The sequence below is a fragment of the Micromonospora matsumotoense genome, from assembly GCF_900091525.1.
GTDB lineage: Bacteria > Actinomycetota > Actinomycetes > Mycobacteriales > Micromonosporaceae > Micromonospora > Micromonospora matsumotoensis.
In genome coordinates, this window is record NZ_FMCU01000002.1 from 626597 (window position 1) to 741939 (window position 115343).

At 72.4% G+C, this 115343-nt stretch carries 99 protein-coding genes, 1 tRNA gene, 2 pseudogenes and 2 riboswitches (1 of these 104 cut by a window edge); of the genes and pseudogenes, 42 read left to right on the forward strand and 60 right to left on the reverse strand.

The annotated features are described in order from the left end of the window. A riboswitch (ZMP/ZTP riboswitch) is annotated at positions 1-13 on the forward strand; it begins 64 nt to the left of the window's first position. Between the two features lie 13 nt (positions 14-26). Continuing rightward, on the forward strand, positions 27-923 hold the full coding sequence (locus GA0070216_RS06425) for a bifunctional 5,10-methylenetetrahydrofolate dehydrogenase/5,10-methenyltetrahydrofolate cyclohydrolase (protein WP_091240375.1): 897 nt from the start codon (positions 27-29) through the stop codon (positions 921-923). A 12-nt stretch (positions 924-935) separates the two neighbouring features. Here the strand turns inward: GA0070216_RS06425 and GA0070216_RS06430 are convergent, their stop codons facing one another. Then, positions 936-1715, reverse strand: coding sequence for an endonuclease/exonuclease/phosphatase family protein (locus GA0070216_RS06430; protein WP_091240378.1), 780 nt, complete (start codon positions 1713-1715; stop codon positions 936-938). Between the two features lie 174 nt (positions 1716-1889). Between GA0070216_RS06430 and GA0070216_RS06435 the strand changes: the two genes are divergently transcribed. Then, positions 1890-2663, forward strand: coding sequence for a sulfite exporter TauE/SafE family protein (locus GA0070216_RS06435; protein WP_176738855.1), 774 nt, complete (start codon positions 1890-1892; stop codon positions 2661-2663). Positions 2664-2718: 55 nt separating this feature from the next. Here GA0070216_RS06435 and GA0070216_RS06440 read toward each other — a convergent pair whose 3' ends face one another. Further along, positions 2719-3333 carry a malonic semialdehyde reductase gene (locus GA0070216_RS06440; protein WP_091240381.1) on the reverse strand — a complete coding sequence of 205 codons (615 nt, stop codon included), beginning with the start codon at positions 3331-3333 and terminating at the stop codon, positions 2719-2721. Between the two features lie 97 nt (positions 3334-3430). Between GA0070216_RS06440 and GA0070216_RS06445 the strand changes: the two genes are divergently transcribed. Then, positions 3431-3778 carry a winged helix-turn-helix transcriptional regulator gene (locus tag GA0070216_RS06445; protein WP_091240383.1) on the forward strand — a complete coding sequence of 116 codons (348 nt, stop codon included), beginning with the start codon at positions 3431-3433 and terminating at the stop codon, positions 3776-3778. A gap of 3 nt (positions 3779-3781) precedes the next feature. Beyond that, entirely contained in the window at positions 3782-4558 is a 777-nt protein-coding gene (locus tag GA0070216_RS06450) for a GNAT family N-acetyltransferase (protein WP_091240386.1), read from the forward strand. 6 nt (positions 4559-4564) lie between these two features. Here GA0070216_RS06450 and def read toward each other — a convergent pair whose 3' ends face one another. Genes def through GA0070216_RS06465 form a run of 3 tightly spaced genes read right to left on the reverse strand, consistent with a single transcriptional unit; the run spans position 4565 to position 7086 of the window. Then, positions 4565-5074, reverse strand: coding sequence for a peptide deformylase (gene def, locus GA0070216_RS06455; protein ID WP_091240389.1), 510 nt, complete (start codon positions 5072-5074; stop codon positions 4565-4567). Positions 5075-5108: 34 nt separating this feature from the next. Continuing rightward, positions 5109-5870, reverse strand: coding sequence for a TetR/AcrR family transcriptional regulator (locus GA0070216_RS06460; protein WP_091240391.1), 762 nt, complete (start codon positions 5868-5870; stop codon positions 5109-5111). Positions 5871-5895: 25 nt separating this feature from the next. Further along, a complete protein-coding gene (locus GA0070216_RS06465) occupies positions 5896-7086 on the reverse strand; it encodes a chorismate-binding protein (RefSeq protein WP_091240394.1) in 1191 nt (396 codons plus the stop codon). Positions 7087-7209: 123 nt separating this feature from the next. On the opposite strand from GA0070216_RS06465, the gene GA0070216_RS06470 reads away from it, so the two are divergent. Continuing rightward, the gene (locus GA0070216_RS06470; RefSeq protein WP_067311530.1) at positions 7210-7410 is read left to right on the forward strand and encodes a DUF5999 family protein; all 201 of its coding nucleotides are present in this window, start codon (positions 7210-7212) and stop codon (positions 7408-7410) included. Between the two features lie 118 nt (positions 7411-7528). On the opposite strand, the gene gcvP is transcribed toward GA0070216_RS06470, so the two are convergent. The 16 genes from gcvP to GA0070216_RS06550 all read right to left on the reverse strand — a co-directional run bounded on the left by gcvP (position 7529) and on the right by GA0070216_RS06550 (position 23162). Beyond that, positions 7529-10351, reverse strand: a complete 2823-nt coding sequence (gcvP, locus tag GA0070216_RS06475) for an aminomethyl-transferring glycine dehydrogenase (protein ID WP_091240397.1) — start codon at positions 10349-10351, stop codon at positions 7529-7531. Between the two features lie 72 nt (positions 10352-10423). Then, positions 10424-10520: riboswitch (glycine riboswitch) on the reverse strand. A gap of 77 nt (positions 10521-10597) precedes the next feature. Then, on the reverse strand, positions 10598-11497 hold the full coding sequence (locus tag GA0070216_RS06480; RefSeq protein ID WP_091240400.1) for an NAD-dependent protein deacetylase: 900 nt from the start codon (positions 11495-11497) through the stop codon (positions 10598-10600). Between the two features lie 61 nt (positions 11498-11558). Further along, entirely contained in the window at positions 11559-12194 is a 636-nt protein-coding gene (locus tag GA0070216_RS06485; RefSeq protein ID WP_091240404.1) for a hypothetical protein, read from the reverse strand. Further along, positions 12191-13420 carry a globin domain-containing protein gene (locus GA0070216_RS06490; RefSeq protein WP_091240408.1) on the reverse strand — a complete coding sequence of 410 codons (1230 nt, stop codon included), beginning with the start codon at positions 13418-13420 and terminating at the stop codon, positions 12191-12193. The genes GA0070216_RS06485 and GA0070216_RS06490 overlap by 4 nt, the downstream gene beginning before the upstream one ends. 2 nt (positions 13421-13422) lie before the next feature. Next, the gene (locus GA0070216_RS06495) at positions 13423-14676 is read right to left on the reverse strand and encodes a nitric oxide synthase oxygenase (protein ID WP_425413132.1); all 1254 of its coding nucleotides are present in this window, start codon (positions 14674-14676) and stop codon (positions 13423-13425) included. Between the two features lie 349 nt (positions 14677-15025). Next, positions 15026-15634: a MerR family transcriptional regulator gene (locus tag GA0070216_RS06500; RefSeq protein ID WP_091240411.1), complete on the reverse strand. Its 609-nt coding sequence runs from the start codon at positions 15632-15634 to the stop codon at positions 15026-15028. Positions 15635-15811: 177 nt separating this feature from the next. Further along, positions 15812-16276 carry a bifunctional nuclease family protein gene (locus GA0070216_RS06505; RefSeq protein WP_091241020.1) on the reverse strand — a complete coding sequence of 155 codons (465 nt, stop codon included), beginning with the start codon at positions 16274-16276 and terminating at the stop codon, positions 15812-15814. Between the two features lie 179 nt (positions 16277-16455). Beyond that, positions 16456-17151, reverse strand: coding sequence for a transcriptional regulator FtsR (gene ftsR / locus GA0070216_RS06510; RefSeq protein WP_176738857.1), 696 nt, complete (start codon positions 17149-17151; stop codon positions 16456-16458). Positions 17152-17201: 50 nt separating this feature from the next. Then, positions 17202-17654 carry an oxoglutarate dehydrogenase inhibitor Odhl gene (odhI, locus tag GA0070216_RS06515; RefSeq protein ID WP_091240417.1) on the reverse strand — a complete coding sequence of 151 codons (453 nt, stop codon included), beginning with the start codon at positions 17652-17654 and terminating at the stop codon, positions 17202-17204. 221 nt (positions 17655-17875) lie between these two features. Beyond that, the gene (gcvH, locus tag GA0070216_RS06520; RefSeq protein WP_091241022.1) at positions 17876-18256 is read right to left on the reverse strand and encodes a glycine cleavage system protein GcvH; all 381 of its coding nucleotides are present in this window, start codon (positions 18254-18256) and stop codon (positions 17876-17878) included. 54 nt (positions 18257-18310) lie between these two features. Then, positions 18311-19264, reverse strand: a complete 954-nt coding sequence (locus GA0070216_RS06525; protein ID WP_091240420.1) for a DUF881 domain-containing protein — start codon at positions 19262-19264, stop codon at positions 18311-18313. A 9-nt stretch (positions 19265-19273) separates the two neighbouring features. Continuing rightward, positions 19274-19606 carry a small basic family protein gene (locus tag GA0070216_RS06530; protein ID WP_067311500.1) on the reverse strand — a complete coding sequence of 111 codons (333 nt, stop codon included), beginning with the start codon at positions 19604-19606 and terminating at the stop codon, positions 19274-19276. Beyond that, a complete protein-coding gene (locus GA0070216_RS06535) occupies positions 19603-20553 on the reverse strand; it encodes a DUF881 domain-containing protein (RefSeq protein WP_091240423.1) in 951 nt (316 codons plus the stop codon). The genes GA0070216_RS06530 and GA0070216_RS06535 overlap by 4 nt, the downstream gene beginning before the upstream one ends. Continuing rightward, complete coding sequence (gene clsA, locus GA0070216_RS06540) at positions 20550-21194, reverse strand: cardiolipin synthase ClsA (RefSeq protein WP_091240426.1); 645 nt, start codon at positions 21192-21194, stop codon at positions 20550-20552. Before clsA ends, GA0070216_RS06535 begins: the two co-directional genes overlap by 4 nt. 274 nt (positions 21195-21468) lie before the next feature. After that, positions 21469-21939 carry a MarR family winged helix-turn-helix transcriptional regulator gene (locus tag GA0070216_RS06545; RefSeq protein ID WP_091240429.1) on the reverse strand — a complete coding sequence of 157 codons (471 nt, stop codon included), beginning with the start codon at positions 21937-21939 and terminating at the stop codon, positions 21469-21471. Between the two features lie 47 nt (positions 21940-21986). Further along, positions 21987-23162 carry a PP2C family protein-serine/threonine phosphatase gene (locus GA0070216_RS06550; RefSeq protein WP_091240432.1) on the reverse strand — a complete coding sequence of 392 codons (1176 nt, stop codon included), beginning with the start codon at positions 23160-23162 and terminating at the stop codon, positions 21987-21989. 238 nt (positions 23163-23400) lie between these two features. Here GA0070216_RS06550 and GA0070216_RS06555 point away from each other — a divergent pair, with 238 nt between their 5' ends. Both GA0070216_RS06555 and GA0070216_RS06560 read left to right on the forward strand, forming a co-directional pair. Then, on the forward strand, positions 23401-24282 hold the full coding sequence (locus GA0070216_RS06555) for a universal stress protein (protein WP_091240435.1): 882 nt from the start codon (positions 23401-23403) through the stop codon (positions 24280-24282). A gap of 170 nt (positions 24283-24452) precedes the next feature. Next, positions 24453-24662, forward strand: a complete 210-nt coding sequence (locus GA0070216_RS06560) for a phosphatidylethanolamine-binding protein (protein WP_091240438.1) — start codon at positions 24453-24455, stop codon at positions 24660-24662. Positions 24663-24819: 157 nt separating this feature from the next. Here the strand turns inward: GA0070216_RS06560 and GA0070216_RS06565 are convergent, their stop codons facing one another. Further along, complete coding sequence (locus GA0070216_RS06565) at positions 24820-25020, reverse strand: hypothetical protein (protein WP_091240443.1); 201 nt, start codon at positions 25018-25020, stop codon at positions 24820-24822. Between the two features lie 137 nt (positions 25021-25157). On the opposite strand from GA0070216_RS06565, the gene GA0070216_RS06570 reads away from it, so the two are divergent. Further along, a complete protein-coding gene (locus tag GA0070216_RS06570) occupies positions 25158-25814 on the forward strand; it encodes a hypothetical protein (RefSeq protein ID WP_091240447.1) in 657 nt (218 codons plus the stop codon). Between the two features lie 110 nt (positions 25815-25924). On the opposite strand, the gene GA0070216_RS34405 is transcribed toward GA0070216_RS06570, so the two are convergent. The 8 genes and pseudogenes from GA0070216_RS34405 to fdh all read right to left on the reverse strand — a co-directional run. Further along, the gene (locus GA0070216_RS34405) at positions 25925-26101 is read right to left on the reverse strand and encodes a hypothetical protein (protein WP_176738858.1); all 177 of its coding nucleotides are present in this window, start codon (positions 26099-26101) and stop codon (positions 25925-25927) included. Positions 26102-26307: 206 nt separating this feature from the next. Further along, on the reverse strand, positions 26308-26505 hold the full coding sequence (locus tag GA0070216_RS06575) for a hypothetical protein (protein WP_091240450.1): 198 nt from the start codon (positions 26503-26505) through the stop codon (positions 26308-26310). 148 nt (positions 26506-26653) lie between these two features. Then, positions 26654-28414 (reverse strand): selenocysteine-specific translation elongation factor, encoded by a 1761-nt coding sequence (gene selB / locus GA0070216_RS06580; protein WP_091240453.1) that lies wholly within the window; start codon positions 28412-28414, stop codon positions 26654-26656. Between the two features lies 1 nt (position 28415). After that, a complete protein-coding gene (selA, locus tag GA0070216_RS06585; RefSeq protein ID WP_091240456.1) occupies positions 28416-29714 on the reverse strand; it encodes an L-seryl-tRNA(Sec) selenium transferase in 1299 nt (432 codons plus the stop codon). 22 nt (positions 29715-29736) lie between these two features. Continuing rightward, positions 29737-29832, reverse strand: a tRNA-Sec gene (locus tag GA0070216_RS34410). 45 nt (positions 29833-29877) lie between these two features. Next, positions 29878-31086, reverse strand: a complete 1209-nt coding sequence (nrfD, locus tag GA0070216_RS06590) for an NrfD/PsrC family molybdoenzyme membrane anchor subunit (RefSeq protein WP_245722337.1) — start codon at positions 31084-31086, stop codon at positions 29878-29880. Further along, positions 31083-32030 carry a 4Fe-4S dicluster domain-containing protein gene (locus tag GA0070216_RS06595; RefSeq protein ID WP_091240460.1) on the reverse strand — a complete coding sequence of 316 codons (948 nt, stop codon included), beginning with the start codon at positions 32028-32030 and terminating at the stop codon, positions 31083-31085. The genes nrfD and GA0070216_RS06595 overlap by 4 nt, the downstream gene beginning before the upstream one ends. 84 nt (positions 32031-32114) lie before the next feature. Then, positions 32115-35328: pseudogene (gene fdh / locus GA0070216_RS06600) on the reverse strand (formate dehydrogenase); the annotation flags it as partial. A 388-nt stretch (positions 35329-35716) separates the two neighbouring features. On the opposite strand from fdh, the gene GA0070216_RS06610 reads away from it, so the two are divergent. After that, entirely contained in the window at positions 35717-36046 is a 330-nt protein-coding gene (locus tag GA0070216_RS06610) for a hypothetical protein (protein WP_091240472.1), read from the forward strand. Further along, complete coding sequence (locus GA0070216_RS06615; RefSeq protein WP_176738859.1) at positions 36010-36696, forward strand: nucleotidyl transferase AbiEii/AbiGii toxin family protein; 687 nt, start codon at positions 36010-36012, stop codon at positions 36694-36696. Before GA0070216_RS06610 ends, GA0070216_RS06615 begins: the two co-directional genes overlap by 37 nt. Before the next feature lie 52 nt (positions 36697-36748). Here the strand turns inward: GA0070216_RS06615 and GA0070216_RS06620 are convergent, their stop codons facing one another. Then, positions 36749-37651: an SDR family oxidoreductase gene (locus GA0070216_RS06620; RefSeq protein WP_091240479.1), complete on the reverse strand. Its 903-nt coding sequence runs from the start codon at positions 37649-37651 to the stop codon at positions 36749-36751. 235 nt (positions 37652-37886) lie between these two features. On the opposite strand from GA0070216_RS06620, the gene GA0070216_RS06625 reads away from it, so the two are divergent. Further along, positions 37887-39689 (forward strand): bifunctional metallophosphatase/5'-nucleotidase, encoded by a 1803-nt coding sequence (locus GA0070216_RS06625; RefSeq protein WP_091240483.1) that lies wholly within the window; start codon positions 37887-37889, stop codon positions 39687-39689. A 76-nt stretch (positions 39690-39765) separates the two neighbouring features. On the opposite strand, the gene GA0070216_RS06630 is transcribed toward GA0070216_RS06625, so the two are convergent. Next, positions 39766-39951, reverse strand: coding sequence for a hypothetical protein (locus GA0070216_RS06630; RefSeq protein ID WP_091240486.1), 186 nt, complete (start codon positions 39949-39951; stop codon positions 39766-39768). Between the two features lie 78 nt (positions 39952-40029). Here GA0070216_RS06630 and GA0070216_RS06635 point away from each other — a divergent pair, with 78 nt between their 5' ends. After that, positions 40030-41064, forward strand: coding sequence for an NAD(P)-dependent alcohol dehydrogenase (locus GA0070216_RS06635; RefSeq protein WP_091240489.1), 1035 nt, complete (start codon positions 40030-40032; stop codon positions 41062-41064). Positions 41065-41078: 14 nt separating this feature from the next. On the opposite strand, the gene GA0070216_RS06640 is transcribed toward GA0070216_RS06635, so the two are convergent. Then, on the reverse strand, positions 41079-42239 hold the full coding sequence (locus GA0070216_RS06640; protein ID WP_091240492.1) for a geranylgeranyl reductase family protein: 1161 nt from the start codon (positions 42237-42239) through the stop codon (positions 41079-41081). A 140-nt stretch (positions 42240-42379) separates the two neighbouring features. Here GA0070216_RS06640 and GA0070216_RS06645 point away from each other — a divergent pair, with 140 nt between their 5' ends. From GA0070216_RS06645 to GA0070216_RS06655, 3 genes are all read left to right on the forward strand, one after another. Beyond that, a complete protein-coding gene (locus GA0070216_RS06645; protein WP_091240495.1) occupies positions 42380-42616 on the forward strand; it encodes a hypothetical protein in 237 nt (78 codons plus the stop codon). Positions 42617-42689: 73 nt separating this feature from the next. Beyond that, positions 42690-44186, forward strand: coding sequence for an MFS transporter (locus GA0070216_RS06650; RefSeq protein WP_091240498.1), 1497 nt, complete (start codon positions 42690-42692; stop codon positions 44184-44186). Between the two features lie 101 nt (positions 44187-44287). After that, positions 44288-45913, forward strand: coding sequence for an alkaline phosphatase D family protein (locus GA0070216_RS06655; protein WP_091240500.1), 1626 nt, complete (start codon positions 44288-44290; stop codon positions 45911-45913). A 64-nt stretch (positions 45914-45977) separates the two neighbouring features. On the opposite strand, the gene GA0070216_RS06660 is transcribed toward GA0070216_RS06655, so the two are convergent. From GA0070216_RS06660 to GA0070216_RS36030, 4 genes are all read right to left on the reverse strand, one after another. Next, entirely contained in the window at positions 45978-46670 is a 693-nt protein-coding gene (locus GA0070216_RS06660) for a hypothetical protein (protein ID WP_091240503.1), read from the reverse strand. Between the two features lie 341 nt (positions 46671-47011). Then, complete coding sequence (locus GA0070216_RS06665) at positions 47012-47641, reverse strand: MBL fold metallo-hydrolase (protein ID WP_091240506.1); 630 nt, start codon at positions 47639-47641, stop codon at positions 47012-47014. Continuing rightward, the gene (locus GA0070216_RS06670; protein WP_091240509.1) at positions 47638-48726 is read right to left on the reverse strand and encodes an S-(hydroxymethyl)mycothiol dehydrogenase; all 1089 of its coding nucleotides are present in this window, start codon (positions 48724-48726) and stop codon (positions 47638-47640) included. Before GA0070216_RS06670 ends, GA0070216_RS06665 begins: the two co-directional genes overlap by 4 nt. Before the next feature lie 67 nt (positions 48727-48793). Beyond that, positions 48794-50362, reverse strand: a complete 1569-nt coding sequence (locus tag GA0070216_RS36030; RefSeq protein ID WP_281190400.1) for an MFS transporter — start codon at positions 50360-50362, stop codon at positions 48794-48796. Positions 50363-50433: 71 nt separating this feature from the next. Between GA0070216_RS36030 and GA0070216_RS06680 the strand changes: the two genes are divergently transcribed. Then, positions 50434-51882: a cryptochrome/photolyase family protein gene (locus GA0070216_RS06680; RefSeq protein ID WP_091240511.1), complete on the forward strand. Its 1449-nt coding sequence runs from the start codon at positions 50434-50436 to the stop codon at positions 51880-51882. Positions 51883-51912: 30 nt separating this feature from the next. On the opposite strand, the gene GA0070216_RS06685 is transcribed toward GA0070216_RS06680, so the two are convergent. Both GA0070216_RS06685 and GA0070216_RS06690 read right to left on the reverse strand, forming a co-directional pair. Beyond that, complete coding sequence (locus GA0070216_RS06685; RefSeq protein ID WP_091240515.1) at positions 51913-52818, reverse strand: SDR family NAD(P)-dependent oxidoreductase; 906 nt, start codon at positions 52816-52818, stop codon at positions 51913-51915. A gap of 57 nt (positions 52819-52875) precedes the next feature. After that, positions 52876-54351, reverse strand: coding sequence for a flavin-containing monooxygenase (locus GA0070216_RS06690; protein WP_091240518.1), 1476 nt, complete (start codon positions 54349-54351; stop codon positions 52876-52878). A gap of 152 nt (positions 54352-54503) precedes the next feature. On the opposite strand from GA0070216_RS06690, the gene GA0070216_RS06695 reads away from it, so the two are divergent. Together GA0070216_RS06695 and GA0070216_RS06700 are read left to right on the forward strand one after the other, a co-directional pair. After that, a complete protein-coding gene (locus GA0070216_RS06695) occupies positions 54504-55367 on the forward strand; it encodes a pentapeptide repeat-containing protein (RefSeq protein ID WP_091240521.1) in 864 nt (287 codons plus the stop codon). A gap of 90 nt (positions 55368-55457) precedes the next feature. Beyond that, positions 55458-55709 carry a hypothetical protein gene (locus GA0070216_RS06700; protein WP_091240525.1) on the forward strand — a complete coding sequence of 84 codons (252 nt, stop codon included), beginning with the start codon at positions 55458-55460 and terminating at the stop codon, positions 55707-55709. A 170-nt stretch (positions 55710-55879) separates the two neighbouring features. On the opposite strand, the gene rnhA is transcribed toward GA0070216_RS06700, so the two are convergent. Next, a complete protein-coding gene (gene rnhA / locus GA0070216_RS06705; RefSeq protein ID WP_091240528.1) occupies positions 55880-56356 on the reverse strand; it encodes a ribonuclease HI in 477 nt (158 codons plus the stop codon). 198 nt (positions 56357-56554) lie between these two features. On the opposite strand from rnhA, the gene GA0070216_RS06710 reads away from it, so the two are divergent. Then, a complete protein-coding gene (locus GA0070216_RS06710) occupies positions 56555-57661 on the forward strand; it encodes a serine hydrolase domain-containing protein (protein ID WP_091241029.1) in 1107 nt (368 codons plus the stop codon). Positions 57662-57679: 18 nt separating this feature from the next. On the opposite strand, the gene GA0070216_RS06715 is transcribed toward GA0070216_RS06710, so the two are convergent. Next, positions 57680-58867, reverse strand: coding sequence for a lycopene cyclase family protein (locus GA0070216_RS06715; RefSeq protein ID WP_091240531.1), 1188 nt, complete (start codon positions 58865-58867; stop codon positions 57680-57682). 146 nt (positions 58868-59013) lie between these two features. On the opposite strand from GA0070216_RS06715, the gene GA0070216_RS36035 reads away from it, so the two are divergent. Together GA0070216_RS36035 and GA0070216_RS06725 are read left to right on the forward strand one after the other, a co-directional pair. Next, positions 59014-60111, forward strand: coding sequence for a serpin family protein (locus tag GA0070216_RS36035; RefSeq protein WP_091240534.1), 1098 nt, complete (start codon positions 59014-59016; stop codon positions 60109-60111). Between the two features lie 85 nt (positions 60112-60196). After that, positions 60197-61267 carry a Gfo/Idh/MocA family oxidoreductase gene (locus GA0070216_RS06725; RefSeq protein ID WP_091240538.1) on the forward strand — a complete coding sequence of 357 codons (1071 nt, stop codon included), beginning with the start codon at positions 60197-60199 and terminating at the stop codon, positions 61265-61267. Here GA0070216_RS06725 and GA0070216_RS06730 read toward each other — a convergent pair. Continuing rightward, positions 61250-62512 carry an MFS transporter gene (locus tag GA0070216_RS06730; protein ID WP_091241032.1) on the reverse strand — a complete coding sequence of 421 codons (1263 nt, stop codon included), beginning with the start codon at positions 62510-62512 and terminating at the stop codon, positions 61250-61252. The two genes, GA0070216_RS06725 and GA0070216_RS06730, sit on opposite strands and share 18 nt — an antisense overlap. A gap of 111 nt (positions 62513-62623) precedes the next feature. Between GA0070216_RS06730 and GA0070216_RS06735 the strand changes: the two genes are divergently transcribed. The 6 genes from GA0070216_RS06735 to GA0070216_RS06760 all read left to right on the forward strand — a co-directional run bounded on the left by GA0070216_RS06735 (position 62624) and on the right by GA0070216_RS06760 (position 67913). Then, a complete protein-coding gene (locus tag GA0070216_RS06735; RefSeq protein ID WP_091240541.1) occupies positions 62624-63481 on the forward strand; it encodes a class I SAM-dependent methyltransferase in 858 nt (285 codons plus the stop codon). 328 nt (positions 63482-63809) lie between these two features. Beyond that, the gene (locus GA0070216_RS06740) at positions 63810-64298 is read left to right on the forward strand and encodes a hypothetical protein (RefSeq protein WP_091240544.1); all 489 of its coding nucleotides are present in this window, start codon (positions 63810-63812) and stop codon (positions 64296-64298) included. A 134-nt stretch (positions 64299-64432) separates the two neighbouring features. Continuing rightward, positions 64433-65065, forward strand: coding sequence for a class F sortase (locus GA0070216_RS06745; RefSeq protein ID WP_091240548.1), 633 nt, complete (start codon positions 64433-64435; stop codon positions 65063-65065). A 77-nt stretch (positions 65066-65142) separates the two neighbouring features. Continuing rightward, positions 65143-66252, forward strand: coding sequence for a magnesium and cobalt transport protein CorA (locus GA0070216_RS06750; RefSeq protein WP_091240552.1), 1110 nt, complete (start codon positions 65143-65145; stop codon positions 66250-66252). 537 nt (positions 66253-66789) lie between these two features. Next, entirely contained in the window at positions 66790-67443 is a 654-nt protein-coding gene (locus GA0070216_RS06755; RefSeq protein WP_091240555.1) for a C39 family peptidase, read from the forward strand. Positions 67444-67517: 74 nt separating this feature from the next. Then, entirely contained in the window at positions 67518-67913 is a 396-nt protein-coding gene (locus tag GA0070216_RS06760; RefSeq protein WP_245722339.1) for a YchJ family protein, read from the forward strand. A gap of 102 nt (positions 67914-68015) precedes the next feature. On the opposite strand, the gene GA0070216_RS06765 is transcribed toward GA0070216_RS06760, so the two are convergent. The 4 genes and pseudogenes from GA0070216_RS06765 to GA0070216_RS06780 all read right to left on the reverse strand — a co-directional run bounded on the left by GA0070216_RS06765 (position 68016) and on the right by GA0070216_RS06780 (position 72951). Then, positions 68016-69299: an MFS transporter gene (locus tag GA0070216_RS06765; RefSeq protein WP_091240562.1), complete on the reverse strand. Its 1284-nt coding sequence runs from the start codon at positions 69297-69299 to the stop codon at positions 68016-68018. Between the two features lie 516 nt (positions 69300-69815). Next, positions 69816-70562, reverse strand: a pseudogene (locus tag GA0070216_RS06770) (membrane protein); the annotation flags it as partial. Between the two features lie 82 nt (positions 70563-70644). Beyond that, positions 70645-72267 carry a serine/threonine-protein kinase gene (locus tag GA0070216_RS06775; protein WP_091240570.1) on the reverse strand — a complete coding sequence of 541 codons (1623 nt, stop codon included), beginning with the start codon at positions 72265-72267 and terminating at the stop codon, positions 70645-70647. Positions 72268-72396: 129 nt separating this feature from the next. Beyond that, positions 72397-72951 carry a MarR family winged helix-turn-helix transcriptional regulator gene (locus tag GA0070216_RS06780; protein WP_091240574.1) on the reverse strand — a complete coding sequence of 185 codons (555 nt, stop codon included), beginning with the start codon at positions 72949-72951 and terminating at the stop codon, positions 72397-72399. A 50-nt stretch (positions 72952-73001) separates the two neighbouring features. Between GA0070216_RS06780 and pip the strand changes: the two genes are divergently transcribed. From pip to dinB, 4 genes are all read left to right on the forward strand, one after another. After that, positions 73002-73955, forward strand: a complete 954-nt coding sequence (gene pip, locus GA0070216_RS06785) for a prolyl aminopeptidase (RefSeq protein ID WP_091240576.1) — start codon at positions 73002-73004, stop codon at positions 73953-73955. Positions 73956-74153: 198 nt separating this feature from the next. After that, the gene (locus GA0070216_RS06790; protein ID WP_091240580.1) at positions 74154-75287 is read left to right on the forward strand and encodes a peptidoglycan recognition protein family protein; all 1134 of its coding nucleotides are present in this window, start codon (positions 74154-74156) and stop codon (positions 75285-75287) included. A 56-nt stretch (positions 75288-75343) separates the two neighbouring features. Further along, the gene (locus tag GA0070216_RS06795) at positions 75344-76918 is read left to right on the forward strand and encodes an FMN-binding glutamate synthase family protein (RefSeq protein WP_091240583.1); all 1575 of its coding nucleotides are present in this window, start codon (positions 75344-75346) and stop codon (positions 76916-76918) included. A 96-nt stretch (positions 76919-77014) separates the two neighbouring features. Beyond that, complete coding sequence (gene dinB / locus GA0070216_RS06800) at positions 77015-78202, forward strand: DNA polymerase IV (protein WP_091240585.1); 1188 nt, start codon at positions 77015-77017, stop codon at positions 78200-78202. A 73-nt stretch (positions 78203-78275) separates the two neighbouring features. Here the strand turns inward: dinB and GA0070216_RS06805 are convergent, their stop codons facing one another. After that, the gene (locus GA0070216_RS06805) at positions 78276-79760 is read right to left on the reverse strand and encodes an SDR family NAD(P)-dependent oxidoreductase (RefSeq protein ID WP_091240588.1); all 1485 of its coding nucleotides are present in this window, start codon (positions 79758-79760) and stop codon (positions 78276-78278) included. A 155-nt stretch (positions 79761-79915) separates the two neighbouring features. Further along, on the reverse strand, positions 79916-80557 hold the full coding sequence (locus GA0070216_RS06810; RefSeq protein WP_091240591.1) for a hypothetical protein: 642 nt from the start codon (positions 80555-80557) through the stop codon (positions 79916-79918). A 288-nt stretch (positions 80558-80845) separates the two neighbouring features. Here GA0070216_RS06810 and GA0070216_RS06815 point away from each other — a divergent pair, with 288 nt between their 5' ends. Genes GA0070216_RS06815 through GA0070216_RS06830 form a run of 4 tightly spaced genes read left to right on the forward strand, consistent with a single transcriptional unit; the run spans position 80846 to position 83280 of the window. Further along, on the forward strand, positions 80846-81247 hold the full coding sequence (locus GA0070216_RS06815) for a hypothetical protein (RefSeq protein WP_091240595.1): 402 nt from the start codon (positions 80846-80848) through the stop codon (positions 81245-81247). Next, complete coding sequence (locus GA0070216_RS06820) at positions 81234-81554, forward strand: type VII secretion target (RefSeq protein WP_091240598.1); 321 nt, start codon at positions 81234-81236, stop codon at positions 81552-81554. Before GA0070216_RS06815 ends, GA0070216_RS06820 begins: the two co-directional genes overlap by 14 nt. Beyond that, a complete protein-coding gene (locus tag GA0070216_RS35320; RefSeq protein WP_245722340.1) occupies positions 81551-82867 on the forward strand; it encodes a WXG100 family type VII secretion target in 1317 nt (438 codons plus the stop codon). Before GA0070216_RS06820 ends, GA0070216_RS35320 begins: the two co-directional genes overlap by 4 nt. After that, the gene (locus GA0070216_RS06830; protein ID WP_091240602.1) at positions 82864-83280 is read left to right on the forward strand and encodes a hypothetical protein; all 417 of its coding nucleotides are present in this window, start codon (positions 82864-82866) and stop codon (positions 83278-83280) included. Before GA0070216_RS35320 ends, GA0070216_RS06830 begins: the two co-directional genes overlap by 4 nt. On the opposite strand, the gene GA0070216_RS06835 is transcribed toward GA0070216_RS06830, so the two are convergent. The 6 genes from GA0070216_RS06835 to GA0070216_RS06860 form a co-directional block, all read right to left on the reverse strand. Further along, positions 83269-84297 (reverse strand): hypothetical protein, encoded by a 1029-nt coding sequence (locus GA0070216_RS06835; protein ID WP_091240605.1) that lies wholly within the window; start codon positions 84295-84297, stop codon positions 83269-83271. The two genes, GA0070216_RS06830 and GA0070216_RS06835, sit on opposite strands and share 12 nt — an antisense overlap. Further along, a complete protein-coding gene (locus GA0070216_RS06840; protein ID WP_091240608.1) occupies positions 84294-84575 on the reverse strand; it encodes a hypothetical protein in 282 nt (93 codons plus the stop codon). Before GA0070216_RS06840 ends, GA0070216_RS06835 begins: the two co-directional genes overlap by 4 nt. Further along, positions 84572-85243, reverse strand: coding sequence for a DUF6308 family protein (locus tag GA0070216_RS06845; RefSeq protein WP_218108141.1), 672 nt, complete (start codon positions 85241-85243; stop codon positions 84572-84574). The genes GA0070216_RS06840 and GA0070216_RS06845 overlap by 4 nt, the downstream gene beginning before the upstream one ends. A gap of 16 nt (positions 85244-85259) precedes the next feature. Further along, on the reverse strand, positions 85260-87410 hold the full coding sequence (locus GA0070216_RS06850; RefSeq protein WP_091240615.1) for a UvrD-helicase domain-containing protein: 2151 nt from the start codon (positions 87408-87410) through the stop codon (positions 85260-85262). A 32-nt stretch (positions 87411-87442) separates the two neighbouring features. Continuing rightward, a complete protein-coding gene (locus GA0070216_RS06855) occupies positions 87443-89977 on the reverse strand; it encodes a GmrSD restriction endonuclease domain-containing protein (RefSeq protein ID WP_091240618.1) in 2535 nt (844 codons plus the stop codon). Between the two features lie 97 nt (positions 89978-90074). Next, a complete protein-coding gene (locus GA0070216_RS06860) occupies positions 90075-90458 on the reverse strand; it encodes a hypothetical protein (protein ID WP_141723013.1) in 384 nt (127 codons plus the stop codon). A 115-nt stretch (positions 90459-90573) separates the two neighbouring features. Between GA0070216_RS06860 and GA0070216_RS06865 the strand changes: the two genes are divergently transcribed. From GA0070216_RS06865 to GA0070216_RS06880, 4 genes are all read left to right on the forward strand, one after another. Next, positions 90574-90846 carry a hypothetical protein gene (locus GA0070216_RS06865; protein WP_091240624.1) on the forward strand — a complete coding sequence of 91 codons (273 nt, stop codon included), beginning with the start codon at positions 90574-90576 and terminating at the stop codon, positions 90844-90846. Next, on the forward strand, positions 90839-91450 hold the full coding sequence (locus GA0070216_RS06870) for a DUF6879 family protein (protein WP_091240627.1): 612 nt from the start codon (positions 90839-90841) through the stop codon (positions 91448-91450). The genes GA0070216_RS06865 and GA0070216_RS06870 overlap by 8 nt, the downstream gene beginning before the upstream one ends. Position 91451: 1 nt before the next feature. Further along, a complete protein-coding gene (locus GA0070216_RS06875; RefSeq protein ID WP_091240631.1) occupies positions 91452-93863 on the forward strand; it encodes an ATP-binding protein in 2412 nt (803 codons plus the stop codon). Between the two features lie 114 nt (positions 93864-93977). Further along, the gene (locus tag GA0070216_RS06880) at positions 93978-94493 is read left to right on the forward strand and encodes a DUF1877 family protein (RefSeq protein ID WP_091241033.1); all 516 of its coding nucleotides are present in this window, start codon (positions 93978-93980) and stop codon (positions 94491-94493) included. Here the strand turns inward: GA0070216_RS06880 and GA0070216_RS06885 are convergent. After that, positions 94474-95379: a helix-turn-helix domain-containing protein gene (locus tag GA0070216_RS06885; protein ID WP_091240634.1), complete on the reverse strand. Its 906-nt coding sequence runs from the start codon at positions 95377-95379 to the stop codon at positions 94474-94476. The two genes, GA0070216_RS06880 and GA0070216_RS06885, sit on opposite strands and share 20 nt — an antisense overlap. 392 nt (positions 95380-95771) lie before the next feature. Between GA0070216_RS06885 and GA0070216_RS06895 the strand changes: the two genes are divergently transcribed. Then, complete coding sequence (locus tag GA0070216_RS06895; protein ID WP_091240641.1) at positions 95772-96008, forward strand: GntR family transcriptional regulator; 237 nt, start codon at positions 95772-95774, stop codon at positions 96006-96008. A gap of 279 nt (positions 96009-96287) precedes the next feature. Here GA0070216_RS06895 and GA0070216_RS33625 read toward each other — a convergent pair whose 3' ends face one another. From GA0070216_RS33625 to GA0070216_RS06910, 4 genes are all read right to left on the reverse strand, one after another. Then, a complete protein-coding gene (locus GA0070216_RS33625) occupies positions 96288-96758 on the reverse strand; it encodes a hypothetical protein (RefSeq protein WP_141723014.1) in 471 nt (156 codons plus the stop codon). Positions 96759-96821: 63 nt separating this feature from the next. Continuing rightward, positions 96822-100865: an Eco57I restriction-modification methylase domain-containing protein gene (locus tag GA0070216_RS06900; RefSeq protein WP_091240646.1), complete on the reverse strand. Its 4044-nt coding sequence runs from the start codon at positions 100863-100865 to the stop codon at positions 96822-96824. After that, a complete protein-coding gene (locus GA0070216_RS06905; protein ID WP_091240649.1) occupies positions 100865-103819 on the reverse strand; it encodes a DEAD/DEAH box helicase in 2955 nt (984 codons plus the stop codon). The genes GA0070216_RS06900 and GA0070216_RS06905 overlap by 1 nt, the downstream gene beginning before the upstream one ends. 99 nt (positions 103820-103918) lie before the next feature. Beyond that, entirely contained in the window at positions 103919-110161 is a 6243-nt protein-coding gene (locus GA0070216_RS06910; protein ID WP_218108142.1) for a protein kinase domain-containing protein, read from the reverse strand. Between the two features lie 824 nt (positions 110162-110985). Here GA0070216_RS06910 and GA0070216_RS06915 point away from each other — a divergent pair. Next, a complete protein-coding gene (locus GA0070216_RS06915; protein WP_091240656.1) occupies positions 110986-111387 on the forward strand; it encodes a hypothetical protein in 402 nt (133 codons plus the stop codon). Between the two features lie 46 nt (positions 111388-111433). Here the strand turns inward: GA0070216_RS06915 and GA0070216_RS06920 are convergent, their stop codons facing one another. Then, positions 111434-113398, reverse strand: coding sequence for an N-6 DNA methylase (locus GA0070216_RS06920; protein ID WP_091240659.1), 1965 nt, complete (start codon positions 113396-113398; stop codon positions 111434-111436). A 106-nt stretch (positions 113399-113504) separates the two neighbouring features. On the opposite strand from GA0070216_RS06920, the gene GA0070216_RS06925 reads away from it, so the two are divergent. Then, positions 113505-115265, forward strand: coding sequence for a DUF6119 family protein (locus GA0070216_RS06925; RefSeq protein WP_176738860.1), 1761 nt, complete (start codon positions 113505-113507; stop codon positions 115263-115265). Positions 115266-115343 lie beyond the last annotated feature (78 nt).

Sequence of the window (115343 nt, forward strand, 5' to 3'; positions counted from 1 at the left end):
CTGGGCCTCCGTGGTCGAGGTGAGCCATGTCTGTGTCTTTCTCTTCCTCCCCTGTGGCCGGTTCGGCGCGGTTGCTGCCGGGTGGGCCGGTGGCGGATCGGATTCTCGCCGAGGTCGCCGAGGGGGTGGCGGCGTTGCGGGCGGCCGGGGTGGTGCCGACGTTGGCGACGGTGCTGGTGGGTGACGACGACGCGAGTGTGGGATACATCCGGATAAAGCAGCGGCAGGCGGCGGAGTTGGGTTTCGCGTCGCCGCATGTGCGGTTGCCGGCGTCGGCGACGCAGGCGGATCTGCACCGGGTGTTGGCGGATTTCAACGACGACGCCGGGGTGCACGCGGTGTTGGTGCAGCATCCGGTTCCGGGGCACCTGGACTATGACCGGGCGTTGCAGGTGTTGGATCCGGATTCCGACGTGGACGGGATGCACCCGGTGAACATGGGCCGGTTGGCGTTGGGGTTGCCGGGGCCGTTGCCGTGTACGCCGGCGGGGATCGAGGCGTTGTTGGCGTTCCACGGGGTGCCGGTGGCGGGGCGGGAAGTGGTGGTGCTGGGTCGGGGTGCGACGTTGGGTCGTCCGTTGGCGATGTTGCTGGCGCAGAAGCGGCCGACGGCGAATGCGGCGGTGACGGTGGTGCACACGGGGGTGGCGGACTGGCCCCGGTATACCCGGCGGGCGGAGATTCTGGTGGCGGCGGTGGGGGTGCCGGGGATCGTGCGGCCGGAGCATGTGCGGCCGGGTGCGGTGGTGGTCGGTGGTGGGGTGCGTTACGCGGGTCGGCGGTTGTTGCCGGACGTGGACGAGTCGTGTGCGCGGGTGGCGGGGGCGATCACGCCGCGGGTGGGTGGGGTGGGTCCGACGACGGTGGCGATGTTGTTCCGTAACGCGTGGTGGGCGGCGCGGCGGGCTGCGGGGCGGGGGTGACCGGTGGGCGGGTCAGCCGAGGTCGACGATGAGGGGCCGGTGGTCGGAGATCGTCGAGCGGGGGGTGTCGACGGCGGTGACGGGGGGCAGCCGGTGCAGGCCGTGGGGGTCGGCGAGGATGTGGTCGAGTTGCACCCGGGGTGCGGTGGCGGGGTAGGTGGGTCGGCGGGCCAGGGGTCGCCAGCCGGTGAGCAGGCGGGCGGGGCCGGCGGGGAGGTTGAGGTCGCCGAGCAGGATGCGGGGGGCGGGTAGCGCGCGCAGGGCGCGGACGACGCGGCGGAGTTGGTGGGCGTTCCAGCCGGGGACGAAGGACAGGTGGGTGGCGGCGACGGTGAGGGGGCCGTGGGGGGTGTCGAGGACGGCGGCGAGGACGACGCGGGGTTCGTCGCGGAGCAGGAGTAGTCCGCCGCCGGGGCCGGGTGCGTAGATGGGCGATCGTACGGGTGCGGGTGGCAGGCGGGTGATCTGCCAGGTGCGGACGGGGTGGCGGCTGATCAGGCCGATGCCGTAGCAGGGTTCGCCGTGGCCGTCGTCGTCGTGGCGTAGGGGGCGGAACTGGACGCCGGGGGTGCCGACGACGGCGGCGGCGAAGCGGTGTTCGGGTGCGTCGAGGGCCTGGGCGGCGAGGGTGGTGAGGTCGTGGTGGCCGCTGCGGGACTGGTCGCGGTCGACTTCCTGGAGGGCGAGGACATCGGCGTCGAGGGCGCGGACGGCGGCGGTGAGCCGGTCGGGGTCGACGAGCCCGTCGGTCAGGGAGCGGCCGTGCAGCAGGTTGAAAGTCGCCAGGCGCACCTGTGCACCCTACGTCCGTGGCACAGTTACCGGATGATCAAGTTGTTGTGTTGTTCGGTGTTGGTGTTCGTGGCGTTGGGTGCGGTGGGGGTGTGGGTGCGGCGGCGGCGGGGTCGGTGAGGTGGGCCACTCGGGTGGGCGGGTGGCCGGGTTGCGTGGGGAGAATGGCCGGCCGTGGATGCTGCCTCGTTGATCACGCTGCTCGCTGCGGCTGCCCTGGCTGGTTGGGTGGATGCGGTGGTGGGCGGTGGTGGGTTGTTGTTGTTGCCGGCGTTGTTGGTGGCGGCGCCGGGGGTGCCGGTGGCGACGGCGTTGGGGACGAACAAGTTGGCGGCGATCGCGGGCACCTCGACGGCGGCGGTGACGTTTGCGCGGCGGACGCAGGTGGACTGGGCGGTGGCGGGTCCGGCGGCGGTGTTGGCGGTGGGGTGCGCGGGGGTGGGGGCGGCGTTGGCGGGGTCGGTGCCGGCGGGGGCGTACCGGCCGGTGGTGTTGGTGGTGTTGCTGGCGGTGGCGTTGTTCGTGGTGCTGCGGCCGCGGTTGGGGACGGTGGCGGTGCCGGCGCGGCGGACCCGGGTGCGGGTGGTGGCGGCGGTGGGGGTGGCCGGGGTGGGTATCGCCCTGTACGACGGGTTGATCGGGCCGGGTACGGGGACGTTCCTGGTGGTGGCGTTCACCGCGTTGGTGGGGGCGGATTTTCTGCACGGTTCGGCGATGGCGAAGGTGGTCAACGCGGGGACGAATCTGGGGGCGTTGGTGGTGTTCGCGGCGACCGGGCATGTGTGGTGGTGGTTGGGGTTGGCGATGGCGGTGTGCAACGTGGTGGGGGCGGCGGTGGGGGCGCGGATGGCGTTGCGGCGGGGTGCGGGGTTCGTGCGGGTGGTGTTGCTGGTGGTGGTGGTGGCGTTGGTGGCGAAGTTGGGGTACGACCAGTGGCTGGCCGGCTGAGCGCGTGGTGGCGCTCGGCCGGCCAGCCACTGGTCGGTGCGGGGGTGTCGGTGGTTCAGGCGTGCCGGACGACGGTGTCGTAGTCGAGGCGGGGCAGGCGGGGGTGCCAGGCGTCGGGGCCGGGGTGGCCGATGTTGACCAGGAGCAGGGACTTCCAGCCGGTGTCGGTGAGGAATTCGGTGTCGACTCCGGTGGCGTCGAATCCGCCCATCGGGCCGGCGGCGAGGCCGGCGGCGCGGATGGCGAGCAGGAAGTAGCCGACCTGGAGGCCGGCGTTGAACCTGGCCATGGCGTCGCGGGTGGTGGGGTCGGCGGCGAAGTGTTCGCGCATGCCGGGGCGGATCGGGAAGACGGTGTCGAGGTGTTCGTGGAAGTTGGTGTCGGCGGCGAGGACGGCGACGACGGGTGCGGTGGCGGTCTTGGCGCGGTTGCCTTCGGCGACGTGGGTGAGGAGGCGGTCGCGGCCTTCGCCGGGGCGGACGAACAGGACCCGCAGCGGTTGGACGTTCATGGCGGTGGGTGGGTACTTGGCGAGGTCGAAGATGGCGCGGAGCTGGTCGTCGCCGACGGGGGCGTCGGTGAAGGTGTTGGCGGTGCGCGCCTCGGTGAACAGTTGGGCCTGGGCCTGGGGGTCGAGGGTGATCAGGTGGTCGGGCAGCACGTCGGTCATGGTGTCCTCCGGTCGGATCGACAGTTGCTGCGGCTACAGTAGCAGCTAGCTTTTTCGTAGCGGCTAGGGTGAGTTGCAGACCACGTATGCTGGGACGATGACGACGTGCTCCCCGATCGACGATGGGCCCCGCGCCTGTCCCGGGGGGCTGTCCCGGGCGTTCGCATTCCTGGGAAAACGGTGGAACGGCATGATTCTGGGCACCCTCGCCCAGGGGCCGGCGGGCTTCGCCGAGTTGGCCCGGGCACTGCCGGGGATCAGCGAGTCGGTGCTGTCGGACCGGCTGGGTGAGCTGGCCCGGGTCGACCTGGTCAGCCGCCGGGTGCGGGAGGGTCCCCCACTGGGGGTCAGCTACCAGCTGACCGAGCGTGGCGCCGCCCTGCTGCCGGCATTGGACGCGCTGGCCCGGTGGGCCGACGAGAACCTTCCCGCCCGGGGTTGCTGACCGGTGCCGGTCCGCGCCGAACACGACCGTGCCGTGCTGGCCGGGCTGCTGCGTCGCGATCCGGTGCTGCACGCCTACCAACTGGGTGATCTGGACGACTTCTTCTGGCCGTACACGTCGTGGTTCCGGCGCGACGAGCAGGTGGCGTTGCTCTACCACGGCGCGGCGGAGCCGGTGCTGCTGGTGTTCGCCGCCGACCGGGACCGGTCGACGGCGGCCGCGCTGCTCGACGAGCTGGCCCCGGTGCTGCCCGCCCGGCTGTACGCGCACCTGTCCCCCGGGCTGGAACGGGCCCTCACCGACCGGTACGTCGTCAGCCCCGCCGGGGAGCACCTGCGGATGGCGTTGACCGACCCCGGTCGGCTGGCCGGGGTGACCGCCTCGGGTGAGGTGCTCGACGGTGCGGACCTGCCGGCGTTACGGGCCCTGTACGCCGCCGCGTACCCGGGTAACTGGTTCGACCCGCGGATGCTCGACACCGGCCACTACGTGGGCGTACGCGAGCACGGTGACCTCGTCGCGGTGGCCGGGGTGCACGTGTGGTCACCGACCTACCGGGTGGCCGCGTTGGGCAACGTGACGACCCATCCGCGGGCGCGGGGCCGGGGACTGGCGGGGGCGGCCGTCGCCGCGTTGTGCGCCCGACTGCGCGACAGCGTCGATCATGTGACGTTGAACGTGCGGGCCGACAACACCGCGGCGGTGCGCCTCTACGAGCGGCTCGGTTTCACCCGGGTGGCCCGGTTCGGTGAGCACACGTTGACCACCGGGCCCCGCTGAGCCCCGTCAGCGGGGGCGGCGGGGCGAGTCGAACCGGCCGGCGCGGATCTCCCGCAGCGCCTTGCGGCGGATGTCGCCGCGCAGGGTGTCGACGTAGAGCCGGCCCGCGAGGTGGTCGGTTTCGTGCTGCAACGCGCGGGCGAGGAACCCGCTGCCGGAGATGGTCAACGGCTCGCCGTGCCGGTCGACGCCGTGCACGGTGGCGTGCATGGCCCGGCGGGTCGGGAAGTACAGCCCGGGGATGGACAGGCAGCCCTCGTCGTCGTCCTGGACCTCGTCGGACAACTCGATGGTGGGATTGATCAGGTGGCCCCGGTGGCCGTCGGCGTCGTAGACGAACACCTGGGCGTCGACGCCGATCTGCGGGGCGGCGACGCCGGCCCGGCCGGGCGCACCGAGCAGGGTGTCCATCAGGTCGTCGACGAGGCGTTGCAGGGTGGCGTCGAAGTCGGTCACCGGGGTGCAGGCGGTGCGCAGGACGGGGTCACCGATGATCCGGATCGGGCGTACGGTCATGCCCGGAAGGCTATCGGGGGGTTACCGGCGGCGTTCACCCGGCGCACCGGTCGGCCACCAGGGTGGCGATGCCGTCGAGGACCCGGGCCAGCCCGAAGTCGAAGGCGCGGGTGGGGTCGGTGGCGGCCTGGTACTCCTGGCCGGCGGTGGCGCCGACCCGGGCGGCGGTGGGGAACCGGGCCGGGTCCATCACCTTCTCCAGGTAGGGGGCGTGGGCCTGCCACCACTGTTCGTCGGTGAGTCCGGTGCGGGCGGTGGCCTGGGCGGCTTCCACCGCGCCGCGTACCGCGCCGTGGACGTAGGAGTCGACGAGGGTGATCACGGCGTCCATCTCCAGGTCGGTCAGGCCGATGCCCTCGATGGCGCGCAGTTCGTAGTCGTAGCGGGCGGTGACGTGGGGGCCCAGGGGTGGGCGGGTGGTGGCCACCTGCAACAGCCACCGGTGGCGCAGGTACAACGCCCAGTTGTCGCGGGCGATGCGTTCCAGCCGCCCCCGCCACCCGCCGGGGACGTCCGCCGGTCGGGGGGTTTCGCCGTGCACGGTGTCGAGCATGAGGTCGAGCAGTTCACCCTTGCCGGGCACGTGGGTGTAGAGGGACATGGTGCCCACGCCGAGGCGTTCGGCGACCCGACGCATGGACAGCGCGGCGAGTCCGTCGGTGTCGGCGACGTCGATGGCGGCCCGGACGATCCGGTCGACGCCGAGGTCGCCGCCGCGGCTGGTGCGCTCGCGGGTGCGCCAGAGCAGGGCGAGGCTGCGGGCGGGGTCGCCGGTGCCGCTGTACTCGACGTGCATGCGGCCACCCTAGCGGCCGGTGTGGTCAGCCGGCGGTGAGCAGGGCGCGCACCGGGGCGGCCTTGGCGGCGGCCTCGGCGACCTCGGCGGCCGGGTCGCTGTCCCAGGTGATGCCGCCGCCGGCCCACAGGTGCAGCCGGTCGCCGTCGGCGGCGGCGGTGCGGATGGTCAGCCCCAGGTCGAGGTGGCCGGGGCCGACCCAGCCGAACCCGCCCATGCCGGCGCCCCGGCCGACGGGTTCGACGGCGGCGATCAACGCCAGCGCGGCGTGTTTCGGTGCGCCGGTGACCGAACCGCCGGGGCAGGTGGCGCGCAGCAGGTCGGCCAGGCCGACCCCGTCGGCGAGCGCCGCGGACACCGTCGACTCGGCCTGCCACAGGTCGCACCAGCGGCGGACGGCGAACAACTCGTCGACGGTCACCGACCCGGTGCGGGCGACCCGGGCCAGGTCGTTGCGTTCCAGGTCGACGATCATGATGTGTTCGGCGCGTTCCTTGGCCGAGGCGAGCAGGTCGTGGCGTCCGGCGGCGGTGGCCGGGCGGGTGCCCTTGATCGGGCGGGTGACGACCCGGCCGGCGTGCACCGCGACGAGGGTTTCCGGTGAGGCGCAGCCGAGGGTCCAGCCCTCGCCGCGCAGGGTGCCGCCGTAGCGGGCGCCGGGCAGCCCGGCGAGGCGGGCCAGGGCGGGCCCGGGGTCGCCGGTGTAGGTGGCGGCGGCGTGGCCGACGACGTTGACCTGGTAGACGTCGCCGCGGCCGATGGCGGCCCGGACGGTCCGCACGGCGTCGGCGTGCTGCCCGGTGGTCCAACTGTCCCGCCACGGGCCGACCCGCAGGTCGCCTGGGTGTGGGCGGCCCGGGGGGAGGCCGGCGCCGTGGTCGTAGACGACCACGGCCACGTCGGGCAGGCCCGGCACCGGGCTGGGCGGGCCGGTGGGTGCGCCGACCATCCGGGCGCCGGCCGCGGCGGAGACGAACAGGGCGGCGCCGCAGGGGCCGTCGGTGCGGTGGGTCGCCGGGCGGGTCAGGTCGTCGACGGGCAGGCCGTGCGCGGTGAGGAATGCGGCGATCTGCGCGGCCGGGTCGCCACCGTCGGTGAGGTGCCAGACGTAGCGGTCGCGTTCGACGAGCACGCTGCGGCAGCGCGCCGGCACTCCCGGTATGTCGACCGACGCCGTTGGGAGCGTTTCCACGCCGGGTGGCCCATTCTTACTCATCCGTTCAGCGGATTTCGGGGCAACATGACCGAAGGCTGCTCGATCCGGTGCGCTGTCCCTTGGTACTGTGCGTCACTGGTCATGTGAACCATGACACAGTGCCCCCACAGTCCGGAGAACCCGATGTGCCAGCACCAGATCACCTGCCCCTCCGCCGAAGCGACCGACCGGGACGCCGCCCGGGTCATCGCGTGCTTCCCTGAGCAGGGCTGGAGCCTGCTCTGCAACGGTGTCATCGTCTTCGAGGACACCGGTGAACTCCTTCCCGACGGCAGCACCATCGCCCCGCACCGCGGGCCGGCCCGGCACGCCCTCGTCGCCTGACCCGATCACGGTCCGTCGGCGTCACCAGACACATCATCGCAGGCTGGCCCCCGGGCAGGGGCCGCCCTCCCCCGGTCGCCGCACCGGGGCGGCACGTCCGCCGCCCCGGCACCGCGCCTCAGCCCTCGAACGCCTCCGGCGCCGGGCACGAACACATCAGGTTCCGGTCGCCGTACGCGCCGTCGACCCGCCGCACCGGCGGCCAGTACTTCCCCGCCCGGTCCACCCCACCCGGGTACGCCCCCACCGACCTCGGATACGGGTGCGGCCACTGGTCCCCCGCCACCATCGCCGCGGTGTGCGGCGCATTCGCCAGCGGATTGTCCCCCGCCGGCCACTGCCCCGAGGCCACCTTGTCGATCTCCACCCGGATCGCGATCATCGCGTCGCAGAACCGGTCCAACTCGGCCAGGTCCTCACTCTCGGTCGGCTCCACCATCAGCGTCCCCGCCACCGGGAACGACATCGTCGGCGCGTGGAACCCGTAGTCGATCAGCCGCTTCGCCACGTCGTCGACACTCACCCCGGTCGCCTTCGACAACGGACGCAGATCCAGGATGCACTCGTGCGCCACCAGGCCCTTGTTGCCGGCGTACAGCACCGGGAAGTGCTCCCGCAGCCGCACCGCCACATAGTTCGCGGCCAGCACCGCCACCCCGGTCGCCCGGGCCAGCCCCGCCGCGCCCATCATCCGCAGGTACGCCCACGGGATCGGCAGGATGCCCGCCGACCCGTACCGGGCCGCCGAGATCGCCGGCGCCCCCTGCACCCGGGCACCCGACGGGTCACCCGGCAGGTACGCCGCCAGGTGCGCCCGCACCGCCACCGGACCCACCCCCGGCCCCCCGCCACCGTGCGGGATGCAGAACGTCTTGTGCAGGTTCAGGTGCGACACGTCCGCCCCGAACCGGCCCGGCTTGGCGAACCCGACCAACGCGTTCAGGTTCGCCCCGTCGACGTACACCTGACCACCGGCGTCGTGGACCTTCGCGCACAACGACGCGATGCCCGTCTCGTACACCCCGTGCGTCGACGGGTACGTCACCATGATCGCCGCGAGGGCGTCCCGATGCTTGTCGATCTTCGCGTCGAGGTCGACCAGGTCGACGTTGCCGTCGGTGTCGCACCCGACCACCACCACCCGCATCCCGGCCATCACCGCCGACGCGGCGTTCGTGCCGTGCGCCGACGACGGGATCAGACACACGTCCCGGTGGGTGTCCCCCCGGTCCCGGTGGTAGGCGCGGATCGCCAGCAACCCCGCCAACTCCCCCTGCGACCCCGCGTTGGGTTGCACACTGACCGCGTCGTACCCGGTGACCTCCGCCAACCAGCCCTCCAACTGGCCGATCAGCTCCCGGTACCCGGCGGTCTGCGCGTCCGGGGCGAACGGGTGCAGATGGGCGAACTCCGGCCAGGTCACCGGCTCCATCTCGGTGGTCGCGTTGAGTTTCATCGTGCACGACCCCAACGGGATCATGCCCCGGTCCAGGGCGTAGTCGAAGTCCGCCAACCGGCGCAGGTACCGCAGCATCGCCGTCTCCGAGTGGTGACTGCGGAACACCGGATGGGTCAGGAAGTCCCCGTCCCGCGTCAACGCCGCCGGCAGGGCCCTCTCGACGTCCCCGTCGACCGGGTCGACCCCGAACGCCGCCCACACCGCCGCCAGGTGCGCCACCGTCGTCGTCTCGTCGCAGGACACCCCCACCCGGTCGGCGTCGACCAGCCGCAGGTTCACCCCCCGTGCCTGCGCCGCCGCGACCACCCGCGCCGCCCCACCCGGCACCACCGCCGTCACGGTGTCGAAGAACGCGACGTCGTCGACCCGCACCCCACCGGCGCGCAGCCCGGCCGCGAGCCGCACCGCCATCTCATGGGTACGCCAGGCGATCCGCCGCAACCCGTCCGGCCCGTGGTACACCGCGTACATGCCGGCCATCACCGCCAACAGCACCTGCGCGGTGCAGATGTTGCTGGTCGCCTTCTCCCGCCGGATGTGCTGCTCCCGCGTCTGCAACGCCAACCGGTACGCCGGGTTCCCGGCGGCGTCCCGGGACACCCCGACCAGCCGGCCCGGCAGCATCCGCTCCAACCCCGCCCGCACCGCCAGATAACCGGCGTGCGGCCCACCGAAGCCCATCGGCACCCCGAACCGCTGGGTGGTACCCGCCGCGATGTCCACCCCGATCCGCCCCGGCGCCCGCAGCACCGTCAACGCCAGCAGGTCCGCCGCCACCGTCACCAACGCCCCCACCGCGTGCGCCGCCGCCACCAACGGCGCATGGTCGCGCACCGCACCCGACGCCCCCGGGTACTGCAGGTGCAGACCGAAGAACTCCGCCGGCAACTCCTCGACCGCCAGGTCCACCACCCGCACCTCGATACCGAGCGGCTCGGCCCGACCGGCGAGCACCGCGACGGTCTGCGGCAACGCGTCCGCGTCGACCACGTACACCGTGCTGCGGCTCTTCGACGCCCGACGGGCCAGGGTCATCGCCTCCGCCGCCGCCGTCGCCTCGTCGAGCATCGACGCGTTCGCCGTCGCCAACCCGGTCAGGTCGGTCACCATCGTCTGGAAGTTCAGCAGCGCCTCCAACCGGCCCTGGCTGATCTCCGGCTGGTACGGGGTGTACGCCGTGTACCAGGCCGGGTTCTCCAGCACGTTGCGGCGGATCACCGCCGGGGTGTGGGTGCCGTGATAGCCCAGACCGATCATCGACACCGCGACCGTGTTACGGGCCGCCAACGCGCGCAGCTCGGCGATCGCCTCCCGCTCGGTGGCCGGCGCCGGCAGGTCCAGGGTCCCGTGCCACCGGATCACCTCGGGAATCGCCGCGTCCATCAGCTCATCGATCGAGCCGTGACCGACGGCCTCCAACATGCGGCGTTCGTCATCCGGGCCGGGGCCGATGTGCCGGTCGGCGAACTGCTCTACGGTCATGCGTGCGCTCCAGGAGGCGAGGTCGACGGATCGGCCTCCCCCTGAGTCACGCCGCACGGCGCTCCACAGTGCCTGCCCGTCGCGGTCCTTCTGCCTGAGAGGTTCCGGGGAGAATCTGCCCCTTCGGCGCCGCCCGATACTGCTGGGCGATCTCTCCCGCGCGGGTGGTGTCGGCATGGTCAACGCTACCAGCGCCACGGTTACCGGCGGATGTCGTACCCCCGGGTCGACCCCACCGGCCGGAGATCAACCGGCCACGGGCGTGACCACCGCCACCGGGGCGGACCCGTCGACCCCGTCGCCCGGGGCGCGGGTCACACCCGGGGCCACCCGGTCGACCAACCGGGGCAGCAGCCGCCCCAACGGGGCGTCCACCCGCAGCGCCGCATACCCGTCACCCCGGGTGACACCCTGATTGGCGATCACCACCGGAATACCCAACTTCGCCGCCCGCAGCACGAACCGCCGCCCCGACAACACCGTCAACGACGACCCCAGCACCAGCAACGACCGCGCCCGACCGACCATCGCGAAACACCGCGACACCCGGTCCGCGGGCACCGTCTCCCCGAAGAACACCACGTCCGGTTTCAGCATCCCCGCACCACAGCACGTGCAGTCGACCATCCGGAACCCGGCCACCCGCTTGTCGTCGAGTTCCACGTCACCGTCCGGATTCACCACCGCGACCGTCGCGTCGAACCGCGGGTTCGCCGCCACCAACCGCCGATCCAGCTCCTCCCGCGACGACCGGTCACCACAACGCAGGCACACCACCGTGTCGAGACGACCGTGCAACTCCACCACCTGCCCGCTACCCGCCGCCGTGTGCAGACCATCGACGTTCTGGGTGATCACCCCGTCGACCAGGCCGGCGGCCTGCAACCGGGCCACCGCCCGGTGCCCGTCGTTCGGCGCGGCCCGCGCGATCATCCGCCACCCCAGGTGACTACGCGCCCAGTACCGTTGCCGGGCCGCCGCCTCCCGGGTGAACACCTGATAGGTCATGGGCGTGTGTCGGCGGGCCGCACCGGTCGGCCCCCGGTAGTCGGGAATGCCCGACTCGGTGGACAACCCCGCCCCACTCAACACCACGACCCCACCGGCGGCGACCAGGCCCGCCAGCACGTCGATCGTCTCCGTCACCCGTCCATGCTGCCTCAGCCACCCCGCCCGCGGCGACCGGGACGACCCCCACCGGGCCGGTTCAGCCGCCCAGCACCGCCCGCAACTGGGCGCTCGCCCCACCGGCCGCCACCGCGTCCGCCCGCAGCTGCTCCGACTGCGCCGACAGATACGACTGCCACCGGTTCAGCTGCTGCTGCGCCGCCGCGACCGCCGCCAACGCCGCCGCGTGCCGCTCCTCCAACGCCTGCAACTTCCCCGCCAACTCCGGCGACGGCCCCCCACCGGCCAACGGCCCCGACCCCACGTCACCGGCCCGCCGGTGCGCGTCGGCCAGGATCTCGTCGGCCTGCCGCCGCGCATCGGCGATGATCTCCGCGCCCTCCGCGCTGGCCTCACCGATCGTCCGGTTCGCCTCGTCCTGCGCCCGCATCGCCAACTCGACAGTCATCGGGTCCGGACCCTGCGGCGCGTTGCTCGGCAACGTCCCGTGCCGCAGCATCTCCACCTGACTCAGCAGCCCCTGGTTCTCCCGCCGCTGCCGCTCCAACTCCGCCGTCAACAACCCGATCCGGTCATCCGCCGACCGGACCAACGCCGCGACCTCGTCGGCGGACAACCAGTGGCTGCCCCGGAACCGCCGCTCCTCCAGCACGGACAACTGGCGGGCGATCTCACCCTGCTCCGCGCCGAGCCGGTCGGAGTGGTCCACGCTCATCGGGCACCTGTCCCACTGAAGTCGCGCGGAGCACCGGCACCGGCCTCGGCGAGCGGCGGATAGAGGGAATGATCATAGCTTTCCGTCAGGATCTGCTCCGGACCCACACCCGAGCGCGCCAGGATCGCCACCGTCTCCCGGGTCATCTCCGGGCTCCCACACACCAGGATCTCGGTATCCGCCCACGGCCCCAACCGCACCGCCGTGTCACCGGCCCGACCGATCGCCCCCTGCCAACCCCAACCCGTCTCCACCGTCGGCACATACCGCAACCAACCCGTCCCACCGTGCGGCCAACCCGCCGCCGGCGACAACGACGCCAACCGCGACACCGCCGGCTCGTCATACAGGTCGTCCGGGGTACGCCCACCCACCACCAGCGTCGTGCGCCGCCCCGCACCCTGCTGCACCGCCTCCACCACCGCCCGCAACGGCGCCAACCCCGTCCCCCCCGCGATCAACAACAACGGCAACTGCGGCGACCGGTCGTACGACGACAACGCCGCCCCCGTCGGATGCCCCAACAACAACCGGTCACCGGCCCGCAACCTGCGCACCAGATGGGTGGAGAACCGGCCCGCCGCCCGGACATGGAACTCGATCGTCCCGTCCGCCCGCGGCGCGTTCGCCGGCGACAGATACCGCCACGTCCGCAACTGCGGCACCTGCACCGGCAACGACTGACCCGGCCGGTAGGTGCACAGATAATTCGGACGCACCGTGAACACCACGATGTCGGCGCGACGCCGCTCCGCCGTCAACACCTCCGCCTCCCAGTGCGGCGGCGACGTCCGCTCCGCCTCCGCGGCACCGTCGAGCATCAACTTCGCCACCAACTCGTACGCCGCAGCCCACTGCGCCCGCAACGCCGGCGTGAAGTACGGGCCGAGGAACCGCTCCAACGTCGCCAGCAACGCCTGACCCACCCAGATGTAGTGCCGCTCCCCCAACACCACCGGATTGCCCCGCTGATCCTGACCGTGGAACCGTCGATGGTCGGCGCCCAACCGCTGCGCGAACGCCGTCAACGCCCCCGGATCGTCCAAACTGGTGATGATGTGACCCAACGCCGCCAGGAGCTTGTCCTCCTGATACTGCATGTTCGTCGGGAACATCGACCGGGCCTCCGGCGCCACCACGAACAACGTGGCATAGAAATACTTCGCCGCCTCCGGGCCGGCAGCGGAGAACTGGCTCCAACTCTGGCGCAACGCCGCGTTGTCCATCCTCAGTCCTCCTGCGCGCGAGCCACGTCATGACGCTCACGCAACGTCATCTCCACCACACCATCCGGGTCGTAGGCGCGGTCAGTCTGCCAGAGATTCGGATTCGGGACCCGGGTGTCGTAGTAGCGGTGATGCACCGCATGCAACGCCGCCCACCCCACACTCCCGTTGAGCCACGACCAGTCACCGTGCACCGGCCGACCCGCCCGCTCCTCCTGCGCACAGAACTTCATGAACAACTCCGACTCGGTGTGCGGATCGGACACCCGCACCCCCGCCTCCCGGAACGAGTGCAACACCGCCTGGTTCAACACCAACGCCGCATGCTCCCGCCACAGAGTGTCCTCCCGCGACGTGTCCAACCCCAACCCCGCCGCCACCACCGGCAACTGGTCGTACCGCTCCCGGTCACCCATGTTCCGGGTCCCGATCTCGTCACCCAGGTAGTGACCGTTGAACGGCGCGCAACTGTAGTCGACCCCGCCGATACGCAGACGCATGTTACTGATCACCGGCAGCGCATGCCAACGCAGCATCAGATCCGCGAACCACGGGTGATCCGGATGACTCAACGCCACCTCCCGCACCAACTCCCGCGGCACCTGCCACACCGACGGCGACTCGTGCGCCGTCTCGATCACCCACGGCAACAGGTCGAACCGACCCGGCACCGGCGGCGGCCGCCACCCCAACCGACGGGCCGCCCGCACCATCCCCACCTGCGCCGGATCACCCACCACCCCACCGTCGTCGCGCAGATGACCGCAGTAACGGACCAACTGGTCGTTCCAGATCCGCGCCCGCGGACCCACCCCCGGCCGGTCCGGTGCGAAAACCGTGATCACCGACTGGATGCGACCCCCGTTGTCCCCCGCCGCCAGATGCGCCGACAACTCCCCGGCGATACCCGCCGCCGTCATCACGTGCCGGCGGTCACGCACCCGCAACCCCGCCCACCGGACCCGCCCCACACACCGCGCCGACTGCCGCCACGCCACCCGCGCCCCGTAGACCAACTCCTCCCGGGTGTGCCGGTACGAGCCGGTCAACGCGATCTCCTCGCGCACCTCCGCCAGCCGCACCGCCAACCCCGGCAACTGCCGCTCGGCGTGCAACGACTCCAGGAACTCCGTCGCCTCCGCCACCACGTCCCCACCGGAGTGGACCGGCTCACCCGGCGGTGGCACCGCGGTGACCGGGCAACGCGACCCGGCGTCATGATCGGCGACAGCACCGCCGGCCCGCGCGGAACCCACGCCGACATAGTGATCAATGTGCACTGTGGTTCGTTTCCCGTCCTCGGCGGGACCACGGATGCGACCCCCGCACCATGCTCCACGCATCAGCCCGACGTCACCACCAACCGTCACTCACCGTGAGCGGTTGATGTCTCTGGTGATCGCCCTGGACAGGATTCCCGGCCGAACCGCGGCTGTCAACAAACCCCACTCCACCCGGGAATGTCCACCCTGGACCCCACACCGCTCGTACCCATCCACCGGACCGCCCAGGTCACGAGCCAGATCGATACGACAACCATCACCACCCACACACGAAAGCGCCGCGACCGGAACCCCGGCCGCGGCGCTGTGCACCACCACGAAACTAACCCGCCCGCCGCCGCGCCCGCCGCGCCGCCAACTCGTCACCCACCACCTCCGACGAACCCTGCGCGACACCCCCCGCCGCCGGCACCGGCTCCCCGCCACCGGCCACCGCCGGCTCCGCCGGCAGATGCGACAACGAACCCTGAATCTCCTTGAACGCCCCACCGATCGCGATACCGAACACCCCCTGGCCACCCTGCAACAGGTCGACCACCTCCTCCGCAGACCGGCACTCGTACACCGTCGTGCCATCCGAGATGAGCGTGATCCCCGCCAGGTCCTCCACCCCACGCGACCGCAACGCCTCGATCGCCTTACGGATGTTCTGCAGGGACACCCCGGCATCCAACAACCGCTTCACGACCTTCAACACCACCAGGTCCCGGAACGAGTACAACCGCGACGTACCCGAACCCGACGCGTCCCGCACACTCGGCACCACCAGCGTCGTCCGCGCCCAGTAGTCCAACTGGCGGTAACTGATCCCCACCGCCGAACAGGCCGTCACACCCCGGTACCCGACCGCGCCGTCACCATCCAACGACGACGACACCGCCCCCGACGCGCCCCGCTCCACACCTGGCTCAGGCTCCCGCGGCTCGTGCATCCCGACAACCTCCCCGTCAGTGCGGCACCACGTCGACTACGCCGACGCGCACCCCTCGACACGGCAACCCTAACGCCGCACCCAGGGGTTACCACGGAGAAACCGCCGCGACACGCCGCGCGACGACACACCACACCCACCGGCGCCGCCATCCGCGACACCACGACGACCCGGCGCTCAGCCGGCGAAATCCTCCGGACGCACCTGCTCCAGGAACTCCCGGAACTTCTCCACCTCGTCCTCCTGCTCGTCGGGAATCACGATCCCCGCCTCACTGAGGACCTGCTCCGCACAACGAATAGGCGCACCCACCCGCAACGCCAACGCGATCGAATCACTCGGCCGGGCCGACACCCGCACCCCGTCACCCAGCAACAGATCGGCGTAGAAGACGTTCTCCTTCAACTCGGTGATCTCCACCGCCCGCAACGGCGCCTTCAACGCCGCCAGCACGTCCCGCAACAGATCATGCGTCAACGGCCGGGCCGGTTTGACCCCCTGCTGCTCATAAGCGATAGCCGTGGCCTCGACCGCACCGATCCAGATCGGCAGATAGCGGTCGCCCTCGACCTCCCTGAGCAGGACGATCGGCTGGTTACTGGGCAGCTCCACCCGAACCCCGACCACGCTCAGCTCGCGCACCGCCGCCTCCGTGTCGTTGTCACCTACGCCCGCCCGCACCTGTCCCTGCACGGTACACGGACCTCGTCACGGCCGTCCCATCCGCATCAGCACCCGCACCGCGCCGGAAAAGGGGTTACCCCGGCAAGCCTACGGCACGCTTCCCGGGGCAGAACCTTCCGCACACACCACCGAACCACTCACCGACCCAACGTCGACCGCAACCCCACCCGCACCAACGCCGCATGCAACTGCTGCGACAACGCCACCAACTCGCGCGCCGTCTCCGCCGCCCGCGCCCGCGCCGCCGGATCCGACTGCCGCGCCAACGGCGCCACCAACTGCGCGAACAAACCCACCTCACGATCCGCCGACGACCGGTAACCCCGCAGATGCCGAGGCTCCAACCCGTACGCCGCCAACCCCGCCACCGCCCGCGCGATGATCAACGCATCCGCGTCATACCACCCCGGCGAATCCGGCACCAACACACCCAGCCGCTCCAGCTCACCCAACGTCGACTCGGCGATCCCACTGCGCGCCACCAGATCGGCCCGCCCGAGCCGCACCTGCGACTCAGGCTCCTCCACCGACCGGCCCGGCACCTCACCACCAGGACCCACCGCCACCAACGTCGGCCGCTGACGGCCCGGCGTCTCGTCACCGCCATCCCACTGCGCCAACTGCTCACGGATCACCCGCAACGGCAGATACTGATCCCGCTGCGCGGTCAGCACGAACCGCAACCGGGCCACATCGTCCCAGCTGTACTTCCGGTAACCCGCCGCCGTGCGCTGCGGCTCCACCAGGCCCTCGGCCTCCAGGAACCGCAACTTCGAAATCGTGACGTCCGGAAACTCCACCCGCAGCTGACCCAGCACCTCACCGATACTCATCAGTGGATGCGACCGGGCCGCCCCGGACGGCATGGAGGCCGCAGGCTCGTTCACCCCCGGCCGGCCTCCTCCTCCGGGCGAGGACCGGCAATGAACACCACCCGGAACTTACCGATCTGCACCTCGTCACCATTGCTCAACGTGGCCGCCTCGACCCGCTCCCGGTTCACGTAGGTGCCGTTCAGGCTCCCCACGTCCCGCACCGTGAACATCCCCGAGTCCCGATGGAACTCCGCATGCCGCCGCGACACCGTCACATCGTCCAGGAAGATGTCACTGTCCGGATGCCGGCCACTCGTCGTCACATCATGGTCCAACAGGAACCGGGCACCCGCATTCGGGCCCCGACGAACCACCAGCAGCGCCATACCCGGCGGCAACGAGCCGGACATCCGACTCGGCACCACATCGGGATCCGGACCCTCCAGCACTTCGTCCAACGAACCGAGATTGAGCGTCGAAGTGACGTCGAGCGGGGGGAACTCGTCGCCTGGGCGCGTCATGGGACCACCTCACGGATCAGTTCGGTCAGCATCAGGATAACGGCGGGTATGGCCACCGGGCAGATCACACACCCGGCGGCTGGCTCCCCGTGCCCCGGAAGGCAATTACCCGACGCTCCACCATTTTGGGGTTCTCGGTCGACTGGGCGAGCCTAGCCAGCGCCGAAATGCAGGGCAACCGGACGCGCGGCAAACACCACCCACGCCCGGCACGACGCCACTCAGCTCTCGGTGAGCTCACGGTACGCGGCGGCGGTCAACAACCCGTCCAGCGCCGCCGGATCGGCCGGCACGATCTCCACCAACCAACCCGCACCGTACGGGTCCGAGTTGATCACCTCAGGAGAGTCGCCCAACGCCTCGTTCCGCGCCGCCACCGTCCCGCTCACCGGCGCGTAGATCTCCGACACACTCTTGGTCGACTCGATCTCACCCAGCGAATCACCGGCCCCCACCACCACACCGGGGTCCGGCAACTGGACGAACACGATGTCACCCAACGCATCCTGCGCGAACTGGGTGATACCGACCCGGACAGTGCCGCCCTCGGCACCCACCACCCACTCGTGCTCGGCGGTGTAACGCAGATCCTCAGGAATCACCAGCGCGTCCCTCATCCATCGGTGCACCGGGACCACCCGGCGCGGCCGCGCCGGTCAGGAGACCGGACGGGCGTGTTCCAGCTTCAACGGCGCGTGCAGCGCCGAAACCTCGGCAACCTCACGATCCTCGACGCTCACGTTACCGCCGTCACCACGAACCGATGCGGCCACCCCGCCCGGAATGTTCAACGCGGTACGCATCGTCTCCGGATCACCGATCACCGTGATCGTGAACGGACCCGTCAACGTCCGCCCGTCCACCACCAACGCATCCCCCGGCCCGTCCAGGAAGTACGTCGAGGCGATGATCCGCGCCGACGCCCGATCCCCACCGGAGATCTGCATCGCCTCCGCGCCGGCACCCCGCAACTCCTGCACCGCGTCCAACACCCGGTCCGCCCGGATCGGCCTACCACCCGGCTCGAACCGCACCGCCAACCCCGGCCCCCGCGCCGGCAACGTACCCGCCAGGATGCCCAACTCGTCGGCCCGCTTCGTCGCCTCCTCCAACGCCGCCTGCCGACCCTGCTCACCCGAACGCAGCTGCCGCTGGCTGTCCTCCAGGCCCTCGATGTCCTGCTGCAACCGCTTCTCCCGGGAATCCAGATCAGAAAAGATCCGCACCAGATCCTCCTGCCGGGTCGCCGCCAACGTCGGATCCGTCGAGGTGGTCTTCAACTGCACCACCAACGTGAACCCCAGCAACGCCAGCAACGCCGCGATCATCACCCCCGCCGACGACACCTTCCGACCCGACGGCCCCGCCGACGGCGGTTCCCCGGACTCCGCCGGCCGCGCCCCCGCCGACGCCACCTCCGCCAGGTTCACCGTCTCCCCGCCGTCGTCACCGGCCTCCACCGCACGACCCTCCGGCGGCTCCACCGGCACCAGCGGACTCAACTCGTCCGGATCCGGCGCGTCCGGCCGCGGATCCGGCTCCACCGCCGGACGAACCGGCTCCGCCGGCTGCGGCCACCCGGTGCCCGTCTCCCGATGCTCGTCGCTCACGTCACCAACCTACGCCCGGAACAGGTGCCGACGGATCGCCGCCACATTCCCGAAGATCCGCACCCCCAGGACGACCACCACGCCCGTGGACAACTGACCACCCACCCCCAACTGGTCACCCAGATACACGATCAACCCGGCCACCAACACGTTCGAGATGAACGACACCACGAACTGCTTGTCGTCGAAGATCCGATCCAACTTCGCCCGCACCCCGCCGAACACGGCATCGAGCGCGGCCACCACAGCGATCGGCAGGTACGGCTGCAACGCCGCCGGCACCGTCGGATCAAGGTAGATCCCCAGCACCACACCGGCGAGCAACGCCAGCACCGCGATCATCGGACACCTCCGGAGGGGCTGGAAGACGAACCCGGACCGGACGACCCGGTACCGGACGGACGAACAGCACCCGAACCCGCCGGTGACGGGTTCGGACTGACCGACGGCTGCGCGTAGCGTAGCCGTGGCTCCGGAGCGGCCGGCAGCGTGAGGTCGTCCGCCCGGCGCACCTCGAACGACAACCCCGTGTCCCGGGCCACCCGACGCATCAGATACGCCGACCGGCTGTCGTCGAACCGGTCCCGCAACGACCTCGGCCCGATCGCCGAAACCTCGTAAGGGCTGGTCACCGGACGGAAGTCCACCAGGATCGCCGCCCCCGCCGACCGGATCGTCGACGTCGCCGTCAACCGCTGACCGTTGATCGCGATCGCCTCCGCGCCCGCAGCCCACAGATCGTTGGCGACCTTCTGCAGATCCGAGTAGATCACCCGGGACGGACCGGCCCCCGAGTCACCGGTCACCGCCCCGTTGTCCTGCACGGGGGCGTCGGCCAACCGCACCACCACGCCGTCACCCCGCACCCGGCCGAGCCCGGTCCCCGCCTCCAGGTTGCGCAACCGGGCCGCCTGCGAACCACTCAACGCCGCGTCCCGCTGCCGACCGACCTCCTCACGCAGCCGCCCGGCCCGCGCCGTCATCTCGTCGGTCTCCGCCTCCCGCTGCTTGATCTGCGCGATCAACGCGGCCCGCGCCTGGCTGCGACTCGGCTCGTCGGCCACCGTCTCCCGGTAGGCCACCGCGAACAGGAAACCCACCGCGACGACCACCACGATCGCCACCGCCCGCGCCGAGACACCCCGCCAACCGGCAGCCGCCGGCGCCTCCCGACGACGGGCCGCCGCGTCGGCATAGCCCGGGTCCAACGGATTCTGGAACAGCTCGGTGAGGAAGTCCGGGGTGAACAACCGGGCCGGCGGCTTCGCGCCGTCCTGCGGCGCGCTCATGCGCGGGCTCCCCCGGGACCCGGCCGTGCCGCGCGGACCAGCCGGGCCGCCTGCATCACGTACATCGCCCCGGCCACCCAGTACAGCACCAGACCCCACCAGGCAGCCCCCCAGCCGATCGCCCCGATGGTCGTGGCCGTCACCGACGTGGTCACCGACGCGACGAGCAGCAGCGGGAAGGCGGCCAGCAGCATGAAGGTGGCGGTCTTGCCGACGTAGTGCACCGGCGGCGGGCCGTAGCCGTACCGGCGCAGCACCGCCAACGAGCCGAGCAGCAGCAGCTCCCGGGCCAGCAGCGCCGCCGTGAACTGCCACGGCACCACCTCGCGGGCGGTGAAGGCGAGCAGTGTGGCGAGGATGTAGAGCCGGTCGGCGAGCGGATCGAGCAGCTCCCCCAGCCTGCTGACCTGCCCGAGCCGGCGCGCGATCCACCCGTCCACCCAGTCGGAGGTGCCGCCGAGGGCGAGCACCACGATCGCCGCGACGTCCGCCTCCACGACCAGGAACAGCCAGAGGAACAGGGGTACGCCGAGCAACCGGACGAAGCTGATCAGGTTCGGCAGCGTCAGGACCCGGTCTGCCGCGGTGGTGCCGCCGCCGGGTTCATCCGGATGCTCTGTCCGAGCCGGCCGACGTGACACCGAACCTCCCTCCGCAGCACGGATCCGGGCACCCGCATGGGCACCACGGTCGCTCGTGCGCTACCGGGCCGGCAGGTGCCGGCGTCTCGGTGATCCCGGCCGGGACCTCCCCCTGATGTGGCCCGGGCCGGTCGAGCCCCGGGCCGGCAGCCACTATATCGGGCTTGCTGCGGGTGGCCGGTGGGACGCGTTCGGCGTCGGTGTCGCGGTGCGTTGTGTGCTGCGTCACCGACGCTAAGGCATCCTAGGATACTAGTGGCGCAGGGATGCCGGCTCAGGCGGTGCGGACGGCGGCATCGGTCTGCGGCGTCGGCGTGCCCGGCGCCGCCGCCTGGCCGAAGGCCAGCAACGCCGACAGCAGCTCGTGCTGGGTTCGGGGCGGCATCCGGTCCAGCACCGCCTGCACCGCCCGGTGCCGGCGTTCCCGCACCTCGGCCAGCAGGGTCACCGCCGCGGCCGTGAGGACCAGTCGCACCTCCCGCCGGTCCCGGGGGTCCGGGGTCCGGCGCAGCAGACCGGTGGCCTCCAACCGGTCGCAGAGGCGGCTGGCCGACGACGGCACCACGTCCAGCAGCTCGGCCAACCGGTTGACGTTCGTCTCCGGCCGCTCCCTGATCAGGGACAGCACCCGCAGCTGGGTCGGCGGGACCGTCACCTGATGACGGGAGGTGGCCGAGTCGAGCACACCGACGAGCGCCTCGGCGGCGGCGTCGATCGCCGCGGCAAGATCCGGAGGTCGATCCACCCGCTGTCCCCTGCGATTGTCCGCTGTCGTGTGTCGCTGACGGCCGATCACCGTTCGCACCGCCCGCCCGGCCCGCACCAGTCCAGGCACACGACGACGGCGTCGTCACGTAGATCAGTGTCGGCATGATATGCGAACAGCTCGCGCATCACCGTACCAACCGCCTCCGTCGCCGGTTGCAGCCGAGTCGACCGCATCGACCTGGCCATGGCCCGCTCACCGTAGGCCTCCTGGCCACCGGGTTGCGCGTCGTACACGCCGTCGCTGACCACGAAGAGCCGATCGCCGGGCAGCACGTCGAACTCCTGCACCGTGTACCGGGTCTCGGCGAACATGCCCAGCGGCAGTTGCTGCTCCAGGGCGATCCGCTCGACGGTGGTCCCCCGCAGCCGCAGCACACGCGGCGAACCGGCGTCCACCGCCCGGGCACGACCGGTGGCGGTGTCCACCGACAGCAGCAACGTCGCCACGTGCCGCTGCCCCCGATGCTGATAGAACAGGGTGTCCGAGGCGAGCTCGGCCTGCTCCACCAGACCACCGCCCGATCGTCGCGCGTTGCGGATGGCGTTGACCGTCAGCGCGGTGAGCATCGCGGCGGACAACCCGGTGCCGGCCCCGTTGAGGGTGGTGAGGGTGAGCCGCCCGGGATCGACCGACCAGTCGAAGTGGTCGCCACCCACCGAGTACGCCGGTTCCAGCTGGCCGGCCAACTGGAACGCCTCGTGGGTGACGCTGCGCCCCGGCAGCAGGTCCCACTGCATCTCGGCGGCCATGCTCAACCGTTCCCGACGCCGCGTCCGCCGGTACCGGTCGGTCTCCCGGTCCGCGGCCCGCAACGTGGTGGCCAGGTCGACGGCCAGTCCGGCGACCAGGTCCACGGTCGGGCGGTCCGGGCTCGCGGTCAGCTCGACCAGGAACACGCCCAGCCGTTCCCCCCAGGCGGTCAACGGCACCCACACCCGGCAGCGCCCACCGTCGTGCGGATCGAGCACCGGCTGCTGGCTGCTGAAACAGCGTTGCGCGGCACCCTGGCCGCTGAGCGAACCGGCGGACAACTCCGGGTCGAGCACCGACCACAGCCCACTGATCCGGTAGTCGGCCAGGAACACGTCCACCCGCACCGCGGCGAAGGCGGACCGGAGGGCCCGGTCGGCGGCCTCCACCACCTGGTCGGGTGGCGCCTCACGTAGCGCACGCGACATCGCTGCGAGCGCATCCGGCATGATCGTCCCCTCCGAGATTCTTGCTACAGGGCAAGCATCATACGGAGCGAGCGACCCCGTCCCGCCCGGGGTCACCCGGTCCCCCGAGCACGCCCCGCCGTCGTACCGGTGCCCACCGGAGCCGCCCACACCCCCGCGCGGCCGGGCACCGGCGGGACGGCCCCACCGGCCACGGTCGCGGTATCGGCCCGCCGCACCCCGGCCGGCCGCGATACTGGCGCAGGCAGGAGGTGCACGGGTGAACTCGGCGAACGGCGCGGCGGTCGTGGTGGGCGTGGACGGCTCGGAGCCGGCGCTCCGCGCCGTCCGGCTGGCCGCGACGGAGGCGGTCCGGCGGCACCGACCGCTGCGGGTGGTGCACGGCTTCATCTGGCCGTTGCTGCGGATGCCGATCGATCCGGTCGCCGGCAACCCGCCCGGGGGCGGGCTACGTCAGCAGGCGCAGAACCTGGTCGAGGCCGCCGTGGCCGAGGCCCGCACGGTCCACCCCGACGTCCGGGTGACCGGCGAGATCATCGACGGCGAGGCCTCGGCGGTGCTGCTGGGCGAGTCGCCCGGCGCGGCGATCATCGTGCTGGGTGACCGGGGCCTCGGCGGGTTCACCGCGCTGCTGGTCGGTTCGGTGGCGATCCAGGTCGCCACGCACGCCGACTGTCCGGTCCTGGTCGCCCGGGGCGAGGAACACGCCGACGCGCCGGTGGTGGTCGGCGTGGACGGATCGGCGACCTCCCGCGCGGCCGTGGACTTCGCCGCCGCACAGGCGTCCGCACGGGGTGTCCGACTGCGGGCCGTGCACGCCTACACCCACCCCGCCTCCGCCCGCCCCGGAGACATCCAACCCCTGGTGTACGACGAGACCCGGCTGCGTGACGAGGAGGACGACGTGCTCGCCGGGGCCCTCGCGGGGCTCGCCGAGCGACACCCCGACGTGCCGGTCGACCGGGAGCCCGTGCACGCCCGGCCGGTCGCCGCCCTCACCGAGGCGTCCCGCCGGGCGCAACTGGTGGTGGTCGGCGGTCGGGGCCACGGTGCGCTGGGCGGCCTGCTGCTCGGTTCGGTCAGCCACCGGGTGCTGCACCACAGCGCCTGCCCGGTGGCAGTGGTCCACACCCCGGCCTGAAGGCTGCCGGCCCCGCACCGGACGGGACGGAGCAGCCCGGGCGGGACGGGCCGGGCGGGTCGTCGGCGCGGGGTCGTCGGTGCTGCGGTGGACGGGGTGCGGTTGGCCGGGCCGGGGACGGGTAGTCGGCGCGGGTACCGCAGGTGCGACGGACGGACCGAGGAGGCGGCATGCCAGGACCACGGCCGGGAAGCAACGCGTACGACAAGGAGCGGGCACGGCTGCGTGATCTGATCGAACAGTCGGGGCGCGCGTCCGACCAGGAAGCCAACCAGGCGGCCAACCGGATCCTGCAGGACGACCGGGGCCAACGGGGCGTGGTCCGGGGTGAACGGACCTACGGTCCCAAGGGGGAACGCGAGCCCGGCGACCCGAAGTGAGACGCCGCCACCCCGCTGTCACCCGCCCCGGCTCCGTCGGCGGGTGACAGCGGGTCGCCCGCCGACCCGGTCCGAACGAGGTATCGGCCGACGCCGCCACCGACGCCAGGACGACGGTCCGGGCGGGGACGGTGACCGCCCCCGCCCGGGCGGCCGGTCAGCCCTGGTTGCTGTCGTCGTCGGCGGTCTGCGCGCCCGGACCGTACGGGGACGCCTGGCCACGGGGCGTCGGCCGACCCCGGTCACCGGGCGAGGTGCCCCGGTGGGCGGGATGTGCGGTCGCGCCGGGCCCCTTGCTGTCCTGCACGGTCGGGTTCTTCCCGTTGCGGCGCATCTCGGGCTGCTGCACGTTCGTCACGGGTGTCTCCTTCCGGGTGGACGGGCACGGTGCTCCGCGCCCGTCAGCGGTTACCCGCCAACGGGGGGCGCATGCGAGCCCCGCAGGTGGACCCCGCGGACAGGGCTGAGCCGCGGCAGGACGGGTAGTAGCGGGTGATGGGGGACGACCGACGGGTGGCCCGGGCGCTACTGGACCGGCAGGGCCGCACCTATGCCGAGGAGGCCGGCATCACGCTGGCCGACCGGCCCGGCCCGCTCTATCAACTGCTGGTGCTCACCACGTTGCTGAGCACCCGGATCCGGGCCCAGGTCGCGGTGGCCGCCGCCCGGGAGCTGTTCGCCGCCGGCTGGCGTACCCCGCAGGCGATGGAGGCGGCGCGCTGGCAGGACCGGGTGGACGCGCTGGGTCGCGGCCACTACCGCCGCTACGACGAGCGGACCGCCACCATGCTCGGCACCGGCGCCCGGCTGTGCCTGGACCGCTGGCACGGTGACCTGCGACGGATGCACCGGGAGACCGGGGGCGATCCGGCGGCGCTACGTCGCCGGCTGACCGAGTTCCCCGGCATCGGCCCCACCGGGGCGGACATCTTCCTGCGGGAGGCGCAGACCGTGTGGTCGGACGTGCGCCCGTACGCCGACGGGCGCACCCTGGCCGGCGCGAAACGGCTCGGCCTACCGGCCGACCCGCACGGGCTGGCCGGGTTGGTCGCCGAGCCGGACTTCGGTCGGCTGGCGTCGGCGCTGGTCCGGGTGGCCCTCGGGGAGGAGTCGGCCGGCGAGGTGACCCGCACCGCCGCCGCGACCCGCTGAGGTGTCGACGGCGGCGCGCACCGGCGGGTCACGTCGGTGCGTGGCGTGCGCGGGGCGGCCTTCATGCCGTCGACGAGCCGCGCTGATCGGCAGGTCAGCGGCGTGGCAGGTCAGTCGACCGGCTTGTTGCCCGCCGGCTTGGTCAGGTGCCACACCAGCACGGCGGCGAGCAGGGCCAACAGCACCACCCCGCCGGAGACTCCGCCGCCGTCCTCGGTGGAGCTACGCCCGGTCACCCCGAAGTAGATCACCGCGAGGCCGGCGACCACCGCCAGAAACGTCCGCATTCCTCGGTCCTTCACGTCCCGCACGGTACGAGCAGCGGCCAGGCCGGACCAGACGATCGGACCCGGTTCCCCCTTCCGGGCGACGGGTCTGCAGGACCACCGGGCACCTCGACCCGGCGGCACGGACCCGTCGGACCCGTATGCCGACGGTGCACGCCACGACGACGGCGACGAAGGGCTCCGGGGTGACGCCGGTCCCGCCCGGGTCAGTCGGTCTCCAGGTCGTCCAGGGAGATGGCGTGGGTCATCAACCAGCGGGCCAACGCGGCCATGCCGAACAACCACAGCGGCGCGGACTCGGTGGGACCGTTGGTGGCGAAGATGGCGAACCGCAGGTCCGGAGCCCGGTACGCCTCGATCCGCCAGCGATGGTTCCGGTCCCGCCAGACCGCCGAAGGGTCCATGGCGTCACGGTAGGCGACCCGGCGGCCGGGGGAGGCCGGTTCGCCGTCGGAGCTGCGCCGCCTGCGCCGGCACGCCCCGGTGCCCGGCCGGCGAGGCGGTCAGGGCGACCGGCGAGGCGATCAGAGCCCACCGCGTGCGGCGGACCGGTCAACCCGCCCCGGTCACCTCGCGGGCGTCGTCGGGCAGCCGACGGGTCACCCCGCGCCGGTCCAGCAGCTCCAACAGCGGCACCGCCACCCGACGGGTGGTGTCCAGGGCCTGCCGGGCGGCGCTGAGGGTGAACGGCTGCGGCAGCCGGGCGAGCACCCGTACCGCCTCGTCGGCCGCGTCGGGCAGCAGCACCACGTTCTCCGCCAGCCGCAGCAACGCGCCGGCCCGGACGGCGGCACCGACCTCCCGCGGGCCCAGGCCCAGCGCGGCGAGCCGGTCGGCCTCCGGCGCGCGGAACGGGTGGGCGGCGTACTCGCGGCGGACCCGGTCGACCGCGCGGGCCACCGGCTCGGGCAGGCCCCCGGTCCCACCGGTGCCGATCCGGCCGGCGCGCAGCATCAGCGGCGGCCGGACCAACGCCTCCACCAGGGCCCGGTCGGGCAGGCCGAGGCGCTGCCGCAGCGCCTCCACCGGGGCGCCCGCCTCCAAGGGATGCGCCGCGGCCCAGGCGGTCACCTCCTCGACCAGCCGTACGCCCAGCAGTTGCCAGTGCCCGGGGTCGGCCAGCCAGTCCCCGGCGACCGGGGCGACCTCGCCAGTGACCCCCATCCGCCGCAGCTCGCCGGCCCGGACGAGCCGGCGGCGGCGCAGCTCGCCGGCCAGGTCGGCACGCCCGTCGAGGTCGGCGAGGACGGCGGCGCGGGCGGCGGCGGCACCCCGTCGGGTCAGCGGCGGGGGTGCCACGTCCAGCACGGTCGCTCCACCGCAGACGTGGTGCCGGCCCGGGTCGCGCAGCAGCGCCCGGTCCCCGGTCAGCAGCGGCAGCGGACGGGCCAGCCGCAACCGGAGGGTGTCCCCGCCGAGTGGTCGGACCCGCGCCGGCACGGCCGCCGACCCGATGTGCAGGGTCAGCGTGGCCGGCAGGTCACCGGCCGGGTCGCCGGCCAGCCGCACGTCGAGCAGGTCGGTGTGGTGGAACTCGCCGGGGGTGAGCAGGGCGTCGCCCCGGCCGAGCCGGTCCCGGGGCACCCCGCGCAGGTTGACCGCCACCCGGGCCACCGCCGCGACCCGAGACGCGGGCACGCCGAGGCGGTGCAGGCCACGGACCCGGACCGGCTCCCCGGTGGCGGCGACCGCCAACTCGTCACCGACGCGCAGCCCGCCGGCACCGAGGGTGCCGGTGACCACGGTGCCGCTGCCCCGGATGGTGAACGCCCGGTCGATCCACAGCCGTACCGGCCGGTCGGTCTGCGGGGCGGGCAGCCGGCCGACCAGCCGGGCCAGGGCGGCGCGCAGCTCGGGCAGGCCGACGCCGGTGACGGCGCTGACCGCCACCGACTCGACCGCGCCGAGCGAGGTCGCCGCGAGCTGCGCGCGGGCCTGCGCCGTCGCCGGCCCCGGATCGGCCAGGTCGGCCCGGGTCACCACCAGCAGCCCGTGGGACACCCCGAGGGCGTGCAGGGCCGCCAGGTGTTCGGCCGACTGCGGCATCCACCCCTCGTCGGCGGCGACCACGACCAGCGCCGCCGGCACCGGCCCCACCCCGGCGAGCATGTTCGGCACGAACCGTTCGTGCCCCGGCACGTCGACGAAGGCGATCGTGGCACCGGTGGGCAGGGCGGTCCAGGCGAAGCCGAGGTCGATGGTCATCCCCCGGCGACGTTCCTCCGCCCACCGGTCCGGTTCCATCCCGGTCAACGCCCGGACCAGGGTGGACTTGCCGTGGTCGACGTGCCCGGCGGTGGCGACGACGTACATCTCAGTCGGCCACCCGCAGCACCACGTCGCGCAGCGTGCCGTCGGCGTCGGCGGGTACGCAGCGCAGGTCCAGCAGGAGCCGGCCCCGGAGCACCCGGCCGAGCACCGGCGGATCACCCCGGCGCAACGGTGCGGCGTACCGCTCGGGCAGGCTCAGCGCCCAGGAGTCCAGCTCGACGCCGGGGGCACCGCCGCCACCGACCACGGCGACGCTGGGCACCACCTCGGCCTTGTGGCCCTCGGCACCGAGGGCGTCGCGCAGCCGTTCGCAGCGGTCCCGCAGCACGGCCGGGTCGGCGTGCAGGGCCATCCGGGTCGGGGTGGCCGGCCCGTGCAGGGTGGCCGCCAACGCGGCGAGGGTCAGCTTGTCGACCCGCAACGCCCGGGCCAGCGGGTGCCGACGCAGCCGGTCGACCAGGTCGGCGTCGCCGAGGAGCAGCCCGGCCTGGGGACCGCCGAGGAGCTTGTCACCGCTGGCGGTGACCAGGTGCGCCCCGGCCCGCAGGGTGCTCGCGGCATCCGGCTCGGCGGGCAGCAGCGGGTCGGCGGCGAGCAGGCCGGAACCGATGTCGGCCACCACCGGCACCCCGAGGGTGGCCAGCTCCCCGACACCGACGGCCGAGGTGAAACCGGTGACCACGAAGTTGGACGGGTGCACCTTGAGCACGAAACCGGTGTCCGGCCCGATCACCCGGGCGTAGTCGTCGCGGGTGGTGCGGTTGGTCGTACCGACCTCACGCAGCCGGGCACCGGTGCTGGCCAGCAGGTCGGGCAGGCGGAAACCGTCGCCGATCTCCACCAGCTCACCCCGGCTGACCACGATCTCCCGGCCGGCGGCGAGCGCGGTCGCGGCGAGCACCAGGGCCGCCGCCCCGTTGTTGACCACGTGTACGGCGGCGGCGTCGGGCACCGCAGCGGCCAGCGCGTCCAGCGCGTCCCGACCCCGTCGGGCCCGCCGGCCGGTGCGCAGATCCAGCTCCACGTCGGTGCAGCCGGCGGCGGCGACCAGCGCGGCGACGGCGGCCCCGGACAGTGGGGCCCGGCCGAGGTTGGTGTGCAGCACCACCCCGGTGGCGTTGAGCACCGCGCGGGGGGCGGGGGCGGGCAGGGCGGCGAGGGCAGCGTCGCGTACCTCGTCGGGGGTGATCTCTCCGTGCCGGGCCCGCTGCTGGGCGCGGGCGACGGCGACCTTGACCCGGTCCCGGCCGAGGGTGACCGCTGCGGCGGCCAACCCCGGGTCTGCCAGCAGCACGTCGGTGCGCGGCACCCGCCGTCGCGGATCGACCGACGCCTCGCCCATGCGTGTCAGCTCCCCCGGTGGTTGGCGGAGACGGACGGGAATCGAACCCGCCTGGCCCGGGTCCCGGACCACACCAGCTTTGAAGGCTGGGAGGGGCACCAGCCGCCTGAACGCCTCCGCCCCCGAGTCAACCACAGGGCCGTCCCGGCGGCGCGGTGAGGTGTCAGACCTGCCCGGACTCGCGGCGACGGATCCGCTCCCGCTGCGGCAGCACCGTGTACTTCGGGTCCCGCGCCGAGGCCACCCCGCCGTGGAAGATGCCGAACCGGGTGGCCACCGAGGCGGCCAGCAGCGCCGTGCCGGACAGCGCGGACACCACCCGGCTGCGCCGACCGGCCAGCGCCCCGACCACCCCGGCGGCGGTGAGCAGGCGACCGGCGCGCAGCAGCCGACCCGCCGTGCCCAGCCGGTAGGGCTCGCTGAGCAGGCCCAGCCGGGTCTCCACCGAGTGGGCGCCCCACAGTTCCAGGGCCGCCCCGGCCACCGCCATCCGGCGGGCCGGCCCGGCCTGCGCGCAGGGCGCGGCGAGCAGCCCCACACCGGCGCCGCTGGCCAGCGCGCTGCCCGCGAAGATGGTCGGCAGTTCCGGGTACGCCTCGTGCCAGGACGGCACGGCCGTCCCGGCCAGCAGCACCCCGGTGTACGTGGCCAGCGCCGGCGCGACGGCGGCGGCGGCCAGCCCGGCGACCTGCCCGGCCGGCGGCAGCAGTCGACGGGCCAGCCCGGACACGCCGCGCTCCGGCAGCAGCCGTGCGCCCTCGGCGACGGCGGCGAGCCCGGCGGCCGGACCGTAGGCGGTGAGGATCCAGGTGCCCACCGACATCGGTGAGGTCGGTTTCGCCACCCGCAGCATGTGGTGGAAGCGTGCCGGCCGCCCCAGGTCGTTGACGAGGAAGTACGCGCTGGCGGTGACCGCGCCCAACGCGGTGACCCGGCCGGCCCGCCGCAACGCCGGCCGGCCGGTGAGCTGCCCCCCGGCGGCCAGCAGCGACGACCCGGCGGCCAACCCGCCGGTGAACAGGTACGCGGCGATGTCCCACCGCCACACCGGTGCCTTGAGGATCGGCCGGCCGTAGTAGGAGGTGAACTCCGCCTCCGGGACCCGCAGCTCCTCGCCGCCCCGGCCGCGCCGCCGCCGGGCCACCGGCGGCACGTCCCGGGGCGGTACGACGACCGGCACGTCGGCAGCGCCCACAGCGTCGGCCGAACCCGGGGCGCCGGCCGGGTGCGCACCGTCGGCCGGGCCGGCGCCGACCTTCGGGCCGTGGCCGAGCCGCACCGAGGAACGCTGCGGCCGGAACACACCGTCGGCGGCGAGCCGGGCGCGGAAGCCCCGGAACCGCTCCCCCACCGGAATCCGGCCCGTGGTCACGACGATCCTCCGACGAACGCGGCGACGGCCGCCGCCGTCATGACCAGCGCGGCGAGCCCCGCCCGCCGCCACATCCTCGGCAGGTCCCGGGTGGTGACCACCGGGTCCGGGGGCAGGCCGTACACCTCGGGCTCGTCGAGGAGCAGGAAGAACGCGCCGTCGCCGCCGACGCCGTCGGTCGGGTCGTGGCCGTACAGCCGGGCCTCCGGCACGCCCCGGTCGTGCAGCGCGGTGACCCGCTGCGCGGCCCGGTCCCGCAACTCGTCGAGGGGGCCGTACTGGATGGACTCGGTCGGGCAGGCCTGGGCGCAGGCCGGGGTCATGCCCGCGCCGAGCCGGTCGTAGCACAGCGTGCACTTCCACGCCCGGCCGTCGCCTTTACGCTGGTCGATCACCCCGTAGGGACAGGCGGAGATGCAGTAGCCGCAGCCGTTGCAGATGTCCTCCTGCACCACGACGGTGCCGAACTCGGTGCGGAACAGCGACCCGGTGGGGCAGACGTCCAGGCAGGCGGCGTGGGTGCAGTGCTTGCAGACGTCCGACATCATCAGCCAACGGAAGTCGGTGCGTTCCGCCGCGCCGGTGCCGCGTCCCGGTGGCTGTGCGCCAGGCATACCGAGGAACTGCGGGCCAACGCCGGACGGTCCGTCCGGCGGGGTGCCGGCGAACGGCGCGCTGCGGTGGCCGGCCGGCACCGGCTGCTCGACGAAGGCCACGTGCCGCCAGGAGTTCGCGGTCAACGCGCCGGTGTTGTCGTACGACATGCCGAGCAGGTCGAAGCCGGACTCCGGGACGGCGTTCCACTCCTTGCAGGCCACCTCGCAGGCCTTGCAGCCGATGCAGACGCTGGTGTCGGTGAAGAACCCCATCCGGGGACCGGCAGACGTCCAGCCCGCGTCCGGGGCCGGATCGAGCGGGCCGTACAGGCTGTTGCCGTCAGGCATGGTCGGCGCCCTTCTCCCGTGGCCCGTCGCCGCTTCGACCCGCCGGCCGGCGGACCCGGGTCGTCACCGTCGGCGGGCGCTCACCGGGCACGATCCCGGCCCGTCGACGGTAGTCGTCCACCAGGTCCCGCAGTGGTGGGCCGGTCGGCCGCCGCCCCGGAAGGATGTCACAGGTGCCGACCTTGCTCTCCTGGATCAGCACGTTCGGGTCCAGGGTGATGCCGAACAGGTCGTTGGCCGAGTCGCCGGTGACCAACCCCTCGTACCCGAAGTGGTACGGCAGCCACAGCTGGTGGATCACCCGACCGTCCACCCGCAACGGGGTGAGCCGGTCGGTGACCAGCACCTTGGCCTCGATGACCGCCCGTCCGCTGATCAGGTGCGCCCAACCGAGGTGGGTCAGCCCCGCCTCGGCGGCCAACTCCGGGGACACCTCCACGAACATCTCCGGTTGCAGCTCGGCCAGCGGACTCACCGTCCGGCTCATCGCCCCGGCGGTGTGGTGCTCGGTGAGCCGGCTGACCGTGAACACGTACGGGAAGACCGCGCTGTGCTCCTGCGGCGGGCTCGGGTTCACCGAGTTCACCGGATGGGCGTAGACCTTGCGGGTCGGGTTGGCCTGCTGGCCGTAGAGGGGGTTACGCATCGGTGACTCCGCCGGCTCGTAGTGCGTCGGCAGCGGACCGTCCAACACCCCGCTCGGCGCGTACAGCCAGCCCTTGCCGTCGCCCTGCATGACGAACGGGTCGTCACCGGCCAGCGCCGCCGGACCGGACGCCCCCTGTGGTGGCCGGTACGTCGGTGGCTTCGTCCGCTCGAAGTCCGGCACGTCGTAGCCGGTCCACTCGCCGGCCTGCGGGTCCCACCAGACGTACTTCTTGCGCTCGCTCCACGGGCGGCCCTGCGGGTCGGCGGACGCCCGGTTGTAGAGGGTGCGCCGGTTCGCCGGCCACGCCCAGCCCCACTCGGCGGCCACCCAGTCCTGCTCGTGCCGGGACCTGCGCCGGGCGGCCTGGTTGACCCCGTCGGCGTAGACACCGGAGTAGATCCAGCAGCCGACGGCGGTGGACCCGTCGTCCTTCGCCTCGGCGAACGAGGCGAGCGGGCGGCCGGTGGACACGTCGTACCCGTTGATCTCGCGCAGCACCGCCTCGGCGCTCGGCTCGGCCAGCGGGCCGTGCGTGGGGTAGTCCCAGGCCAGGTCGAGCAACGCGCGGTCGCGCCGGTGGGCGGAGCCGGCCAGTTTCTCCCGCAGCCGCCGCCCCAGGTGGTAGAAGAACCACAGCTCGGAGCGGGCGTCGCCCGGCGGTTCGACCGCCTTCTCCCGCCACTGCAACAGCCGCTGGGTCTGGGTGAAGGTGCCCTCCTTCTCCACGTGCGACGCCGCCGGCAGGAAGAACACCTCGGTACGGCACTCCTGCGGCACGATCTCGCCGGTGGCCACCTCCGGGCCGTTCTTCCAGAACGTGGCGCTCTCGATCATGAACAGGTCCCGGACCACCAGCCAGTCCAGGTTGGCCATGCCGAGGCGCTGCGCCCGGCCGTGCGCGGAGCCGACCGCCGGGTTCTGACCGAGCAGGAAGTAACCCTTGATCTTGCCGTCGATCATGTTCAGCACCTGCTGGTAAGTGCCGTGGTCGCCGGTCATCCGGGGCAGGTGGTCGTAGCAGAAGTCGTTCTCCGGCGTCGCCGCGTCCCCCCAGTACGCCTTCAACAGGCTCGCCGCGTACGCCCGCGCGTTGCCCCAGAAGCCCTTCTGGCCGGGGTGCCGGATGCTGTCCACCCAGTCGTCGAAGGTCGGATGGTCGGCGTGGTGCGGCATCGGCAGGTAGCCCGGCAACAGGTTGAACAGGGTCGGGATGTCCGTCGAGCCCTGGATGCTGGCGTGCCCGCGCAACGCCAGGATGCCACCGCCCGGCCGACCCATGTTGCCCAGCAGCAGCTGGATGATCGCCCCGGTGCGGATGTACTGCACACCGACGCTGTGCTGGGTCCAGCCCACCGAGTAGACCAGCGCGCCGGTGCGTTCCCGACCCGAGTTCTCCGCCCAGGCCCGCGCCAACTCCAGGAACTTCTCCCGGGGGATGCCGCAGACCCGCTCGACCATCTCCGGGGTGTAGCGGGCGAAGTGCCGGCGCAGGATCTGGTAGACGCAGCGCGGATGCTGGAGGGTCTCGTCCCGCGCGGTCTGCCCGGACACCTGCGCGCCGTGCGACTCGTGCTGCAGGCCGGCCGCGCCGTCGCGCTCCTTGGCGGTGTGCCCGCTGCCGGAATCCTGTTCGTGCCCGGCGTACTGCCAACTGGTCTGCACGTAGCTGTCGGTGTGCGGGTCGTAGCCGGAGAACAGGCCGTCGCCGTCCTCGGTGTCGGCGAACTGCTCGCTGACGATCGTCGCCGCGTTCGTGTACGCCAGCACGTACTCCCGGAAGTCCAGCTCGTTGTCCAGGATGTAGCGCACCACGCCACCGAGCAGGGCGATGTCGGTGCCCGCCCGGATCGGCAGGTAGGTGTCGGCCACCGCGCTGGTGCGGGTGAACCGGGGATCGACGTGGAAGACCTTCGCGCCGCGCCGCTTGGCCTCCATGACCCACTGGAAGCCCACCGGGTGGGCCTCGGCCATGTTCGAACCCTGGATGACGATGACGTCAGCGTTGGCGAGGTCCTGTTGGAAGTCCGTCGCGCCACCGCGACCGAAGCTGGCCCCCAGACCGGGGACGGTGGCGGAGTGTCAAATCCGGGCCTGGTTCTCGATCTGGAGCGCCCCCATCGCGGTGAACAGCTTCTTGATGAGGTAGTTCTCCTCGTTGTCCAGCGTCGCCCCACCCAGGCTGGAGATGCCCAGGGTGCGGTGCAGCGGACGGCCCTCGCTGTCGACGTCCTCCCAGGTCTGCTCGCGGGCGGCGAGGAGCCGGTCGGCGATCATGTCCAGCGCGGTGTCGAGGTCGAGGTCCTCCCAGTCGGTGGAGTACGGCCGGCGGTAGCGGACCGTGGTCTGCCGTAGCGGGCTGGTCACCAGGCTCTTGCTGGCCGAGCCCTTCGGGCAGAGCCGGCCCCGGGAGATCGGGCTGTCCGGGTCGCCCTCGATCTGGGTGACCCGGTCGTCGGAGACGTACACCCGCTGCCCGCAGCCGACCGCGCAGTACGGGCAGACCGAGCGGGCCACCCGGTCGGCGGTCTCGGTGCGGGCGGTCAGCCCGGCGGAGCGGCCCGACTGCGCCGCGACGCCCCGGCCGAGCGGGTCGGTGCCGGTGAGCTGGCGGTAGACCGGCCAGCCCGCGATGAAGGTACGCAGACCCACTGCGCCCCTCCCTCCCCGGCATGATCCGCCGACCGGCCGACCCCCTGAACATAGGCCAGCGCGGCGGAGGATGCGACCCGAGCGCGAGGATCTCTGCGCACCGACACGACGCCGCCCCCCGACCCGGACGGGTCGGGGGGCGGCGGCAGAGCGTCGGTGTGCATGTCGCCTCTCGGCGCGTGGCGCAACGCGGCTCCAGCCGAACGGAACTCCGCGACGGCAATTCAGGTGAGGCCCGGGGACACTGGACACACCGACGCTCCTGCCCCCAGTTTACCCCGCGCCGCCCCGGCCCGCCCCCGTCGCGCGCGGTCGAAAGGGTCCGGGCAGTGGCGGTTCGTCGCAAGCCGCGTACCTGAGCTGGTCGTACCGGCGTTACCCTGACACCATGCAGGCCACCCTGGCGAGCACCCATCTGGCCCGACCGGGCCGCCCGGTGGTGGTGGCGCGCACCCTGGCGGAGTTGGCCGGCCCCACCGGCGGGATGGTGGAGCTGCCGGTCCGGTTGATGTGGAGCAGCGAGCGCACCTTCGACCTGGCCGAACCGGACGATCTGCTCTGGTTGTACGAGAACGTGCTGCGGGAGACCACCCGCGCCGACGACCTGCGGGCGCTGATCGACGGGCGCACCCTGCGCCGGGTGTGGCGGCGGCTCAACCTGCCCCGGGGGGTACGCCAGGCATGGGAGAGCCGACACCGGGGCCTGCGGACCGCGTGACCCACCTGCACGACTTCTACCGGGAGGTCGCCCGGGTCGCGCTCACCGCGGCCGGGCCGCACCGGTTCGTGCTCGGCGGCGGGGTGGCGTGGGCGGCACACGGGCTGGTCACCCGACCCACCGAGGACGTCGACCTCTTCGCGGACGTGGAGGGGGCGGCCGAGGCGGCGGCGGAGGAGGTGTGCGCGGCGCTGGAACGGGCCGGCTACACCGTCGCGGCGGCCGACCCGGGCAGCGACCTCGGTGACCTGTTCGAGGGCTACGACCGGGACATCCGGGATTTCGTGGTCGGCCGGGACGACCGGCAGATCCGGCTCAGTCTGGCCCGGCTCGACCGGTACCGTTCACCGGTGGTGATGGACCTCGGCCCGGTGATGGACGTCCGCGACCTGATCGCCAACAAGACCGCCGCCCTGGTCAACCGGCGGGAGGCCCGCGACTACATCGACGTGTCCGCCGCGCTGGCCCACTATCCCGTCGACGAACTGCTGACCCTGGCCCGGCAGGTGGACCCCGCGCTGGCCGACGAGGACGTCCGGGCCGCCGGCCGTTACCTGGACCGGCTGCCGGACCGGCGGCTCGCCCGCTACGGCCTGGACCCGGCCCAGATCGCGCAGGTACGCCGCCAGCTGGCGGGCTGGCCCCGTTGACCCACCCGCCGGCCGGACCGGGGCACGCCCGACCCGGCCGGGGTGGGGCGGCTCACTTGGTGAACCGGCCACCGGTGACCCCGAGGATCTCCCCGGTGACGTAGCTGGACTCCTGGGAGGCGAAGAAGACGTACGCGGGGGCCAGCTCGGCGGGCTGCCCGGCCCGGCCCAGCGGGGTGTCGGTGCCGAACTGCTTCACCTTCTCCGGCGGCATGGTCGCCGGGATCAGCGGCGTCCAGATCGGGCCCGGGGCGACCGCGTTGACCCGGATGCCCTGGTCGGCGAGCTGCGCCGCGAGACCCTTGGTGAAGTTCGCGATGCCCGCCTTGGTGGTGGCGTAGTCCAGCAGCGGCGGCGACGGGTCGAACGCCTGGATAGAGGTGGTGTTGATGATCGTCGCGCCCTCCTTCAGGTGCGGCACGGCGCTGCGGCAGAGCCAGAACATGGCGTACAGGTTGGTCTTCATCACCCGGTCGAACTGGGCGGTGCTGATCGACGTGATGCCGTCGTCCTGCGCCATCTGGTAGGCCGCGTTGTTCACCAGGATGTCCAACCCGCCGAGGTCGGTGACGGTCCGGTCGACCAGGTCACGGCAGTGCTGCTCGTCGGTCAGGTCGGTGCGTACCGCCACGCCACGCCGGCCGGCCTCCTCGATCAGCCGCACCGTCTCCCGGGCGTCGGCGTCCTCCTCCTCGTCGAGGTAGGAGATGACCACGTCGGCGCCCTCCCGGGCGAAGGCGATCGCCACCGCCCGGCCGATGCCCGAGTCGCCGCCGGTGATCAGGGCCCGCTTGCCCGTCAACCGGTCGCTGCCCCGGTACGACGTCTCACCGTGGTCGGGCTCCGGCCCCATCCGGTCGGTCCGGCCGGGGGCCGACTGCTGCTGGGCCGGCTGGCCGTTCTGGTGGCCGTACTGCTCGGTGGGGTCCTGCGGGGTGTACTGGTCCTGGCTCACCGTGCTGCTCCCTGCCTGGTGTGGTGCGTTCCGGGTCCCTGGCTGACCTACCCCGACCGGTACGCCGGAAACAACAGTCGTGGGGCCCGGCGGTTGACCCGGAGGGGACAGCAGGATGACCGGTGGGGTCGATGTGGTGAAGCACCCTCGACCACTGTGGCGGGAGTGACGGCTGGTCGTTATGGTGCGCAACGGCGCCCCACGAGGCGCGTCCACCCCCGATGAAGGGCACCTCATGACCTCCTCCTCCGGCGCCTCGCGCCGCCAGGTGCTGGCCGTCGCCGCCGCCGCGGCGACCGCCCCGCTGATCGCCGGCGCGCCCGCCCAGGCGGCCGAGCGGAAGGGCCCGCAGGGTGCGAAGACCTGGGACCTGACCGTCCTGGGCACCTCGGACACCCACGGCAACGTCTACAACTGGGACTACTACCGCGACGCCGAGTTCGACGACAGCAAGCACAACGACGTCGGCATCGCCAAGCTGGCCACCCTGGTCAACCAGATCCGCGCCGAGCGCCGGGGCCGGGCCACCCTGGTCCTCGACGCCGGCGACACCATCCAGGGCACCCCGCTGGCCACGTACTACGCCAAGCAGGAGCCGATCACCACCACCGGCGCGACGCACCCGATGGCCCGGGCGATGAACATCCTGCGGTACGACGCCGTGACGCTGGGCAACCACGAGTTCAACTACGGCCTGCCGCTGCTGGCGACCTGGATCGACCAACTGGGCTTCCCGGCGCTGGCCGCGAACGCGGTGAACGCCCGGACCGGCAAGCCGGCCTTCCGGCCGTTCGTGCTCAAGCGGGTGCGGCTCGGTGGGCCCGGGACGCCGACACTGACGGTGGGCATCCTCGGCCTGACCAACCCCGGGGTGGCCATCTGGGACAAGGGCAACGTCGAAGGCAAACTGGTCTTCCCGGGCATGGTGGAGACCGCTGCCAAGTGGGTGCCGATCATGCGGCAGCGGGGCGCGGACCTGGTCATCATCTCCGCCCACGGTGGCGACAGCGGCACCTCCAGCTACGGCCCGGAGCTGCCGAACGAGAACCCGGTCGCGCTGATCGCCCAGCAGGTCCCCGGCATCGACGCGATCCTCTTCGGCCACGCCCACAACGAGGTGGTGGAGAAGTTCGTGACCAACACCGCCACCGGAGCGCAGGTGCTCACCGCCGAGCCGTCCAAGTGGGGCCAGCGGCTCACCCGGATGGACTTCACCCTGGCCCGGGAGCGGGGCCACTGGAAGGTCGTCGGCAAGGGCGCCACCATGCTCAACACCAACACCGTGGTCGAGGACCCCCGGGTGCTCGCCGCCGTCCGGCGTCAGCACGCCAAGACCGTCGGCTACGTCAACACGGTGGTCGCCCGGTCCACGCAGGAGTTGTCCGCCGCCGAGTCACGCTACCGGGACACCCCGATCCTGGACTTCATCAACCACGTCCAGACCGAGGTGGTCACCGCCGCGCTGGCCGGCACCCCGTCCGGGTCGCTGCCGGTGCTGTCGATCGCCGCGCCGTTCAGCCGTACCGCCGTGTTCCCGCAGGGCGACGTGCGTATCCGCGACGTCGCCGGGCTGTACGTCTACGACAACACCCTGGAGGCGGTGGTGCTCACCGGCGCCGAGGTGAAGGCGTACCTGGAGTTCTCGGCGAAGTACTTCACCACCCTGCCGGTCGGCGCACCGGTCGACCCGGCGACCATCAGCGACCCGGGCGTCCCGGACTACAACTACGACGTGTTCTCCGGCGTCGACTACGACATCGACATCTCCCGGCCGGTCGGCCAGCGGATCACCCGGCTCGTGCTGCCCGGCACCGACACCCCGGTCGCCGCCGACGCCCGGTTCGTCGTCGCGGTGAACAACTACCGGCGCAGCGGCGGCGGGAACTTCCCCGGCATCGTCAAGACCCAGGTCTACAACGCGCAGCAGGAGATCCGCCAACTGCTGATCGACTGGGCGCAGGCCCGGGGCACCATCGACCCGGCCGACTTCTTCGTGCCGAACTGGCGGCTGGTCCGCGCGGGCGTGCCGGTCTTCTGAGCGCACGGGTAGCCGGGTCGGGTGGGCGCGTCGCCGCGCGCAGCGGTGCGCCCACCCGACGGGGCCCGCCGACCGTTCAGCCGCCCGCGCGGGAGTCCTGCTCGTACTGGCCGGGGGTCGGGTCGGGACTGAACCGGGGTGGCTCGGTCTCGGTCGACGCCACCCGGTCCTCGGGGCGGACCGGCGGCGGCAACTCGCCGAAGCGCACGTGCCGCAGGAACGCGTGCTGCTCGTCGGTGAACGATGCGGTGGGTTCGCTCATGACTCGTATTGTGCGCCCGGCATCAAGGCTGGCGGGAGGGGTAAGCGCGCGGTGGCGTCGGCGACGAGAGGACGAGACATGCGCGCGGTACGGATGACCGCTCCCGGGGTGCTCGAACAGGTGGAGGTGCCGACCCCGACGCCCGGCCCCGGCGAGGTGCTGGTACGCGTCGGCGCGGTCGGCGCCTGCCACTCCGACCTGCACATCCTCGACGCCGGGCCGGGGGTCTTCCCCACCCCGCTCACCCTCGGCCACGAGATCGCCGGCACCGTGGACACGGTCGGCGACGGGATCACCGGATGGTCCGCCGGTGACCGGGTCGCCGTCTACGGGATCATCGGCTGCGGCACCTGCCGGGGCTGCCTGCGGGGCCGGGAGAACCAGTGCCGGAAAGTGCCCGTGGGTGGCATCGGGCTCAGCCGCGACGGAGGGCTGGCCGAGTACGTGCTGGTGCCCGCCTCCCGGCTGCTGCCCATCGGCGATCTGGCGGTGACCCAGGCGGCGCCGCTGACCGACGCCGGGCTGACCCCGTACCACGCGATCGCGCTGGCCCGGCCGGCGTTGCGGCCCGGGACGTCCTGCGTGGTGATCGGCATCGGTGGGCTGGGGCACATGGCGGTGCAGATCCTCGCCGCCACCACCACCGTGCGGATCATCGCGGTGGACAGCAACGTGGCGGCCCTGGACCTGGCCACCCGGATGGGCGCGCACCACGTGGTGCCGGCCGGCCCGGACACGGTCGACCGGATCCGGGAACTCGTCGGCCCCACGCCGGACGGCGCCGACGTGGTCCTCGACTGCGTCGGGGTGGACGCCACCCTCACCACCGCCCGCACCGTCGTGGCCACCGGTGGCCGGCTGCTGCTGGTGGGCCTGGGCGGCGGCACCCTGCCGGTGCGGCCGGTCGCCGACGAACCACCCACCGTGCCGTTCGAGACCAGCGTCGAGGTCCCCTTCTGGGGCACCCGGGCCGAGTTGCAGGAGGTGATCGCCCTCAGTCGGGACGGGCTGCTCACCGCCGACGTGCAGACCTTCCCGCTGGAGCGCGCCCCGGAGGCGTACGACCTGCTGCGCGCGGGCGAGATCCACGGCCGCGCGGTGATCGTGCCCTGATCGCCGAAGCGGGGTCAGCGGGCGGGCGCGGGGGCCTGCGGCCGCCCGCGCCGGGTGGACGGCCGGTCCAGCAGGGCCAGCGCCGCGCGCACCGACCCCCGGTCCAGGGTCCGGTCGAAGCTCGACCGGCCCTGGCAGAACCGGACGAACATCGCCCAGCCGACCGGGGTCGCCAGGAAGGCGTGGCACACCGCGGGGCGACGGGCGAAGACCTCCAGCAACCGGTGCCCGGCGCGCATCGACGGCACCAGGCGCTCGTGCACCTCCCGGGGGTAACGGTCCAGGTCACCGGCGGCGACCGCCGCACCCGCAAGCGTCCCGGACCGCAGCGCGTAGCTGATCCCCTCCCGGGTCCACGGCTCCAGCAGGCCGGCCGCGTCACCGGCCACCAGTACCCGGCCGTGGCGCAGCGGCGCGTCGTCGGCCCGGCAGCGGGTCAGGTGCCCGGAGTCGTGCGCGGCGGCCACCCCGGCCAGACCCAGCCGGTCCAGCAGGTCCCGCAGGTAGGCCCGGGTCCGGTCGCCCTCACCCCGGGCGCCGATCACCCCGACGGTGAGCACGTCCCCCTTGGGGAAGACCCAGCCGTACGCGCCGGGGAACGGGCCCCAGTCCAGCAGCAGCCGCCCCCGCCAGCGGGCCGCCTCCGCGGGTGACACCGGCAGCTCCCGCTCCAGGCCCAGATCCACCTGGCGGAACCGGACGCCCACGTGCCGGGCGGTCACCCCGGCGGAACCGTCCGCCCCGATCACCGTGCGGGCGGTGAGGGTGGTGCCGTCGGCCAGTCGGACGCGTACCCCGTCGGGGTCCTGGTCGAGCGCGCGGACGGCGACGCCCTCGCGGACCTCGGCCCCGGCGGACACCGCCGCCGCGCGCAGCCGGTCGTCGAACTCGTCGCGGCGCACCATGGTCACCAGCGGTGTGCCGTGCCGGCGGGTGAAGCCCCACCGGCCGTCCCGGGTGAAGGTGACCCGCTCGACCCGGTCGTGCGCCGGCACCTCGATCCGACCGGCCACCATCGACAGCGAGGTGCCGATCAGGCCGCCTCCGCAGGTCTTGTAGCGGGGGTGCACCGCCCGGTCCAGCACCAGCGTCCGCACCCCGGCCGCCGCGGCCTCCCGGGCCGCGCTGAGTCCGGCCGGCCCGGCGCCGACCACCACGAGATCCCAGATGATCATGCCGGTCAGCCTAGGGCACCCGACCCCGCGCCGAGGCGCACGACCGGCCGTCCGGCAGGCATTGTCGGGTGACCAGTGGGTAAACCGCGCCACCCGGGCCGCCCGACCGGCCGGGCCGGGGTCACGGCAAGGAGGGCACCATGCAGCAGGTACGTCTGTCGGAGGCCGAGGTACGCGTCTACGAGGCGGTGACCGTGCTGGAGACCCGCGGTCAGGTGCCGTACCCGGACCTGATCGCCGAGGAGGCGGGGCTGGCCGAGCAGGACGTGCACGCGCCCCTGCACCAGCTCACCGAGAAGGGTCTGCTGCACCGCGAGGACTCGCCGCTGGCCGGGCTGGACTTCGGTCCGCGCTGGTGTGCCCGCCAGCCGGCGTGAGCGTCGGGCCGCCCCGCCGGGCCGCCGGCTCCCGGGCCGGTTCGCACCGGCGGCACCCGGGTAGCGCTGTGGCATGCCCGATCACCGGTCCGTACGGGATCATCGGTCCGTGCCCGATCGCCGTCACACGCCTGATCGCCCGTCCGTGGTGACGCCGCCGACGGACGACCGACGACGCTGGCGCGCCCTCGGGGTCGGCCTGGTCGCGGCGTTCATGACGCTGCTGGACGTCAGCATCGTCAACGTCGCCATCCCGTCGATGGACCGGTCGCTGCAGGCCAGCCCGAGCGACCTGCAGTGGGTGCTGTCCGGGTATGCGCTGACCTTCGGGCTGGTCCTGGTGCCGGCCGGCCGGTTCGGCGACGCCCGGGGCCGGCGCAACGCCTTCGTGCTCGGGGTCGCCCTGTTCACCGTCACCAGCGCGCTGGCCGGGCTGGCCCAGTCCCCCACCTGGCTGGTCGCCGCCCGGCTCCTGCAGGGCGCCGCCGCCGGGGTGGTCAACCCCCAGGTGACCGGCCTGATCCAGCAGCTGTTCCGGGGCGCGGAGCGGGGTCGCGCGTTCGGCCTGCTCGGCGCGGTCATCGGCATCTCCACCGCCGTCGGCCCGCTGCTGGGCGGCCTGCTCATCCAACTCGGCGGCGAGGACCACGGCTGGCGGTGGGTGTTCTTCGTGAACGTGCCGGTGGGGGTGGTCGCCGTACTGCTCGGCTGGCGGCTGCTGCCGACCCGGGCCGCCGGCCGACTCGACCGGCACCGGCTCGACCCGGTCGGGGTGCTGCTGCTCGGGGTCGGCGTGACGCTCCTGCTGCTGCCGCTGGTGCAGCGGGAACAGTGGCCCAGCCCGTGGAAGTGGGCGCTGATCCCGGCCGGGCTGGTCGTCCTGGTCGCCTTCGGCCTCTGGGAGCGCTGCTTCGGCCGCACCCGGACACCGCTGTTCGACCTGGCACTGTTCCGGTTGCGGTCGTACACCATCGGCGCGGTGATCGCGCTCATCTACTTCGGCGGCTTCACCGCGATCTTCTTCATCTTCACCCTCTACCTCCAGAACGGCCTCGGCTACCGCGCCCTGACCGCCGGCCTCGCGATCACCCCGTTCGCCCTCGGCTCGGCGCTCGCCGCCGCCCTCGGTGGCCGGCTGGTCAACCGGTACGGCCGCCCGCTGGTCGCGATCGGGCTGGTCCTGGTGCTGGTCGGCCTCGGTGGGGTGGTGTTCGTGCTGCGCGGCGACCCGCACGGCGCGATCCCGCTGCTCACCGCGCTGCCGCTGCTGCTCGCCGGGCTCGGCAGCGGCCTGGTGATCACCCCGAACCAGACGTTGACCCTGTCCGAGGTGCCGGTGCCGCAGGCGGGCAGCGCGGCCGGGATGTTGCAGACCGGGCAGCGGATCGGTTCGGCCGCCGGCATCGCCGCCGTCGGTGCGCTGTTCTTCTCGTCGCTGGCCGGCACCGGCGACCAGTGGTCCACCGCGTTCCGGCACTCCCTGCTGCTGGCCATGGGCATCGTCACACTGGCGCTGGTCGCCGCGGCGGTCGACATCGCCCTGAACCACCGTGCCGCGCACCGCCACTGAGGCTGCTGTCCACCGGCATCGCCAACCGCAGGGGAACCGTCGGCGAACACTCACCGCACGGGGCTGCGGACACACCGCAACAACCGGTAGACACATAGACCATGACGAACACCCTCGACCGTCGTACCCTGCTGCGCCTCGCCGGTGCGTCCGCCGGCACCGCCGTCCTCGCCGGCACCACCCTCGCCGCGAGCGGCCCCGCCCACGCGGCGGCCGGCGCGTTCCGGCACGGGGTCGCCTCCGGCGATCCCCTGCCGGACGGCATCCTGCTCTGGACCCGGGTCACCCCCGTCCCGGAGGCGCTCCCCGGCTCCGGGCTCGGCCCGGACGTCGACGTCCGCTGGCAGGTCGCCACCGACCCCGACTTCGCCACGGTGGCCGCGCAGGGCGTGGCACCGACCGGCCCGGCCCACGACCACACCGTCAAGGTGGCGGTGACCGGGCTGGCCCCGGCCACGACGTACTGGTACCGGTTCGGCCACGGCGACGGCTGGTCGCCGACCGGGCGGACGATGACCGCCCCGACGGTGGACGCCGCGATCGACCGGCTACGGCTGGGCGTGGTGTCGTGTGCGAACTGGGAGGCCGGGCACTTCGCCGCCTACCGGCGGCTGGCCGACCGGGGCGACCTCAACCTGGTCGTGCACCTCGGCGACTACCTCTACGAGTACGGCACCGGCGAGTTCGACGCCGGCGGCACGGTGGTCCGCCCGGTCGTGCCCGAGCACGAGACGCTGACCCTGGCCGACTACCGGGTGCGGCACGCGCTCTACAAGACCGACCCGCACCTGCAGGCGCTGCACGCCGCGCTGCCCTGGGTGATCACCTGGGACGACCACGAGGTCGCCAACGACGCGTGGTCCGGCGGGGCGGAGAACCACACCCCGGGCACCGAGGGCGCCTGGTCGGACCGGGTGGCCGCCGCCCGGCAGGCGTACCAGGAGTGGATGCCGGTGCGGTTCGGCGCGGACGGGACGATCTACCGGCGGTTGCGCTACGGCCGGCTCGCCGAGCTGTCCATGCTGGATCGGCGGTCCTACCGGTCGCAGCAGGCCACCGGCACGGCGGTGGACGACCCGACCCGCACGATCGCCGGTGCGGCCCAGCTCCGCTGGCTCGCCGACGGGCTGGCCGGCTCGACGGCACAGTGGAAACTGGTCGGCAACCCGGTGATGATGGCCCGGGTCGACCTCGGTTCGCTGCCGGCGTGGCTGCTCGGCCCGCTGGGCAAGCTGCTGGGCATCCCGCAGAACGGCGCGGTGCTCAACCCCGACCAGTGGGACGGCTACAACGCCGACCGCGACCGGCTGGTCGACCACCTGCGGGCGACCGGGACCCGGGACGTGGTCTTCCTCACCGGCGACATCCACACCTCCTGGGCCAACGAGGTGACCACCCGGTCGACCGGGTTGACCAACCCGGCCGCCGCCGAGTTCGTGGTGCCCTCGGTGACCAGCGACAACCTCGACGACGTCCTCGGGCTGCCGGCGGGCAACGGGTTGAGTCTGCTGGGTGCGACCCTGCTGCGGTCGACGAACCCGCACGTGAAGTGGACGGAGCTGGACGGGCACGGCTACGGCGTGCTGGAGGTGACCCCGCAGCGCTGCCGGATGGACTGGTACCACCTGCTCGACCGGACCCAGCCCGACAGCCCGAGCCGCTGGGCCGCCGGGTTCTCGGTGGGCACCGGTTCGGCGAAGCTGCGCCGGGAGGACGCCCCGGCGTGACGCACGGACGCCGGCCGGCCGGTCCCCGGGGCGGGAACCGGCCGGCCGGGCCTACTTCAGATGCTCACCAGTGCTGCTGGACGAGGTCCGCCGCCTGCTGCTCCCACTGCGCGTACGCGTACGGGTAGGCCGAGACCTGCACGGTCTGCGCGGCGGTGGTCAGCGGCAGGTCCTGCCAGCCGGGCACGTTCTTGAGCGCGCCGAAGAACGCCCGGGAGGCGTACCCCGGGTCGGTGATCTGCTCCGGCGTGCCCCAACCCGACGACGGACGCTGTTGGAACAGCCCCTGCGAGTCGTGGTCGTTGTACGCGCCGAGGTGCCCCAGGTTGTACAGCTTCGACTCCTGGAGCGAGGTGGCCACGCCGATCACCGCGCCGCGCTCCCCCACCCCGGTCCGCTTGGCCTCCGCGATGATCGCCTTGGCGTTGGCGACCTGCGCGTCGTCCAGCGGGACGCGGGACTGGGCACCCTCCAACCCGTGCGGGATGAGGTCGTCGGTGCTCGGCTTGCCGGCCGGCACCTCGGTGGTGGGGCTGCCCGTGGTCAGGCCGGACTCGACGGTGACGCCCTGCCGGCTCTTGCCGGTGGCCAGGTCGATCGCGGCGCGGGCTCCCTCGTGGGGGCCGGTGGCGAGGGGGGCGGCCACGGCCGCCGGGCCGAATGCCAGGCCGCCGAGGGCGGCGACGCCGGCGATGCTCAGTGCGGTCCTGCGGTCCTTCGCGATGGCCGGGAGCCATCCAGTGAAGTCCAGCTTCACGATGGTTGCCCTTTCGATCGTGGCGACGCGCTCCGGGGTGAGCGGGCCTCGGGGGAACTTCCCCGCCGGCCGCAGGTGTGCCGACCGGCGTACGGGGGACACAACCAGCCGGGAGTGTCGGTCATTCCGGAAATGCCAGGCGGAGGGTCGACTGCGGTCCGAGCCACTCGACAGACCAGACACCCGACCTCTGACGGGACATCCCGCCGCCGCGCACGCAAAATCGCCGAAATAGCGGCATCCCGGCGATCGGATACCGCTATTTCGGCGAAAGTGCGACGCAGCGCGCGGAAGGCGTCCAGCGGTGGGCCGGGCGGTACGCGCCGCCCGGCCGGTGCCGGTCAGTGGCCGCGGGTCAGCCACTCCTGGAGGTGGGGGGCCTCCGCGCCGATGGTGGTGTCGTCGCCGTGCCCGGTGTGCACCACGGTGTCCGCCGGCAGGGTGAGCAGGCGGGTCCGGATCGACTCCACGATCGTGGCGAAGTCGCTGTACGACCGGCCGGTCGCCCCCGGACCACCGGCGAAGAGGGTGTCACCGGTGAACACCGCGCCGAGCGACGGGGCGTGGAAACTGCACGCGCCGGGGCTGTGGCCGGGGGTGTGCAGGACCCGCAGGACGGTGTCGCCGACGGTGATCTCCTGCCCGTCGGACAGTTCCCCGTCCGGGGCCAGGCCGGGGTGCACCAGATCCCACAGCACCCGGTCGTCGGGGTGCAGCAGGATCGGCGCGCCGGTGACCTTCGCCAGTTCCGGGGCGACCCGGACGTGGTCGTCGTGGGCGTGGGTGGCGAGGATCGCCACCACCCGACGGTCGCCGACGGCCTGACGGATCGCGGCGACGTCGTGCGGGGCGTCGAACACCACACACTCCGTGTCGTCACCGACGACCCAGACGTTGTTGTCGACGTCGAAGATCTGCCCGTCGAGGGAGAACGTGCCGGAGGTGACGGCGTGGTCGACCCGGGCGGTCACGGGAACACCACCACCGAACGCAGCACGTCACCGTCGTGCATCCGGCGGAACGCCTCCTCCACCTGGTCCAGGGCGATCTCCTCGGTGACGAAGGCGTCCAGGTCGAGCCGGCCCTGCAGATAGAGCTGGGTGAGCAGCGGGAAGTCCCGGCTGGGCAGGCAGTCGCCGTACCAACTGGACTTGAGCGCGCCACCGCGGCCGAAGACGTCCAGCAGCGGCAGGTCCACGGTCATCTCCGGGGTGGGCACCCCGACCAGCACGACGGTGCCGGCGAGGTCCCGGGCGTAGAACGCCTGCTTCCAGGTCTCCGGCCGGCCCACCGCGTCGATCACCACGTCCGCGCCGAAGCCGCCGGTGGCGGCCCGGATCGCCTCGACGGCGTCCTCGGCGGAGGCGTCGACGGTGTGGGTGGCGCCGAACTTCCGCGCCCAGTCGAGCTTGCGGCCGTCGGTGTCCACCGCGATGATCGTGGTCGCGCCGGCCAGGACGGCACCGGCGACCGCCGCGTCGCCGACCCCACCACAGCCGATGACGGCCACCGAGTCACCCCGGGTGACCTGTCCGGTGTTCATGGCCGCGCCGAGCCCCGCCATCACGCCGCAGCCGAGCAGCCCGACGGCGGCGGGCCGGGCCGCCGGGTCGACCTTGGTGCACTGGCCGGCGTGGACCAGCGTCTTCTCCGCGAAGGAACCGATGCCCAGGGCCGGGGTCAGCTCGGTGCCGTCGGTGAGGGTCATCTTCTGGGCGGCGTTGTGGGTGTTGAAGCAGTACCACGGCCGGCCACGGCGGCAGGCCCGGCACTCACCGCACACCGCCCGCCAGTTGAGCACCACGAAGTCGCCGGGGGCGACATCGGTGACCCCGGCGCCCACCTGCTCCACCACCCCGGCCGCCTCGTGGCCGAGCAGGAACGGGTAGTCGTCGTTGATGCCGCCCTCGCGGTAGTGCAGGTCGGTGTGGCAGACCCCGCAGGACTGCACCCGCACCACCGCCTCGCCGGGCCCCGGGTCGGGCACCACGATGGTGGTGACCTCGACCGGAGCGCCCTTGCTCCGTGAAATGACGCCCCGGACTTCCTGGCTCACGCTGTGTCCTCCCTGCTTGCCGGCACGACGGCCGGGTGGGTCCCGCTCACCGCCGAACCTACCGCGATCATGCCGCCCGCCCCATCGGTCCGCCGGACTCACCGCCCGCCGGCCGGTCACCCCCACCGTCGGGCCGGTCCCCCGGGGGTACGCGCGCCGCGTCGTCCGGTTCCACCGTCCGGGCCGCCGCGGAGCCGGTGTGCCGGCGGCGGGCGGCGTTGCGGTACCGCAGCACCTGGACCGCGCCCAGCGCCCAGAGCAGGTACTGCACGGCGAACGCCCAGCGGAACGCGTCCAGCGGCGGGGCGCCCGCGCCCGCCGGGGTGGTCAGGTCGAGCACCACCCCGATCGCCAGCACCAGCACGATCGAGGCGACGAACCCGCCCACGTTGACGATGCCGGTGGCGCTGCCGATGCGGTGCACCGGGTTGAACGTCCGGGCGTAGTCGAAACCGATCACCGCGCCGGGGCCGTTGAGGGCCAACACGAGCACCAGGATCACCAACAGCCAGAACGGTGCCCGGCCGGGCCAGGCCAGCACCACCGCCCACACCCCGGCGCTGGCCCCGGTGACCGCGAAGATCAGCACCGACCGGTGGAACGGGTGCCGGGCGCACAGGTAGGCGACCAACGGCCCGGCGACCAGCGCCCCGACGGTCATCAGGGTGAGCAGGGACGCCGCGACGGTCGGCGGCAGACCCTGCCCCTGCACCAGGAACGGGTAGCCCCACAGCAGCGCGAAGACCGCACCGGAGAACTGGGCGACGAAGTGCGACCACAGCCCCAGCCGGGTGCCCGGCTGGGCCCAGGCGGCGGCCAGCTCCCGTCGTACGGTGGACAGGGACAGGGCGGGGGTGGCGACGACGCCCGGCCCGACGTCCGGGCCGTCCCGGACGACCACCAGCACCAGCACCACCGCCGTCGCCCCGAGCCCGGCGGCCACCAGGAACGCCGGGGTCCAGCCGGCGAGGTGCAGCAGCGCCACCAGCGGCACCGCGGCGAGGATCGCGCCGACCTGGCCGAAGGTGCCGGTGAGCTGCACCAGCAGTGGGTTGCGTCGGCCCGGGAACCAGAACGCGACGATCCGCAGCACGCTGATGAAGGTCATCGCGTCCCCGAGGCCCACCAGCACCCGGGCGGCGACGGCCAACCGGACGTCGGTGGCGACGGCGAAGCAGAGCTGGCCGGCGACCATCAGCGCACCACCGGCCAGCAGCAGCCGACGCGAGCCGTACCGGTCCAGGAGCACCCCGACCGGGATCTGCATGGCGGCGTACACGGCGAGCTGGGCCACCGAGAACACCGCCAGGGCGGAGGCGTTGATGTCGAACCGGTGCGTGGCGTCCACCCCGGTCACCCCGAGGGAGCTGCGGTGGAACACCGCCGCCAGGTAGGCGGTGACGGCCACCGCCCAGACCGCGGTGGCCCGACGGCCGGCGGGGGCGGCGGCGACGCTCACCGCCGCGCCGACCCGGTGCCCAGCACGCCGTACCCGACCGGCCGCCGGTCGGCCCGCGCGGCGGGCACCCGTGCCGGCGTACGGCGTGTCGTCATACCGCCATGGTGCGTCGCCCGGGTCCCGGTTGCCGGCGGCGGGTGGACCGCCGGTGGTCCGCGCCACTATCGACCGGCGCACCACCGGAGGGGGTCACCCCACCGATCGACCCCGCCACGCGGGGTGATCAGATGACTGGGCACAATCGACGCATGTCTCCCCGCCGGTGGTTGCTCGCCGATCAACTCGGGCCGCACTTCCTGGACGACGACCACCAACCGGTGCTGCTGGTCGAGGTCAGCGAGCTGTTCCGGCGTCGGCGGCTGCACCGGCAGAAGGCGCACCTCGTCCTCAGCGCCCTGCGACACCGCGCCGCCGAACTGGGCGACCGGGCGCTGCTGCTGCGTGCCGGGACGTTCCGGGAGGCCCTGGCGTCGATAGACGGTCCGGTCGAGGTCTGCCACCCGAGCACCCGGGCCACCCGCGACTTCGTCAGGTCCGTCCCGGGGCTGACCGTGTTGCCGCCCCGCGGCTTCATCACCGACCGGGCCGACTTCGCCGACTGGGCGGACCGGCCCCGGCGGGGGCCGCTGCGGATGGTCGACTTCTACCGGTACGCCAAGCGCCGCCACGGGGTGCTCACCGGCCCGGGACCGACCGGCCGCGCAGGTGCCGCCCCCACCGGGCGCACCCTGGACGTACCGGCCCCACCGCCGATCGTCGAGGACGACATCGACGCCGAGGTCCGGGCCGACCTGGACCGGTGGGAACGCGACGGCGTGCGGTTCGTCGGCCGGGACGCCCCCCGCGCGCACCCGGCCAGCCACACCGAGGCCGAGGAGCGACTCGACCACTTCCTGCGGCACCGGCTGCCCGAGTTCGGCCGCTACGGCGACGTGATCAGCGCCGAGGACCCGGTGCTGGCCCACGGGATGCTCTCCGCCTCGTTCAACCTCGGGTTGCTCGACCCGGCGGTGGCCGTGTCCCGGGCGGAGGCGGCCTGGCGGGCCGGTGACGCCCCACAGGACTCGGTGGAGGCGTTCATCCGGGGCATCCTCGGCTGGCGCGAGTTCCTCTGGCAGCTCTACTGGTATGTCGAGCCGCCCTACCGGGGCACCGGTTGGCTGGCCGCGACCGAACCACTGCCACAGTGGTTCCTGGACCTCGACGCCGACGCGGTGGAGGCCCGCTGCCTCGCCGACGTGCTCGCCGGGGTGCGCGACCGGGCGTGGGCGCACCACGCCCAACGGCTGCTGGTGCTCGGCAACCACGCGTTGCAGCGCGGCTGGCGTCCGACGGAACTGGTCGACTGGTTCCAGCGCAGCTTCGTCGACGGCGTCGAGTGGGTGATGAACACCACCGTGATCGGGATGAGCCAGTACGCCGACCTGGCCCGGGTGGACACCCGCCCGTACGCCGTGGACGGGCGGTACATCGACGAGATCAGCGACTACTGCACCGGCTGCCGCTACCAGCCGGACCGGGAACTCGGCGATCTCGCCTGCCCGTACACCGGGGGGTTCGCGGCGTTTCTGCACCGCAACCGGGCGAAGCTGGTCGCCGACCCCCGGCTGGCCGCGGAGCTGGCCGCCCGGGACGACCCGCAGCACCGGGAGGCGGTGCTGGCGCAGGAGGAGAAGCGGGGCAGCAACCCGCCCTGACCGACGGTGCCGTGCCGGGGCGGGGGTCCCTCACGCGACCTCGCCGGCGGGCAGGTCGGTCGGGACCGGGGCCGCCGACCGGGGAGACAGGGCGGACCGTCCGCTCGGACCACCGACGAGGCGGACACCGGCGGCGAGCAACCGGCCGTACGAGCCGGGCACGACCCGACCCAGCAGGTCGGGCAGCTTCGCCGACCAGCCGATCAGCACCCGGCCGCGACGGCGTTCGACCCCGCGCAGGATCACCTCGGCGGCCCGTTCGGGCGCGATGGACAGCAGCTTCTCGAACTGCCGCAGCGTGGTCTCGAACTCCTCGCGGGCCACCCCGCTGCCGACCCGGGTGTTGCGGGCGATCCGGGTGGCGATACCGCCGGGATGCACCGACGTCACCCCGATGCCGTCCTCGACCAACTCGTGCCGCAACGCCTCGGTGAAGCCCCGCAGGGCGAACTTGCTGGCCGAGTAGGCGGTCTGTCCGGCCGGGGCGATCAGGCCGAACAGGCTGGAGACGTTGACCACGTGCGCGCCGGGCTCGGCCTTCAACGCCGGCAGCAGGGCATGGGTGAGCTGCACCGGCGCCCGGAAGTTGATGTCCACGACCCAGTGGAACTCGTCCATGGTGACCTGGTCGAACCGGCCACCGAGGGCCACCCCGGCGTTGTTGACCAGCAACCGGATCCGGGGATGCCGGGCCTGGATCTCCTCGGCCACCCGGGCGGTGGTGCACAGGTCGGCCAGGTCGACCAGGTGGGTGTCGACTCGGCGGGGGTGGACGGCACGGATCGCGGCGGCGACCGCGTCGAGCCGGTCGGCGTCCCGGTCGAGCAGGACCAGATCGCTGCCGCGCCGGGCCAGCCCGTGGGCGAGCGCCTCGCCGATTCCGCTGGCGGCACCGGTGACCACGGCGGTCCCGGCCGGGAAAACGAAGCTACGCACGTGGCCTCCTTGCTGCGGTACAGGGACGCATTGCAGTGTGGTGGACGATGGGCCGGCTCAGCCGACCGGGGTGTCGGCGGTCGCCCGGGAGAACCGCACCCCCTCGTCGTCGAGCCGGCCGTGTTTCATCAGCAGCACGTCGCGGACGTAGTTCTGGTGGAGCCGCCACGGTGCCCGGGAACCCTGCTTGGGCAGCCCGTCCACACTGCGCAGCACGTACCCGGAACGCAGGTCGATGATCGGCGACAACGCGTCGTCGGTGGGCGCGACGGGGGTGACGACCTGCTGACCGGTGGCGTCCAGATGACGCAGCAACCGGCACACGTAGCCGGCGACCAGGTCGGCCTTCAACGTCCAGGAGGCGTTGGTGTAGCCGATGGTCAGCGCGAAGTTCGGCACCCCGGACAACATCATGCCCTTGTACGCCACCGTCGCGCCGAGGTCGACGTCGACACCGTCCACGGTGAGCGTCATCCCCCCGAGGGCGAGCAGTTGCAGGCCGGTGGCGGTCACCACGATGTCGGCGGACAGTTCGACGCCGGAGCCGAGCCGGATGCCACCGGGGGTGAACGTGTCGACGGTGTCGGTGACCACCGAGGCGCGGCCGGCCGCCAGGGCCGCGAACAGATCCCCGTCGGGCGCCACACAGAGCCGCTGGTCCCAGGGGTCGTAGCGGGGCGAGAAGTGCCGGTCCACGTCGTAGCCGGCCGGCAGCCGTCCCTTGGCCGCCCGCAGCAGGAACGACCGCACCACCTTCGGCGCGCGCCGGCTGAGCTGGTAGTTGACGGTGCCGAGCAGCACGTTCTTGCCACGCACCACCGGGTACGCCAGCCGGGCCGGCAGCCGGCGGCGTAACAGGTCGGCCAGCCGGTCCCGGGCCGGCAACGCGAGCACGTACGTGGGGGAACGCTGAAGCATGGTGACGTGCCCGGCCCGCCGCGCCAACGCCGGCACCAGGGTCACCGCCGTGGCGCCGCTGCCGATCACCACCACCCGACGGCCGGCGTGGTCGAGGTCCCCGGGCCACTGCTGCGGGTGCACCAACCGGCCCGCGTACCGCCCGACACCGGGGAAGTCCGGCGTGTAGCCGGCGTCGTACCGGTAGTAACCGGTGCAGGTGAAGAGGAAATCGCAGGTCAGGACCACCTCTTCGGCGGTGTCGTCCCGTCGGGCGTGGACCGTCCACCGGGCGGTGGTGCTGTCCCACCCGGCGCGCAGCACCCGGTGGCGGAACCGGATGTGCTCGTCGACGCCGTACCGCCGGGCGGTCTCGCGCACGTAACGCCGGATGGCGTCGCCGTCGGCGATGGCCTTCGGGTCGGTCCACGGCTGGAACGAGTAGCCGAGGGTGAACATGTCCGAGTCGGAACGGATACCCGGGTAGCGGAACAGGTCCCAGGTGCCGCCGATCGCGTCACGCGCCTCGAACACCGCGTACGTCTTGTCGGGGCAGTCGCGCCGCAGGTGACAGGCGGCACCGACACCGGACAACCCCGCACCGACGATGAGCACGTCGACATGCTCGGTGGCCATCGCATCTCCCGGATTCCGAGGCGGTGACCGGACGATATCCCACCCCGTCGTCGGCGGGGTGCCGCGCGGCGGACAATGGTCGGGGCCGGGCCGGGCGGATTTCCGGCGTCCCCCCGGCCGGCACGACCGTCAAGGCAGGGAGAACGGGCAGCATGTCGGAAACCACCGGGCTGCGGGCCGACTGCGCCCGTTGCGTCGGGCTGTGCTGCGTCGCCCCGGCCTTCGCCGCCTCCGCCGATTTCGCCCAGGACAAGCCCGCCGGCCGGCCCTGCCCCCAGCTGCGCGCCGACTCCCGGTGCGGCATCCACGACGAGCTGCGGGAACGCGGCTATCCCGGCTGCGTCGTGTTCGACTGTTTCGGTGCCGGCCAGCGGGTCAGCCAGGTCACCTACCCGGGGCGGGACTGGCGCGACGACCCGGCCACCGCCGCCGGCATGTTCGCCGCGTTCGCCGTCGCGCGGCCCCTGCACGAACTGCTCTGGTACCTCACCGAAGCGCTGACGCTCACCCCCGGCGGCCCGCTGCGCGACCAGCTGCGCGCCGCCCGGGACGCCACCGACGCCCTGACCGCCGGCACCCCCGAGGAGCTGACCTCGGTCGACGTGGACGCCCACCGGAGCCGGGTGAACCCGCTGCTCTCGGCCGCCAGCGAGGCCGCCCGCGCCGGCACCGGCGGGGCCGACCGGCGGGGCGCGATGCTGCTCGGGGCGAACCTGCGCGGCACGAACCTGGTCGGGGCGAACCTGCGCGGCGCGTGCCTGGTCGGCGCGGACCTGCGCGGCGCGGACCTGCGCCGGGCCGACGTCACCGGCGTGGACCTGCGCGGGGCGGATCTGCGCGGGGCGAACCTGTCCAGCACCCTGTTCCTGCACCAGTCCCAGCTCGAGGCGGCCCGGGGCGACCGGCACACCGCCCTGCCCGCCCGGCTGCGCCACCCCGGGCACTGGACCGGACTGACCATCACCCCGACCCGCCGCCCCGGCACCGCCGGCCGTGGGCGCCTTCCCCGCCGCTGACGCCCCGGCAGGTGGTGACCCGGGTGCGCCACAGCCCGCGCCGAGGCACGGCGGGGTTTGCCGGGCGGCGTGGCGGGCAGGTAGGACGGCATGACGGAGGAACGACGCACCGACCGGGCCGACACCGACGAGCCGGACGGCGTACCGGCGTACGAGGCGTCGCTGCGCCCGCCGGGCGAGTCGCTGGGCGGCGGCGGGGACACCGGCGACGACTTCGCCGACCTGCCGGCCGAGGAGCACCTGTCCGCCCGGGAGACCAGCCGCGCCGGCTACGACGTGGACGCGGTCTCCGGCGCGGGCGACCCCGCCGAGGAGGAAGCCGCCCACCCGCCCACCGAGTAGTCCGGGCCCATCCCCACCACCCCGCCGAGGGCGTCCCCCGGGCACCGGCACCGGTGGGGCGACGACGCAGGGTTCCCGGCCGGCGCCGGTGGGCGACGACGAGCGGGTTCCCAGGCCTGCGGGCGGCGGCGACGCCGCTGCCCCGACCGGGCGGTGACGCCGGCCCGCGCTCAGCGGGGAGTACCCACCGCCGAGCGCGCCTCGGTCATGCCCCGGTTGGCCAGTGCGTCGGCGCGCTCGTTCTCCGGATGGCCGTTGTGCCCCTTCACCCAGTGCCAGCTCACCTCGTGCCGGGTGCAGGCCGCCTCCAGCCGCTGCCACAGGTCGGCGTTCTTCACCGGCTGCTTCGCGGCGGTCCGCCAGCCGTTGCGCTTCCACGACGCCAACCAACTGGTGATGCCGTTACGGACGTACGTGCTGTCGGTGTGCAGCCGCACGACGGCCGGGCGGGTCAGCGTCTCCAACGCCTCGATCGCGGCGGTCAGCTCCATCCGGTTGTTGGTGGTCGGGGCGGCCTCGCCACCGCACAGCTCCCGCTCGTGCCCGCCGTAGCGCAGCAACACACCCCAGCCGCCCGGCCCGGGGTTGCCGCTGCACGCGCCGTCGGTCCAGATCTCCACGACCCTGCCGGCCGCCTCGTCCACCATGCGCCGAACCTACCGGTACCGATGCACACCGGACACCCGGCACCCGCCACCACGCCGATGCTCACGGCCCGGCACCGGCCGGCACCAGGCCGGACCAACGAGCCGGCAGCGACCGGCCGGCACCGGCGCCCCGGCACCACGGGCCCGCGCCGAAAACCGGCGGCGGAGCCGGCACCGGTTCTGGCAGAGTCGGCGACCATGACCGACGGCACGGACGGCCTGCGGGCCCGGGTACGCAGGACCATCGGCGACCTGGTCGACTCGGGGCGGGAGGCGGGCGTGCAGGTAGCGGCCTACCGGCACGGCCGGCTGATCATCGACGAGACCGCCGGCACCGCCGACAGCACCACCGGACGGCCGTTGACCGCCGGCACCCCGATCTTCAGCGTCTCCACCGGCAAGGGCCTGACCAGCACCGTGGTGCACGTCCTCGCCGAAGCAGGCCGGCTCGACTACGACCTGCGCATCGCCGACGTCTGGCCGGAGTTCGGCCGGCACGGCAAGCACACCGTCACGCTGCGGCACGTGCTCACCCACACCGCCGGGGTGCCGGACCTGCCCGCCGACACCACCCCGGCCGACTTCACCGACTGGGACGCGATGTGCGCCCTGATCGCCGACGCGGTGCCCCGCTGGGCGCCCGGCGAACGGATCGCCTACCACGCGTGGACGTACGGCTGGCTGGTCGGCGAGGTGGTCCGCCGGGTCACCGGCCGACGGATCTCCACCGTGCTGGCCGAGGACGTGGCCGCCCCGCTGGGCGTACCCGAGGAACTGTTCTTCGGCGTGCCCGAGGCGGACCTGCCCCGGCTGGCGACGCTGGAGGACCACGGCCTCGCCGACCTGATGGCGTTCGCCTCCGCACACCTGCCGCACTTCGACGCCGTCGCCCCACCGGCCGTACGCCCCGACGCCGCCATCGGCAGCCGACCCGACGTGCTACGCGCCGACGTGCCCGCCGTGGGCACCCTCACCGCCCGCGCCGCCGCCCGGCTGTACGCCGCGCTCATCGGCGACGTCGACGGGGTACGCCTGATCTCCGCCGACCGGCTGCGCCAGGTCAGCGCGGTGGCCGTCCGGGGCGTCGAGTGGGTGTTCGGGCAGGAGACGGCGTTCGGCCTCGGCTACGCCGTCGACGACGACGGGTCGTTCGGCACCGCCGGCAGCGGCGGCAGCCTCGCCTACGCGTACCCGGAGCTGGGTCTGACGGTGGCAGCGACCCGCAACCGGCTCGGCGCGAACGACGGCGACCCGATGGAGGGCCTGCGGACGCTGATCCGCGACATGGTCCGCGCCACCGGCTGACCGGCGCGGCACCCCTGCTCAGCGCCGGATCAACCGGGCCCGGAGCCGACCGGCGGCGTCACCGGCCACCGCCGAGGTCATCGGCAGCAGCGGACTCGACCGCATCAGCGCCAGATCCTCCGCCGGGCTCGTCGCCCCGTCGAGGAAACGCAGCACCCGCGACGCCGGGTTCCGGTCGAACAGCCGGTCGAAGAACTCCGGACCACCGACCGCGCCGGAGTTCCACGCCCGCAACGCCACCGCGTCCATCCACCGGTGCCGCCCCGGGTACGCCGGCCGGGGCACCGGCGGCCGACCCGCCGCCACCGCAGCCGCGACCTGCCCGGCCTGCCGGTGCATCGCCGAGAAGGTGAACCCGGTCGACGGGCGGGTCGCCCCACCGGCGGTGCCCAGCCGCACCACCCGGGGCGACGGTCGGCGGTCGAACGGCGCGTCCGTCATCGGGATCACCCCGTCCTCGACCTCCCGCACCGTCAACGCCGCCAGGTCCAGACCCAACAGCCCGGCGTAACCCTGCAGCCCCGCGTCGTACCCCGCGTCGGAGAGCAGCGCCGGGGAGAACTCGGTGTACTCGACCAACGCGTACCGGTCACTGACCGGCAGCACGTAGCCGAACGACACACCCCGGTCCGGCTGCGGGGTGCGGAAGTCCATCAGCACCGCCCGCCCCGGATCGAACACCGGCGTCGACGACTCCAACCACCAGCCCCGGAAGTGCTGCAACCACGCCGTCCGGCCGGGCCGGCGCGGTGGACGGGGACGCGAGTCGAGCACCCAGCCGGCCCGCAGCACCGCCCGCCCGTCGGTGTCGCGCACCGTCACCGACGCACCGTCGTCGTCGAGCGCCCCCACCGCCACGTCGTACCGGGTCGCACCGAGCCGCAGCTCCGCCTCGGCGGCCCGCGCGTACAGCGGCGCGGACCGCAGCATCGCGTACCGCAACGGGGTCAGGTCCAGCACCCGGGCGACGGCCGGGGTGGTCACCTCCACCCGCGACCAGCTGGCGCTGAGCATCGGCTCCAGATCACCACCGGGGGTGCCCCAGAACGCCCAGGTGCGGTCCTGACCGCGCTTGCGCACCGGGTCCACCACGGCGATCCGCAGCCCCGGCAGCCCGTGCCGGGCCAGCGCGGTGAGCACCAACGAACCGGCCCCGCCGCCACCGACGACGGCCAGGTCGACCTCGGCCGGTACCCGCACACCCACCCGGCCACGCTGTCACACCACCGCCGACCGGCGGCAGGGACCCCACCCGCCTCTGCCGGCCCGCCTCCGCCAGCCCGTGCCGCCGGCCGGGCCCCCGGACGTGCACCGTGCCGCCGGGCCGGGTGCTGCGGGTACCGTGCCGCCCCATGAGCCCGTCCGCCAACGACCTCACCGCCCGCTGGGCGTCCCGACTGGACGACCGGCAGACCGTCCTGTCCGGCGCCGGGGTGTACCCGCTGCTCGCCCTGCTCGCCCGGTTCGCGACCGGCCCGGCCCGCGACGAGCTGCACGCCGTCGCCCCCACCCCGGGCACCACCGTCGACTCCCCCACCACCCGGCTGGCAACCGGCTTCTGGTCCCGTGCCGGCCTGCCCCTGGGCCGGCGGTGGCGCACCGAGCTGGACAGCACGACCCGGGGTGAGCTGACCGGCGACCCGACAGTCGACCAGCCACGGCTCGACCGGTGGGCGCGGGAGCACACCGACGGCCTGGTCGACCGGATGCCAGTCCAGGTCGGGCCGGGTACCGCCCTGGTGCTGGCGAACGCGCTGACCGTGCTGGTCGACTGGGCCACCCCGTTCCGGCCCGCCCCCTGCCAGCCGACGACCGGGCCGTGGCAGGGCCGCCCACTGGCCGGACTGCACCGGCCCGGCGGCGACCCGACCGCGCTCCGGGTGGCCGACACCCCCGCCGGCCCGATCAGCCTGCTCACCGTCCCCGGGGACGCCGACGTCGACGTGCTGCTCGCCCTCGGCCCGGCCGGACAGCCGGCCGCCCGGGTGCTCCCGGCCGCACTCGGCGCGCTCGACCACCCCGCGACCCTGCCCACACCGGCCGGACCGGGCGTCACCGAGGACACCGTCGAGGGGTACGACGACCGACCGGAGCTGCTGGTGCGTACCGTCGGATTCACCGTCACCGGCGACCACGACCTGCTCGACCACGCCGACCTGTTCGGCCTGGTCGCCGCCGGACGCGACGGCGACCACTTCCCCGACATCAGCCCGCAGTTGTCGGTGTCCGACGCCCGGCAGAGCGCACGGGCCGAGTTCACCGCCACCGGATTCCGCGCCGCCGCCGTCACCGCCGTCGGCATGCGGGCCGGCTCCGCACCACCCCGCGCCACCGTCCGTCGACGACGCATCCGCCTCGACGTCGACCGCCCGTTCGGTTTCCTCGCCGTGCACCGCCCCACCGGCCTGGTGCTGATCGCCGGCTGGGTGACCGACCCGACGGGGGCCTGAGCCGGGCCGGCCACCGGCGTTCCCCCGGGCGACGCGTAGGTTCGGTGCGACCGGACGACCAGCGCCGACGATCGGGGAAACCAGCATGACGGACAGCACGCGGCAGCCACTGCGGGTCGGGCTGCTCGGCTACGGCGTCGCCGGCCGGGTGTTCCACGCCCCACTGATCGCCGCCACCCCCGGGTTGCGGCTGACCCGCGTCGTCACCGCCGACCCGCAGCGCCGGGAGCAACTGGCCGCCGAGCACCCCGACGCCCGGGTCGTCGACGACGTCGCGGCGCTGTGGGCCGACCCGGACGCCCTCGACCTGGTCGTGGTGGCCACCCCGAACGCCTCCCACGTGTCCCACGCCCGCGCGGCAGTCGCCGCCGGGCTGCCGGTGGTGGTGGACAAGCCGCTCGCCGCCACCGCCGACGACGCCCGTGCGCTGGTCGACGAGGCGCACCACCGGGGCGTCCCCCTGACGGTGTTCCAGAACCGCCGGTGGGACGGCGACTTCCGCACCGTACGACGGCTGGTCGAGGACGGCGCGCTGGGTCGGGTGACCCGCTTCGAGTCCCGCTTCGCACGCTGGCGCCCGCAGATCAGGGCCGGCTGGCGGGAGGGCGGCAGCCCGGCCGACGCCGGTGGCGTCCTCTACGACCTCGGTGCCCACCTCGTCGACCAGGCCGTACAGCTGTTCGGGCCGGTCGGCACCGTCTATGCCGAGGTGGACCGGCGGCGACCGGGAGCCCAGGTCGACGACGACGCGTTCGTGGCGCTCACCCACGTCGGCGGGGTCCGCTCCCACCTGTGGATGAGCGCGGTGACCGCCCAGCTCGGCCCCCGACTGCGGGTCCTCGGTGACCGGGCCGGATACACCTGCCACGGGCTCGACGGACAGGAGGACGCGCTGCGCCTCGGTGGCCGACCCGACACCCCGGGCTGGGGCGAGGTCACCCCCGACCGGTACGGCCTGCTCGGCGCGGGGGACGACCTCCGGCCGGTGCCCACCGAACCGGGCCGCTACCAGGACTTCTACGCCCAGGTCGAGGCGGCGCTGCGCGGCGGCGGGCCGCTGCCGGTGGACCCCCGCGACGCGGTACGCACGGTGGAGCTGATCGCGCTGGCGCACCGCTCGGCCGCCGAACGGACGGTGCTACCCGTCCCCGCCTGACGCGACGGGCTGCCGGGGTGCCGTGCCCGCGTAGGCGGCGGCGACGGCGGACCGGTCGAACACCCGCCAGGTCGCCGCGGACACGGCAACGGCCACCACGAACCCCGCCCAGTAGGGCGCGGTCAGCCCGAACGTGCCGGCCACCACCCCGCCGAGCAGCGCGCCCACGCAGTTGCCGCCGGCCGCGATGAACAGCGTCGTCGCACCGACCCGGCCACGCAGCTCGGACGGGGTCAGCCGCTGCCGCAGCGAGTGGAACACGATCCCCCACAGGGCGCCGTGCACGCCGAACGCGAACAGCGCGAACCCGACCAGCCAGGCGCTGGTCGAGGCGGCCAGCGCCAGGTGCAGCCCCGCCTCGACCAGCAGCCCGACCCGCACCGTCCAGGTCGGGGTGACCCGGGCGATGAGCCGGTCACCGACCACCGCGCCGAGCAGCCCACCGACCGACATGCTGGTGAACAGCAGGCCGTAGCCGACCGAGTCCAGGCCGAGCCGCTGCGTCGCGAGCAGCACCAGCACCGCCATCGCGGCCGTCAGAGTGAGGTTGAGTAGGCCGATCAGCACGGCCATCGCGCGCAGCAACCGCTGGCCGAGCAGGAACCGGAAGCCCGCCCCGATCTCCGCGCGCACCGACCGGGCCACCGACGGGACCGCTTCCCCACCGCCCCGGTACGACCCGACGATCAGCGCGACGAGCACCGCGCTGAGCGCGTACGTGCCGGCGTTGACCAGGAACGGGAGGCTCTCGGCGAGCACGAACAGGAAACCGCCGAGCGGGCCCGCCACCATCCCCTGGGCCAGCGTGGTGCCGCCGCCGAGCCAGCCGTTGGCCCGTTCCAGCCGGGACGTCGGCACCAGCGTGGGGAGCATCGCCTGACTGGCCGACCGGAACACGATCTCGCCGGTGTTCACCACGAACAGCACCGCGTACAGCAGCGGTATGCCGGCCCGCCCGGTCAGCATCGCCACGCCCAGCGACACCAGGGCGGCCACCCGGACCCAGTCGATGACCACCATCAACCGCCGCCGGTCCAGCCGGTCGGCCAGCACCCCACCAGGCAGGGCGAAGAGCAGCCAGGGCAGCCAGGCCGCCCCGGCGGCAGCGGCGACCACCAGCGGGTCGTCGCTACGGGCGGCCGCGTACAGCGGGGCCGCCACCGTGGCCATGCCACTGCCCAGCGCCGACAGCGTGCTCGCCGCCCAGAGCCGGCCGAACCGGGCGTCCAGGCCCTCCCCCGTCACGGTCCGGCAACCTACCAGGCAGCTCGGACACCCGCCGTCGTCCACCAGGTCCGGGCGGCCGGCCGCCGAATTGCCGTTGAGCGGGCCACCGGCATCTGCCACTGTCAGCCGGTGACTGACAACGACGATCCGGGCCCCGGTCGGCCCGGCACCGACTACCGCACCCTCAACCGGGCCAGCTGGGACGACCGGGCCGCCGCCCACGCCGCCTCGCCGGACTACGCCGTGGAGCGTTTCGCCGCGGACCCCGCCCACCTCAGCGAGGTGGTCCGGTTCGACCTGCCCCGCCTCGGTGACGTGGCCGGGTTGCGCGGCGTGCACCTGCAGTGCCACATCGGCACCGACACCGTGTCGCTGCACCGGCTCGGCGCGCGGATGACCGGGCTGGACTTCTCCGGCGCCTCGCTGACCCAGGCCCGGTCGCTGGCCGACCGCACCGGCGCGGCCGTCGACTTCGTCCAGGCCGACGTCTACGACGCGCCCGACGTCCTCGGCGGCGGTTTCGACCTGGTGTACACCGGCATCGGCGCGCTGTGCTGGCTGCCGGACATCCGCCGCTGGGCCGGCGTGGTCGCCGCCCTGCTGCGTCCCGGCGGGCGACTGTTCCTGCGCGAGGGGCACCCGATGCTGTGGGCCCTCGACGAGACCCGCCCGGACGGTCTGCTGGTGGTCGACCAGCCGTACTTCGAGCGCACCGAGCCGGTGGTCTGGACCGAGGGTGGCACCTACGTGAGCACCGAGGCGATCTTCACGCACAACACCACGCACGAGTGGAACCACGGGCTCGGGGAGGTGGTCACCGCCCTGCTCGACGCCGGACTGGAGCTGACCATGCTGCACGAGCACGACAGCGCCCCATGGGACGCGCTGCCGGGGCGGCAGGTCCGCGACGCGCACGGTGAGTGGCGACTGACCGAACGCCCGTGGCGGCTCCCCCAGACCTACACCCTCCAGGCCCGCCGCCGCTGACCTCCCGCCGGGGTCGCTGCCGCCTCCTGCTCCTGCGGGAGGCGGCAGCTTTTCGGTGGTGGGAGTGGTTTGTGGCGTGCGCGGCGGGTCACCTCGGCTACGGCATCCTAGGAGGCTGGGCTGTAGTCGGGGCGGGGTGTCCGCACTGTCCCGGCATTTCCGCCGCTCTGCGGCGCGGGGGAAAACACGTGACGGCAACGAAGATTTCTCATTTACCCCGGTACGGGGGGTCAACCCTCCTAGTGTTGGCCACACCGGTGAGTTACGGAGTTGGCCACCCGAACGACGTCCCACGCAGACAGCGGACGAAAAGTGAGGGAAGACGCATATGAAGGCACAGAAGGTTCTCGTATCGACGGCGCTCGGCGTGGGACTCGGCACGCTCCTGCTCCCTACAGCAGCGCTCGCGGACACCACGGTGTCACCGGCCAGCACCCCGGTCGGCGGAACGGTCGTGCTCACCGCGACGACCTGCAACCCGAAGTCGGGTGACGTGCTCTTCCACGTCACCGGCCCGGACCGGGACCAGAACGTCCGCTCCACCACCGCCGCCGCAGGCGGTGGGCTGAGCGCCGAACTCTTCACCGCCGGCTTCACCCTGGGCAGCTACACCGTCGCCGCCACCTGCGGTGACGGCAGTGCCGCCGGCAGCGCCACCTTCGCCGTCACACCGATCGGCGCGGCACCCGCCGGTGGTGGCGGCGGCACCGGCAACACCGGCCTGCTGGCCGCCGGTGGCGCACTCGCCGGGGCCGCCGCGCTCGGCACCACCGTGCTGCTGCGCCGCCGACGCCGGGCGGCGACCACCGTCGCCTGACGGTTGGCGGCGACCCCGGCCGGACCGACACCGGGTCGCCTGACGACGAGCCACACCAACCCTGGGACGGGTGCCCGCACCGGCGCGAACCGGTACGGGCACCCGACCACATCGGACGTCGGGGAGGACGGGCGATGCGCGTACCCGAGTGGGCGGTCCGGACCCGTACCGCCGTCACGGCGGTCACGGTCAGCGGCACCGCCGGGATCGCCCTGATCGCCGCCGGACTGACCATCGGACCGGTCGGGCCACCCCAGCCGAGCATCGACGTCAGCGGCGGCAACAGCAGCCGCTCCCCGATCCCGGCCCTGCCCCGCTCGACGCCGGTCCGCATCGACATCGCGGCCATCGGCGTACACGCGGAACTGGTGCCGGTGGCCGGCGACCCGAACGGCACCCTGGAGGTGCCCCCACTGGACGCTCCCGCCGTCGCCGGCTGGTACCGGCCCGGGGCCAGCCCCGGCGAGGCGGGCAACGCCGTCGTCGTCGGACACGTCGACACCCGGGACGGGCCGGCGGTCTTCTTCGATCTCGGGCGGCTTCGCCCCGGCGACACCGTCCGGGTCACCCGCGCCGACGGGCGGGCGGTGACCTTCGCGGTCGACGGGGTCGGCACGTACCCGAAGCGGAGCTTCCCCACCGCGCTGGTCTATGGACCGGGCGGACCCGGGCCGGCGTTGCGCCTGGTCACCTGCGGGGGACGGTTCGACGAACGGTCCCGCGACTACTCCGACAACATCGTCGTGCGGGCCACCGCCGTCGGCTGACCGCCGCCCGACCGCACCACTGTCGCGCCGGCCTACTACGGTGGGCCGGCGGACGGGCGGCGAGGCGGAGGTACGCGGTGGAGCGGCGAGCGCTGACGACCCTGCTCGGGCCCCGGCTCCACACCCTGGTCGGCCGGCTGCGCCGACAGGCCGGGGAGACCGCCACCGGCGCCACCCGACGGGTCAACCCGGATGCCGTCGTCGACTGCGCGGTCTATGTCAACGGCCGCCGGGAGACCGGCCGGCTGCACTACGCCGACGCGTACGCCCGGGCCCGGCGCAGCCGCAACGCGTTCGTCTGGTTGGGACTGCACGACCCGGGCGCGGCGGTGCTCGCCGCCGTCGGGCAGGTCTTCGGCCTCGACGAGCTGACCGTCGCACAGGCCCTCACCGACGGGCACCGGCCCACCGTGCAACGGCACGGCCCGGTCACCCTGCTGGTGCTGCGCACCGCCGCCTACGTCGCCGAGGGGGAGCTGACCGCGACCTCCGAGGTGGTGGACACCGGTGACGTGATGGTGCTGCTCGGCGACCGGTTCGTGGTCACCGTCCGGCACGGCGCCTCCGGCGCCCTCGCGCCGGTCCGCCGCGAGATCCAGGGCCGCCCGTCACTGCTCGCCGAGGGCCCGTGGGCGGTGGCGTACGCGGTGACCGCCCGGATGGTCGACCTCTACCTGGAGGTCGCCGCCCACCTCGAGCAGGACCTGGAACGGGTCGAGGAGAGCGTCTTCGCCCCCGACCGCAACGCCGACATCCAGCAGATCTACCAGCTCAAACGGGAGTTGGTGGAGTTCAAGCGGGCGGTGCTGCCGCTCCAGGAGCCGCTGCGCGCCCTGGTCTCCGGCCCGGACGGCGGCCCTCCTGCGGGGCTGCGCCGCTGGTACGTCGACGTGGAGGGCCGGTTGACCCGGGCCGTCGACCGGATCACCTCCTACGACGAACTGCTCAACTCGATCCTCCAGTCCCGGCTGACCCAGCTCGCGGTCGACCAGAACAACGACATGCGCAAGATCGCGGCGTGGGCGGCGATCGCCGCCACCCAGACCGCGGTGGCCGGCGTCTACGGGATGAACTTCGCCCGGATGCCCGAACTGTCCTGGCGGTACGGCTACCCGGCCGCGCTGGCGCTGATGGCGACGGCGGCGTTCACCCTGCACCGGATGTTCCGCCGCTCCGGCTGGCTCTGACCCCGCGGGCCGGCTCTGACCCTGCGGCCGGGGCGACTCCGCCCCATCGCGCCGAATGTCCGTTTCGACCCCGCACGGGGTCGGTCGGGGCGGGGCGGCGGCGTCGTCCCGTGGGCGGACGGCGGCGCGGTCCACCGGCCACTCGTCCAGGCGGGCTTCCAGCCGGCCCCGGTCGGGGCGGTGATCCTGGGGACGGGTGCCCGCCGCCGGTGTCCGATTCCGCTGCCGGGCGGTGGTGTGGTGACCACCGGCGCGTCCGGTTCCGGGCCCGGTGTCCCGTGGTCGGGGCCACCCCCACGACGGAATCGCCGCCGGGGCCACGGCGTTATACCTGGCATACCACCGCCACTCCCCCGGGAGACGGCCCCGGAACACCGACCACGGAATGCGGTCGCCACCGGGCTGGTTACACCCCCTCGGACACCCGCGCAGGTCCCCCCGACCGCCGGGCCGATCCCCACCCGGACTTCCCCCTCCCGGCGACGCCCATCCCCCTCTGGGCGTCCGCCACACCCCCGACCAGAGGAGCACGCCACCATGCGTACCGATCTGATCCGCAAGACCGCCCTCACCGCCGCCGGCCTCGCCTTCACCACCGGCGCCATCGCCGGCCCCCTCACCGCCGCCCACACCGCCCACGCCGCCACCCCCACCGCGTCGGTGCAGACCGACCGCAAGCCCCACGGCGAGCGTGAACTGAAGGTCGACTACGCCGCCCAGCCCAACTTCTACTACTGCGGCCCCGCCGCCACCCGCAACGCCCTGACCGTCCAGGGCAAGAACATCGACGTAGACGCCATGGCCAAGGTCATGGGCACCACCGAGGACGGCACCAACAGCATCAACGACATCACCCCCGTCCTGAACAAGGAAACCGGCCGCAAGGCCTACGAAAGCACCGAGATCCGCAGCACCAAGGCCGACGACAAGCAGACCGACGAGTTGCGTGCCGACATCGTCCGCACCGTGGACGACGGCCGGGCCGTGGTCGCCAACATCGCCGGCACCGCCACCGACACCGACGGCAACACCCACGCCTTCGAAGGCGGCCACTACATCAGCGTCGTCGGCTACCGCGACAACGGAAAGACCGTCACCATCGCCGACTCCGCCAACCCCGACACCGCCGCCTACCGGATCAGCGTCGACAACCTCGCCGACTGGATCGCCACCCGCGGCTACACCTCCTGACCCACACACGAACCGGGCCGACCCCCACCACGGGGGTCGGCCCGGTTCGTGGGGCATGCGGCAGGATGGACGTCGTGGCCAAACACGCATCCCGGCGGTCCTGCCCCTGTGGCACCGGCCTGCCGTACGACGACTGCTGCGGGCCCCTGCACCGGGGCGACGGCGCGGCCCCGACGGCGGAGGCGTTGATGCGGTCCAGGTTCAGCGCCTTCGCCGTCGGCGACCCCGGCTACCTGTTGCGCAGCTGGCACTCCCGCACCCGGCCGAGCCGGCTGCGACTCGACCCCGCCCAGCGGTGGACCCGGTTGGAGATCGTCGACCGCACCCGCGGCGGCCTGCTCGACAGCACCGGCACGGTGGCGTTCCGCGCCCACTACCGGGACGCCGGACAGCCGGGCATCGTGGACGAGCACAGCCGGTTCGTCCGGGAGGACGGCAGCTGGGTCTACCTGGACGCGCTACCGCGCTGATCCCGGCAGCGCCGCCCCGCCGCCGGGGCCCGGGCCCCGGCGGCGGGCGTCGGCCCTTCGGCAACGCGTCCGACGCCGCCCGCCCGCCGCCGCGGTGCCGGCTCACGAAACCACCCGTGCCGGCGGGCGGGCCTGCGGCACCGCACCGGACCGCCCCGACACCAGCAACGCGGCGGCGACCAGCAGGTAGGGCACGGCCGCCACCATGAACGCCGCCGGGTGCCCGGCCGACGCGGCGACCACCGCGTAACCGCCGTAGGCGACGATCATCGCCAGGTCGGTGCCCATCCCGGCGACCGAGGTGACGGTGGCCCGCCCCGGGCCGGTGATCCGGGCCTGCAACCGGGCGTCGGCGAGCACGGTGGCCAGTTGCAGGGCGCAGAACGCCACGCCGAGCAGCACGAAGCCACCGGGATGTCGGACGGCGGCCCCGCCGACCAGCGCGACCACGGCCAGGACGAGCAACGCCGCGTACCCCCGGGTGGACAGTCGCTCCGCCGTCGGGGCGAGCAGACCGCCGACGGTCATCCCGAGCCAGACCGGCAGGAGCAGCAGCGGCACCGTGGACGCCGGGACGCCGGTGCCGCGGGCCAGCAGCGGGGTGTACTCGTCGAGGGTGCCCCAGACCGCCGTCACCGCCGGGACGAGCAGCACGGCCGCCCGTACCCGCCGGTCGGCGCGCGCCTCGGTGAGGCCGGTGCGCAGGCTCACCCACCAGCCCTGCTCGGCCCCCACCCCGTCGGGCACGCCGTCCGGCGACGCGGTCGGGCCGGTGGGTGGCAGCGGGGCGGGCACGGCGGGGCGGTGTTCCGGGAACCGGGTGGCCACGGCGGCGGCGAGCACACCGGACAGCACGCTCGCCGCGCCGACCGCCGGGTATCCACCGACGGCGAGGACCGGGCCGGCCAGGCCGAGCGAGGCGAGCACGCCGAGCACCCCGGCGGTCCGGGCGCGACCCATCGTGCGGGCATACCGGCCGGCAGCGCCGAGCCGGTCGAGTTCGGTGTAGACCAACGCCTCCAGGGCGCCGGAGCCGAGCGCGCCGGCTGCCCCCCAGAGGACGAAGCCGAGCGCGAACGCCCACCACGACGGCGTCAGCACCCACAGCGCGAAGCAGGCCCCGGTGAGCAGCGGCGCGAGGCAGAGCAGCAGGCGGCGGGAGACGGTGTCGGCCCAGGCCCCGGACGGGACCTCCAGCACGATCGCGGTCACCGACCAGAGCACGAAGAGCCCGGAGATCTGACCGACGGTGAGGCCGATGTCGCCGAACAGCAGGACGTACACCGGGTAGAGCAGCACGAGGTCGCTGAGGAACAGGTAGCAGTAGAGCATGGTCGACAGCCGGCGGACACGGGTGTCGGGCACCCGCGAGCAGGTGAGGGTCATCAGGGCCTTTCCACGGGACGGAACGGACGCGGGAGGTACGGCGTCCGCGGCGGCCCGCGGTTTCGGCCTTCAGGGCCGGATCAACATCGCCAGGTCATGCGCCGATGCTAGCCCGACCCGGTCCGGAGCGCGGCCCCGGCGGAGGTGCAACGGCGGCGGGGCGGGACCGTCCGGTCCCGCCCCGCCGCCTGCGCCCGGTCAACGGCGGGGCATGCCCGGGTCGAGCGGGGGGATGACCATGGTGGCCTCACTGTCGGTGGTGGACCCGTCGACCGGGCCGGCCTGGCGCGGCACCGGAACGCCGGACGCGTCGGTCGCGTGCGGGCCCGGGGTTACGGGTGGGGTCGGTTCCCCGTCGGCAGGACGGGACACGACCTGGGTCTGCTCCGCCTCGTCGGGTCGCGGCACGACCTGGGTCGCCTCGACGTCGTCGGGGCGGGTCACCACCTGGGTACGCTCGGCGTCGTCGTCCCGCGGCGTCGGCGGGGTGGGCGCGACGACGGTGGGCACCGACGGGGTGCGCTCGGCCTCCGCGTACGGGCTCAGCCGGGCCTCGACGTCCCGCCGCCCCGCCTGGTAGGCGCGCGCGTGGGTGGCGATGGTGCGGGACTCCTGCTCGGCACGGGTCAGCCAGGACTCCCAGCGGGCCTGCATCGGACGGATCAGACCGCCGCCGACCCCGACGACGAGGATGCCGCCGACGGTGGCGAGGACGGCGATCAGCACCGGCGTGGTGACCGCGGTGGCGACACCGATCTGATTGAGCGCGGCGATCACCCCCAGCCCGAGGATGAACACGGAGGCGATGTTGGCCAGCACCCGGCCGTAGGACAGGCCACCGAGCGCGCTGCTGATGATGTCCTTGACCGCGTTGGCGATCGCGGCGGCGACCACCACGATGACGATCGCGACGAACGCCCGGGGCAACCAGGCGATCACCCCGGCGATGAGGTCGGAGATCGGGTTGGGCCCCCAGATGCCGAAGGCGAGTTGGAGGGTCACCAGCAGCACGCCGTAGTAGGCGAGCTTGGCGACGATGTCGCTGGCGTCGTAGCGGGAGCGGGCCAACGCGGTCTTGATGCCGCCGCGCTCGACGGCCCGGTCGAAGTGCACCCGGTCCAGCACCCTGTCGACGATCTTGCGGACGGCCTTCGCGATCAACCAGCCGGCCACCAGGATCGCCGCGAAGGCGACCGCCTTGGGCAGGAAGAGCAGCACCGCGCGGAGGGCGTCACCCGCTGCGTCGCCGAAGTTGTCTGTCATCCGTGTTCCTCCACCGTCAGTCGGTCGACCCCCGAAGCTACCCCCGGCCGGGCCGCCGGAAACTCCGGTGGGGATCGGCCGGTCAGTCCGACGTGCAGGCGGGCAGCAGGGACACCACCACCGGGCCGGCGGGCGCCGAGGCGTTGCCGGCGTCGTCGACGGCGATCACCTGGACCGCGATCCTGGTGACCGAGGCGGGCGTCGGCAGGTCGCCGAGGGTGCCCTGGTAGGCATCCGGACCGGTCCGGGCCATGGCGACGGTGCGGGTGGTCCCGTCGAGGGTGTAGCGGAACGACACCCGGAGCAGGTCGCCGGCGGCCCGGTCGTCGACGACCGTGGCGGTGACCGTGGTCGAGGTGACCGCGTCGGCGCAGCCCTTCGGCTCCACAGTGGCCGAGCTGGCGTCCAGGGACGACACCGTCGGTGGGAACACGTCGGGGGGCAGCAGCGGGCTGATGGCCGTGGCCGGTGGCGTGGGGCCCGGGGTGCGTACCCGGGTGGTGGTCGCGGCGACCGACCGGGCGGGGGCGGTGGTGGGCGGCGGGCCGGTGGTGGTCGCCGCCGGGTTGGGGCTGCGGCTCGGCTCCGGCGGCACCACGCTGATGGCCGGCGCGGCAGCGAGCGGCGCGGGGCTGCGGGTGGCGGCGGCGGTGGCGCCCGGCCCGGCGGCCCCGTCGGCGAGGGTGAACGACCCGGGCCGGCGGGCGACGTAACCCAGCCCGACGACACCGACCAGCAGGGCTGTGGTCAGCCCGACCCCGACCAGGGCGTTGCGGGTGCCGCCGCGCCGGTAGCCGGGGCGCGGCTCGGCGGCCGGGTCGACGGCAGCCGGGTCGGGGTGCGCGGGCGCACCGTCGGGGAAGGGGAGGAACGCGGCGAGCAGCGCGACCCGCTGGGCCAGCTGACGTCGGCCCCGCTCCTCCCAGTCCCCGCCGTACGAGCGGGCGGCGGTGTGTTCCAGCTCGGCGAGGAAGATCTCGGCGGGCTGGGTGCGGTCGGCGGGGCACCAGGCCAGCCCGTGGTGGAGCAGGTCGTGCACGGGGGCGGGGGTCGGGGTGCCCGGGATCGGGGCGGCGCTGTGCTGCGCGCGCAGGGTGGCCAGGTCCCGACCGTCGTAGGGGGGCCGGCCGGTGAGGCACTCGAAGAACGTCGCGGTGGCGGCGTAGATGTCACCGGCCGGCTCGGCGGGAGCACCGGTCCACTGCTCGGGGGCCAGGTGGTCGGGGTTGCCGGCCGGCGGGGCGAGGCCGAATCCGGTGAGCTTGGGCCAGCCGTCGCCCGTGACGAGGACGTTCTCCGGCCGGTGGTCGCGGTGCACCACGCCCCGCGCGTGCGCGGCGGCGAGCCCGGCGAGGGAACCCTTGAGGATGCAGAGCGCGGCCTCCGGCCCGATGGGCCCGTGCGCGCGCAGCAGGTGGCGCAGCGTCACCCCGTCGACCAGTTCGGTCACGATCGCGGCGGCCGAGTGCGTCTCGGCGTACTCGAAGAGGCGGCAGACGTACGGGTCGTCCACCTCGACCAGCAGTCGCGCCTGCTCCCGGAAGGCCATCCGGAAGGCGGGATCGTCGCCGAGGGACGGCGGGAGGTAGCGGATGGCGACCGGGGTGCCGGTGGCGTCGTGGGTGGCGAGCAGCACCCGGCCGGACGTGCCCGCGCCGAGCTGCCGTACCGGGGTGTAGCCGGACAACCGCCAGTCGCCGGTCACCCGCCGGCCTTTCCGGTCCGTCGGGACTGGTCACAGGTCAGGGCCACACTGATCATTCTCACCCGGGGCGAGCTGCGGTGAATCGGCGCAACGGGTGTTTTCTCGCGTCCGGACGTCTGTCCCCGGAGATTAGTTCCGGTCACCCCGGTGCCGGCTACGGTCGTCAGGCGGGGTGACCGGGCCGCCGTCGGTGGGGCCGGCGGGGACCAGGTCGGGGGCGACGTCGGCGATCCGCTGCCGCATCGACCGCTGCCGCAGCGCCGCCAGCGCCTCGTCGACGAGCCGGCTCAGCGGGTACGCCAGCTCCGCCTCGAACCGGCGGGCGGCGGTGACGGTGGCCGCGTACTCGGCGTGCAGGACGGGCAGCAGGTCCCGGGCCCGGTCGGTGGGGGTGACGACGCGTTGCCGGGCGTCGGTGCCGGGAGCGAGGGTGACCAGCCCGTCGGCCGTCATCCGGGCGACGGTCTGGCTGGCGGCGGAGTGGGTCACCCCGGTCGCCTCGGCCAGGGTACGGATCGACGCCGACCCGAGCCGGTCCAGCGCGATCAGCACCGGGGTGTAGCGGGGTCGGAAGCCGGTCAGTCCGAGGTCGGCATAGCCGGCGGCGACGTCGCCGTCGAGCAGCTCCAGCAGGTGGCGCAGCCGGGTGCCGAGCAGTGCGGGGTCGGACGGTTCGTCAGCCATGCCGTATTGTAACAGCGCTGTTGTATCTCACGCCCCGGGGAGGCCCACCGATGGACGAGCGGTACCCGCCGATCGAGCCGTACGACCACGGAATGCTCGACGTCGGCGACGGCAACCGGGTCTACTGGGAGGTGTGCGGCAACCCGGCTGGCCGGCCCGCGCTGGTCGTCCACGGTGGACCGGGCTCCGGCTGCGGCCCGTTGGCCCGGCGCTACTTCGACCCGGACCGCTACCGGGTGATCCTTTTCGACCAGCGCAACTGCGGGCGCAGCACCCCGCACGCCGGTGACCCGACCACCGATCTGCGGCACAACACCACCGCGCACCTGATCGCCGACATGGAGCGGCTCCGCGCGCACCTGGGCGTCGACCGGTGGCTGCTCTACGGCGGCTCGTGGGGCTCGACGCTGCTACTGGCGTACGCGCAGCGGCACCCGGAACGGGTGTCGGCGATCGTCATCGCCGCCGTCACCACCACCCGCCGCTCGGAGATCGACTGGCTCTACCGGGGCGTCGGACGGTACTTCCCCCGCGAGTGGGAACGGTTCCTCGCCGGCGGTGGCGTCGGCCCGGACGACGATGTGGTCGGCGCGTACGCCCGGCTGGTGGAGGACCCGGACCCGGCGGTACGCGAACGGGCGGTGCGGGACTGGTGCGCCTGGGAGGACGCGGTGGTCTCCGCCGAGGGGGTGGGCAACCCGTACGGTGACCGCCCGTCGGCGGACCGGACCGCGATGGTGCGGATCTGCGCGCGCTACTTCTCCCAGGGGGCCTGGCTGGCCGAGGGTGAGCTGATCCGGCAGGCCGGCCGGCTCGCCGGCATCCCGGGGGTGCTGATCCACGGCCGGGTCGACCTGGGCGGCCCGCTGACCACGGCCTGGGCGCTGCACCGGGCCTGGCCGGGTTCGCAGTTGCAGGTGGTCGAGGGGGCGGGTCACTTCGGCACGGTGGCGACCCGGCGGCACCTGCTGGCCGCGCTCGACCGGTGCGCCGCCGCCGACTGAGCAGCCGACTCGGGACCACCGCACCGACGGCAGGAAATTCGGACAGTTCCGCCCGGCACGCCTTGAAGACGGGCAGAATCGATCGATGGCGCCCTCTAGCGCCGACCGCCGCCCTGGCAATATCCTCCACTTCATGCTTGCTCAACGGAGCTAGTTTTCACATTCGTCGTCAGCGCCGCCGGCCGCCGAGGAGATGCCATGTCCGACGTACGCCCCGCACTCGACCGACGTACCCTGCTGCGGGCCGGCCTCGGCGCGGCGACCGTCGCGGTCGTCGGGTCCGAACTGGCCCTGCCGGGTGTGGCCCGGGCAACCCCCGGCACGGACCTGGACTGGATCATCGGCTGCGACGAGTGGGACGCCCGGCCGCCCGCCGACCCGCTGTCGGTCAGCACGATCCCGACCAACAAGATCATCGTGCACCACATGGCCTTCCCGAACGTCACCGACCACTCCCGGGAACAGGCGGTCACGCTGGCCCACGACTGCCAGGACCTGCACATGGACGGCAACGGCTGGTCCGACACCGGCCAGCACTTCACCGTCAGCCGGGGCGGGTACGTCCTGGAGGGACGGCACGGCAGCCTGGACCGGCTGCGGGCCGGCGACCGGCAGATGATCTCGGCGCACTGCCCCGGCGAGAACGGTCGGGCCATCGGCATCGAGAACGAGGGCACCTACGTCACCGACACCCCGCCACCGGACCTGCTCGACTCGCTGGTCCGGCTCTGCACCACCATCTGCCGGCAGTACGGGCTGCACGCCCACGACATCTTCGGCCACTGGGACTTCCGCGCCACGCTCTGCCCCGGCGCGCAGTTCTACCGCCTCTTCCCCGGCGTCCGCCGGCAGGTCTTCCGCCGGCTCGGCACCCGCCTGTCCGAGGTGCCGGCCCGCCGCTGGCCGGACCTGTGGCGCTTCGTCAACTCCCCCACCGTCCAGGTCGCCCAGTACCTGCTCGCCTACCGGGGCTACCCGGTCACCCCGAGCGGCACGTTCGACGCCGCCACCGTCGCCGCGGTCGGCGACTGGCAGGCCCGCAACGGCATCCCGGTCGACGTGGACGCCACCCTGACCGCCCCCACCTGGGAGACCCTCGCGCCCGCACTGGACCGCGACGCCACCGGCCTGCCCGTGCAGGCGGTGCAGTTCATCCTGAACTGGAAGGGATACGCCGAGGTCACCGTCACCGGCGGGTTCGACCCCGCCACCCGCAGGGCCGTCCAGGACCTCCAGGGTCTGCACGGGCTGCCCCGCACCGGCCGGGTCTCCACCGACACCTGGTGCGCCCTGGTCGGCGGCATCGTGCGGCAGTCGTTGCGCCACCACTGACCGCGCCACGCGGGTGGGCTGTTTGAGCGGCGGCGGCAACGGGGAGTGTGGCCGGCATGACGTGGGCCCGCCGCACCGTACCCGTGATCGCCGCCGCCGTCGCCGGCCTGGCCGCCCGCGACGTCCTGCAACGTGACCATGCGCTGCTGCGCAACTTCCCGCTGGTCGGGCGGGCCCGCTACCTGCTGGAGGCGATCGGGCCGGAACTGCGGCAGTACATCGTCGCCGGCAACGACGAGGAACGGCCGTTCACCCGGGACCAGCGACGCTGGATCTACGCCTCGGCCAAGCAGGAGAACAACTACTTCGGCTTCGGCACCGACAACGACATCGAACGCAGCCCCGGCTACCCGATCATCAAGCACCGCACGTTCGCCCGGACCGTCCCGTCGTCGGTGCCGACCAGCGGGCACGACGTACGGCTGCCGGCGGCCAAGGTGCTCGGCGGGCCACGCGGACGGGCGAAGGCGTTCCGCCCCGGGTCGGTGGTCAACATCTCCGGGATGAGCTTCGGCTCGCTGTCCGGCAACGCGGTGTCCGCCCTCAACCAGGGGGCGGCGCTGGCCGGCTGCCTGCAGAACACCGGCGAGGGTGGGCTGTCGCCGTACCATCGCCACGGCGGTGAGCTGGTCTTCCAGCTCGGTACGGCGTACTTCGGCTGCCGGGACGCCCGGGGCCGGTTCGACCTCGCCCGACTGCGGGACCTGGTCGCCGGGGCCCCGGTGCGGGCCCTGGAGATCAAGCTCAGTCAGGGCGCGAAGCCCAGCCTGGGCGGGCTGCTGCCCGGGGCGAAGGTGTCCGCCGAGATCGCCGCCACCCGGGGGATCACCCCCGGGGAGGACTGCGTGAGCCCGTCGCGGCACGCCGAGTTCTCCGACTGCGACAGCCTGCTGGACTGGGTGGAACTGCTGGCCGCCGAGACCGGGCTGCCGGTCGGCATCAAGTCCGCCGTCGGTGACCTGGGGTTCTGGGAGGAGCTGACCACGCTGATGCGCGACACCGGCCGGGGCGTCGACTTCGTCACCGTCGACGGCGGCGAGGGCGGCACCGGCGCCGCACCGCTGATCTTCACCGACTCGGTGTCGCTGCCGTTCCAGCAGGGCTTCGCCCGGGTCTACCGGACCTTCGCCGAGCGGGGGCTGCACGAGCAGACCGTCTTCGTCGGCGCGGGCAAACTGGGCCTGCCGGACAACGCCGTGGTGGCGTTCGCGCTCGGCTGCGACCTGGTCAACGTCGGCCGGGAGGCGATGCTGGCGATCGGCTGCATCCAGGCGCAGAAGTGCCACACCGACTCCTGCCCCACCGGCGTCGCCACCCAGAACCCCTGGCTGGCCCGGGGCCTGGACCCGGCCCGCAAGTCGGTGCGGGCGGCGAACTACATCGGCACCCTGCGCCGGGACCTGGTCAAGGTCGCCGAGGCGTGCGGGGTCGAGCATCCGGGGCTGATCGACACCGACGCCGTCGAGATCCTCGACGGCCGGACCTCGGCCCGCCCCCTGCGGGAGGTCTACGGCTACCAGCCGCAGTGGGGGTTGCCGTCGGCGGCGGACCGGGCGGAGATCGCCCGGCTGATGGCCGGCGAGGCGCCGCAGGGCGGCAGCGCCGTCCCGTCGGCCACCGCCCAGGGCTGATCCGAGCCCGGCAGCCGGTGACCGTTCGGTCTCTTCGGGCACACCGTTCCGGCAGCTCAGCACGCCCTGGTCGAACACCTGTGCGAACATGGGGCGGTGCCGACCGGAGCCAGCATCCTGCATGCCGACCTGGACGCGTTCTACGCCTCGGTCGAGCAGCGGGACGACCCGCGCCTGCGCGGCCGACCGGTGATCGTCGGCGGCGGGGTGGTCCTCGCGGCCAGCTACGAGGCGAAGGCGTACGGCGTGCAGAGCGCGATGGGCGGGCGGCAGGCCCGGCGGCTCTGCCCCGAGGCGGTCGTGGTGCCGCCGAGGATGGCGGCGTACACGGCGGCGAGCCGGGCGGTGTTCGCCATCTTCCGGGACACCACGCCCTGGGTGGAGGGGCTCTCCATCGACGAGGCGTTCCTCGACGTGGGGGGCCTGCGCCGGCTCTCCGGGTCGCCGGTGCAGATCGCGACCCGGCTGCGGCGGATGGTCGGCGAGCAGGTCGGGCTGCCGATCACCGTCGGGGTGGCCCGGACGAAGTTCCTCGCCAAGGTCGCCAGCGGGGTGGCCAAACCGGACGGCCTGCTGGAGGTCCCGCCCGACGGCGAGCTGGCGTTCCTGCACCCGCTGCCGGTGGAACGGCTCTGGGGCGTCGGCCCGGTCACCGCGGCGAAGCTGCGCGCCCGGGGCATCCACACGGTCGGCCAGCTGGCCCGCCTCGACGTGCCGACCCTCGAGTCGCTGCTCGGCGCGGGCGCCGGCGGACATCTGCACGCGCTGGCCCACCACCGCGACCCCCGACCGGTGCAGGTGGGCCGCCGACGATCCTCGATGGGCGCCCAGCACGCCCTCGGGGCCGGCCCGCACTCCCCCGCCGACGTCGACGCCACCCTGTCCGGGCTGGTCGACCGGGTGGCCCGCCGGCTTCGGGCCGCCGGCCGGGCCGGCCGGACGGTGACCCTGCGGCTGCGGTTCGCCGACTACACCGCGGCCACCCGGTCGCGGACCCTGCGCCGGGCCACCGACCGGACGACACCGTTACTGGCCGCCGCCCGTTCACTGCTGCGGGCGGCCCAGCCCGAGCTGGCCCGCCGCGGGATCACCCTGGTCGGGGTGGCGGTGGGCAACCTCGACGACGCCCCGGTCCAGCCGGAACTGCCGTTCACCCCCGACCGGGGGGTCGAGCTGGACAACGCCGTCGACGCGGTCCGGGACCGGTTCGGCGCGGCGGCGCTGACCCGGGCCACCCTGCTCGGCCGTCGACCCGGTCTGGAGATGCCCCGGTTGCCCGACTGATCCCCCGGGCACCACCTGCTGCCGGCCACCCGGGTGGCCTGACACCGGCGGGGGCCGGGCCACCCGATGCCGCTCACCAGGCGCAGGGCGCGTAGTCCTTCAGGAAACAGCCGTACAGCTCCTCGCCCCGCTCGCCCCGGACGATCGGGTCGTACACCCGGGCCGCCCCGTCGACCAGGTCCAGCGGGGCGTGGAAACCCTCGTCGGCCAGGCGCATCTTCGTCGGGTGCGGGCGCTCGTCGGTGATCCAGCCGGTGTCGACGCTGGTCATCAGGATGCCGTCGGCGCGCATGTCCTCGGCGCTGGTGCGGGTGAGCATGTTCAGCGCCGCCTTGGCCATGTTGGTGTGCGGGTGCCCCGCCCCCTTGTAGCCCCGGGCGAACTGCCCCTCCATCGCCGACACGTTCACCACGTACGCCCGCCCGGCCGGGGCGGCGGCCAACGCCGGCCGGAGCCGACTGACCAGCACGAACGGGGCGGTCACGTTGCACAGCTGCACCTCGAGCAGCTCGACCGGGTCGACCTCGTGCACCCGCTGCACCCAGCTGTTGGTGTCGCCGAGGTCGGGGGCGAGCCCACCGGCGTCGATGGCGGTGGCGGCGGCGATCCGCTCCGGCGTGGCGGACCGACCGGTCAGCGCCAGCGCGGTGAGGGCGTGCGGGGCGATGGCGGCGGCCGGCACGGTCCCGTCCGGCAACGCCAGGGTGACACCCCGACCACCGGTGAAGGTGAGTAGCTCCGGCAGCGGCCCCTCGGGCAGCGCCGCCGTCTCGGCGGCGACCAGGTGGGCGTACGCGCCGGGGGTGCGGCGTACCGTCTGCGCGGCGTTGTTGATCAGGATGTCCAGCGGACCCTGCGCGGCGACCGAGTCGGCCAGCGCCACCACCTGGGCGGGGTCCCGCAGGTCGATGCCGACGACCCGCAACCGGTGCAGCCAGTCGGCGCTGTCCGGCATGGCGGTGAACCGGCGGACCGCGTCGTGCGGGAACCGGGTGGTGATCGTGGTGTGCGCACCGTCACGCAGCAGCCGCAGGGCGATGTACATGCCGATCTTGGCGCGTCCCCCGGTGAGCAGCGCCCGCCGCCCGGTCAGGTCGCACCGCGCGTCCCGGCGCTCCCGGTTGAGGGTGGCGCAGTCGGGGCAGAGTTGGTGATAGAACGCGTCGACCTCGCGGTAGCGGGTCTTGCAGATGTAGCAGCCACGCGGATTGATCAGAGTACCGGCGATGTCACCGGCGGTCGGCGAGGCGAGCGGGATGCCCTTGGTCTCGTCGTCGATCCGGCCCGGGGCGCCCGTGGCGGTGGCGGCGGTGACCGCGCGGTCGTGGGCCATGACGGTTTCCCGCCGCTCCTCGCGGCGCCGCTGCTTCACCATCTTGAACAGCCGGGCGGTGGCCCGCTGCACCCGTACCACGTCCGGGTGGTCGCTGGGCAGCGACTCCAACGCCGCGAAGACCCGCAGCGCGACCGCCAACTCGTCCTGGTCGACTCCCGGGGTGCCGGCGTCGCGCCCCCGGCTGTCGACGTCGCCCGATTGTCCGACGTTGTCCACCGTCATGTCCGCTATCGTCCCGCCCTGCCATCCGGGGCCGACCGCCGGCCCGACCCGGGAACTCTACGCACCCGGGACGGACCGGCGCGACGCCTGGTCACGGCGGCGGCGGTGAGCTGGGCCACCGCCGCCGCCCGGGGCGGCGGCGGCCCCGCCCGCTGTCAGGGCAGCTTGATGCTCTTGGTGTTCGGGAAGCTGTAGGGGCAGGACGCCGAGGACCCGGTGCCGACCACGACGTAGCCGGCCGGGATCGGCGACGCCGAGCAGATGGTGGTGATGCCCGTGGTGGACGGCTTGGTGATCGTCCAGGTGTTCGGGAAGCTGTACGGGCAGGACGCCGACGACCCCTCCGCGATGATCACGAACCCGGTCGGCAGGGTCGACGCCTTGCACATCACGCTCGCCGAGCCGGTGGGCGGGATCCGGATGGTCCAGGTGTTGGGGAAGCTGTACGGGCAGGACGCCGACGCCCCCTCCGCGATGGCCACGTAACCGGTCGGCACGGCGGAGGCCTTGCACATCACGGTGGTCGAGGTGGTGGAGGGCGTGGTGATCGTCCAGGTGTTCGGGAAGCTGTACGGGCAGGACGCCGACGACCCCTCCGCGATGATCACGTAGCCGGCGGGTATCGGCGAGCTCTTGCAGATCGTGGTGGTCGCGGCGCTGGCCGGCGTCGCGACGGCGAGCGTGGTGGCGACCCCCGCGACCAGCACGGCGAGAAGGGCCAGGGCGGCACGCAGCGGGGTGGTGGTCCCCGGGCCCCGCCGTCGGCGCAGTGGGCTGGTCCGCTCGGTCCAGTTCATGCAGAGGTCCCTTCGTTCAGGCGCGCGACTACCGAGGGCATCGTCGCCGGCACGCGCTGTGAGCATAATGGACGGTGCGACGCCAACGGACAACCCTCGGAAGGTCGCGCCACAGTCGGGAAGCCGACTCGACACCCCGCGCCGCAGCCGTCCGCCGCGGCCGGTTCCGACGGGACACTGCCTTGCGTAACCGATTGGTACGGTGTCGGTGATCGCGGTCCGCCGTCCACCGAGGCGTCCCGGCCCGACCGGGCGTGGCGTCGGTGGCTGTCCCCTGGGGAGGGTGGGATGTGGGCGGATGAGGCGGCCCTGGACGCGGCGGCCCGCCGGCTCGACGGGTGGGAGTCGTCGTTCACCGACCGCGCGGACCGGGCGAAGCACCTCGCGGCACAGGTGCAGGCACTGACCGGCACCGCCCGCAGCCCCGACCGGACCATCGAGGTCACCGTCGATCCCACCGGCCTGCTGATCGACCTGCGGCTGGACGAGCAGACCCGGCAGTACACCGCCGCCCACACCGCCCGGCAGATCCTGGCGACCACCCACGCCGCCCGCACCGACCTGCTGCGGCAGCTCACCGAGGCCACCACCCGGGTCCTCGGCGCCGACGACCCGACCGCCCAGGCGATCATCGAGTCGCACCGGCAGCGGCTCGCCCCCGGTCAGGGCCCGCCGGATGCCCACCGGTGACGGCATCCAGGTCGACCCGGACGACCTGACCGCGCACGCCGCCCACCTGGACCGCTGCGCCGACAGCCTGGACACCGCCCGCCAGGCCGGCCACCACGTCCGGCTCGACGCCGACGCGTACGGGCAACTCTGCGCGATCATGCCGACGCTGCTCACCGGCCTCCAACGGACCCTGGTCGACGGCGTCGGCACCGCCGCCGGATCGGTCCGGGACACCGCCGGGAAGCTCCGGTCCGGCGCCGACGGCTACCGGGCCGCCGACGCCCGCGCCGCGCGACACCTCGACCGGTTACGGGACCGGCGGTGACCGGCAACCCGCTGGTCGCCACGCCGTCGGACGCCGGGCCCAGCGCGTGGGCCGGGATCTGGATCTGCGAGGACATCGAACTCGTCGCCCAGGGCGTCCGCACCGGCAGCTGGATCGACGGCAGCCTCGGCGTGGTCAGCGCCGGCCTGGACGCCCTCGCCCTCGTCTCCGACCCGGTCGGCGCACTGCTCCAGTACGGCATCGCCTGGCTCATCGCACACGTCACACCCCTCAGCGAGGCCCTGGACTGGCTCGCCGGTGACCCCGCCCAGATCACCGCACACGCCCAGACGTGGCGCAACGTCGCCACCTCGCTCCGCGCGGACGCCGCCGAGCTGACCCACGCGGTCCGCACCGAGGTCGCCGGCTGGGGCGGCGATGCCGGACCCGCCTACCGGGCCTGGGCCGCCGAGCAGCACCGGGCGATCACCGGCCTCGCCCGGGGCGCCGACACCCTCGCCGCCGCCACCGAGGGCGCCGCCGGCCTGGTCGCCGCCGTCCGGCTCCTCGTCCGCGACGCCATCGCCGCCTGCGTCTCCCGCCTCATCGTGTACGCGGGCGAACTGCTCGTCACCGGCGGGCTCGCCACACCGCTGGTGGTGGAGCAGGTGACCACGCTGGTGGGATCGTGGGCGGCGCGGATCGCCCGGCTGCTGCGCGGGCTGCTGGCCAGCCTGCGGCGGCTGCTGCCGGAACTACGCCGCCTCGGCGACCTTATCGACAAACTCAAGCAGGCGCTCCACCGGCTCGCTCGGATCGGCCCGAACGACCGGATGGGCACACGCCGCGACTGGGCTGATCCACGGGCCCGACCGATGCGCCCGAAGGAGCGACCGGATTCCTATCTCCCCGCCGGTGATCCGGTCTACCACACCGACCATTCCACAGTCGTCGGGTACGACGCCCGGACGATGCGGAACAGGGAGAAATCCCTGCCTCTCGACGGGCACCACGACGTCGTCGTCCACGGCACCGACAAGGGCTACTTCATCCCCGGTAAGCTCTCGTCGGAGGGGGCGGACATGGACGGGAACCCGACCAGCGCAGCACAGATCGCTACGGCGCTCAGGGACAATCCGGCCTACGACGGGGGACCGGTGCGGCTGGTGTCCTGCTACTCGGGCACGATCGATTCCGAGGTGATCAACGCCGTTCCGCTCGGGCAACAGGTCGCTGACGCGCTTGGCGTGACCGTGGTCGCGCCGACAAAGCGAGTCGGCACCGAACGGTGGGCGGCCGAACCCGAGCCGCCGGTTGTCGAAGCCGGCGGCATCTGGAGGGTCTTCGAGCCGCGACCAGAGGGCCGTCGATGAAGACAGCTGGCTTCTTCCGAGAACTCGGCCCGGACCCGGTCTCGGTCTACACCGAGAGCATCCGCACCCACCTGGCTCCACACCCGCTCCCCGACGCCGATCGGGTAGTCCAGTATCTGCGCGACGGACACGGCCTGATCGACGTGATGGGCGCGGAGATGGACGTCCTGGGTAGTGGCCGGCATCTTGTCGGCGGAGCCTCCGTGATGACGGACGGGGAGTGGCTGTGGCGCGACGATCTGCGGTTCTACGTGGCGACCTACCACGCACGCCTTCCTGAAGGCTTCTTGGCCACCATTCGGGCGAATGACTATCACGTTCCTGAACTGCAGGTCGAGGATCTTCGCGCGGCGGGGAAGGAAGCAATGCAAATCCTCGGTTACCACCGACCTCCCACCCCGTCACTTCATTGATGGCGAGCCTGACGAGGCCGGTTCAGCCTTCCCGGACGTTCCGCCGGCAGCGTTCGTAAACCGGCTGGTCACGTCGCTGCCGTCGCGGAGGTAGTCGGCGAGCCTGATCCGTACGCCGGCCCGGACCACCTCGGTGCCCGCGCCGAACGACTCCGGCATCCGCCGGGTACGCCACCAGCGCAGTGACTCCCCCGCTGCCCGCTTCTGCCGCTTGAGGACGGCTTCCGCCGCGATGACGTCGGCGTGCCGACCCTCGACGACCTCCACCAGTTGGGCACCCGCACGCAGGTGTTGCCGTACCCGGCTCGCTCCGCCGACGCCGAACTTCAGCAATCCGCGATGCCGCACCAGATACAGCAGGTACGGCGTGTCGCGGAGGGCGGCGAAGGTCCGGTCATCGGGCTCGGGTGGGCACTGGGCACAACTGCGGTCGCGGACCCGTTGCCACGAGTCGCAGCGCAGGTGCAGACCCCAGGTGCCGTGCGAGAAGGGAGCCTGCCGTTCGCCGTACCACGGTAGGCCGTGGACGTCGCCGGCCAGGTCGGCCCAGCCGTCGCGGCGGTGCCGGTCGAGTTCCGCGCCGAGGGCGATCGCGGCCTGGAACTCGGCGGCGGCCCGGGTGGGGATGGTGTCGGTGTCGGCCAGGCCGGCGAAGCGGCGTACCTGGTCCGCGAGTCCGGGTTCGTCCGGCAACCGGGTCAGCAGACGTGTGCCCGCAGCGAGGCTCAGGCCGGCGGACCGCTCGTCCAGACAGATGTGACACCGGGTCCGCCAACCGGTGCGGCAGACGCGGAGGCTTCCGCAGGTGCGGCACCGGTAGAGGTCGACGCTGCGGTCCGGCAGCAGACCGAGCGGTTGCATCTGGTCGGCGACCAGGTCCGCGCACGGTCGGCAGTGGCCGAACCAGGCGGTGTCCGGGCCCCGCTGGCGGGTGTCCGCCCGACCCTCGACGGTGTCGCCGCAGTTGACGCAGATGCACCCCGTAGGCCGGCTGGGCCTGGGCTTACGCGTCGTCATGTGTCGGTGCCGGCGGAGCGACGGCTGTGGGTCCGGTGGGCGCGCGCCGCCTGCGCCTGCGGGGTCCCACCCCGGCCACCCTCCGTCCAGGACACCCGGCTGTACTCGTCCCAGCGCCCGTCGAGTGCGGCCGCATCGCTCTGCTCGTCCGGCGTGACGGTGCAGTAGTCGCAGCCGATCGCCCGCATCTGCATCCACACCGCATTGACGATGTCGGCGTACTGATCTGGTCCCACGCCCCGGAGGCGTACCGTGAACTCCCGCTCGTCCTGGCTCATGGCAGGCGGATTCCGGTGCAGGGGCTGCTGTGCGCGGGGCGGTGCCGCATCCAGAAGACCACGTCGAGGACGCGGAGCAGGCTCACCGTCTCGGGCAGGCCAGCCTTCTCGTGCAGTGCGCGGAGCCGCTGCCCCAACACGCCGTCCTCCTCGCGGAGCCTGCCGTGCAGCCACTCCCAGAAGCCGGAGCCGGTGCGATAGGCGCAGGACACCACTACGTCGTACACCGGCACCAGCTTCGGACGCTTGCGGGCGAGCAGCTTGCCGGCGATGACCCACCCGATGCCGTCCGCGTCGCGCAGCGCCCGCCACGCGGTGTCCGCAGCACCGCCCGCCACCACCAGGGGGTACGCCTCGTCGGCGCCCAGCGCGATGTCGACCGGAATCCTCGCCAGCTCGGCGGCGATCCGTTCACCGAGCGTCCCCTGCAACAGGTCGAGCGCGCACCGGGGCGGCACCCGCACATCGAGCAGTTCCACCGCGACGAGGTCTTCGGCGGTGATGGTTCCGGCCGTTTCGGGGCGGTCGCCGCCGCCACCGAGGTGTTCGAACTGGCCACCGGTGAACGCCGCGCCGCCGGTGGCCAGATAGTAACGTCGCAGGTCGGAGACCGACCGGGGGTCGTCGAGCACGGCCAGCATCTCGGCGAGAGTCAGGGGCTGGGGCACACTTCTCCTTCAGGGTCTAACGGTCAGTGGCGGCGAACGTCAGGTACGGGCTGGGTGTTCCGCTCCACGACGCATAGAGGTCCTCGCGGGCACGGGTGCTGGCGACGAAGAGCAGACAGCGTTCCCGGAGCAGGTCGTTGTCGTGTTGCACCTGGTCCACCTCGGCCGGCGTGACTTCCTTGGCGAAGGGGACCGCCTTGGCGTTGACACCCACCATCGCCACGCAGCGGAACTCCAGGCCCTTCATGGCGTGCATGGTGGCGAGCCGTACCCCGTCAACGTCCGCGCCCGGCTGGTCCCGTACCCAGGCGGTGGGAATGCCGGCGGCGGTCAGCTCGTCGTGCATGCCGCGCAGCGTGGTGGTGAACCGGGCGCAGACGGCGATCTCGCCGGGCCGGACGCCCTGCCCCAGCCACTCCCCCACCCGCTGTGCCAACGCCGCCCCCTCGGCCTGCGGCGTCGGGTGTCCCTGCGCCTGCGGTCGCCTGCCGTGCAGCAGCGACCGGTAGCCGGTGAGGTTGTCCTCGCCGTCGCCGCCGAGTTCGTCGACCTGTGCACCGACGAGCACCTGGGCCGCCCAGGCGAGGATCTCCTCGGTGCTGCGGTAGTTGATGCGCAGCCGGCTGCTGCGCCCGGTGACGCTGATGCCGAGCGAGCCGAGCGACACCCGGGAGTCGTAGATCCGCTGGTGCGGGTCGCCGGTGATGAACAGGTCGTCCGGTCCGGGCGGCACGGCAGCGCGCAGCACCCGCCACTGCGCGGGGTGCAGGTCCTGCGCCTCGTCGACCACCACGTGGTCGTAACCGTGGGTGGCCCGGTCCGCGTCGGCGAGCAGGTCCGCGGCCCGTGCGCAGATCTGCAGGTACGTGGCGGAGCCTGCGGCGGTCAGCTCCGCGTGGAACATCTCGACGGCCTCCCACAGCCGGTCACGGTGCCGGGTGCCCAACGCCGAGCCCCGCCCACGCCGGCTGGCCGCGCGGTACCCGTGCCGGCTGCGCACGTCGTGGGCGAGGATGACGTGCCGGTACTCCTGGGCGAGGAACTGTTCGGTCCAGGGCAGGGCCAGCCGGCGGCTGACCCGCCGCCACACCTGCCGCTCGTCGGGGTCACCGACGGGGGTCGGCACCCGGCCGGCGAGGGCGCGCACGGTGCGGTTGGCGAAGGCGTTCACCGTGGTCACCTCCACCCGCGACAGTTGCTTCTCGTCGTCGAGCAGCAGCGCCAGGTGTTCACGCAGCGTCGCGGCCAGGGCATTGGTGTACGTGGTGAGTAACACCCGGTTGTCGGGCGTACGGGACAGCAGGTGCTTGACCCGGTGCAACGCCGCCACCGTCTTGCCGGTGCCGGGCCCCCCGGTCACCTGGGCCGGCCCGCCGTAGGACACCCGGTAGGCGACGCGGCGCTGCGAGGGGTGCAGGAAGACCCGCCACGCGGCGAACGGCTTGTCCAGGATCTCGGCCAGTTCGTCGGGCCGGGTGACCAGGGTGATGCGGTTGGTGGTGTTGGCGATCGCCATCGCCAGGCTTTCGCTCGGCTCGTCCGGTGCGTCGGCCGGGCGGCGTTGGGCGACCAGGTCGCGGTAGACCTCGTCCGGGGTGAACCCCTCGGCGAGGTGCTGCAACACCTCGAACTGGTCTTCGGGCAGCAGCGTCCCGAACGCCTCCAACTGTGGCTTGTCGATGATCGTGCGGACGGCCCGTAGCACCTGGTCGTCGATGCCGAGGTGCCGCAGCGCCGTGTCCGAGTGCTTGGCGAACAGCAACGTCGGCGCCTGCGCCGCCGCCTTCTCCAACGCCGGGGTGAGCTGCTCGATGGCGACCACGTTGCGGACCTCCAGCGCCCGCGTCGCGGTGTTGACGGTGTAGAGCCGCTTCGCCGCCCAGGTGTACGCGCCGTCGTGCGGCACGACGTTGAGCAGCAGGAACGTGTCGCTGCCGTCGTCGGGGGCGAGCACCACCCCACGCCAGAAGTCGTTGATCCGGATGGTCCGCATACGCGGGTCCCGGGCGTTGTTGACCGACTCCAGGTGCAGTCCCTTGTCCGCGTGCAGCTCGGCGATGGTGAGTTGCTGGAACTTCTCCATCGCCTTGCGTACGCCGGCCCTGACGGGCTTCTCTAGGACGTCGAAGCTGTGCCAGAAGCTGTTGGCGAAGGCGAGCTGCGGCACGGACGGGACCTCCGGGGCGGGATGCGGATCGTCTAGACCAGATCGGTTTCGTCGGGGGTACTGATCTGTGCCTGGTCGTAGAACCAGCGCAGATGGTCGAGCAGTGCGTCCCGGGCCTCGGCATCGGCGAGGACCGTCAACGGGAAGTTCGGCCGCAGGGCGAGCTTGGCGGCGGCGATCTCGACACCCGGCAACTGGTTCAACCGCTGCCGCAGTTCCTCCCGCAGGGTCACGCCGTCGAACGGCGTACGGATGCTGAGGTGCTGGAAGACGACCTCGCACTTACCACTGGGATAGAACGTCACCGGCCAGATGTTGCCGTACTCGTGTTCCTTCTCCCGGGCCAGGAGAAAGCAGGACGTCTCGTCGCCGTCGCCGTAGCCGAGGGTGCCGCCCATGGTGGTCCACGCGTCGAGCACGACTGCGGTGGCCGTGGCGACCGCCGGCCCCTGGGACGCGGTGAGCTGTTCCATGAACCGTGAGGCGCGGTCGACGTCGCCGCGGAAGCGGGATCGCCGCTCGGGCAGGTCGGCCGGCGTCACCCCGGCGAGCTGCGCCAACTCCTCGACGGTGATGCGCTGGGTCTGGTCGGCACGGCCATGCTGGTCGAAGTTCACGCCCTCGGCGCGCAGCACGTCACGCGGGTCGTCGGTGCGGCCGGGTTCGAGCCACCGGAAGTTGCCCGCGACGATCCCACCGGCCTGGAGCACCCGGTGCGCGTTCAGGGTCGGATGGTTGGCCAGCCGGTTCCCCACCGGTTGCGGTGCCGTGCCGATCAGGGCGGCCAGGTCGCCGTAGGTGGTCCACGCGCCGGCCGGCAGCTCGGCGAGGGCCTTCGCCAGCACGTCCCAGGGCACCTCGGACTCGTTGCCGGTCTCCTCGGTGGGGCCGGGCCAGATGGTGACGATCCGATCAGCGAGGGCGTCGGCCCGCGCCAGGATCTCCGAGCGACCCCACCGCTGCCGGTCGGCGATGTCCCGGCTCAACTGGACACCGCTCTTCGCCAGGGCGACCCGCTTGACGGCGAACGGCTTGTTGCTCAGCTCGGAGTTGTAGCCGGTGATAGTCAGGTTCCCCAGGGTGTGCACGAGCGCGTCGTGCGCCTCGTCGGGGGTCTCGTCCGCGTCGAGGTCGGCGGCGAGCATCCGCCGCCACTCGTCGCTGAGGGCCTGCGGCAGCACGTGTTCGATGGTCAGCTTCTCCAGCGCCACCGGCTCCTTGCTGTCGTGGGACTCCTCCAACCAGCGCAGCACCAGGCTGCGCTGGTTGGCCCGGCCGTTGAGATAGAACGGGATGGTCCGCACCAGGGCGCGCAGACTCGCATCGGCGGCCCAGTGCTTGCGGCCCGTCGACAGGTATTTCCGCACCGCCTCGTGGACCGGCAGGTCCTGGTCCATCTCGGTGACCACGGCGAGCAGGATGCGGTTGATGTTCATGGTGCTCCGGCCGATCAGCAGCCGCCGGACGAAGAAGCTCTCCAGGTACAACATCGCGGAGGCGATCTGCGCGGAGGTCGCCGTGCCCCGGTCCCGTCGGTCGAGCAGGTGCAGCAGCACCGGGTAGACGGTGGTGGTGCCCCACGCGCTGAGCCGCTCCAACCGCTGCCGTACGCCCGGGTCCTGCTCCTCGGCGGGGTGCAGGATCACCCGCAGCAGCGCGCCGAGCCGGCTGAACCGTTGCACCTCGGCCTCGACGTCCGCTTCGGTGTGCAGCTTTTCGAGCCGGGCCTGCTGGGACGAGTAGGTGTCGGTCTGCTTGACCTTCGGGTCACGGTGGACCAGGTCGAGCCAGAAGAGCAGGACCAGCTCCGTCGGGGTGAACCGCTGCTGCAGCGGCAACCAGAGCGACTCGTAGACGGCCTGCCCCCGGTGGGGCAGTCGCATGAAGATGTAGTTGCGCAGCAGGTCGGCCTGGGTGAGCGTCAGCCCGGTGTTGTTCAGCGACTCGAAGATCCGGTAGACGTTGTCACCGGGCTTGGCGGTGATCGCCACCAGCGCCAGGCCGGTGACGACGGCACTCTCGATCTGCTCGATGGCGATCGGCTCCTCGGCGGTGCCGAGGGTGGTCAGCGCCTTGGCGAAGAACTGGTACGCCCGCCCCACCGGGTTGTCTCCGCCGACGTGCGGCGTCGACTTCACGCAGGCCGTGTAGGCGTCCCGGTCGGCCTGGGTGGGGACCAGCTTCAACCAGCGCTGCTCCTCGAACGGGTTGGTCAGGTACTGCTGATCGAGCCGGAGCCGGTGTTTCGGGCTCTCGTGCTCGGCCCGGTGGTCGCGGATGGCGCAGAGCAGGATGGTCAGGGTGGTGAGCCGCTGCTGGCCGTCCACCACCAGGTACTCGGCGACGCCGACCGGACCCATGGCTGGGCTGGGCGCGAGCACCAGCGAGCCGATGAAATGGGTGGCGGCCGGGTGGTCGGCCCGGTCCCTGGCGAGCTGGCAGACGTCGTCCCAGATCCGGGCGAACTGAAGCTCGGTCCACGAATAGGTCCGCTGGTAGAGCGGCACGAGGTATTGCCTCGTGCCCTCCAGCAGACCCTGCAACGTGGTTTCGTGCGCCGCGACCATTCCGCCCCCGTCCCTTTCGGACCCACCCTGAGCCGGCAAGACAACCAGACCGAGGACCGACGGGGCAAACACGGATCTCCGCGATCTGTGCGTGCCGTCAGCCGCCGAAGGAGATGCCACCGCGGATGTCACGCGCCTGCACGACCGGACCGCTGACGTCACCGGAGACCGAGTTCACCACCCCGTCCGCACTGGCGGCTAGGGTCGCCTCCACCCTCGCCCACCGGTTGTGGAACTCAGCGGCGAAGCCCGGGTCGCGGCTCGCTTCGTCGGCCAGAACCGCAGCCAGCAGGCGGGTTGCCGCAGGCGAGGGCACTTCGAACGCACCCTCGATCGCTGCCCTCGCCGCCGGTTCGCGCCGGAAACGTTCGCGAAGAAAAGTGACCAGGGAGCCCACCGCTTCCCGGCTGCCCTGGGCCAGTTGGGTGGTGCCCCAGGTGACGAGTGTCGTGACGGCGGTGAGCATGATGGGATCCGTCATCCGGTTCTCCTCGAATGCGCTTTGCGTCGGAAACACGACAGCCGGCAGAGCGACGAAGGCGGCCGAATCGATAATACGGTCGACGTTCCATTCGTGATCCCACCTGGAGGTTTGTATGAGTGGGAACCGTTGGCAGGCGGACACCTCCGCCGAGCTCACGCGACGCTGGGGAAAGTCGTCGCACGAGTTGGGCAACACCTCCGGCGACGGGAGCTGCCCGGACATCTGGGAATTGAGCAACGGAGACATCGCGATGATCGGGCAGGACGCCACCGAGGAATATCTCGGCCGGCTGCCCGACGGGGTGTCGATCGACCCGGGCGAGCGACTGGTCATCGTTCCCCGCTCCACCGTCATCGCCGCGAAGGTGGACATTCCCGATGCATGACCTTCTCGGCGGCGATCCCGGCGAGCGGCTCGACCTGGCGGAATACTGGGCGGACTTCGAGGACCGGTTCTGGAAGACGGCCGCGCCGGGGTTCTGGAAGTTGGAACGGCAACAGTCCTTCAAGGAGCCCGGTGACGAGGGTTGGCGGGCCTTCACCGAGGGCCGCTGGGCGGACTCGCTGCGCATCCTGGAAAGTCGCCGCCAGGAGTTCGCCGGCTACTACCGCCGGGTCGCCGAGAGCGGCTTCGCCACCCGACGGGTACGGGTAGTCGACGAGCCCCTCACGCCGTACCTCCAGTGGGAGTTGCATGTGCTGCGGCTGCGCCACGAGTACGGCGGCCTGGCCCGGGTGGTGGACCCGGCCCGGGTCGCCACCGCCGAAGCTACGGGCGTGCTGCCGGAGATCTACACCCTCGGCACAGAGGTCATGTACGAGGCGGTCTACGACGCCGACGGGGTGCTGGCGGCGGCCCGCCGCTGGCGCGATCCGGGGTTGGTGGCGCGCTGCCAGGCGTTCATCGAGTCGCTCTACCTCGACGGTGAGCCACTCGACGAGTTCTTCGCCCGCGCGGTGGCACCGTTGGGGCCACCGCGGATCGGTTGACGTGGGTGAGCGGGATGGGCAGGAGCCGTCGCCCCGCCACGTGAACCGGTCGGAGTTGCACAGCCTCGCCGAGGTGGTCCAGGCCCGCGACGTCTACGGCGGGGTGCACTTCCACGGCGACGGAGCCGAGCGCGAGCCGCCGCCTCGCCAACTGCCCGGTGACGTACGCGGTTTCGTCAACCGGATCGCGGAGCTGCACGCCCTCGACCGGATGACCGCTGACGAGGACGCCCGGGTCACCCTCTCGGTGATCACGGGTACGGCCGGGGTCGGCAAGACCTCTCTCGCCCTGCGGTGGGCGCACCGCGCCCGGCACCGCTTCCCCGACGGGCAGCTCTACGCCAACCTGCGCGGGTACGACCCGGGCGAGCCGACCCGGCCGGAGGTGGTGCTCGACCGGTTCCTGCGGGCGCTCGGTGTGCCGCCCGCCGCTGTTCCCGCCGACCCGGAGGACCGCGAGGCCCTGTACCGGTCCCGGTTGGCCGACCGGCGGGTGCTGCTGGTCCTCGACAACGCCGCCACCGCCCGACAGGTGCGTCCACTCCTGCCCGGTTCTGACACCTGCCTGACGATCGTCACCAGCCGGAGCATGCTCTCCGGTCTCGTCACCCGCGACGGCGGTCGCCGGCTCACCCTGCCGATGCTGACCGAGGACGACGCGGTTGCGCTGCTGCACGGCGTCACCGCCGACCACCGTGCCGGCGACGACCCCGCTGAGCTGGTCGAGTTGGCGCGGCTCTGCGCCCGCCTGCCGCTCGCGCTGCGGATCGCCGCCGAACGGGCCGCGAGCCGCCCGTTCATGCCGCTCGGTGACCTGATCCAGGATCTGCGGGACGAGTCGGCGCTGTGGGACGCGCTCACCGCCGAGGACGACGAGGAGGCCGACGCGGTGCGTACGGTCTTCGCCTGGTCCTACCGGGGGCTGGGCACCACGGCAGCCCGGCTGTTCCGGCTGCTCGGGCTGCATCCCGGGCCGGACGTGAGCGTGCCGGCCGCCGCCGCGCTGGCCGGGGTGCCGGCCGCCGAGGTACGCCAGCCACTGGACGCGCTCGTCACCGCGCACCTGGTGGAGCAGCACGCGCCTGCCCGCTACCACCTGCACGACCTGTTGCGCGCGTACGCCGTCGACCAGGTCAGGCAGTTCGAGGGCGAGGAGGATCGGCGGCACGCGCTGCGCCGCGTACTGGAGTGGTATCTGCACTCGGCGGACGCCGCGCTGGCGCAGAGCTTGCCGTTCAATCGCACCGTGGCGCTGGATCCACCGGCCGGCGTCGTGCCGCTGGCTTTCGCCGGCCCGGCCGAGGCGGACGCCTGGTTCGACGTCGAACGCGACAACCTGGTCGCCGCCACCCGGACCGCCGCCGAGGCCGACGCGCCGCGTGTGGCCTGGCAGCTCGCCGCGATCCTGCGCAGCGTCTTCATGCACCGCAACGCCTTCGACGGTTGGTTCACCACCGCGCGGATCGGGTTGGCGGCGGCCCGCTCGCTCGGCGACCGACGCGGCGAGGCGGAGGCGTTGGAAAGTCTCGGCAAGGCCCACTTCCAGGCGCGTCAGCTCGACGAGGCGGCCGAGCACCACCGGGCCGCGCTGGCGATCCGGCGCGACATCGGTGACGCGCACGGCACGGCGGTGTCGGTGAACGCGCTCGGCCTGCTGGGGCTGCGGCACCGCCGCCTCACCGACGCGCTCGCCCACTTCACTGACGCGCTCGCCCGGTTCGAACGGCTGGGGAACCGGCGGTGGCAGGCCCTGCTGCTCAGCAACCTCGCCGAGACCCGCTACGAACTCGGGGAGCCGGCGCGGGCCGTCGAGTTGCTGGAGCGGGCACTCGTCGTGCAGCGGGAGATCGCCGACCGAGGGCAGGAGGGCAACTCGCTGCTCTTCCTCAGCATGGCGCTGCGCGAACTCGGGCGGATCGGGGAGGCCGAGGCCGCCATCGAACGGGCGCTCGCCATCGCCGAGGACGCCGGGAGCCCGGTGTGGCTGGCGCACTGGCTGGTCGAGCAGGCCCGGGTGCTGCGCGCGTCGGGGCGGCCGGCGGAGGCGCTGGAGGCGGTGCACCGGGCGGCCACGATCCAGCGGCGGTTGGGCGATCGCAGCCGCGAGGCGATGGCGCTCGACGGTGCGGGCGAGGCGTACCGGGAGTGGGGCCGGGCGGAGGAGGCCGTCGCGTTCCACCTGCGGGCGGCGGCCACCCACCGAGGGCTCGGCGACGCCTGGCAGCTGGCGGTCACCCTGGCGAACCTGGCCGCAGCCCTGGTCGGGGCGGGCCGCCCCGAGGAGGCAGAGCCGCCGCGACGGGAGGCACGGGACCTGCTCGCCAGGTTCGACGACGCCCGCGCCGCCGCCGTGCGTGATCGCATCGACGCCGCCGGAGACGGTCGGCTCAACCCCGGTCCAGCCGGCGACTGATCTTGGTTTGATGCCCGGGAGTCGCAGGCACCGCCGAACAGTGGATCAGCGGACTTCGCTGGCCCGCGCCCTGAGGAACTGTCGGTTCCCGCGTCTACGCTGCCGCGCGTGAGCATGAACGGGAACTGGATGCGGGTCAGTCCGGCCGAGTTGGCCCGCGCGAAAGACGATCTGGACTGGGCATACGACCTCGTGCGCGCCGCCATGGACGGCGAGGACGATCGCGTTGGCGGCACCGGCAAGGCGTGGCATGCCTTCGATTTCCTCCTCGACCGACGCGGCATCGAGCTGCCGATCGTGGTCGGTGCGGAGGCGATCGTCGAGACGCCGGAAGCGGACCCCGATGACGACGAGTACGTCGAGGACCTGGCGCACGACTGGGGGTACGGGTCACCCCGCTATCTCACGGCGGAGCAGGTCGCGGCGGCCAACGCGCTGCTGGGTGCGCTCACCGAACAGGACCTCAGTCGCGGCGTCGACCAGGCAGAGCTCGAGCGCGCCGACATCTATCCGATGGTCTGGGACAGGCCGGACCAGCTGTCGTGGGTGACCCACCACCTCCCCTACGCACAGCGGTTCTTCGCGGCGGCCGCCACGGACGGCGACGCCGTCATCTGCTGGCTCGACTGACCCACTCAGCTTGGTGGACCTCCTCGATAATTTTGGTGATGAGTCGTCGGGACTGCTCTTCGTCGAGGGCGAGGGTGTCGAGGCTGGCCCAGATCTTCTCGTAGGCGGCCAACTCCGCCGGACGGTCGAGGTAGAGCGCACCGGTCAACGACTCCCGGTAGACGACCGGGGGTTCGGATTCGATGCGGCTGCCGGGCGGGAAGTCCAGCAGCACGAACGCTCCGGCGATGGCACCGACGTGCAGCCCGGCGGCGAGCGACGCCACCCGGATCGTCACGTGCGGCAGCCGTCCCACCGTCAGCAGGTGCCGGAGCTGCTCGGCCATCGTCGCCGGACCGCCGACGGCCCGCAGCAGCACTGCCTCGGAGAGCATCACGTCGAGGCGGGACGGTGGGGGCAGCCGCCGCGACAGTAGGTCCTGCCGGCGTAGCCGGGCCTCGACCAGGCAGTCCCTTTCGTCACCGGTGCCAGCCACGCGGTGCTGGCACACCTCGGTCGCGTACCCCCGGGTTTGCAGGAGGGTGGGGACCAGCGCGGTGGCGTGCTCGCGGAGCCGGCTGGCGGCGGCCTCCAGGCCGGCGTAGAGGTCGTACCAGCGGGGGATGCTGTCGCCGTAGGAGTGCCACCAGCCCTTCACCCGCGTCTCGCCGGCCAGGGCGGTCAGCGCGTCGGCCAGCGGACGCCGCGCGCCGTACAGCTCGCACATCAGCCGCACGTCGAGCTCGCGCACCGCGCCGGCACCGCTCTCGATCCGCCACATCTTCTGCCGACTCCACCGCAACGCCTCCGCCGCGCCGTCGAGGGTGATCAGCGCCTCGGTCCGCAGCTCCCGCAACTCCCGCCCGAGCTGCCGACGCGGCACCGTCGACCCCACGTCCTCAGCCATCGGCGCCCTTCCCCGCACGCTGCCGACCGGTCGGCTCTGCCCGGTAACGGCCCGCGCGCTGGTTCAACCCGAGAGCCGCCCGCCGCTGCTCAGGCCGCTCATAGACGATCGCGCCGTCGCACCGCGAGGTTTCCACCCCATCGGGTACGACGCCCTCGACCGTCTCCCGCCGCCAGCACTCCGACGCGTCCCCGGCCGGCACCGCCTGCCCGGTCAGGTCGACCGCAACCCTCCCCGGCCGCAAGAACCACTTCCACCGCCTACCCATGCCGCCTCCACTCCGCGCTTCCATCCGTCGAGGGGAGTTTACAACTAAACAAGTCAAACAAGCTATAGACTTTAAACATGGCATAGGTTGCACGATGTGAAGCCGGCTGTGATGGAGTCGGCCCATGGTGCCGTACGTGCCGCTGTGGCGAAGGATCCGGCAGGACATCCTGGACAGGATCGACGCCGGACTCCTGAAGCCCGGCGACAAGCTACCCACGACCCGAGAGCTTGCCGATCAGTACGACACCTCAGGCGTGACCGTCAGGAAGGCCATCGAGATCCTCATCGAGGCGGGCGTCTTAGAAGGCCGCCAAGGGATCGGGGTTTTCGTCGTTGAAGGTTCGAGCCGACGCGCGTAGAGCGCAACCCGCCCTGGTGTGCAGATGCTGAGAGCCCAATGAACAGCCCGGGTCGCCCAACATCCCGGCACTCACGGATTCATGCACTACCCTGCGGTCTACGTCGAGACCCTTGCAGAGACGCGTCGTTGAGCGCGAAGTCGGGATGCCGACGTTGACCTGCCCGACATCGCACTCAACGTCAACCAAGTCACGAGATTTGGCCATCAATACTCTTGGGCGGGCGAGTCGTCCACATCTTGTCACCTACCCCCTGTGCAAGATCATTAGAGGCGCGCATCAACTTGCCACCTCCCACGAATCCTCTGGGGCATGGTGGTGCGATTCGCACCGCTTGAATAGATAGTAGGCAACAGTTCGCCCCTTGGTCGCAATGTTTTGCCCTGAGGCTGCGAACTTGTCACGACTTTGCTGCCCTTCTTCAACGAAGACAAAGGAGCCATTCACAAGCTCCCACCCTTCGCGGCAAACGGCGTTGAGGATTGCAACCGGGTCACTCGTCTTCTTAAGCGTGGTACTACCAACCATTGGAACAATGATCGCTTCTTGGCTCATAACATCAATCGAATACTGAAACACGTAGTCGCCGCGTTGAAATGCCAGCCGCGCTTGCCCCTGCGGCGAAGCATAGAAGGCTTGGCGCGTCCTCGCACGTTGTTCTTCACGCCTTCTAGCTTCCGCTTCGCGCTGCTGCCTCTCCTTCCGAGCCGCCTCTTCAGCAACCTGCTCGGGAGATTTACGCTGAAACATTGAGTGCCCTCCTTAGCACATGACGCAACGAAGAGGATATTCCCTTGCAGTTCTTTTGTTACGTCAGTAATCCTTCAACACGCTGGCAAGGTCCGTGTGGCGCGGCCCGAATCCGGGGGCCGGCGTGAGCGTCGAGGTATAGCTCTTCCCCTCGACGAGCGGGTTACTTAGACTGACGCCAGCATCAGCCATGCGATCGTACTCGATAAGAACCAACTCCTTGGTGCGATAGGTTCCGCACTTAACTTCGTCCTTGCGCTTGACGATGGGGAAGGCTTCCATGATGTAATTGACATCGTCCCGCGAAATGCCGTACAGATGGAAATACAAAGCATCGAGTTCGGCACGCATTACCCTCCGTCTCTGTTCGTTCCAGACAAACGGACTACCTGTGTCACCGATGCCGGAGGCAAACGACGTCATGTCATATGCCGTGTACGTGAGTTCAAGAACGCGCGCTTCAATAAACTCACGGTGGACTGAAGCCACCGCTGGATCGATGACTGGAAGCTGCTTGACGTAAGTAAACCGCAGATGCAGGCCAGCAACCTTCTGCCGCGCGAGGTAATCGAAGGCGAAGGAATTGAAGTTGCTGACCAGCAGGTGGCTGTCTTTGCAGATCATGACAGGCAGGGTATCCCCAGCAGCTACGCGAGGCACCATTGATGCAATAACTGTTCGTTCATTGGTGGGGCTGGTAACATCACAGAAGGCCGCAAGCCATCGGGAATTTCCAATACGCTTGACCACCTCGTGCTCCGAAACCCAAGACATCGGGATTGCCATCCGGTTCGGGTCCTCATGCTCTGCCGGACTGAGATAACTCGGCTGGTTCTGTCGAACAGCAGCGGTATCGCTCTTTTTGACATCGGCCGCTCGATGATCGTACGACCCAACCATCTTTGCCTCATAAAGCGGGAGATGTGTTGCGCTACGGGAAACGTAGTTATTGCCGCGCAGCGTTGCGCCAGCGAGGCGAAGAGATTCGGCATCCGCAAAGATCTCAGACACGGAACTCATCATGAACATCAGCTGCAACTTGACACCCCATGGATTCCCTCCTGCCCCAGCAGAAGCTGCATCCCGGATGAAGATTGGCGTCTTACGGTAGACCCCAAGATTGATCTCCGCATCACGACGTGAGCGGAAGATCGGGCATGTTCCGCTGTTTGGGTTGAGGAGACCGATCTCATCTCGGGTGAGGGTAAAAACCCTGTCAGCATCGCCAAGTTCAGCCGGATCACGCAGAAAGAAGGCAAATTTTGCGGCCGAGCCACCGCGAGCAAGGGATAGTACAGCAAATTTCATACCTGAATGAACGGCAGGGAACAGTCCGTCCCGATTCTCGAAATCATAGAAAGCTGAAATCGATTCACTGATCACTAGATCGTTGAAGAAGTGCTGATTGAAAGAATCTGTCGCGATCCCCGAAGGCACAACTTGCCCTGAGTGCCCACTCGGCTTAGTAATCGATCGAATATGCTCAGCAAATAGTGAATACGTGTTCAGGCGGCCATAAGCAGTCAGAGGAAATCGCGCTGAGGAGTGTACGAAATGCTTGAAACCATCGTTCTTCCGCTTTTCGTCAACGAAGGCCGCGAAGAGCTCCGGATCTTCCCCCTCAAGCTTCCGAATCATCCGATTTCGAGCCGCCAGGTTAAGTGCCTCAGCGATGTCCGAACGACGTATGGCAAAGAACTCTCTACCATCAACTTGGACTTGATCCCACGGCGGATTGCCAAGTAGACAATCGAAACCACAGGCCCAGCCAGTCACCGGATCGGTGGCTCCGCCAGACTGTGACACTTTGAAGATCTCCGGGAACTCCAAGTGCCAGTGGAAGAATCGGTACTGCTCCCGCAGACGCACGATCTCGTGATGGGTCGCCTGCGAGGCGGCGGCAGCTTCCGGATTCTCCAAGGCACGGAGAACCTTGTACGTGACGGCGGTTGGAGCATCTGCCGTCTTCCGCCACATGAACGCCGCACACCAGGCGTCCGCGACGTGCAGGGCGCGCACATATTCGGCAGACTTCTCCCAGGCCCGGTAGGCGGACTCCTGCTGACGCACGTCGCCGAGGTCGTCGGATGGTGCGTCCGCGATGCGGCGCAGCCCTTGCGCGAAAGCGGTGTTGGCGACCTTGGTCCCTTGGTCCAGGTCGAACAGACTGCCCTGCCCCACCCGTTCCTTGGCGTTCTGCTTTTCCAGGTTCTTGGCGTGCTTCTTGTCGTCGCCCTCGATGGGCTTGAACGCCTCGTCGGGGATGCCGCGCTTGAGCAGTGCGGGAGTAGCTCCGATCAGCGCGTTGCCGTGCTTGATGTGGGCGTCGAGGAAGCTCAGCGGCTTGCCCGGTTCGAGGGCTTCCAGCCACAGCGACACCTTGGCCAACTCGACGGCCATCGGGTTGAGGTCGACGCCGTAGATGCAGCGGGCGATGACCTCGTGCAAAGCGGTGCGGACCGCGTCGAGGGTGGGTTCGGGGTTGCGTTCGCGTACTGCCGCGACCCGCTTGCCGATCCGGCGGGCCGCCGCGACCAGGAAGTGGCCGGAGCCGCAGGCCGGGTCACAGACGGTGAGTGACAGCAGTTCGTTGACGATCGTGTCGGACGGGTCGGGTTGGCCAGCGGCGGTGGCCGCTACCTCGCCGCGCTTGACCGCGTCGTCGATCACCGGGTCGAGCGCCGAGTCCAGCAGGCATTCGATCAGCGACGACGGGGTGTAGTAGGAGCCAGTCGTCTTGCGGGTGTTACCGGGAAGTTCGACCAGCTCGAAGCTGCGGTCGACCGCGCTGTGCCTGGGCACCAGTTCCAACAGGGATTCGTAGATCGAGCCCAGCTCCTCGGCGTCCAGGTGCCGGTAGTCGACCGACCGCCAGCGCCGCGAGCCGGTGTCGCGCACCTGGCACAGGTGGCGTACGGCGGTCAGCAGGTATTCGTTGGCCAGCGACAGGCCGCGCAACGGGGCGTCCGCCGCCCGGTCGTCGAAGATGCCGCCGAGGCCGGGCAGGCCGATTTCGGGGCGACCGTGCACGTCGCCCAGACCGTCGAGGACGATCCGCAGCGCCTGGTAGAGGTCGGCGTGGGCGGTGCCCCGGCGGCGTCGGGAGTGGGCGCGCAGCCGTGCCGAGGAGAAGTACCGTTCGTACCGCTCGCGGGTTTCCTCGCTGGTGCCCGGCGGGTGCAGGGCGTCGCGGTCCTCGGCGACGAAGAGGAACAACAGCCGGTAGACCAGGCGCAGCAGGGCGTTGTGGAACTCCTGGACATCGAGGTCCTCGCGCAGCCGCTGGTTGTCGGGGTAGCGCAGGAATCCGGTGCCGAGGGTGGTGATCGCCTCCTGGACGCCCCTGCGGAGCTGTTCCAGGGCGCGTACGCCGGAGGTGATCGCTTCCGCGCGCCACTTCTCCAGCCAGCAGGTCGACGGGGCGGCCCCCTCTTCCACCGCGAAGCGGGAGACGTGCAGCAGCCGGTAGAGCAGCACGAATTCGCTGAACAGCTCGCCGTCAAAGATGGCCTCCAGGTCGAATTCGACGTAGGCGGCGGTGGCCAGGGCGTTGGAGTCACGCAGCAGCCGCAGTTGCCGGCCGTTGGTGAGCACCCCCCACAGGTGGACGTCGGAGCGGTTCAGGCACTCCTGCACCAGCGACTGCGGCGGGACGGTGCCGCCGCCGGCCGGGCGCTTGTCGAGGGTGGCGTTCCAGGGGGCCAGGTGGATCGGGACGTGCTGCCAGCGGTGGCTGATCGGGAAGGTCTTGCCGCCGTCGTCGGAGGTGATGCCGGTGGCCCCGATGGGGGTGAGCGCACCGAAGCCGAACGCGTCGAACAGTGGTGCCAGCCACTGGGTGACGGCCCGGCCGGTCGGGTCGGCGGGAGTGTCGGCCTCCGGGGCGGCGGGCAGTGTGCCACGCAGGTCCTTCCACACCGACTTGAGCCATTCCCAGTGCCGTTCGGCGTCGTCGCGCACCGACCGCGCGCCCACCACCCGGTAGTCGGCCGGCTTGGTGCCGGTGACGTCCTTACCCTCGGCGATCCGCACCAGCATGTCGGCGGGCAGCAACCCACCAATCGTGTGTACGGCGGTGAAGACCTGGTTGCGGGCGGTGGCAGACATCAGGCGACGGCTCCGGCGGTGGGGGCGGGCAGATAGACGTAGGCACCGAGCACGTCGGCGCCGTCCTGGGCGGTGACGGTGAGGCCACGGACGATCTCGCCGGAGGCGCTGCGCACCCGGCGGTGCGAGGCGAGCAGTTCGGCGGCCAACTCCTCGCCGTACCCCTTGAGGTGGTCGGCGACGGCGGGCAGGTCGTCGAGGATCTGCCGCATGGTGCGTTCGCCGAAGCCGGGGTCGGTGTTGGCGTCGGCGGTGGCGTCGAGCAGCGCCAGGGCGTCGTCGGGGGGCAGCCAGCGGGCGTTGGCGGGTGCACCGGCGAAGGCGAGCAGCCGGGCGTCCTCGGCGACGAGTTGCCGGGTGCCGGTGCGCGACGGCAGGGTGAGGTGGAACCGGTAGCGGACCACCAGCAGCGTGGTACGACCGGTGACCGCCCGGGTCCGGATGACGCCACAGCGCCGGGCCGGGCGGGGGCCGGTGGCCTGCTCGTCGAGGGCGGCGTTGAGGACGTACCCGGCGAGTGCCACCACCGCCGGGTCGGTGCGCACCAGTGCGGCCTCACCCCGGTCGACGGCGGCCATGCTGCGGAACGGGACCGGTCGGCCGAGTTCGACCACGTCACCGCCGAGCACCGGGGCCAGGGCGTCACGCAGGCCGGCGGGGGTGCCGCTGACATCCGCGGTGAAGTCGCCCGGTCGCGCCGGGTCGTCGCGCAGCACCCCGTCGAGCGCCCGCAACGACTGGCGTACGAAGGATCGGATCTCCCCCGCGCGGCCGAGAGTGTCGCGGACGGCGGCGACCTCGCGGGCCACCTCCTCCGGCCGGATGGTGTGCTGGGCGAACCGCGACCGGGACGTCTTCTCCCGCTCGGCGGCCGACTGCCAGTCGGCGGCCAGGGTGGCGGCCCTACGGTCGATGGCGCGGTATTCGTCGGCGTCGAAGAGGCTGCCCTGCTCGCCGCGTTCGACCTGCTGGCCGCGCAGCAGCACCCACTCGACGATCGCGTCGGTCACCCCCGACGATGCCTCGTCGGGCACCGACACGGAGACACCGAGGTCCTTGCGGATCTGCCGGTGTTTCCTGATCAGGACGTCGAGGACCTTGCCGTCGATGCCGTTGTCACCGCCGTAGAGGGTGATGACCTTGACGACGGTGCGTTTCTGGCCGAACCGGTCCACCCGGCCCTCCCGTTGATCGTGGCGGGTGGGGTTCCAGGCCAGGTCATAGTGGACGACGGCATCAAAATGGTGTTGCAGGTTCACCCCCTCGGAGAGGCAGTCGGTGGCGACCAGCACCCGGCGGGCGGCCTGGTCGTCGCCCGCCGCCACGGCGAGCTTCTCGATGCGGTCGATGCGCTGCTGCGGGGAGAGCGTGCCGGTGACCGCGTGCACCACAGTCTTCTTGCCGAGCTTGCCGTCGAGGTGCTCGGCGACATACTCGGCAGTGGGGATGTAACGGCAGAAGACGATCGGGTGATAACCGTCCTTGAGCAGCGCCTTCAGGTGGGTGACCAGGGCGGCGAGCTTGCGGTCCTCGGTCGGCCCCTCCAGCTTCGCCGCCTGCTCGGCCAACTCGGCCAGCCGCGCTCCCGCGCGGTCGCCGCCGCCGGCCGGGTCCACACCGCCGGTCGCCGCGCCGGGGGCGACGTCGAGCCCTTCGAGAGCGTCGTTGTCCGAAGAGTCGCTGGTCAGCGGAGCGCCGAGCCGGTCGGCCTCCTCGGCGCTGCCGGCCGCCACGGTCGCCGACCGGGTACGCAGGGTCTGCGCGGCGGCACGCGGCGACGACACCAGCGACCGCAGCAGCGCGATCGCCGACCACCAGGCGATCCGGGCCTCCCGCCGCCCCTGCCGGTCCGCGGCGGTCACCCGCTCACTGGCGTACGCGATGGCGTCGTCGAGCAGCGCCCGGTAGGCCGGGGACAACTTGTACGTCTCGTCCTTGAAGTGCCGGTCGGCCGGGAACGACGTCGTCTCGGCGAGACTGTCGTCGGCCAGCCCGTCGTCCCGGGTGAGATATTGCCGCACGTCGGCGCGCTTGCGGTGCACGAAGTAGGGGGCCAGTGCCCGGCGGCCCGCGTCGGAGCTCAGGTCGACGGCGGCGAGTTCCGGCCTGACCAGGCCGAGCAGGTTGCGGAAGGAGCCCTCCTTGCCGCTGTGCGGGGTGGCGGTCACCAGCAGCAGGTGCCGCTCGGGGTCGGCGGCGACCCGCTGGAGCAGTTCGAAGCGGAGCTGGTTCTGGGCGGAGGTGTTGTCGTCGGCCGCCACACAGGTGTGCGCCTCGTCGACGATGACCACGTCGGGGCAGTGCCGGACGAAGTCGTCGCGGTGCCGGGTCGACTTGATGAAGTCGGTGGAGACGATCACGTACGGGTGCCGGTCGAACAACGACTGGCCCAGGTCCAGGGCGCGTTCCAACCGGGACACCGTGGAGGCGAGGACCAGCTCGGCGTCGATGCCGAACTTGCTGCGCAGCTCCCCCTGCCACTGCTCGGCCAGCGCGGGTGAGCAGAGCACGGCGAGCCGGCGGGCGCTGCCCTGGGCGAGCAGCTCGGTGGCGATCAGGCCCGCCTCGACGGTCTTGCCGATGCCCACATCGTCCGAGATCAGTATCCGGACGGTCCTCTGCCGCAGCGCCATCATCAACGGCACGAGCTGATAGGCGCGCGGCTCGACGGCGATGCCGGCGAGGGACCGGAACGGGCCGGCACCGGAGCGGAACCCGATCCGCAACGCGGAACGCAGCAGGCCGGCGGCCTGGGCGTCACCCAGGTCGGCCGGCGACGGGTCGGCGAACCGCGCGCCGGTGACCCGCTCGAAGGCGGGGAAGACCGCCGCGACGTCGTCGTCCGCACCGCCCAGGGGGCGCAACACGAGCATGTCGGGTGCGCTCTCCGGCAGTACGACCCAGTCGCGGCCCCGGGCGGAGACCAACGTGCCGGCGCTGAAGGGGGTGGTCATGAAGGGGTCCTCGCACAGTCTGCGGTGTCGGGAAGGTCCCCCTCCTGCGCGTGGGGCGACAGGAGAGGTCGCTTGTTCACATCGGGGGGGTGGGTGGGGTCAGCGGGTGGCGCTGGTGCCGAAGCAGTACCGGTGCTGGTCGGCGATGGCGGCCCAGTCGGCGTCGTACGGGAACCGGATCACGTCCCAGCCGGCGTCGCGGAGCCGTTCCTCGGCCTCCCGGTCACGCTGGGCGACCGCGTCGTGCTCGTGCACCGGGCCGTCGACGAAGACCGCGACTGTCGCGCCGGGCAGCCGGTAGACGTAGTCGGGTTGGGCCAGCGCCTCGGTGACCAGGGTCTGCGCCTCGTCGGGCAGCCGCAGGCCACGCTGCTTGAGCCAGGTGATCAGCTTGGCCTCCAGCGCGGTGTCCGACCGGGCGGTCAACCGGGCGAGCTGCTCGGTGCGCGACTCGCCCTGGCCGGTGGGGGCGGCCTTCGCGGCGGCGAAACGCAGCAGTAGGTCCCGCACGCCGTGCCGGTCGATGAACCGGTGGTTGAGCTGGTTGCCATAGGTGAGCAGGCACTCGTAGCAGCCCATCGCGCAGGGGCGGTCGGGGTGCGGTCCCTTGAGGTCGGTGCCGTCGGGGGCGAAGTGGCAGATGGCCAGCGCCTCGGCGGCTGCCCGGCGCAGCGCCTGCGGGTCGGCCTGCATCAGCCGCAGCACCCCCGCCCCGCCCTCGGCCGCCTCGGTGAACAGCATCCGCTCCCGTGGCCCGTCGTTCGGCGGCAGCAACTCGGTGGTCAGCTCCGAGTCCTCAAGCTCGAAGGCGGCCTCGATGCCGCGCTCCAGCGCGTACATCAGCGACAGCGCCACGTCCTGGTCGAGCGGCTCGTCGAGCTTGACGACCAGGATGTTGCGCCGGTCCTCCACGTACGGGATGACGCGCTTCTTGCGGCGCTTGTCGTTGCCGTCGGCGTCGACGAGCGGCATCTCGCTGGAGTCGCCGGCCGCCTCCCCGGCGTCGCGCTCGTTCATCCACCGGCCGTCGGCCGGGTCGAGCCAGAACCCCTCGGCCTCGTCCGGCTTGGCCCGCACCCGCCCGACGTTGGTGATCCGGACGGTCGCCGAGTCGCCGTACGACAGGGTCGCCAGGCCCCCGGCGGCGTCGGCGACCAGGGCGTCCCGGCGGCCGGGGCGGGCGCCGTGGTCGTGGAACCGGTAGGACGTGACCAGCCGGTACCCGGCCCGGCGACGCTCCTCCTCGTCGGAGGAGATCCGCTCCCGGCGCGTGGTGTAGACGGTGTGCAGGTGCAGCAGGCCGGTCGTCTTCTCCCCCAGCGGCTGGTCGCACATCTGGCAGCGGTCGGCCCGCTCCTTGGCGTCGTGGTGGTAGCCGCACTGCTCGCACCGGTTGGCCTCGCCGGTGGTCACGTCGCCCGCCGCGTCCGGCGGCAACTGGATGCGGGTGACCTGGTAGCGCGCCCCCTCGTGATAGATGAGCGCGCCGGGGCCGAACTCGCGGATGGCCAGGAACCGGGGACGCTGCAGGTAGTCGCCGTCGCCGAACCTGCGCCCGGTGGTGGGGACGTAGGCGGCCAACGGCAGCCGGGGGAACGAATAGCCGGGTAGGAAGCCCTCACTGGCCAGGTACCGGTACGGGTTGAAGTCCGACAGCACCGACTTGCTGTCGACGCTCTCGTTCTTGAGCAGGTTGAGCTGCGTCTCGGCCTCCTTGCGGCGGCCCACGGCGATCCGCCGGTCCCGCTCCGACAGGGTGTGGTCGAGGACCCGCCGGTTCTGCTCGGCCTGGTCGACCAGCGCGGCCTTGAACAGTCCGCGCCACCGGTCGAAGGCGGCGTCGAACCGGTCGGGCGTGGTCCGCACGGTGTCCTCGATCCACCGGTCGTCCCACCAGCTCGACTCGGCGTAGTCGGTCAGCAGGCCGGCGAAGACCGCGCGGGCCGCGCGGGCGGCCCGCTCCTGGGACCGGGTGTCGCGCAGGGCGGCGGTGATGTGGTCGAGCAGCGCGAGCGCCGGATTCGGCAACCGGGAGTCCTCGGCGTACGCGATGTCGACGGTCTCCGGGATGGCCCGGCCGAGCTTCAGCCCCGCCTCGGCCAACCAGATCGCCTGGACGTGCGACCGGACCAGGTCCTCGTTGGCCAAATCCAGGCGCGGCGGGGCGACCGCACCGGCGACCATCCGCTCGGAGCGGCGGAAGTAGTACTGGTCGTGGCTGTTGCCGGTGGCGCAGTAGGTGGTCACCAGCGCGGGCTGTCCCGAGCGACCGGCCCGACCGCTGCGCTGCGCGTAGTTCGCCGGAGTCGGCGGCACGTTGCGCATCATGACCGCGTTGAGCTCGGAGATGTCGACGCCCAACTCCATGGTGGGCGAGCAGTAGAGCAGCTTGAGCTCCGCCTTGCGGAAGGACTCCTCGCGCCTCTCCCGTTCGGTCGGGTCGACCTGGGCGGTGTGCTCGCGGGCGGTGAGGCCGGCAAGCGTCCCGGCGGCCTCCCGGTAGAGCTTGCGGAAGAACCCGTTCACCTGGGGGCCTTCGCCCTGGGCGAAGGTGCGGGTCAGCGGGTCGTGGCTGCCCTTCTCACCGGTGCCGGCCCGCCAGATCAGCGAGGCGGCCGACACCCGGTAACCGGTACTGCTCGGGCCGGCCGGGCCGCGGAACCGGCCGGCACGCTGCGGGGCGACCTCGATCCTGGTGACCACGCTGGCGTCGGCCAACACCTCCAGCACCTCGGCGATCACCCGCTGCGCGTCGTCGAAGCTCAGGCTGCTGCCGAAGTGGACCCGGCGCAGGTACTTACCGAACTTGCCCCGCCCGGAGAGGAACAGCCCGGTCCGGTCCATCCCCCGCCCGGAGGGCTGCGGGTAGGCGGTGCCGACCTTCGGGCTGTCGGTGACCGACAGCACCCACGGGTCGGTCAGCCGTTCCTCGCTGGCCCGCTGGAGCGGGTCGAAGTCGTCACGGAAATACTGCACGTCGATGGCGAGCGACCGGCGCATCTCGTTGAGCAGCGCGCGCATGATGTCGAGACGGGTGCCCGGATCGGCGTCCAGCAGTGGCTTGTGGGTCCTCGACCAACGCTCCTGGTTGCCGGCCAGCCAGTCGAGATCCTCGTAGTCGATCTCCAACAGGCCGGTCTGCTCCAGGTTGGGCATGGTGATCCGCCAGCCCCGCTCAAGGTCGAGATAGAGCCGGAAGGCGACCACGTCCCGCAGCGTCTTGGCCGCCGCCTTCGCCAGCGACGGCGGCAGGTCGTTGCCCCGGGCGTAGTCGGCCTCCCGCAGGCCCAGCGCCGCCGTCACCTTGGTCGCCAGGTCCTCGTGCGTGATGCCGTCCTTACCGGCGTCGCGGGCTGCCTGGTAGAGCGCGCCACGTAGCTGGGTGATCTGCACGAAGTCGTTGAAGTGGCCGGCCTGGAGCGAGGCGTCCTGCCGGTTGTCCACGAAGGTCAGCAGCTTGCGTGCCTTCGGGTCCAGCACCTCGGGCGGCGCGCTCATCAGCGAGCGGACGATGGACGCGGAGACCAGCGACGTCGCCGAGGAGCGCCCCTCCTGGTCGAGGGTGGCGAGCTTGGCGAAGTCCCTCCCCCGGACCTGCTCGTAGGCCACCCCGCAGTGGGCGCAGAACAGGAACGGCGACGGGATGAACGCGGCCCGCAGCACGCCCCGGCCCTCGTAGCCGTAGGGGTCGACGGTGACGGCGTTCGGCAGCCGGTCCCGGTAGGAGGCGCGGACGCTCTCCTGCCCGTGCTCGTCGGGCTCCAACCACGACTCCGGAACGCGTCGGTCCGCGATGGCCTCCTCGCGGCTGTTCGGCCAGGGCCGCTCGGAGTCGATGTAGAGGTAGCCGTCGGTGGTGTTGCCGCCCGTGCCGACGGTGTCCCGCCGGGGCTCGTAGACGACGGTGCCGTTGTGGGTGGTACGCCAGACCGTCAGGTACTCCTGGCCACACTCCCGGCAGAAGGCGAGTGGCAGCAGGATCTTCCCGTCCGAGCCGGGTAGGACCAGCTGATAGTCGCGGGTGAGGTGGCGGGTGAGTTCGTCCTCCAGGGTGACGTAGACGGTGTCGCCCTTGGAGAGAAACTGGTGCAGCCGGAACGCGAACAGGGGTCGCTCGGTGACCGGGTGCCGCGCCTCCGAGCCGGCCTTGAGGGTGTCCCGGATCGCCGTCGCACACTCGGCGACGGTGAGCCCGCTGGCCTCGGCCAACTCCACCGCAGCCTGCTCGATCTTGGCAGGCTTCTGCCGGACCAGGGTTCCGCCGTCCGTGGTGAGACCGAAGTGGCTCTCGATCCAGCGGGCCAACGGGTCGTTCACCAGATCGGCATAGGCGCGGGGCGCCCCGGGTGCCCGCAACCGTTCGACCGGCACGGTGTCGGGGGCGGGTCCGGTGGCGCGGACCAGGGTCTCCCCGATGACGTTCGCAGGGGTGACCGCACTGCCGAACAGGGTGCTGGCCACCCGGGCGACGACCTCCCGCTGGTCGTCGGCGCTGCCCTCGCTGGAGATCGTCGCGGAGGTGCCGATGCACTGCAGCGCCTCCGCCTGGCAGGCTTCCCGGACCCGGCGGATCAGCAGGGCCACGTCGGCACCCTGCCGGCCCCGGTAGGTGTGCAGTTCGTCGAAGACGAGGAACTCCAACCCGCTGGCCATCCTGATCAGCGACCGCCGGTCGTCCGGGCGGGTCAGCATCAGCTCCAACATCACGTAGTTGGTGAGCAGGATGTCCGGCGGGTTGTCGCGAATCTGCCGGCGCTGCTCGTCACTCTCCTGGCCGGTGTACCGGGCGTAGTTGACCGGTTCCCGGTCGCGGCCGTAGCCGTCACGGAGGAACTTGTCCAGCTCCTTGAGCTGGCTGTTGGCCAGCGCGTTCATCGGGTAGACGATGATCGCCCGCACCCGCTTCGGTGCCTTCCCACCCTCCTGCTCACGGGCCTTGAGCACCCGGTCGACAATCGGCACGATGTACGACAGCGACTTGCCGGAGCCGGTGCCGGTGGTCAGCACGTACGACGCACCCGTCTGCGCCCGGTCGATCGCTTCCCGCTGGTGCTGGTGCAGCGTCAGCGGACGGCCATCGCAGCGCGTGCCGCCCTCGGTCTTGCGCGCCTGGAAGATCCGGGCACACTCCTCGTGCAGCACGCCCTGGCTGACGAGTTCGAGAATCGAGCCGCCAGCGGCGAAGAACGGGTTGAGCGACACCCATGGGTCGGGCCACTGCGACTTGGCGCTGAGATCGTCCTCGACGAAGAGCGCGATCCGGTCGTCGCGGATGACCGTGCCGCCCTGGGTGAACTCGCGGTAGTCCCCGATGAGCTTCCTGTGCACCCCGAAGACGTCCATGCCCGTGCCGGTGACGTCGGCTGCCTCGTCCTCCTCGACGGGGGCCGACGACGTGCCGGCCTCGGCCGCCGCACGCTCCCGCGCGAGGTGGCGCACCGGGTCGAAGGACTCCCAGCCGGTGACCTGTTCGGTGCCGGTGGCGAGGGGCAGCAACGCGTCCCGGACGGTCCCCGCGCCGGCGGGCCGGTCGGTGGGTTCCTTGGCCAGCAGGCGGCCGATCAGCCGCACCAACTCGGTCGGCACGTCCGTGCGCATCAGCCGGATCGGCGGGACCGGCTCGTGCAGGTGCTTCTGACCCAGCTCGTACGCGGACTCGCTGAGGAACGGCGGCACCCCGGTCAGCAGCTCGAACAGCACGCAGCCCAGTGCATACAGGTCGGCCGCCGGGGTCACCGCCGCCGCGAGGAACTGCTCCGGTGCCATGTAGCGGGCCGTGCCGACCGTGACGCCAGTGCTCGTCACCCGGCCGGCTTCGTCGTCGAGGATCCGGCCCATGCCGAAGTCGAGGACCTTGATCGCCCCCGTCCGGAGCAGCATCACGTTGGACGGCTTGAGGTCACGGTGCACGACGTCGACACCGACGCCGTGCGCCGCCGCCAGCCCGTCGGCGATCTGCGCCCCTATCGCCGCCACCCAGGAAATGGGGAGCTGTGGACACTCGGCCACCAGGTCACGCAGGGTTTCCCCGTCGAGCAGTTCCATCGCGATATAGGGCACGTCCTGGACGGCTCCGGCGATGATCCGCGGCAGCCGAGGATGGTCGAGCCGACGCATGATGCGCATCTCGCGTTCGAAGCGCTGCCGGGCCTTGCTGTCCGGCGAGGTGTCGATGACGGACCCGGATCGGCCGCGCAGGATCAGTTTCAGCGCCACGATCCGGTCGACGGAGCCTTCGGCCGCTGCCATGTCCTCGGCGCGGTGGACCTCGCCCATGTTGCCCTTGCCGATCGCGCCCCGCAGCCGGAACCGACCCGCCACCCAGTCCTTCGTCGCCGTCACCTGCAAAGCCCCCACTCGTCGTACGCGACGACCACTCCCTGCGTCGCCGATCAGGAAGTCGGACTGCCCGGCCAGCCCACCTGGGCCCATCGACGGGACTCGCGCCGATAATCCGATTCGCAAGGTTTCGTGCGTGATGCCGCCCGTGGAGTATGTCTTGCCGACCATGACGGGGAACCATCCGATGGGCGGGAAAAGATCGACCGGAGATTGCACGACTTGACAGCGCTACCGCCGCTCCACTCAGTGGAACGCCCAACGAGCGGATGCCGCGTCCATCAATCATCGATGATCAACCTTGGGCATTTCCACCGCTGCGAACAGCAGTTATTCGGATGTCGCCGGCATGGAGGCCTGGTGGATCGGAAAGATGACGGCAGTCCATGGCGGTCAGGATCCGGGGGATGGGCCCTCCCCGGGCGGAGTCACCTCCCCGCGCTCCCACCGCTTGGAGACAGCTGTCGGATTATCGACTCGACGGCCCGCCTACTCGACGGCCCCTCCCGTCGGTCGTCGCCCGGAGCACCCGAGTCGGGAACGACGGGTCAGCGCCATGAGCGCCGCCGGTGTTCATGGATGATGCCGGCACAGACCTAGAGCGAGCCCAGCGCACTGACATTTGCGCAGCTCATCAGCATGATCAAACAGGCGCTTGTCCATGATCGGACAGCCGCAACCCTGGCCTGACCTGAGCTGGAGTGCCTACCGTTTACCTCATAAAGGGGCATTGATCAGATTCAACCGGCAAGTTGCTTCTGATCACCAAATTTACCCCTTTACTGCCACACCGCCGCACCCCTGCGGCGCCACCCGAAGGAGGCACCATGTCCACCGAGTCCGCCAAGAAAGCCGACCAACCCGCCCCGAGCGCCAGTGACATCGCCGAGGCCACCGCGCTCCTGGTCCCCGCCACCTCGGCCGGCATGCCGCCGACCGCGCAGCTCTTCTGGGCTGTGGTCGCGTCGAACGGCGTGCTGAACCGCGGGTTCGGGGTGGTTTCGTCCACCCGCGTCGCCGTGGGGCAGTACCAGGTGGTGTTCAGCCACGACGTGACCCGCTCCGCCTATGTGGGGAGCATCGGCCTGACCGGTGCCGTCGGGGCCTCGCCCAGCGGTGAGATCGCGGTGGTCGGCCGGTTCGGCGTGCCGAACGGCGTGTTCGTCCAGACGTTCACCTCGGCGGGAGTCGCCGCCGACCGGGCGTTCCACCTGACGATCTCGTCGTGACGCCAGCGCATCCAGGTCCCCGTCACCCCCGGGTGGCGGGGACCGCTCACGTCGGCCGAATCGCGCCCCGGGCCAGCCCGTCCGCGGTGAGCTGCACCAGTTCCGCCCCCAGCGTCGCCGCCTGCCGCAGCGCCTGCTCGAAGGCGTCCAGCCGCCGGGCCGCCTCGCCGTACGCCCGCTGCTCCGGCAGCCCCAGCCGACGCACCGACGCCCGCCGGATGTCGAACCGCAGCGTCCCGGACAGGCTCGACGCCTGCCTCTCGTTGGCCGACGTGCGCAACTGCCCGGCCAGGAACCACGGGTCCAGTGCCCCCGGATCGGGCCGCAACAGATAGAGGTTGCGCCCCAGCAGCGTCCCCGTCGTGGTGACCACCCGCGCGGTGAGCTGCTGGGCGACCACCGGCACCACCACGTCCCCCACCTCGAGGGGGATCTGCTGGCCGTACCGGTCGTCGATCCGGCCGGAGGCCTGCGCACCGGCGAGCACATCCCCGACGGTGAGCACGGGCGGCCCGTCCGGGGCCGGCTCCGATACGCCGGCCCGCACCGGTCCGAGCAGGTGCAGCGCGCCGGCCCGGAGCAGTTCCCCGACGGTGAGGAACTGCCCGGCCGCCCCGTCCGGTGCGGGGGTGGCCGGCGGTATCAGCGCCGGCAGTGCGGCGACGACGGCGGCCAGCCGCTCCCGGGTGCGTGTCAACTGCGCCCCCGAAACCTCGCTGCCGATGGCCGGTTGCCGGCGCGCGGGCGTCAGGTCCACCTCCTCGTCGAGCAGCTCGATCACCGGGATCGTACGGGCGAAACCGGCCTGGTCGACCTCGGCGTCCGGCATGGCGTCGAAGTCCCGCCACACGCCCAGCACCCGGGGGGCGGTCTCGGCCAGCTCGCCACCGGCTGCGTCGACCAGCAGCACCCGGGCCGGCGGCGACGCCTCCGTCGCGGCCCGCCGCAACACCCACAGGTGCAGCGGTACACCGTGCGCCGCGGCCACCCCTGGCGGGAGCGCGATCACCGCGCGCAGGTGGCCTCGACGCAGGAGTTCGCCACGGATGCGTTTGCCGGCCCGGCGGCTGGCCACCGTGGGCGGCATCAACAGCACCGCGTGCCCGCCGACCCGCAGGTGCGCCAGGGCGTGCTGCACCCAGGCCAGCTCCGGTTCGGTACGCGGGGTGGTGCCGACGATCCAGCGAGGGTCGTGGCCCAGCTCGTCGTCGCCCCAGTTGGTGGCCCCGAACGGGGGGTGGCAGACGACAGCGTCGACCGGCTGGCAGGCGAACGCGTCGGCGCGCAACGAGTCACCGGTGCGCACCTCGCCGGGCACGTCCCGCAGGGCCAACCACAGTCCGGCGAGCGCGGCGAGGTCCGCGTCGATCTCCTGCCCGTAGGCGGCGGCACAGCCGGCACGGGCGGCGGCCCGCAGGGTGGCCCCGGAGCCGACGGCCGGGTCGAGGACACTGCCGCCACCCACGGCGGCGAGCCCGACCATCAGGTCGGCCAGGTCGTCCGGGGTGGCGAGGGGACGGCCAGGGCCGGGTCCGGAGAACCGCTGCCACAGCTCGTCGAAGGCGTCCGGCACGCCCCGGTCGTCAGCGAGGGCGTCGAGGTCGGCCAGCAGCGCGGCAGGAAGCGAGTCCGCGGACGGTATGGCGGCGGACCAGGGGCCGGCGGGCGGCACCGCATCGGGCTGCGGGTCGGTGGGAGGCGGGGTGGTCTCCCGGGCAGGGTGGTGGCGGGCGAGCAGTCTCGCGCCGACGGCGGCGAGGGCGGCGGCCGGGGAGTCGCCGGCCGCCGCGAGGTGTCGCCAGAGCCGGTCGGCGGTGTCGAGATCGGGCAGCTTGCCCTGGCCGCGCAGCCACTGTTCGACCTCGATCAGGTCGAACTCGGGGCTGGCTGCGGAGCCACCCACCGGGGCGGGGAAGTCGGGGTGCCGCTTGCGCCAGTTGCTGACGGCGGCCCGGCCCACCCCGGCGAGCCGGGCGATCTCCGCTGCCGTCACGGTCGGTGTCTCCTGCATCTTCGCATGATGCCACAGCCGTCAAACGTCATGCTCGTTGACAGTGTTCACGGATAATGTGAACATGTTCCCCGCAACACCCTGAACCACGATGAGGAGCGCGAAGATGCGTCACGCCCAGCACCACCGGACGACCGGCCCGACCCCCCGCCCCGGCGCCCGGGACGACTCCCGCCGACCCGGCAACACCCAGCCTCCCCTCTTCGCGCACCCGGTGCCCGCACCACCGCCGGGGACCTACCTGACGACCGTCTACCGACTCCGGGTCGACCCGACCGCCGCCGGCCTGACCCGGGCGCTCCACCGTCAGTACCTGGTGGACAGCGGCTTCCCGGTCAACACCCGGCAGGTCGCCGGAGCGCCCGCGCTGCTGGTGCACGGCACCGTGCCCCGCCCCCGCGCCGACTGGTGCGACGTCCTCACCGGACTCACCGGCCGCGAGGTCGACCTCGGCCACAGCAGCGGTGGCGGGTTGCTCCTGCTCGCCGTCGACGACCAGGCGTACGCCCTCACCTACGGCACGCTGGGCCGGCACATGATCGACCAGGGGGCGGTCGACCCCACGTTCGGGGTCTCCTTCGCCGTACGCGCACTGTTGCCCAGCGAGATCCGCCAGGTTCGGCGGCGGATGATCGGCACCAGCGGACGGGTGGACCGCAGCCTCGTCCCGGCCGGCCAGCCCATCCGCAAGTTCGGCATCGACAAGTGGGGCGAGATCGTCGGCCAGCTCTGCGGCCCGACCGACAACCCGAACCTGACCGTGTGCCGTCGCACCGGCCGGCCCACCCGGATCGAGGGCGGCGACGCACTACGCATCCACCTCGCCGTGCAGCCCGCCGCGCTGCTCGCCGACCTGCGGGAGATCGACCGGGTCTGCCGGCAGGAGTCGCCGCTGGCCGACCTGGCCTTCGTCACCCAGATCCGGCCGGTCTCCTCCCGGGACCCCCGGTTGCCCGCGCTCGCCGCCGAGTTGGACGCGCGGCTCGGCCAGCCCGACCCGGCGCACCTCGGGATGGCCGTCCCCGGCGATCTCGTCGCGGACATCGAGGACGTCCGGTCCTACCGGATCCAGGTCCCGAAGTCCGGCCGCCGGGCCACCCTCACCCCCGAGCTGGACCTGCCCGCCCTGCTGGCCCACACCCGTCGGGCGTCCGACGGTGACCGGTGGTCCGGGCTCCAGCGGGGACGGATCACCCTCTGCGCCGACGCGGGTGGCACCGAGGAACTGGTCTCGATGCCGGCCTCCCGCTGGATCACCGCCGAGGTGGCGGTCGGCACGAGCCACCTGCTGCTACACGAGGGCGGCTGGTACGAGATCGGCGACCGGCACCGCGAGTTCCTGCACCAGGAGATCGCCGGGATCCTGGCCCGCCCCTGCGGCACCGCCCTGCCGCCGTGGACGTCCGACCTACCCGACGAGGACGCCTACAACCGGGCCGCCGCCGACCGCGACCCCCGCCTGGTCCTGCTGGACAAGAAGCTGCTCCGCACGGCTCAGCACCGGCGCGGCATCGAGGCCTGCGACCTGCTCGGCCCGGATGGCGAGCTGATCCACGTCAAGCGCGCCTCCGGCAGTTCCCCGCTGAGCCACCTCTTCGCCCAGGGTGCCGCCTCGGTGGACGCCCTGCGTTACGAGGCGGACGCCCGGGAGCGGCTCGCCGAACTGGTCCGGCGGCAGCCCCACGGCCGGGAGATCGGTGCGGACTTCCGACCCCGCAAGGTGATCTACGCGATCGCCCTGGGCAGTGGCCGGGCCGTCACCGTCGGCACGCTGTTCACCTTCGCCCAGGTGGCGCTCTACCGGGCGGTGAAGGCGCTGCGTGCCGAGGACGTCGACGTCGAGGTCGTCGGCATCCCCGCCACCTGATCCACCTCCCACCTCAAGCCGATCTCACCCAGGAGGCGCGTGATGAGTTCCGACGGCTCTCCCCCCGCTCCGCCGGGT

What these genes read in the sequence shown, in the direction of transcription:
- selB (WP_091240453.1), bottom strand. Translation starts at nt 28,414, where the DNA reads ATGTACGTCGTCGCCACCGCCGGGCACGTCGACCACGGCAAGTCCACC.
- GA0070216_RS06570 (WP_091240447.1), top strand. Translation starts at nt 25,158, where the DNA reads ATGGGGGACGACCGACGGGTGGCCCGGGCGCTACTGGACCGGCAGGGC.
- GA0070216_RS06425 (WP_091240375.1), top strand. Translation starts at nt 27, where the DNA reads ATGTCTGTGTCTTTCTCTTCCTCCCCTGTGGCCGGTTCGGCGCGGTTG.
- GA0070216_RS06490 (WP_091240408.1), bottom strand. Translation starts at nt 13,420, where the DNA reads ATGGACAACGCGGCGTTGCGCCAGAGTTGGAGCCAGTTCTCCGCTGCC.
- GA0070216_RS06645 (WP_091240495.1), top strand. Translation starts at nt 42,380, where the DNA reads ATGCAGCAGGTACGTCTGTCGGAGGCCGAGGTACGCGTCTACGAGGCG.
- odhI (WP_091240417.1), bottom strand. Translation starts at nt 17,654, where the DNA reads ATGACGCGCCCAGGCGACGAGTTCCCCCCGCTCGACGTCACTTCGACG.
- GA0070216_RS06895 (WP_091240641.1), top strand. Translation starts at nt 95,772, where the DNA reads ATGGTGCCGTACGTGCCGCTGTGGCGAAGGATCCGGCAGGACATCCTG.
- GA0070216_RS06690 (WP_091240518.1), bottom strand. Translation starts at nt 54,351, where the DNA reads ATGGCCACCGAGCATGTCGACGTGCTCATCGTCGGTGCGGGGTTGTCC.
- GA0070216_RS06790 (WP_091240580.1), top strand. Translation starts at nt 74,154, where the DNA reads ATGTCCGACGTACGCCCCGCACTCGACCGACGTACCCTGCTGCGGGCC.
- ftsR (WP_176738857.1), bottom strand. Translation starts at nt 17,151, where the DNA reads ATGAGTATCGGTGAGGTGCTGGGTCAGCTGCGGGTGGAGTTTCCGGAC.
- GA0070216_RS06575 (WP_091240450.1), bottom strand. Translation starts at nt 26,505, where the DNA reads ATGGACCCTTCGGCGGTCTGGCGGGACCGGAACCATCGCTGGCGGATC.
- GA0070216_RS06835 (WP_091240605.1), bottom strand. Translation starts at nt 84,297, where the DNA reads ATGACGACGCGTAAGCCCAGGCCCAGCCGGCCTACGGGGTGCATCTGC.
- GA0070216_RS06765 (WP_091240562.1), bottom strand. Translation starts at nt 69,299, where the DNA reads ATGACCCTCACCTGCTCGCGGGTGCCCGACACCCGTGTCCGCCGGCTG.
- GA0070216_RS33625 (WP_141723014.1), bottom strand. Translation starts at nt 96,758, where the DNA reads ATGTTTCAGCGTAAATCTCCCGAGCAGGTTGCTGAAGAGGCGGCTCGG.
- GA0070216_RS06905 (WP_091240649.1), bottom strand. Translation starts at nt 103,819, where the DNA reads ATGACCACCCCCTTCAGCGCCGGCACGTTGGTCTCCGCCCGGGGCCGC.
- GA0070216_RS06900 (WP_091240646.1), bottom strand. Translation starts at nt 100,865, where the DNA reads ATGTCTGCCACCGCCCGCAACCAGGTCTTCACCGCCGTACACACGATT.
- GA0070216_RS06755 (WP_091240555.1), top strand. Translation starts at nt 66,790, where the DNA reads ATGCGTACCGATCTGATCCGCAAGACCGCCCTCACCGCCGCCGGCCTC.
- GA0070216_RS06885 (WP_091240634.1), bottom strand. Translation starts at nt 95,379, where the DNA reads ATGGCTGAGGACGTGGGGTCGACGGTGCCGCGTCGGCAGCTCGGGCGG.
- GA0070216_RS06695 (WP_091240521.1), top strand. Translation starts at nt 54,504, where the DNA reads ATGTCGGAAACCACCGGGCTGCGGGCCGACTGCGCCCGTTGCGTCGGG.
- GA0070216_RS06710 (WP_091241029.1), top strand. Translation starts at nt 56,555, where the DNA reads ATGACCGACGGCACGGACGGCCTGCGGGCCCGGGTACGCAGGACCATC.
- GA0070216_RS06820 (WP_091240598.1), top strand. Translation starts at nt 81,234, where the DNA reads ATGCCCACCGGTGACGGCATCCAGGTCGACCCGGACGACCTGACCGCG.
- GA0070216_RS06840 (WP_091240608.1), bottom strand. Translation starts at nt 84,575, where the DNA reads ATGAGCCAGGACGAGCGGGAGTTCACGGTACGCCTCCGGGGCGTGGGA.
- GA0070216_RS06780 (WP_091240574.1), bottom strand. Translation starts at nt 72,951, where the DNA reads ATGGCTGACGAACCGTCCGACCCCGCACTGCTCGGCACCCGGCTGCGC.
- GA0070216_RS06625 (WP_091240483.1), top strand. Translation starts at nt 37,887, where the DNA reads ATGACCTCCTCCTCCGGCGCCTCGCGCCGCCAGGTGCTGGCCGTCGCC.
- GA0070216_RS06635 (WP_091240489.1), top strand. Translation starts at nt 40,030, where the DNA reads ATGCGCGCGGTACGGATGACCGCTCCCGGGGTGCTCGAACAGGTGGAG.
- GA0070216_RS06530 (WP_067311500.1), bottom strand. Translation starts at nt 19,606, where the DNA reads ATGATCGCGGTGCTGGCGTTGCTCGCCGGTGTGGTGCTGGGGATCTAC.
- GA0070216_RS06465 (WP_091240394.1), bottom strand. Translation starts at nt 7,086, where the DNA reads ATGAGTAAGAATGGGCCACCCGGCGTGGAAACGCTCCCAACGGCGTCG.
- GA0070216_RS06550 (WP_091240432.1), bottom strand. Translation starts at nt 23,162, where the DNA reads ATGCCGGATGCGCTCGCAGCGATGTCGCGTGCGCTACGTGAGGCGCCA.
- rnhA (WP_091240528.1), bottom strand. Translation starts at nt 56,356, where the DNA reads ATGGTGGACGAGGCGGCCGGCAGGGTCGTGGAGATCTGGACCGACGGC.
- selA (WP_091240456.1), bottom strand. Translation starts at nt 29,714, where the DNA reads ATGGGCGAGGCGTCGGTCGATCCGCGACGGCGGGTGCCGCGCACCGAC.
- GA0070216_RS06810 (WP_091240591.1), bottom strand. Translation starts at nt 80,557, where the DNA reads ATGAACTGGACCGAGCGGACCAGCCCACTGCGCCGACGGCGGGGCCCG.
- GA0070216_RS06595 (WP_091240460.1), bottom strand. Translation starts at nt 32,030, where the DNA reads ATGCCTGACGGCAACAGCCTGTACGGCCCGCTCGATCCGGCCCCGGAC.
- GA0070216_RS06680 (WP_091240511.1), top strand. Translation starts at nt 50,434, where the DNA reads ATGTCTCCCCGCCGGTGGTTGCTCGCCGATCAACTCGGGCCGCACTTC.
- GA0070216_RS06535 (WP_091240423.1), bottom strand. Translation starts at nt 20,553, where the DNA reads ATGAGCGCGCCGCAGGACGGCGCGAAGCCGCCGGCCCGGTTGTTCACC.
- GA0070216_RS06485 (WP_091240404.1), bottom strand. Translation starts at nt 12,194, where the DNA reads ATGAGCGTGGACCACTCCGACCGGCTCGGCGCGGAGCAGGGTGAGATC.
- GA0070216_RS06700 (WP_091240525.1), top strand. Translation starts at nt 55,458, where the DNA reads ATGACGGAGGAACGACGCACCGACCGGGCCGACACCGACGAGCCGGAC.
- GA0070216_RS06805 (WP_091240588.1), bottom strand. Translation starts at nt 79,760, where the DNA reads ATGACGGTGGACAACGTCGGACAATCGGGCGACGTCGACAGCCGGGGG.
- GA0070216_RS06915 (WP_091240656.1), top strand. Translation starts at nt 110,986, where the DNA reads ATGTCCACCGAGTCCGCCAAGAAAGCCGACCAACCCGCCCCGAGCGCC.
- GA0070216_RS06610 (WP_091240472.1), top strand. Translation starts at nt 35,717, where the DNA reads ATGCAGGCCACCCTGGCGAGCACCCATCTGGCCCGACCGGGCCGCCCG.
- GA0070216_RS06865 (WP_091240624.1), top strand. Translation starts at nt 90,574, where the DNA reads ATGAGTGGGAACCGTTGGCAGGCGGACACCTCCGCCGAGCTCACGCGA.
- GA0070216_RS06445 (WP_091240383.1), top strand. Translation starts at nt 3,431, where the DNA reads ATGACGACGTGCTCCCCGATCGACGATGGGCCCCGCGCCTGTCCCGGG.
- GA0070216_RS06870 (WP_091240627.1), top strand. Translation starts at nt 90,839, where the DNA reads ATGCATGACCTTCTCGGCGGCGATCCCGGCGAGCGGCTCGACCTGGCG.
- GA0070216_RS06500 (WP_091240411.1), bottom strand. Translation starts at nt 15,634, where the DNA reads ATGCACGAGCCGCGGGAGCCTGAGCCAGGTGTGGAGCGGGGCGCGTCG.
- GA0070216_RS06855 (WP_091240618.1), bottom strand. Translation starts at nt 89,977, where the DNA reads ATGGTCGCGGCGCACGAAACCACGTTGCAGGGTCTGCTGGAGGGCACG.
- GA0070216_RS06655 (WP_091240500.1), top strand. Translation starts at nt 44,288, where the DNA reads ATGACGAACACCCTCGACCGTCGTACCCTGCTGCGCCTCGCCGGTGCG.
- GA0070216_RS06560 (WP_091240438.1), top strand. Translation starts at nt 24,453, where the DNA reads ATGCCAGGACCACGGCCGGGAAGCAACGCGTACGACAAGGAGCGGGCA.
- GA0070216_RS06745 (WP_091240548.1), top strand. Translation starts at nt 64,433, where the DNA reads ATGCGCGTACCCGAGTGGGCGGTCCGGACCCGTACCGCCGTCACGGCG.
- GA0070216_RS06640 (WP_091240492.1), bottom strand. Translation starts at nt 42,239, where the DNA reads ATGATCATCTGGGATCTCGTGGTGGTCGGCGCCGGGCCGGCCGGACTC.
- GA0070216_RS06795 (WP_091240583.1), top strand. Translation starts at nt 75,344, where the DNA reads ATGACGTGGGCCCGCCGCACCGTACCCGTGATCGCCGCCGCCGTCGCC.
- gcvP (WP_091240397.1), bottom strand. Translation starts at nt 10,351, where the DNA reads ATGACCGTAGAGCAGTTCGCCGACCGGCACATCGGCCCCGGCCCGGAT.
- def (WP_091240389.1), bottom strand. Translation starts at nt 5,074, where the DNA reads ATGACCGTACGCCCGATCCGGATCATCGGTGACCCCGTCCTGCGCACC.
- GA0070216_RS06925 (WP_176738860.1), top strand. Translation starts at nt 113,505, where the DNA reads ATGCGTCACGCCCAGCACCACCGGACGACCGGCCCGACCCCCCGCCCC.
- GA0070216_RS06740 (WP_091240544.1), top strand. Translation starts at nt 63,810, where the DNA reads ATGAAGGCACAGAAGGTTCTCGTATCGACGGCGCTCGGCGTGGGACTC.
- GA0070216_RS06725 (WP_091240538.1), top strand. Translation starts at nt 60,197, where the DNA reads ATGACGGACAGCACGCGGCAGCCACTGCGGGTCGGGCTGCTCGGCTAC.
- GA0070216_RS34405 (WP_176738858.1), bottom strand. Translation starts at nt 26,101, where the DNA reads ATGCGGACGTTTCTGGCGGTGGTCGCCGGCCTCGCGGTGATCTACTTC.
- GA0070216_RS06630 (WP_091240486.1), bottom strand. Translation starts at nt 39,951, where the DNA reads ATGAGCGAACCCACCGCATCGTTCACCGACGAGCAGCACGCGTTCCTG.
- GA0070216_RS36035 (WP_091240534.1), top strand. Translation starts at nt 59,014, where the DNA reads ATGAGCCCGTCCGCCAACGACCTCACCGCCCGCTGGGCGTCCCGACTG.
- GA0070216_RS06470 (WP_067311530.1), top strand. Translation starts at nt 7,210, where the DNA reads ATGTGCCAGCACCAGATCACCTGCCCCTCCGCCGAAGCGACCGACCGG.
- pip (WP_091240576.1), top strand. Translation starts at nt 73,002, where the DNA reads ATGGACGAGCGGTACCCGCCGATCGAGCCGTACGACCACGGAATGCTC.
- GA0070216_RS06830 (WP_091240602.1), top strand. Translation starts at nt 82,864, where the DNA reads ATGAAGACAGCTGGCTTCTTCCGAGAACTCGGCCCGGACCCGGTCTCG.
- GA0070216_RS06460 (WP_091240391.1), bottom strand. Translation starts at nt 5,870, where the DNA reads ATGCACGTCGAGTACAGCGGCACCGGCGACCCCGCCCGCAGCCTCGCC.
- GA0070216_RS06440 (WP_091240381.1), bottom strand. Translation starts at nt 3,333, where the DNA reads ATGACCGACGTGCTGCCCGACCACCTGATCACCCTCGACCCCCAGGCC.
- GA0070216_RS06920 (WP_091240659.1), bottom strand. Translation starts at nt 113,398, where the DNA reads ATGCAGGAGACACCGACCGTGACGGCAGCGGAGATCGCCCGGCTCGCC.
- GA0070216_RS06860 (WP_141723013.1), bottom strand. Translation starts at nt 90,458, where the DNA reads ATGACGGATCCCATCATGCTCACCGCCGTCACGACACTCGTCACCTGG.
- GA0070216_RS06880 (WP_091241033.1), top strand. Translation starts at nt 93,978, where the DNA reads ATGAACGGGAACTGGATGCGGGTCAGTCCGGCCGAGTTGGCCCGCGCG.
- GA0070216_RS06815 (WP_091240595.1), top strand. Translation starts at nt 80,846, where the DNA reads ATGTGGGCGGATGAGGCGGCCCTGGACGCGGCGGCCCGCCGGCTCGAC.
- GA0070216_RS06650 (WP_091240498.1), top strand. Translation starts at nt 42,690, where the DNA reads ATGCCCGATCACCGGTCCGTACGGGATCATCGGTCCGTGCCCGATCGC.
- GA0070216_RS06615 (WP_176738859.1), top strand. Translation starts at nt 36,010, where the DNA reads ATGGGAGAGCCGACACCGGGGCCTGCGGACCGCGTGACCCACCTGCAC.